The 112,601-nt window shown below is 72.9% G+C and carries 95 protein-coding genes, 2 tRNA genes, 1 other RNA gene, 3 pseudogenes and 1 riboswitch (2 of these 102 cut by a window edge); of the genes and pseudogenes, 29 read left to right on the plus strand and 72 right to left on the minus strand.

What is annotated here, in order from left to right; genetic code table 11:
* The 5 genes from ACZ7BZ_RS23810 to ACZ7BZ_RS23830 all read right to left on the minus strand — a co-directional run.
* A protein-coding gene (locus tag ACZ7BZ_RS23810) for a nucleotide sugar dehydrogenase (RefSeq protein WP_470360132.1) crosses the window boundary here: on the minus strand, positions 1-866 show its 5' portion. It extends 442 nt beyond the left edge of the window; the window shows 866 of its 1,308 coding nt (coding positions 1-866); its start codon is at positions 864-866; its stop codon lies off the left edge, out of view.
* A 5-nt stretch (positions 867-871) separates the two neighbouring features.
* Positions 872-2,098: a glycosyltransferase family 2 protein gene (locus ACZ7BZ_RS23815; RefSeq protein WP_470360059.1), complete on the minus strand. Its 1,227-nt coding sequence runs from the start codon at positions 2,096-2,098 to the stop codon at positions 872-874.
* A 247-nt stretch (positions 2,099-2,345) separates the two neighbouring features.
* The gene (locus tag ACZ7BZ_RS23820; protein ID WP_470360060.1) at positions 2,346-3,305 is read right to left on the minus strand and encodes an ABC transporter ATP-binding protein; all 960 of its coding nucleotides are present in this window, start codon (positions 3,303-3,305) and stop codon (positions 2,346-2,348) included.
* A gap of 26 nt (positions 3,306-3,331) precedes the next feature.
* Positions 3,332-4,231: an ABC transporter permease gene (locus ACZ7BZ_RS23825; RefSeq protein WP_470360061.1), complete on the minus strand. Its 900-nt coding sequence runs from the start codon at positions 4,229-4,231 to the stop codon at positions 3,332-3,334.
* Positions 4,224-5,171 carry an ABC transporter permease gene (locus tag ACZ7BZ_RS23830; RefSeq protein WP_470360062.1) on the minus strand — a complete coding sequence of 316 codons (948 nt, stop codon included), beginning with the start codon at positions 5,169-5,171 and terminating at the stop codon, positions 4,224-4,226. The genes ACZ7BZ_RS23825 and ACZ7BZ_RS23830 overlap by 8 nt, the downstream gene beginning before the upstream one ends.
* Before the next feature lie 306 nt (positions 5,172-5,477).
* Here ACZ7BZ_RS23830 and ACZ7BZ_RS23835 point away from each other — a divergent pair, with 306 nt between their 5' ends.
* Positions 5,478-7,787: a transglycosylase domain-containing protein gene (locus ACZ7BZ_RS23835; RefSeq protein WP_470360063.1), complete on the plus strand. Its 2,310-nt coding sequence runs from the start codon at positions 5,478-5,480 to the stop codon at positions 7,785-7,787.
* Positions 7,788-7,828: 41 nt separating this feature from the next.
* On the opposite strand, the gene ACZ7BZ_RS23840 is transcribed toward ACZ7BZ_RS23835, so the two are convergent.
* Entirely contained in the window at positions 7,829-9,001 is a 1,173-nt protein-coding gene (locus tag ACZ7BZ_RS23840) for a winged helix DNA-binding domain-containing protein (protein WP_470360064.1), read from the minus strand.
* Positions 9,002-9,056: 55 nt separating this feature from the next.
* Positions 9,057-9,947: a LysR family transcriptional regulator gene (locus ACZ7BZ_RS23845; RefSeq protein ID WP_470360065.1), complete on the minus strand. Its 891-nt coding sequence runs from the start codon at positions 9,945-9,947 to the stop codon at positions 9,057-9,059.
* A 131-nt stretch (positions 9,948-10,078) separates the two neighbouring features.
* Here ACZ7BZ_RS23845 and ACZ7BZ_RS23850 point away from each other — a divergent pair, with 131 nt between their 5' ends.
* On the plus strand, positions 10,079-10,798 hold the full coding sequence (locus ACZ7BZ_RS23850) for an SDR family oxidoreductase (protein ID WP_470360066.1): 720 nt from the start codon (positions 10,079-10,081) through the stop codon (positions 10,796-10,798).
* 27 nt (positions 10,799-10,825) lie between these two features.
* On the opposite strand, the gene ACZ7BZ_RS23855 is transcribed toward ACZ7BZ_RS23850, so the two are convergent.
* Both ACZ7BZ_RS23855 and ACZ7BZ_RS23860 read right to left on the minus strand, forming a co-directional pair.
* Complete coding sequence (locus ACZ7BZ_RS23855; RefSeq protein WP_470360133.1) at positions 10,826-11,128, minus strand: GroES family chaperonin; 303 nt, start codon at positions 11,126-11,128, stop codon at positions 10,826-10,828.
* Between the two features lie 186 nt (positions 11,129-11,314).
* Positions 11,315-11,656: a DUF3618 domain-containing protein gene (locus ACZ7BZ_RS23860; protein WP_380458685.1), complete on the minus strand. Its 342-nt coding sequence runs from the start codon at positions 11,654-11,656 to the stop codon at positions 11,315-11,317.
* A gap of 155 nt (positions 11,657-11,811) precedes the next feature.
* Here ACZ7BZ_RS23860 and bcp point away from each other — a divergent pair, with 155 nt between their 5' ends.
* Positions 11,812-12,285 carry a thioredoxin-dependent thiol peroxidase gene (gene bcp / locus ACZ7BZ_RS23865; RefSeq protein WP_030284109.1) on the plus strand — a complete coding sequence of 158 codons (474 nt, stop codon included), beginning with the start codon at positions 11,812-11,814 and terminating at the stop codon, positions 12,283-12,285.
* Between the two features lie 85 nt (positions 12,286-12,370).
* Here bcp and ACZ7BZ_RS23870 read toward each other — a convergent pair whose 3' ends face one another.
* Positions 12,371-14,893 carry a chitinase C-terminal domain-containing protein gene (locus ACZ7BZ_RS23870; RefSeq protein WP_470360067.1) on the minus strand — a complete coding sequence of 841 codons (2,523 nt, stop codon included), beginning with the start codon at positions 14,891-14,893 and terminating at the stop codon, positions 12,371-12,373.
* A gap of 124 nt (positions 14,894-15,017) precedes the next feature.
* Between ACZ7BZ_RS23870 and ACZ7BZ_RS23875 the strand changes: the two genes are divergently transcribed.
* Both ACZ7BZ_RS23875 and ACZ7BZ_RS23880 read left to right on the plus strand, forming a co-directional pair.
* Positions 15,018-15,146, plus strand: coding sequence for a hypothetical protein (locus ACZ7BZ_RS23875; protein WP_470360068.1), 129 nt, complete (start codon positions 15,018-15,020; stop codon positions 15,144-15,146).
* 584 nt (positions 15,147-15,730) lie between these two features.
* Positions 15,731-15,812 (plus strand) — tRNA-Leu (locus ACZ7BZ_RS23880).
* Between the two features lie 63 nt (positions 15,813-15,875).
* Here the strand turns inward: ACZ7BZ_RS23880 and rdgB are convergent.
* The 4 genes and pseudogenes from rdgB to ACZ7BZ_RS23900 all read right to left on the minus strand — a co-directional run.
* Entirely contained in the window at positions 15,876-16,481 is a 606-nt protein-coding gene (gene rdgB, locus ACZ7BZ_RS23885; protein ID WP_470360069.1) for an RdgB/HAM1 family non-canonical purine NTP pyrophosphatase, read from the minus strand.
* Between the two features lie 31 nt (positions 16,482-16,512).
* Complete coding sequence (locus ACZ7BZ_RS23890; RefSeq protein WP_470360070.1) at positions 16,513-16,902, minus strand: hypothetical protein; 390 nt, start codon at positions 16,900-16,902, stop codon at positions 16,513-16,515.
* A 138-nt stretch (positions 16,903-17,040) separates the two neighbouring features.
* Positions 17,041-17,766 (minus strand): ribonuclease PH, encoded by a 726-nt coding sequence (gene rph, locus ACZ7BZ_RS23895; protein ID WP_380458696.1) that lies wholly within the window; start codon positions 17,764-17,766, stop codon positions 17,041-17,043.
* A gap of 107 nt (positions 17,767-17,873) precedes the next feature.
* Positions 17,874-18,137: pseudogene (locus ACZ7BZ_RS23900) on the minus strand (PTS sugar transporter subunit IIB); the annotation flags it as partial.
* 376 nt (positions 18,138-18,513) lie between these two features.
* On the opposite strand from ACZ7BZ_RS23900, the gene ACZ7BZ_RS23905 reads away from it, so the two are divergent.
* The 3 genes and pseudogenes from ACZ7BZ_RS23905 to ACZ7BZ_RS23915 all read left to right on the plus strand — a co-directional run.
* Entirely contained in the window at positions 18,514-19,803 is a 1,290-nt protein-coding gene (locus ACZ7BZ_RS23905) for a PTS transporter subunit EIIC (protein ID WP_470360071.1), read from the plus strand.
* A 572-nt stretch (positions 19,804-20,375) separates the two neighbouring features.
* On the plus strand, positions 20,376-21,647 hold the full coding sequence (locus ACZ7BZ_RS23910; protein WP_470360072.1) for a PTS transporter subunit EIIC: 1,272 nt from the start codon (positions 20,376-20,378) through the stop codon (positions 21,645-21,647).
* A 251-nt stretch (positions 21,648-21,898) separates the two neighbouring features.
* A pseudogene (locus ACZ7BZ_RS23915) lies at positions 21,899-22,132 on the plus strand (hypothetical protein); the annotation flags it as partial.
* On the opposite strand, the gene ACZ7BZ_RS23920 reads toward ACZ7BZ_RS23915, so the two are convergent.
* Positions 22,120-22,866, minus strand: coding sequence for an MBL fold metallo-hydrolase (locus ACZ7BZ_RS23920; RefSeq protein WP_470360073.1), 747 nt, complete (start codon positions 22,864-22,866; stop codon positions 22,120-22,122). The pseudogene ACZ7BZ_RS23915 and the gene ACZ7BZ_RS23920 overlap by 13 nt on opposite strands.
* Before the next feature lie 209 nt (positions 22,867-23,075).
* Positions 23,076-23,264, minus strand: coding sequence for a MerR family transcriptional regulator (locus ACZ7BZ_RS23925; protein WP_380463708.1), 189 nt, complete (start codon positions 23,262-23,264; stop codon positions 23,076-23,078).
* Between the two features lie 189 nt (positions 23,265-23,453).
* Here ACZ7BZ_RS23925 and ACZ7BZ_RS23930 point away from each other — a divergent pair, with 189 nt between their 5' ends.
* Positions 23,454-23,918: a type II toxin-antitoxin system PemK/MazF family toxin gene (locus ACZ7BZ_RS23930; RefSeq protein WP_470360074.1), complete on the plus strand. Its 465-nt coding sequence runs from the start codon at positions 23,454-23,456 to the stop codon at positions 23,916-23,918.
* Here the strand turns inward: ACZ7BZ_RS23930 and ACZ7BZ_RS23935 are convergent.
* The 7 genes from ACZ7BZ_RS23935 to clpS all read right to left on the minus strand — a co-directional run bounded on the left by ACZ7BZ_RS23935 (position 23,915) and on the right by clpS (position 28,827).
* A complete protein-coding gene (locus tag ACZ7BZ_RS23935; protein WP_470360075.1) occupies positions 23,915-24,883 on the minus strand; it encodes a PLP-dependent cysteine synthase family protein in 969 nt (322 codons plus the stop codon). The genes ACZ7BZ_RS23930 and ACZ7BZ_RS23935 overlap by 4 nt on opposite strands.
* A gap of 91 nt (positions 24,884-24,974) precedes the next feature.
* Positions 24,975-25,253: a MoaD/ThiS family protein gene (locus ACZ7BZ_RS23940; RefSeq protein ID WP_360496886.1), complete on the minus strand. Its 279-nt coding sequence runs from the start codon at positions 25,251-25,253 to the stop codon at positions 24,975-24,977.
* A gap of 121 nt (positions 25,254-25,374) precedes the next feature.
* On the minus strand, positions 25,375-25,494 hold the full coding sequence (locus ACZ7BZ_RS23945) for a putative leader peptide (protein ID WP_317621128.1): 120 nt from the start codon (positions 25,492-25,494) through the stop codon (positions 25,375-25,377).
* A gap of 150 nt (positions 25,495-25,644) precedes the next feature.
* Entirely contained in the window at positions 25,645-26,076 is a 432-nt protein-coding gene (locus ACZ7BZ_RS23950) for a M67 family metallopeptidase (protein ID WP_470360076.1), read from the minus strand.
* A 101-nt stretch (positions 26,077-26,177) separates the two neighbouring features.
* Complete coding sequence (locus ACZ7BZ_RS23955; protein ID WP_470360077.1) at positions 26,178-27,620, minus strand: amino acid permease; 1,443 nt, start codon at positions 27,618-27,620, stop codon at positions 26,178-26,180.
* Between the two features lie 257 nt (positions 27,621-27,877).
* Positions 27,878-28,450: a DUF2017 domain-containing protein gene (locus tag ACZ7BZ_RS23960; protein ID WP_470360078.1), complete on the minus strand. Its 573-nt coding sequence runs from the start codon at positions 28,448-28,450 to the stop codon at positions 27,878-27,880.
* Positions 28,451-28,533: 83 nt separating this feature from the next.
* Positions 28,534-28,827, minus strand: a complete 294-nt coding sequence (clpS, locus tag ACZ7BZ_RS23965) for an ATP-dependent Clp protease adapter ClpS (RefSeq protein WP_030284071.1) — start codon at positions 28,825-28,827, stop codon at positions 28,534-28,536.
* Positions 28,828-28,967: 140 nt separating this feature from the next.
* Between clpS and ACZ7BZ_RS23970 the strand changes: the two genes are divergently transcribed.
* Together ACZ7BZ_RS23970 and ACZ7BZ_RS23975 are read left to right on the plus strand one after the other, a co-directional pair.
* Complete coding sequence (locus tag ACZ7BZ_RS23970; protein ID WP_470360079.1) at positions 28,968-30,284, plus strand: nicotinate phosphoribosyltransferase; 1,317 nt, start codon at positions 28,968-28,970, stop codon at positions 30,282-30,284.
* A 248-nt stretch (positions 30,285-30,532) separates the two neighbouring features.
* A complete protein-coding gene (locus tag ACZ7BZ_RS23975; RefSeq protein ID WP_470360080.1) occupies positions 30,533-31,126 on the plus strand; it encodes an isochorismatase family protein in 594 nt (197 codons plus the stop codon).
* A 79-nt stretch (positions 31,127-31,205) separates the two neighbouring features.
* Here the strand turns inward: ACZ7BZ_RS23975 and ACZ7BZ_RS23980 are convergent, their stop codons facing one another.
* Complete coding sequence (locus ACZ7BZ_RS23980) at positions 31,206-32,219, minus strand: hypothetical protein (protein WP_470360081.1); 1,014 nt, start codon at positions 32,217-32,219, stop codon at positions 31,206-31,208.
* A gap of 256 nt (positions 32,220-32,475) precedes the next feature.
* On the opposite strand from ACZ7BZ_RS23980, the gene ACZ7BZ_RS23985 reads away from it, so the two are divergent.
* On the plus strand, positions 32,476-33,177 hold the full coding sequence (locus ACZ7BZ_RS23985; protein ID WP_470360082.1) for a hypothetical protein: 702 nt from the start codon (positions 32,476-32,478) through the stop codon (positions 33,175-33,177).
* A gap of 473 nt (positions 33,178-33,650) precedes the next feature.
* Positions 33,651-34,094, plus strand: a complete 444-nt coding sequence (locus ACZ7BZ_RS23990) for an RNA polymerase sigma factor (protein ID WP_470360083.1) — start codon at positions 33,651-33,653, stop codon at positions 34,092-34,094.
* 76 nt (positions 34,095-34,170) lie between these two features.
* Here the strand turns inward: ACZ7BZ_RS23990 and ACZ7BZ_RS23995 are convergent, their stop codons facing one another.
* Both ACZ7BZ_RS23995 and ACZ7BZ_RS24000 read right to left on the minus strand, forming a co-directional pair.
* On the minus strand, positions 34,171-34,737 hold the full coding sequence (locus tag ACZ7BZ_RS23995) for a DinB family protein (protein WP_470360084.1): 567 nt from the start codon (positions 34,735-34,737) through the stop codon (positions 34,171-34,173).
* Positions 34,738-34,913: 176 nt separating this feature from the next.
* Positions 34,914-35,297 (minus strand): winged helix-turn-helix transcriptional regulator, encoded by a 384-nt coding sequence (locus tag ACZ7BZ_RS24000; RefSeq protein ID WP_470360085.1) that lies wholly within the window; start codon positions 35,295-35,297, stop codon positions 34,914-34,916.
* 127 nt (positions 35,298-35,424) lie between these two features.
* Between ACZ7BZ_RS24000 and ACZ7BZ_RS24005 the strand changes: the two genes are divergently transcribed.
* Positions 35,425-36,087 (plus strand): NAD(P)-dependent oxidoreductase, encoded by a 663-nt coding sequence (locus ACZ7BZ_RS24005; RefSeq protein WP_470360086.1) that lies wholly within the window; start codon positions 35,425-35,427, stop codon positions 36,085-36,087.
* Positions 36,088-36,204: 117 nt separating this feature from the next.
* On the opposite strand, the gene mycP is transcribed toward ACZ7BZ_RS24005, so the two are convergent.
* The 4 genes from mycP to ACZ7BZ_RS24025 all read right to left on the minus strand — a co-directional run bounded on the left by mycP (position 36,205) and on the right by ACZ7BZ_RS24025 (position 40,170).
* Positions 36,205-37,467 carry a type VII secretion-associated serine protease mycosin gene (mycP, locus tag ACZ7BZ_RS24010; RefSeq protein WP_470360087.1) on the minus strand — a complete coding sequence of 421 codons (1,263 nt, stop codon included), beginning with the start codon at positions 37,465-37,467 and terminating at the stop codon, positions 36,205-36,207.
* A gap of 53 nt (positions 37,468-37,520) precedes the next feature.
* Positions 37,521-38,906, minus strand: coding sequence for a PPE domain-containing protein (locus ACZ7BZ_RS24015; RefSeq protein WP_470360088.1), 1,386 nt, complete (start codon positions 38,904-38,906; stop codon positions 37,521-37,523).
* A gap of 28 nt (positions 38,907-38,934) precedes the next feature.
* Positions 38,935-39,375: a hypothetical protein gene (locus tag ACZ7BZ_RS24020; protein WP_380453727.1), complete on the minus strand. Its 441-nt coding sequence runs from the start codon at positions 39,373-39,375 to the stop codon at positions 38,935-38,937.
* Between the two features lie 96 nt (positions 39,376-39,471).
* Positions 39,472-40,170: an endonuclease V gene (locus tag ACZ7BZ_RS24025; protein ID WP_470360089.1), complete on the minus strand. Its 699-nt coding sequence runs from the start codon at positions 40,168-40,170 to the stop codon at positions 39,472-39,474.
* Between the two features lie 203 nt (positions 40,171-40,373).
* Between ACZ7BZ_RS24025 and ACZ7BZ_RS24030 the strand changes: the two genes are divergently transcribed.
* Positions 40,374-40,622, plus strand: coding sequence for a hypothetical protein (locus ACZ7BZ_RS24030; RefSeq protein WP_380453724.1), 249 nt, complete (start codon positions 40,374-40,376; stop codon positions 40,620-40,622).
* A 31-nt stretch (positions 40,623-40,653) separates the two neighbouring features.
* On the opposite strand, the gene ACZ7BZ_RS24035 is transcribed toward ACZ7BZ_RS24030, so the two are convergent.
* Positions 40,654-41,364: an RDD family protein gene (locus tag ACZ7BZ_RS24035; protein WP_470360090.1), complete on the minus strand. Its 711-nt coding sequence runs from the start codon at positions 41,362-41,364 to the stop codon at positions 40,654-40,656.
* A 91-nt stretch (positions 41,365-41,455) separates the two neighbouring features.
* Positions 41,456-42,880 (minus strand): RDD family protein, encoded by a 1,425-nt coding sequence (locus ACZ7BZ_RS24040; protein ID WP_470360091.1) that lies wholly within the window; start codon positions 42,878-42,880, stop codon positions 41,456-41,458.
* Between the two features lie 485 nt (positions 42,881-43,365).
* Between ACZ7BZ_RS24040 and ACZ7BZ_RS24045 the strand changes: the two genes are divergently transcribed.
* Complete coding sequence (locus ACZ7BZ_RS24045; RefSeq protein WP_470334691.1) at positions 43,366-43,782, plus strand: SsgA family sporulation/cell division regulator; 417 nt, start codon at positions 43,366-43,368, stop codon at positions 43,780-43,782.
* 209 nt (positions 43,783-43,991) lie between these two features.
* Here ACZ7BZ_RS24045 and ACZ7BZ_RS24050 read toward each other — a convergent pair whose 3' ends face one another.
* The 4 genes from ACZ7BZ_RS24050 to ACZ7BZ_RS24065 form a co-directional block, all read right to left on the minus strand.
* Positions 43,992-45,392, minus strand: a complete 1,401-nt coding sequence (locus tag ACZ7BZ_RS24050) for a glycosyltransferase 87 family protein (protein ID WP_470360092.1) — start codon at positions 45,390-45,392, stop codon at positions 43,992-43,994.
* 259 nt (positions 45,393-45,651) lie between these two features.
* Positions 45,652-47,241, minus strand: a complete 1,590-nt coding sequence (locus tag ACZ7BZ_RS24055; protein ID WP_470360093.1) for a glycoside hydrolase family 18 protein — start codon at positions 47,239-47,241, stop codon at positions 45,652-45,654.
* A 305-nt stretch (positions 47,242-47,546) separates the two neighbouring features.
* The gene (locus ACZ7BZ_RS24060) at positions 47,547-49,034 is read right to left on the minus strand and encodes a sensor histidine kinase (protein ID WP_470360094.1); all 1,488 of its coding nucleotides are present in this window, start codon (positions 49,032-49,034) and stop codon (positions 47,547-47,549) included.
* Positions 49,031-49,735: a response regulator transcription factor gene (locus tag ACZ7BZ_RS24065; protein ID WP_470360095.1), complete on the minus strand. Its 705-nt coding sequence runs from the start codon at positions 49,733-49,735 to the stop codon at positions 49,031-49,033. The genes ACZ7BZ_RS24060 and ACZ7BZ_RS24065 overlap by 4 nt, the downstream gene beginning before the upstream one ends.
* A 145-nt stretch (positions 49,736-49,880) precedes the next feature.
* Here ACZ7BZ_RS24065 and ACZ7BZ_RS24070 point away from each other — a divergent pair, with 145 nt between their 5' ends.
* Positions 49,881-50,411 carry a hypothetical protein gene (locus ACZ7BZ_RS24070; RefSeq protein ID WP_470360096.1) on the plus strand — a complete coding sequence of 177 codons (531 nt, stop codon included), beginning with the start codon at positions 49,881-49,883 and terminating at the stop codon, positions 50,409-50,411.
* Here ACZ7BZ_RS24070 and ACZ7BZ_RS24075 read toward each other — a convergent pair.
* The gene (locus tag ACZ7BZ_RS24075) at positions 50,366-50,671 is read right to left on the minus strand and encodes a VOC family protein (RefSeq protein ID WP_470360097.1); all 306 of its coding nucleotides are present in this window, start codon (positions 50,669-50,671) and stop codon (positions 50,366-50,368) included. The genes ACZ7BZ_RS24070 and ACZ7BZ_RS24075 overlap by 46 nt on opposite strands.
* Positions 50,672-50,871: 200 nt before the next feature.
* On the opposite strand from ACZ7BZ_RS24075, the gene ACZ7BZ_RS24080 reads away from it, so the two are divergent.
* Positions 50,872-51,333: an Lrp/AsnC family transcriptional regulator gene (locus ACZ7BZ_RS24080; RefSeq protein WP_030284025.1), complete on the plus strand. Its 462-nt coding sequence runs from the start codon at positions 50,872-50,874 to the stop codon at positions 51,331-51,333.
* Between the two features lie 224 nt (positions 51,334-51,557).
* Positions 51,558-51,941 (plus strand): helix-turn-helix domain-containing protein, encoded by a 384-nt coding sequence (locus tag ACZ7BZ_RS24085; protein ID WP_470360098.1) that lies wholly within the window; start codon positions 51,558-51,560, stop codon positions 51,939-51,941.
* Positions 51,942-52,006: 65 nt separating this feature from the next.
* On the opposite strand, the gene ACZ7BZ_RS24090 is transcribed toward ACZ7BZ_RS24085, so the two are convergent.
* The 3 genes from ACZ7BZ_RS24090 to ACZ7BZ_RS24100 form a co-directional block, all read right to left on the minus strand.
* Entirely contained in the window at positions 52,007-52,813 is an 807-nt protein-coding gene (locus tag ACZ7BZ_RS24090) for a S16 family serine protease (protein WP_380453707.1), read from the minus strand.
* Between the two features lie 67 nt (positions 52,814-52,880).
* Positions 52,881-53,531 (minus strand): IclR family transcriptional regulator, encoded by a 651-nt coding sequence (locus tag ACZ7BZ_RS24095; protein ID WP_270146684.1) that lies wholly within the window; start codon positions 53,529-53,531, stop codon positions 52,881-52,883.
* A gap of 371 nt (positions 53,532-53,902) precedes the next feature.
* Entirely contained in the window at positions 53,903-55,735 is a 1,833-nt protein-coding gene (locus ACZ7BZ_RS24100) for a DEAD/DEAH box helicase (protein ID WP_380453754.1), read from the minus strand.
* A 304-nt stretch (positions 55,736-56,039) separates the two neighbouring features.
* On the opposite strand from ACZ7BZ_RS24100, the gene ACZ7BZ_RS24105 reads away from it, so the two are divergent.
* Positions 56,040-56,468 carry an SsgA family sporulation/cell division regulator gene (locus ACZ7BZ_RS24105; protein ID WP_470360099.1) on the plus strand — a complete coding sequence of 143 codons (429 nt, stop codon included), beginning with the start codon at positions 56,040-56,042 and terminating at the stop codon, positions 56,466-56,468.
* Positions 56,469-56,617: 149 nt separating this feature from the next.
* Here the strand turns inward: ACZ7BZ_RS24105 and ACZ7BZ_RS24110 are convergent, their stop codons facing one another.
* Genes ACZ7BZ_RS24110 through ACZ7BZ_RS24120 form a run of 3 tightly spaced genes read right to left on the minus strand, consistent with a single transcriptional unit; the run spans position 56,618 to position 61,118 of the window.
* Positions 56,618-59,167 carry a bifunctional lysylphosphatidylglycerol flippase/synthetase MprF gene (locus ACZ7BZ_RS24110; protein WP_470360100.1) on the minus strand — a complete coding sequence of 850 codons (2,550 nt, stop codon included), beginning with the start codon at positions 59,165-59,167 and terminating at the stop codon, positions 56,618-56,620.
* Entirely contained in the window at positions 59,164-60,480 is a 1,317-nt protein-coding gene (locus tag ACZ7BZ_RS24115) for an alpha/beta hydrolase (RefSeq protein WP_470360101.1), read from the minus strand. The genes ACZ7BZ_RS24110 and ACZ7BZ_RS24115 overlap by 4 nt, the downstream gene beginning before the upstream one ends.
* Positions 60,477-61,118: a class F sortase gene (locus ACZ7BZ_RS24120; protein ID WP_470360102.1), complete on the minus strand. Its 642-nt coding sequence runs from the start codon at positions 61,116-61,118 to the stop codon at positions 60,477-60,479. The genes ACZ7BZ_RS24115 and ACZ7BZ_RS24120 overlap by 4 nt, the downstream gene beginning before the upstream one ends.
* Positions 61,119-61,566: 448 nt before the next feature.
* Here ACZ7BZ_RS24120 and ACZ7BZ_RS24125 point away from each other — a divergent pair, with 448 nt between their 5' ends.
* Complete coding sequence (locus tag ACZ7BZ_RS24125) at positions 61,567-62,868, plus strand: polysaccharide deacetylase family protein (protein WP_470360103.1); 1,302 nt, start codon at positions 61,567-61,569, stop codon at positions 62,866-62,868.
* Between the two features lie 3 nt (positions 62,869-62,871).
* Here the strand turns inward: ACZ7BZ_RS24125 and ACZ7BZ_RS24130 are convergent, their stop codons facing one another.
* Both ACZ7BZ_RS24130 and ACZ7BZ_RS24135 read right to left on the minus strand, forming a co-directional pair.
* On the minus strand, positions 62,872-64,317 hold the full coding sequence (locus ACZ7BZ_RS24130) for an MFS transporter (protein ID WP_470360104.1): 1,446 nt from the start codon (positions 64,315-64,317) through the stop codon (positions 62,872-62,874).
* A 95-nt stretch (positions 64,318-64,412) separates the two neighbouring features.
* Entirely contained in the window at positions 64,413-64,727 is a 315-nt protein-coding gene (locus tag ACZ7BZ_RS24135; RefSeq protein ID WP_470360105.1) for a DMT family transporter, read from the minus strand.
* Positions 64,728-64,771: 44 nt separating this feature from the next.
* Positions 64,772-64,837: riboswitch (guanidine-III (ykkC-III) riboswitch) on the minus strand.
* 83 nt (positions 64,838-64,920) lie between these two features.
* On the opposite strand from ACZ7BZ_RS24135, the gene ACZ7BZ_RS24140 reads away from it, so the two are divergent.
* Positions 64,921-64,992, plus strand: a tRNA-Cys gene (locus tag ACZ7BZ_RS24140).
* 82 nt (positions 64,993-65,074) lie between these two features.
* Here ACZ7BZ_RS24140 and ACZ7BZ_RS24145 read toward each other — a convergent pair.
* From ACZ7BZ_RS24145 to ACZ7BZ_RS24170, 6 genes and pseudogenes are all read right to left on the minus strand, one after another.
* Positions 65,075-67,405 carry a xanthine dehydrogenase family protein molybdopterin-binding subunit gene (locus ACZ7BZ_RS24145; protein ID WP_380453691.1) on the minus strand — a complete coding sequence of 777 codons (2,331 nt, stop codon included), beginning with the start codon at positions 67,403-67,405 and terminating at the stop codon, positions 65,075-65,077.
* A gap of 668 nt (positions 67,406-68,073) precedes the next feature.
* A pseudogene (locus ACZ7BZ_RS24150) lies at positions 68,074-68,529 on the minus strand ((2Fe-2S)-binding protein); the annotation flags it as partial.
* A gap of 68 nt (positions 68,530-68,597) precedes the next feature.
* Positions 68,598-69,464: an FAD binding domain-containing protein gene (locus ACZ7BZ_RS24155; RefSeq protein ID WP_470360134.1), complete on the minus strand. Its 867-nt coding sequence runs from the start codon at positions 69,462-69,464 to the stop codon at positions 68,598-68,600.
* 319 nt (positions 69,465-69,783) lie between these two features.
* Positions 69,784-71,508 (minus strand): beta-N-acetylhexosaminidase, encoded by a 1,725-nt coding sequence (locus tag ACZ7BZ_RS24160; protein ID WP_470360106.1) that lies wholly within the window; start codon positions 71,506-71,508, stop codon positions 69,784-69,786.
* 91 nt (positions 71,509-71,599) lie between these two features.
* Entirely contained in the window at positions 71,600-71,884 is a 285-nt protein-coding gene (locus ACZ7BZ_RS24165; RefSeq protein ID WP_380453685.1) for a DUF3039 domain-containing protein, read from the minus strand.
* A 75-nt stretch (positions 71,885-71,959) separates the two neighbouring features.
* On the minus strand, positions 71,960-72,553 hold the full coding sequence (locus ACZ7BZ_RS24170) for a YqgE/AlgH family protein (RefSeq protein ID WP_470360107.1): 594 nt from the start codon (positions 72,551-72,553) through the stop codon (positions 71,960-71,962).
* A 299-nt stretch (positions 72,554-72,852) separates the two neighbouring features.
* On the opposite strand from ACZ7BZ_RS24170, the gene murA reads away from it, so the two are divergent.
* The gene (murA, locus tag ACZ7BZ_RS24175; RefSeq protein ID WP_380453681.1) at positions 72,853-74,193 is read left to right on the plus strand and encodes a UDP-N-acetylglucosamine 1-carboxyvinyltransferase; all 1,341 of its coding nucleotides are present in this window, start codon (positions 72,853-72,855) and stop codon (positions 74,191-74,193) included.
* Between the two features lie 70 nt (positions 74,194-74,263).
* Here murA and ACZ7BZ_RS24180 read toward each other — a convergent pair whose 3' ends face one another.
* The 8 genes from ACZ7BZ_RS24180 to ftsE form a co-directional block, all read right to left on the minus strand.
* Positions 74,264-74,545, minus strand: a complete 282-nt coding sequence (locus tag ACZ7BZ_RS24180) for an HU family DNA-binding protein (RefSeq protein ID WP_030059737.1) — start codon at positions 74,543-74,545, stop codon at positions 74,264-74,266.
* 532 nt (positions 74,546-75,077) lie between these two features.
* Positions 75,078-76,547 carry an NAD-dependent malic enzyme gene (locus ACZ7BZ_RS24185; protein WP_380453679.1) on the minus strand — a complete coding sequence of 490 codons (1,470 nt, stop codon included), beginning with the start codon at positions 76,545-76,547 and terminating at the stop codon, positions 75,078-75,080.
* 348 nt (positions 76,548-76,895) lie between these two features.
* The gene (locus tag ACZ7BZ_RS24190) at positions 76,896-79,199 is read right to left on the minus strand and encodes a HelD family protein (protein WP_470360108.1); all 2,304 of its coding nucleotides are present in this window, start codon (positions 79,197-79,199) and stop codon (positions 76,896-76,898) included.
* Positions 79,200-79,350: 151 nt separating this feature from the next.
* Positions 79,351-79,732, minus strand: a transfer-messenger RNA (tmRNA) gene (gene ssrA / locus ACZ7BZ_RS24195).
* A gap of 86 nt (positions 79,733-79,818) precedes the next feature.
* Positions 79,819-80,295 carry an SsrA-binding protein SmpB gene (gene smpB / locus ACZ7BZ_RS24200; protein WP_188304143.1) on the minus strand — a complete coding sequence of 159 codons (477 nt, stop codon included), beginning with the start codon at positions 80,293-80,295 and terminating at the stop codon, positions 79,819-79,821.
* 63 nt (positions 80,296-80,358) lie between these two features.
* Positions 80,359-81,495 (minus strand): S41 family peptidase, encoded by a 1,137-nt coding sequence (locus tag ACZ7BZ_RS24205; RefSeq protein WP_470360109.1) that lies wholly within the window; start codon positions 81,493-81,495, stop codon positions 80,359-80,361.
* A 113-nt stretch (positions 81,496-81,608) separates the two neighbouring features.
* A complete protein-coding gene (gene ftsX, locus ACZ7BZ_RS24210; RefSeq protein ID WP_380453673.1) occupies positions 81,609-82,520 on the minus strand; it encodes a permease-like cell division protein FtsX in 912 nt (303 codons plus the stop codon).
* Positions 82,521-82,598: 78 nt separating this feature from the next.
* On the minus strand, positions 82,599-83,288 hold the full coding sequence (gene ftsE / locus ACZ7BZ_RS24215) for a cell division ATP-binding protein FtsE (RefSeq protein ID WP_188307673.1): 690 nt from the start codon (positions 83,286-83,288) through the stop codon (positions 82,599-82,601).
* Between the two features lie 368 nt (positions 83,289-83,656).
* Here ftsE and ACZ7BZ_RS24220 point away from each other — a divergent pair, with 368 nt between their 5' ends.
* Positions 83,657-83,851 (plus strand): hypothetical protein, encoded by a 195-nt coding sequence (locus ACZ7BZ_RS24220; RefSeq protein WP_470360110.1) that lies wholly within the window; start codon positions 83,657-83,659, stop codon positions 83,849-83,851.
* Between the two features lie 98 nt (positions 83,852-83,949).
* On the opposite strand, the gene prfB is transcribed toward ACZ7BZ_RS24220, so the two are convergent.
* The 3 genes from prfB to ACZ7BZ_RS24235 all read right to left on the minus strand — a co-directional run bounded on the left by prfB (position 83,950) and on the right by ACZ7BZ_RS24235 (position 88,481).
* Positions 83,950-85,062, minus strand: a complete 1,113-nt coding sequence (prfB, locus tag ACZ7BZ_RS24225) for a peptide chain release factor 2 (RefSeq protein WP_380453669.1) — start codon at positions 85,060-85,062, stop codon at positions 83,950-83,952.
* A gap of 58 nt (positions 85,063-85,120) precedes the next feature.
* Positions 85,121-86,374 carry a serine/threonine-protein kinase gene (locus tag ACZ7BZ_RS24230; protein ID WP_465745647.1) on the minus strand — a complete coding sequence of 418 codons (1,254 nt, stop codon included), beginning with the start codon at positions 86,372-86,374 and terminating at the stop codon, positions 85,121-85,123.
* A 247-nt stretch (positions 86,375-86,621) separates the two neighbouring features.
* Positions 86,622-88,481, minus strand: coding sequence for a serine/threonine-protein kinase (locus ACZ7BZ_RS24235; RefSeq protein ID WP_470360111.1), 1,860 nt, complete (start codon positions 88,479-88,481; stop codon positions 86,622-86,624).
* Between the two features lie 305 nt (positions 88,482-88,786).
* Between ACZ7BZ_RS24235 and ACZ7BZ_RS24240 the strand changes: the two genes are divergently transcribed.
* Entirely contained in the window at positions 88,787-91,732 is a 2,946-nt protein-coding gene (locus ACZ7BZ_RS24240) for an FtsK/SpoIIIE domain-containing protein (protein WP_470360112.1), read from the plus strand.
* Positions 91,733-91,915: 183 nt separating this feature from the next.
* On the opposite strand, the gene ACZ7BZ_RS24245 is transcribed toward ACZ7BZ_RS24240, so the two are convergent.
* The 6 genes from ACZ7BZ_RS24245 to ACZ7BZ_RS24270 form a co-directional block, all read right to left on the minus strand.
* Positions 91,916-92,746, minus strand: coding sequence for a hypothetical protein (locus tag ACZ7BZ_RS24245; protein ID WP_470360113.1), 831 nt, complete (start codon positions 92,744-92,746; stop codon positions 91,916-91,918).
* 129 nt (positions 92,747-92,875) lie between these two features.
* Positions 92,876-97,822 (minus strand): NAD-glutamate dehydrogenase, encoded by a 4,947-nt coding sequence (locus tag ACZ7BZ_RS24250; protein WP_470360114.1) that lies wholly within the window; start codon positions 97,820-97,822, stop codon positions 92,876-92,878.
* Positions 97,823-98,108: 286 nt separating this feature from the next.
* Positions 98,109-99,734, minus strand: coding sequence for an L-glutamate gamma-semialdehyde dehydrogenase (pruA, locus tag ACZ7BZ_RS24255; RefSeq protein ID WP_380453750.1), 1,626 nt, complete (start codon positions 99,732-99,734; stop codon positions 98,109-98,111).
* A gap of 230 nt (positions 99,735-99,964) precedes the next feature.
* Positions 99,965-100,621, minus strand: a complete 657-nt coding sequence (locus ACZ7BZ_RS24260; protein ID WP_470360115.1) for an HAD family hydrolase — start codon at positions 100,619-100,621, stop codon at positions 99,965-99,967.
* Between the two features lie 78 nt (positions 100,622-100,699).
* Positions 100,700-101,209: a DUF6912 family protein gene (locus ACZ7BZ_RS24265; protein WP_380453656.1), complete on the minus strand. Its 510-nt coding sequence runs from the start codon at positions 101,207-101,209 to the stop codon at positions 100,700-100,702.
* 122 nt (positions 101,210-101,331) lie between these two features.
* The gene (locus ACZ7BZ_RS24270) at positions 101,332-102,423 is read right to left on the minus strand and encodes a patatin-like phospholipase family protein (RefSeq protein ID WP_470360116.1); all 1,092 of its coding nucleotides are present in this window, start codon (positions 102,421-102,423) and stop codon (positions 101,332-101,334) included.
* A gap of 348 nt (positions 102,424-102,771) precedes the next feature.
* On the opposite strand from ACZ7BZ_RS24270, the gene ACZ7BZ_RS24275 reads away from it, so the two are divergent.
* The gene (locus ACZ7BZ_RS24275) at positions 102,772-103,347 is read left to right on the plus strand and encodes an Rv3235 family protein (protein ID WP_470360117.1); all 576 of its coding nucleotides are present in this window, start codon (positions 102,772-102,774) and stop codon (positions 103,345-103,347) included.
* A gap of 77 nt (positions 103,348-103,424) precedes the next feature.
* Here ACZ7BZ_RS24275 and secA read toward each other — a convergent pair whose 3' ends face one another.
* Positions 103,425-106,187, minus strand: coding sequence for a preprotein translocase subunit SecA (gene secA, locus ACZ7BZ_RS24280; RefSeq protein ID WP_470360118.1), 2,763 nt, complete (start codon positions 106,185-106,187; stop codon positions 103,425-103,427).
* A gap of 242 nt (positions 106,188-106,429) precedes the next feature.
* Here secA and ACZ7BZ_RS24285 point away from each other — a divergent pair, with 242 nt between their 5' ends.
* Together ACZ7BZ_RS24285 and ACZ7BZ_RS24290 are read left to right on the plus strand one after the other, a co-directional pair.
* Complete coding sequence (locus ACZ7BZ_RS24285; RefSeq protein ID WP_470360119.1) at positions 106,430-106,996, plus strand: GNAT family N-acetyltransferase; 567 nt, start codon at positions 106,430-106,432, stop codon at positions 106,994-106,996.
* Between the two features lie 100 nt (positions 106,997-107,096).
* Complete coding sequence (locus ACZ7BZ_RS24290) at positions 107,097-108,317, plus strand: winged helix-turn-helix domain-containing protein (RefSeq protein ID WP_470360120.1); 1,221 nt, start codon at positions 107,097-107,099, stop codon at positions 108,315-108,317.
* Positions 108,318-108,339: 22 nt separating this feature from the next.
* On the opposite strand, the gene ACZ7BZ_RS24295 is transcribed toward ACZ7BZ_RS24290, so the two are convergent.
* Together ACZ7BZ_RS24295 and hpf are read right to left on the minus strand one after the other, a co-directional pair.
* Positions 108,340-109,098: a response regulator gene (locus ACZ7BZ_RS24295; protein WP_031076603.1), complete on the minus strand. Its 759-nt coding sequence runs from the start codon at positions 109,096-109,098 to the stop codon at positions 108,340-108,342.
* A 239-nt stretch (positions 109,099-109,337) separates the two neighbouring features.
* The gene (gene hpf / locus ACZ7BZ_RS24300) at positions 109,338-110,033 is read right to left on the minus strand and encodes a ribosome hibernation-promoting factor, HPF/YfiA family (RefSeq protein ID WP_380453644.1); all 696 of its coding nucleotides are present in this window, start codon (positions 110,031-110,033) and stop codon (positions 109,338-109,340) included.
* A 378-nt stretch (positions 110,034-110,411) separates the two neighbouring features.
* On the opposite strand from hpf, the gene ACZ7BZ_RS24305 reads away from it, so the two are divergent.
* A complete protein-coding gene (locus ACZ7BZ_RS24305; protein WP_470360121.1) occupies positions 110,412-111,134 on the plus strand; it encodes a ComF family protein in 723 nt (240 codons plus the stop codon).
* A 15-nt stretch (positions 111,135-111,149) separates the two neighbouring features.
* Here the strand turns inward: ACZ7BZ_RS24305 and ACZ7BZ_RS24310 are convergent, their stop codons facing one another.
* Positions 111,150-112,601, minus strand: partial view of an LpqB family beta-propeller domain-containing protein gene (locus tag ACZ7BZ_RS24310; RefSeq protein ID WP_470360122.1) — the 3' portion only. The gene runs 429 nt beyond the window's last position; the window shows 1,452 of its 1,881 coding nt (coding positions 430-1,881); the start codon falls outside the window, past its right edge; the stop codon is at positions 111,150-111,152.

A 112,601-nucleotide genomic window follows, 5' to 3' on the forward strand; every position in this document is an offset into this window, starting at 1 on the left:
GTCGCCGCCGGGTCGTTCCACAGGTACAGCCGCGGGTACACCGGGATGCAGTGCCCGCCGACCGCGATGCCCGGCCGGTGCAGGTGGCTGTAGGGCTGCGAGTTGCAGGCGTCGGCGACCTCCGCGAAGTCCACCCCGACCCGGTCCGCGTACCGGGCGAACTGGTTGGCCAGCGCGATGTTGACGTCCCGGTACGTGGTCTCGGCGAGCTTGGCGAACTCGGCCGCCTCCGCCGAGGCCAGCTCCCACACCCCGTTGGGCCGGGGCAGGTCGGGGCGCGGGTCGAAGTCCAGCACCGCCCGGTAGAACTCGGCGCCGCGCCGCAGCGACGGGGCGTCCAGGCCGCCGACCAGCTTGGGGTAGCGCCGCAGGTCGGCGAAGACCCGTCCGGTGCGCACCCGCTCCGGGCTGAACACCAGCGCGAAGTCCGCCCCGGGCGCCAGCCCGGAGCCGGCCGCCAGCCGGGGCGCCCAGCGCTCCCGGGTGGTGCCGACCGGCAGGGTGGTCTCGTAGCTGACCAGCGCACCCCGGCGCAGCCCGGCCGCGACGGCGTCGGTGGCCGCGTCGAGCAGCGCGAAGTCCGGGGTGCCGTCGGCGGCGGTGACCAGCGGGACGACCAGGACGACGGCCTGCGAGGCGGCCACCGCGGCCGTGGTGTCGGTGGTGGCGCGCAGCAGGCCCCCGGCGACCACCCGCTTGAGCGCCTCGTCCAGGCCCTCCTCCCGGGGGAACGGCGGCACGCCCCGGTTGACGCTCTCCACCACCCGGGGCGCGATGTCCGCCCCGACCACCCGGTGGCCCTTGCGCGCGAACTGCACGGCCAGCGGCAGGCCGAGCTTGCCGAGCCCGACCACGCAGACGTCCAGCGCGGTCATCCCCGGCCTCCGTTCACCGAGTTGGCGAGCCGGCGCCACACCGGGTGCCGCCGCAGCCCGCGCCGCAGCTGCTCCGGGACGACCCCGCGCCACAGCTGCTGGGCCAGGTTGAGCGGTGGGACGGCGACGGTCGACGGCTCCTCGGGCAGCACGAACAGCTCGTCGGGCAGGCCGAGTCGGGCGTCCCGGAACGCCGGGTAGCCCGCGTACCGCCGCCGCCCGTCCGCCACCACCGGCGGCTCGCCGTGCGCGGCCTCGTAGCGGATCTGGTCCCGCAGCGCCTCCGGCCTCACGGCGGCGGCGAGTTCGAGCCGTAGCCGGGCGGCGACCGGCAGCCGGTGGTACACCTCGCGGGCGCCGAACCGCTCGATCATCCGGCCGACCTCGGCGCACACCCGCTGCTGCAGCCCGTCGTCCAGCAGCAGGAAGCCGTCCTGGAGCAGCCGGGGCACGTCCCAGGCGAAGCTGCGGACCCGGATGGCGTCCAACTCCTCTCCCGGATCTGCCAGTTCGACGGCCACCTGCTGCAGGGCGGCGATCCCGCGCAGCCGGTCCAGCACCGAGGCCCGCTCGGTGACATTGCCGCGGTCCTCGCGCAGCACCAGGAAGTAGCAGTCGTAGTCGGCGAGGACGGACACCCGGTCCGCCCGCAGGCAGGCCTCCAGGGTGAACGGCTGGTCCGAGAACACCTTCAGCTCCTCGTCGCGGCGCAGGCCGTGGCGCCGGACGAGGTCCAGCCGGAACAGCTTGGTGTCGGACAGCGCCCAGGCCAGCGCCGAGTCGGCGAACCCGACCGACTCGGCGTCGGCGTGGAAGATGCCCTGCGGCACCAGCCGTCCGTTCACCCCCACCTGCTTGGGCACCACCACGTCCGAACCCCAGGCGTCGGCGGCCGCGACCAACCGCTCCAGCGCCTCCGCGCCGAGCCAGTCGTCGGCGCCGAGGAACAGCACGTAGCGCCCGCGGGCGAGGTCCAGGCCGCGGTTGGTCGGGGCCGCCGGGCCGCCCGAGTTGCGCTGGTGGACCACCCGGAACAGCCCCGGGTGCCGGTCCGCGTACTCGTCCAGCAGCGCCTCGCCGCCGTCCGTGGAGCCGTCGTCGACGACCACCACCTCCAGCCGCCCCGGCGCCAGGGACTGCCCGACCAGGGAGTCCAGGCAGGCGGTGAGGTAGGGCATGGTGTTGTAGACCGCGACCACCACGGTCACGTCGGGTACGGTCACGGGCGGCGGGCCTCCGGGGCTGGCGGTTCACCGGCGCGTGCGCTGACCGGCGGCGATGCACCGTCCAACTCGGCCGCCCGCCGGGGAGTCACGTGCCCTCCCCGGACGGGTGACCGGAACCGAACACCAGCTTGACGGGCCGGACGGTCGCGACGCCCGACCGACCGCTCCCCCTGCACGCCCGTGCGCCCGTGCGCCCGTGCGCCCGTGCGCCGGTACGCCCGTACGCCCGGACGCCCGGACGCCGTCAGCCGATCGCGACCTCCGCGTACATCCGCGCGATCACGTCCTCGATGGCCGGCTCGCGCACCGAGAGGTCCACCAGCGGGTACCGCTCCGCGACGGCCGCCACGATCGGCGCCGCGCTCTGCTGCGCCGGGAACGCCAGCCACTGCCGCGGCCCCTCGACCTTCACCACCCGCGCCCCGGCCACCTCGATGGCCGGACGGGCCTCGGCCAGGTCGACCACCAGCGTCCGCTCGCTGCGCCCGGCGGCGTGCAGCCCGTCCAGTCCGCCGTCGTGGACGACCCGGCCGTGGTCGATGACCATCACCCGGTCGCAGAGCTGCTCGATGTCGGTGAGGTCGTGGGTGGTGAGCAGCACGGTGGTGCCGAGGTCCCGGTTGACCTCGCGCAGGAACTCCCGCACCCGGCCCTTGCTGACCACGTCCAGGCCGATGGTCGGCTCGTCCAGGTAGAGCACCTGGGGGTCGTGCAGCAGGGCCGCCGCGAGGTCGCCGCGCATCCGCTGGCCGAGCGAGAGCTGTCGGACGGGCGTGTCCAACAAGCCTTCCAGGTCGAGCAGTTCGACGCAGCGGCCGAGGTTCTCCCGGTACCGCCGGTCGGGGATCCGGTAGATCCGGCGGGCGAGTTCGAAGGAGTCGCGCAGCGGGAGGTCCCACCACAGGGTGGTGCGCTGGCCGAAGACCACGCCGATCCGACGGGCCAGCGCGACCCGTTGGCGGGCGGGGTCGACCCCGGCGACGCGCAGCCGTCCGGAGCTGGGGACGAGGATGCCGGTGAGCATCTTGATGGTGGTCGACTTGCCTGCGCCGTTGGGCCCGATGTAGCCGACGCACTCGCCGGCCTCGACGGTGAAGCTGAGCCCGTCCACCGCGCGCACCTCGCGTTTGATCCGGCTGAACCGGCCGGTGCGGGCCCGCACGGTGAAGGTGCGGTGGACGTCCTGGAGTTCGATCAGTGCCATGGGGATTCCTCGGGAAGCAGGGGAGTTCAGCTGCCGGTGCCGCGGTAGGCGCGCAGTCCGGCCCGCCAGGCGAGCCCGGCGGCGGCGACGCACAGCGCGGCGGCGACCGGCGAGGCGTACTGGAAGGCGGCGGGCAGTCCGAGCGGGTCGGGCCGGCCGAGGATGCGCAGGGAGGGCAGCCAGTTGACGAAGGCCAGCGGCACTCCGAAGACCACCCCGGCCACCAGCTCCTTGGCGAAGACCGTCGGCGGGTAGTGCAGCAGGGTCGCCCCGCCGTAGGTGAAGGAGTTCTGGATCTCCTTGGACTCGCCCCACCAGAACTGGACGGTGGCGCCACCGACGTAGATCGCGCCGAAGATGACGCTGCCGCACAGCAGCAGCACGGGCACCAGCAGCACCCGGTCCCAGGTCCAGTGCACGTCCAGGGCGGTCAGCGACCAGGCGAGCACCAGTACGGCCTGGAGCGGACGGCCGAGCCTGCGCAGGCTGAAGCGTTCGGCGCACAGCTGGGAGAGCGCGGGCGCGGGACGGACCAGCATGGTGTCCAGCGTGCCGTTCATGATCCGCACGCCCAGGCCGTCGGCCGAGCCGACCAACAGGTTGGCCATGCCGAGCGAGAACGTCGCGGTGGCGTACAGGAAGGCGATCTCCGGCAGGCGCCACCCGCCGAGCTGGTCGGTGTGCCGGAACATGATCACCAGCACCACGAAGTCGAGGGAGTGGGTGACCAGGCTGGCCAGCAGGTTCAGCAGGAAGGAGGCCCGGTAGGCCATCGTCGAGCGCATCCACATCCGGGCGCACATCCACCAGGAGCGGACCGCCCAGGAGACCCGGACCAGGAACGGCTCGGCGGCGACGGGCTCGACGGCGAACGGCTCAGCGCCGAGCGACTCGGCGGACGGGAGAACGGCGGAGGACTCAGCCACCCTGCACCACCACCCGCCGGGTCGCCAGCCACTGCGCACCCCGCCCGGCGGCGAGCAGCACGGCCGCCCAACCGAGTTGGAAGCCCAGCGCGGACAGCAGCCCGGTGCCGTCCGCCCGCTCCAGGAAGACGTCGGTGGGCACCTTGATCAGTGCCGCCCAGGGCAGCACCCGGGCGAGGTCGCCGAGCCAGCCGGGGAAGAGCACGATCGGCAGCAGCATGCCGGAGAAGAACATCGAGACCACCAGTGTCACCGCGCGCACCCCCTCCGAGTCGTGCAGCCAGAAGCCGGTGATCGAGACCAGGAACCGCACCCCGAAGCTGACCAGCAGTGCGAGCAGCACCGAGAGCAGGAAGAACACCCAGGTCAGCGGGTGTTCGGGCATCCGGGTACGGAACACCAGCGCGCCGGCCAGCAGCGGTACGGTGCCGCGGACCAGCGCCTGGAAGCCGGCCCGGCCGAGGTCGGTGGCCAGCCACCAGCCCTGGAAGTCGACCGGACGGTAGAGGTCGACGGCGATGTCCCCGCTGCGGAAGCGGTCCTGGAGTTCGTCCTGGAAGCCGCCGCCCCAGACCGCGACGGTGACCAGCAGCGCCTGGCTGACCCAGATGTAGGTGACGGCCTGACTCTGGTCGTAGCCGCCGAGGTTGGGGCGGGCCTGCCAGAGGGCGAGGAAGGAGGAGGCCAGGATGATGCCGAAGACGGTGTTGGTGAAGGTGCCGGCCAGGGTGGCGGCCCGGTAGGTGGAGTAGCGGCGGAAGGCGCCGGCGGCGACGGCGGCGTACAGCCCGAGAGCCGTCCCGGAAGCAGCGCTCCCGGAAGCGTCGGAAGCGTCGGAAGTGCCGGTCCCGGAAACCTCGGAAGCGTCGCCCCCGGAGGCGGAGGAGGGGCTCGCCCCGGTATCAGGAGGCCTCGCCCCAGCCGGTGCAGAGTTCTGCATATTGTCTCCTTGTCGACAAATACGGGTAGGCGGATACCCGCAGGCACCCGCCCACGCCCCAGCGGCTCCGACCGGCCGCACCCGGGGGTGCCGGGCCGGACGGGCGGAGCTGTCGGAAAGTCAGTGCGCTATGCAATTTGCACCTTTCACCGTACCGCCGGCCCCCACCGCCCGCACCCGGTTTTCCGACGCACCCCAGGGCGCGCGACACGGCCCGCACGACCGCGCACCACACGGCCCGCACAACCGCGCACCTCAGACCCCCTGCCACCGCTGAACCCGCGTCAAATAGCAGATAATCCCGTCATGACGTTGAGCACCCGCCGCCAGGCCAAACGGGCCGCCCGCCGCGAAGCCCGCCGCGCCCTCCCCCTCTGGCGCCGGCTCCTGCCCACCTGGCGGATCACCCTCGGCACCCTCGCCGCACTGCTGCTGCTCGCCGTCGGCGCCTTCGCCGTGCTCTACGTCATCGTCCCGGTGCCCGACCCCAACGCCCGCGCCGTCGCCCAGAACAACATCTACCTCTACGCCGACGGCACCACTGAGATCGCCCGCACCGGAGCCGTCAACCGCACCGACGTCACCATCGACCAGATCCCGCTGCAGACCCAGCAGGCCGTCGTCTCCGCCGAGGACCGCACCTTCTACCAGAACCGCGGCATCGACCTGAAGGGCATGCTCCGGGCCGGCTGGAACACCCTCCTCGGCAAGGGCATGCAGGGCGGCTCCACCATCACCCAGCAGTACGTCAAGAACTACTACCTGACCCAGGACCAGACCTTCGAACGCAAGGGCCGGGAACTCTTCATCGCCCTCAAGGTCGACCAGCAGCGCGACAAGAAGGACATCCTCGCCGGATACCTCAACAGCAGCTACTTCGGCCGCGGCGCCTACGGCATCCAGAGCGCCGCCCACGCCTACTACGGCGTCGACGTCTCCCAACTCACCCTCGGCCAGGGCGCCTACCTCGCCTCCCTGCTCCAGGCCCCCAGCCTCTACGACGTCAAGACCGCCACCCCGGCCAACCGCGAGAAGGCCGTCGCCCGCTGGAACTACGCGCTCGACGGCATGGTCCAGCTCGGCTTCCTCACCACTGCCGACCGCACCGCCACCACCTTCCCCGACCCCATCGACCCCCAACCCGCCACCGGCCTCGCCGGCCAGGCCGGCTACCTCGTCGGCGTCGCCGACGACTACCTCATCTCCTCCGGCACCATCGACGCCGCCACCCTCAAGGCCGGCGGGTGGCGGATCACCACCACCTTCGACAAGCCCAAGCAGGACGCCTTCGTCAAGGCCGTCCAGGACGAGCTCACCGACGAACTCGACCCCAAGGCCCGCCCCACCACCGACACCGACGTCCGGGTCGCCGGCGCCTCCGTCGAACCCGCCACCGGCCGGGTCGTCGCGGTCTACGGCGGCCCCGACTACGCCAAGCAGCCCTACAACGACGCCCTGCGCCAGGACAACCAGATCGGCTCCACCTTCAAGCCGGTCGACCTCGCCGCCGGCCTGATCGCCCAGCACACCGTCGACGGCCGGCCGATCACCACCGAGACCCGCTACGACGGCACCAGCGAACGCCCCGTCACCGGCGGCCCCACCCCGTACGCGCCGCCCAACGAGGACGACGTCGACTACGGCAACATCACCCTGCGCCACGCCATGGTGAAGTCCGTCAACTCCGTCTACGCCCAGGAGGGCGTCGACGCCGGACTCGCCCGCGTCCGGGAGACCGCCATCAAGCTCGGCATCCCCGACAGCGTCCGCGGCATGGACCCGGCCAACACCTCGATGACCCTCGGCACCGCCACCCCCAGCGCCCTCGACCTGGCCGGCGCCTACGCCACCCTCGCCAACCACGGCCAGGCCCACGCCCCGTGGTCCGTCCAGAAGCTCGAACGGGTCGCCCCCGGCGGCGCCGTCGACGTCCCCAAGATGCCCGACCACAAGGCCACCGACGCCATCGGCCGCACCATCGCCGACTCCGTCACCGACGTCCTGCGCGACGTCGTCAGCCCGCGCGGCACCGGCGCCGCCGCCCTCGACCTCGGCCGCCCCGCCGCCGGCAAGACCGGCACCACCGACGCCAACCTCTCCGCCTGGTTCGCCGGCTACACCCCCGAACTCACCACCACCGTCGGCCTGTTCCGGGAGAACCCGAAGAGCCACGCCAAGGAACCGCTGTCCGGCACGGCCGGCCTCACCCGGATCAACGGCGGCGCCTTCCCCACCAAGATCTGGACCGCCTACATGACCGCTGCCCTGAACGGCACCCCCACCCAGCAGTTCGACCTGCAGGCCGGCCACGGCAACCCGGGCACCGACAACTGGCCCACCACCACCGGCTCCACCAGCCCGAGCGCGAGCACCACCCCCAGCACCGCCCCCACCGGCGCCCCCGCGACCACCACCCCCAGCCACGCCCCCAGCGCGCCCCCCGCCACCGAGCAGCCCGGCCCCGGCGCCCCCAGCCCGCAGAACCCCCAGCCCACCCCCAGCCAGGACCAGCCCACCCCGAGTGCCCGGCCCACCCAGACCCGGCCCACCCGGCCCAGCAACCCGCCCACCGCCACCACCGGGCCCAGCAACCCGGCGACGGCGCCCGCCCAGTGACCCAGCCCTGACCCCTCGCTGAAACCCACGCCCACCCGGACCTACCCGGACGCCAACTCCCGCTCCAGCGGCGTCCGGAACCGCGGCGTCACCCGCACCGCCCCCAGCCAGCCCGCCAGCCGCCCCGCCTCCGCCGCTACCGCCCGCTCGGCCTCCGCCCCGACGTCCCGGAACAGCCGCCACACCACCGCGCCGTCCGCCCGCTGTGCCCAGCCGCCGACCACCTCGCCGCACCACCACACCGTCGGTCCGGCATTGCCCGCCCGGTCGAACAGCGCAGGCACGTCCTCCGGCCGCAGGTACCAGTCCCGCCCGCGCCAGCCCATCACCGCCGGGTCCAGCGCGGGCAGCAGCGCCGCCCACGGCTCCGGGGCCGCCACCGGCCCCTCGTCCCCCGGCAGCACCACGGCCGCCGCGCCGTCCGCCAGCGCCACGGCCCGCGCGTCCACGTCCGCCAGCGCCTTCCGGACGTCCCCCAGCGTCCAGCCCGTCCACCACTTCACGTCCTCGACCGCGGCCGGACCGTACGCCGCCAGCCAGCGCCGCACCACCTCCGCCTTCGCCTCCCGCACCGGCACGTCCGGCCACTGCGGCACCAGCGCCCACGGATAGCTGCTGCTCAGCCACGACCCGCGCGGACGGCACCGGCGCACGTGCCCGTCCGAGGCCAGCAGCCGCAGCAGGCGGCTGCCCACACTCTGCTTGGCCTCGTACGCCTTGCCCGCCGACATCAGCATCGTCTCGCGCAACTGCGGTACGTCGTCGCCGAGTTCCTTGGTCGTCGCCTCGCCGCGAACGGCCAGCGCGGCCAGCACCGCGCGCTCCGTCTCCGCCAGCCGGGCCTCGTCCCAGCCCTCCGCGTGGTCGCGCAGGTGCTTCAGCAGCGTCGCCCGCTCCTTCGCCGCGACCGCCCGCGCGGCCGCCGAACTCACGTACGGGGCGAGGCTCTCCGTCACCGCGAAGATCGTCCGCCGCATCGACAACAGCTTCACCAGCGAGACGGACTCGTACAGCGCCCGGTCCACCTCCGCCGTCGAGGGCTCCGCCAGCCGCGCACAGGCCGACAGGTACACCGTCGCCGCGTCCGTCGCGTGCAGCCCGACCACCGCGTCGGCCACGCCCTCCACCCGCACCGCCCGCACCGAGGGCGCCAACAGCTGCCGACGCCCCAACCGGGCCCGCCGCTCCACATCACCGATCACCCGGACACTCATGCCCGGACCCTAGCGGCTGCCACTGACGAACCCTGCCATTCGCCGCCCCGGCCGCCTACGCCGTGGACCCCGCCTCCGCATCGGCCGCGGACTCGGCCAGCTCCGCGAACTCCGCGATCAGCGGCGACGTCCGCCCCGCCGCCCAGGCCAAGCACACCCGGTGGGGCGCGATGTCCGACACCGGCACGTGCACGACGTCCGAGCGGGTGTAGAAGGCCGCCATCGACAACGGCAGCACCACCATCCCCTCCCCCTCCGCCACGCACTCCAGCTTCTCCTCCACCGTGTCCAACCGCGGCCGGGACCGCTCCGGCCGCCGCCCGGACACCCCCGGCAGATCCCGCCACTCCGGCACGAAGTCCGGATCCTGCAGCAACAGCTCACCACTCAACTCGGCCATCGGAACCGATACTTCACCGGCCAGCCGGTGCCCGGCCGGCAACACCGCCACCCGCGGCTCGGTGAACAGCGGGCGCAGCACCAGACCCTGCCGGTCCACCGGCAGCCGGACGCAGGAGACGTCCGCCCGGCCGTCCAGCACCACCCGGGCCTGGTCACTCCAGCAGGTCCGCAGCACCTCCACCGCCAGCCCGGGATGCCGCCCGCGCATCCCCCGCACCGCCGCCGTCACCGTCACCGTCACGCCGGGCATGAACCCCACCACGAACCGCGCCGGCCCCTCGCCCGACCGCCCCACCCGACGACGCAATGCCTCCGCCGCCGCCAGCAACGGCGGCGCATCCTCCAACAACTGCCGCCCCGCGTCCGTCAGTTCGGTCGACCGCCGGTCACGCCGGAACAACTGCGCACCGAACTCCGCCTCCAGCGCCCGGATCTGCCGCGACAGCACCGGCTGCGCGATGTGCAACCCCATCGCCGCCCGCCCGAAGTGCAACTCCCGCGCCACCGCCACGAAGTACCGCAGCTTCCGCAGATCGACGTCCACCGCCACCCCCACTCCCCGCTCCCGGCTGATACCCCGAGGGTATGACAGCCGACCGAACAGGTCTTGGACCACATCACCCCGCCCGGAGCACGATCGACACACCCCCGAACCACCCCACGAAAGGCACCACCATGGCCCTCAAGGAACAGCACGTCGTCGTCCTCGGCGGCACCTCCGGCATCGGCCTCGCCACCGCCGCCCTCGCCGCCGAACGCGGCGCCCGCGTCACCGTCGTCTCCAGCCGACCGGACAGCGCCCGGCGCGCCCTCGCCACCCTGCCCACCGGCACCACCGCCGAGACCGCCGACCTCACCGACAGCCACCAGGTCAGCGCCCTCTTCGACCGCCTCGGCCCCCTCGACCACCTGGTCTACACCGCCGGCGACCCGCTCGCCCTGATGACCGTCGACACCATGGACCTCGACGCCGCCCGCGCCTTCTTCACCCTGCGCTACTTCGGCGCCCTCGACGCCGTCCGCGCCGCCACCCCGCAGCTGCGCCCCGGCGGCTCGATCACCCTCACCTCCGGCACCGCCGGCCTGCGCCCGGTACCGGGCTGGAGCGTCGCCGCGAGCGTCTGCGGCGCGGTCGAAGGCCTGGTCCGGGCGCTCGCCGTGGAACTCGCACCGATCCGGGTCAACGCCGTCCGGGCCGGGATGATCCGCACCCCGCTCTGGTCCGGCCTGCCCGAGGCCGACCGCGAGCAGCTGTACGCGCAGACCGCCGCAGCCCTCCCCCTCGGCCGGATCGGCGACCCCGAGGACACCGCCGAGGCCTTCGCGTACCTGATGGAACAGCGCTTCGCCACCGGCACCGTCGTCACCGTCGACGGCGGCGGCCTCCTCGCGTAGGGCGCCCGGTCGGAGGAGCAGCCCCGGTCAGAGGTAGAGGCCGGTCGAGCCCTCCGTGTCACCGAAGCGGGTCGCCGCCACCGCGTGCAGGTCGCGCTCGCGCAGCAGCACGTAGGTGGCCCCGCGCACCTCCACCTCCAGCTTGTCCTCCGGGTCGTAGAGGACGCGGTCACCGGGCTCCACCGAGCGCACGCTCTGACCCACCGCCACCGCCTCCGCCCAGGTGCAGCGCTTGGACAGCTCCGCGGTCGCCGGGATGACGATGCCGCCGGTCGAGCGGCGCTCGCCCTCGGCGCCCTCGATGCGCACCAGCACCCGGTCGTGCAGCATCCGGATCGGCAGCTTCTCGCCCAACCGGTCGTGGCGCACCGGGTCGTGGCCGTGGTCGGCATGGGTCGGGTTGTCGTTCGTACTCACGGTCCCGAAGGTACCGCCCCCGGGCGCGGCGTGTGACGTCGGCCCGGAATGCGGAAGGGCCGGGCCGCCCGACGGCGTCCCGGCCTTCCGGCACCACGGTCAGTCCTTGCGGCGCTTGCGGGACGAGGCGAGCAGCACCACCAGGCCGAGGCCGACCACCGCGGCCGGGACGATCCGCTCCTTGCGCGGCTGCCCCTTCTCGTCCACGAACTGCGCCTTGACCTGCTCCAGCAGGCCGTTCGCGGCCACGTACGCCCGGGCCGTCTTCTCCTCGACGGTGGCCATCGCCTTGGCCTTGACCTGCGCGGAGATGGTGCTCGGGTGGATCCGTACGGCCAGCTCGTCCAGGTTCGCCGCCAGCCGGTCGCGGGTGCGCTCGATGTCCGCCTCGATCTGCGCAGCCGTCCGCGCCGGCTTGTCCTGCGTGCTCGCCTCGCCCACTCGGGCCACCCCATTCACTTGCCGATGTAGTCCTGTCGTCCTGTGCGACCAACCCAGTTTGTCAGCTGCCGAGCAGGGACGCGCGGCCCCACCCACCAACGGAGGTAAGTTTGCCGTGGTACGACCGCCCGTCCCAGCCCCAGGAGAGTACGACCGTGACTGAGCGCCTCCAGCCCGGCGACACCGCGCCCGCCTTCAGCCTGTCCGACGCCGACGGCAACCAGGTCTCACTCGCCGACCACCTGGGCCGCAAGGTCATCGTCTACTTCTACCCGGCCGCCCTCACCCCCGGCTGCACCAAGCAGGCCTGCGACTTCACCGACAACCTGGAGGTCTTCGCGGGCGCCGGCTACGACGTCATCGGCATCTCGCCGGACCAGCCGGAGAAGCTCGGCAAGTTCCGCGAGAAGGAGGACCTCAAGGTCACCCTGCTCTCCGATCCGGACCACCAGGTGCTGGAGGCCTACGCCGCCTACGGCGAGAAGCAGAACTACGGCCGCACCTACCAGGGCGTGATCCGCTCCACGATCGTCGTGGACGAGCAGGGCAAGGTCGAGCGCGCCCTCTACAACGTCAAGGCCACCGGGCACGTCGCCAAGCTGCTGCGCGACCTCAAGGTCGAGGCCTAGAAGGCACGGAGCGGTGGCGACACACCCCCCGACCGGGTGTGCCGCCACCGCCGTTCCTCACCTCGGGTGACCGCCGCCGTCGGCGTCAGCAGGCCCCGAGGTCGCTCCAGACGCCCCAGGCGCCACTGGCGGAGGGGTCGTCGCCCTTGGTCCACCACTTGTTCTGGTAGTAGTGCCCCTTCCAGGACACCTTGGTCGGCGTCGCGTAGGTGGTGCCCGCGTCCCAGCCCGGGGCGGCCGCGCAGGCACCGGACGTCGGCGTCGCGGTCGGGGTGGGCGTTCCGGTCGGAGTCGCGGTGACCGTCGCGGTCGGCGTCGGCGTCGGGGTCGGGGTCGGCGTGGCCGTCTGAGTCGGTGTGGGTGTGGGCGTGCCGCCGTCCACCGCGCCCCGGGTCAGGTCACCCTTGATCCCGTACGGCGTCCCGCCCACGTTGACCGTCCAGTTCGACGGCGTGGACACCGGCAGGTAGTAGACGAAGTCGATGTCGACCGAGGCGCCCGGCGCCAGCGACTGCCAGCCCGGCAGCTTGACCGACACCCGGTTGTACGTGCCCTTCAGCCCGCCGACGTTGCCCGGCCCCGGGTTGTCCTGGCGGATCACCTGCAGCCCGAAACCGGACTGGTCCTTGGCGTTGCCCGGTGCCGAGGCGGAGTAGTCGAACTGGAACTCGGTGCCGCCCGGCAGGGTCAGCGTCGAGTTGTTGACGATGTGCAGCTTCGGGTTGATCGGGTAGTTGGAGTCGCCCAGCGCGAAGTTGGTGAACGACACGTCGATCGGCAGGGTCTGCTGCGGCAGCGGCACCGTCGAGCGGACCGCCCCGTACGGGCTCGCCGCCTTGAACTTGTCGTACATCAGCGAGGTGAGCGTCGAACCGGGGACGTACTCGCCCTTGCCGCCGTTGGCGCTGGCGTCCCACCGGTAGTCGCCCGCGAGCTCCCAGATCATCGCGCCGCCGGCGCCCTGGTCGACGATGTAGTCCGCCTTGGCGCCCACCGACTGCTCGTCCTCGGTGGACAGGAACACCTTCTTGGAGTCGTTCCACAGCCACGGCGCGACCAGGCTGGAGCTGTAGTTGCGGGTGTAGCTGCCCTGGAGGGCGGTGTCGGTCACGCCGTACTCGGAGAGGTAGTCGGGCAGGATGCCCTTCTCCAGGTTCTTGGCGTGCCACATCGGGTTCGACCCGGCCGGGGACTCCTTGCCCGCGTCGTCCTTGTCGTTCCAGATGTTGTCGATGCCGACCGCACCGTCACCGCAGGAGGTCAGTCCGGAGCCGGCCGGGCAACCGGTCGCCGGGGCGGTGCCCCAGAGGCCGTTGGTGCCGCCCTGCACGTTCTTGAAGCCGCGGGTGTAGTACGGCAGGCCGACGTTGATCCGGCCGGCCGGCATCGCGCCGCGGAAGTAGTGGTACGACCAGTCGGCGTTCAGGTAGCCGATGCCGCCGTACTGCGCAGTGCCGTACACGTTGGCCGCCGCCAACTCGCCGTCCTTGCCGTCGTCGTAGAGCGAGGCGTTCGGGCCGACGTACTTGTTCCAGGCGCCGTGCAGGTCGTACGACATGATGTTGACGTAGTCCAGGTACTGCGCCACCTGGAAGGTCTCCATGCCGCGCAGCAGGTACCCGGAGGACGGCGCCGCCACCGACAGCAGGTAGTGCCGGCCGTCGGCCGCGCCCGCCTTGTCGAGGCTCTCCCGCAGGGTCTTCATCAGCGCCGCGTAACCCTTGGCCAGCGAACCGCGCTTGGCGTTGGCGAGCTGCCAGTCCAGCGGGTTGCCGGCGTCCTTCATCGAGGTCGGGTACTCGTAGTCGATGTCGACGCCGTTGAAGCCGTACTTGCGGATGAAGTCGACGGACGAGGCGGCGAAGGTGTCGATGCCGGCCTGGTTGACGCTGCCGTCCGGGTTGACCGTCATCGAGTAGAAGCCGCCGGAGTCCACCCGCTTGCCGTCGTCCCCGAAGTAGCCACCGGTCTCGGTCCAACCACCCACCGAGATCAGGGTCTTGACGTTCGGGTACTGCTTCTTGAACTTCGTCAGCAGGTTGAAGTGGCCCTTGTACGGCAGCGTCGGGTCCAGCTGGGCGGCCGGCACCCCCGGGAAGTCGATCCCGGTGGCCTCGTTGGTCGGGCCGTCCGCACCGACGGACAGCTTGTTGTCGCCGCCGACGTGCCCGAAGGCGTAGTTGAGGTGGGTGACCTTGTCCCAGGGGATGTCGCTCACCAGGTAGGGCCGGTCGCCGTTCTTGCCGGTGCGCCAGCCGGTGAAGTACCCGATGATGCGGCGCTGGTGGTCCGCGCCCATCTTCTCGCGCCCGCCGGTGTCGTAGACCGAGCAGTACGGCACGTCCACCCCGGGTGTCCGGTACATCCCGTCCGGACGACAGGCCGAGTTGTCGACGGCCGCCGACGCCTCCGAGGGCGCCGCGCCCAGCGTCGCCATCACCAGCCCGGCCAACGCGGCCGCCGCCACCGAGGCGACACCCGCCCGGGCGGCGGAGCTCTTACGGATCAACACTCGGTCCTCCAGGAGAGAGTGTCGGCGCGTGCCCGTGGGGGAGCACGCACGTGGGGGATTCCAATTGGCGCCGAAGCTATGTGGTCTGAACCACATAGGTCAATAGGTCTGTACCAATTGGTCATCGTTCGGCAAACCCACGACCACCCGTGACCGAACCGCCGCCCGCTCGTCCCCACCGCGGGAGGAAGGGGCACGACAGCTGCCCAAAGAGGCCGCCATGCCGGTCAAGTACACCCGTGGACTGCCGGCCGAGGCCGCAGCCGCCGCGACCACGCTGGACGAGATGCCGGTCGCGCTCGCCGCGAACCGAACCCGTACGACCGCTCCTACCTGCGGCAGCGGATGAGGCGTACGACATCGACGCGTCGCGCCTCCCCGAGCCCGGGACCTTCCACACGGAGGAGCTCCTGCGGAAGGCCGTTGCAGCCTCCCACCGCGTGGCCCGAGTGACCCGCCACCTCAACCGGCGCCAGGCCGGCGGCACGCAGGCCCATGTCGGGCGACGCATCAGGGCTTTCGGAATCGACGCTTCCCACTTCGGCGGAGGCGCGCACAACCGCGGCACGCCCTCACCCCGACGACTGTCGCCGGCGGAACTCCTCGTTCGGCGCCCGGCGGAGGCCAGGCCCAGGCGGGCACCCGGCTTCCGCATCCGCCGAGCCCTGGCGGATCTCGGCGGCCGGAGAAGTGCGAGAGTCGCGGCACGGGCCCTGAACGGCAGGGGCGACCGATGACCCTGGAGGTCGACCAATTCAACGGTGACCGGTCGGACAACCGACCCCGACGACCTCAGGTTGCCCTGCCCGAACTGCCATGCCATCACTCCGACCTACCGCAGGCGGAAGAAGGGCGACCCCACCGCTCGGTGACAAGTGAAACGAAGGTGCCAGCCGTTCCGCACGCCCAGTAACATGATGGCCAGCAGGACAGGCGGCCGTGGCGCAGAGGCGACGCAGACGGTTTAGGTCCGTTGGCCCGTGAGGGCTTGAGGGTTCGAATCCCTTCGGCCGCACTGTTTTTACCTTCACATCGAAGGCCGCGACCGAACGTATCTCGGTCGCGGCCTTCGCTCTTCTCAGCCGATCAGCTCCTTGACCACCGGCACCAGCCCCCGGAACGCCCGGCCCCGGTGGCTGATGGCGTTCTTCTCCTCCGCCGTCAGTTCCGCGCAGGTCCGGGTCTCGCCGAGCGGCTGCAGGATCGGGTCGTAGCCGAAGCCGCCGTCGCCCGCCGGGGCGGTCCGCAGGGTGCCGAGGAGGCGGCCCTCGACGACGCGCTCGGTGCCGTCCGGCAGGGCGAGGGCGGCGGCGCAGAAGAAGTGGGCGCCGCGGTGCGGTTCGGCGATGTCGGAGAGCTGGGCGAGCAGCAGGTTGAGGTTGGCGAGGTCGTCGCCGTGCTTGCCGGCCCAGCGGGCGGAGAAGATGCCGGGGGCCCCGTTGAGGACGTCCACGCAGAGGCCGGAGTCGTCGGCGACGGCGGGCAGGCCGGTGGCGCGGGCCAGGGCGTGGGCCTTGAGGAGGGCGTTCTCGGCGAAGGTGACGCCGGTCTCGGGGACGTCCGGGATCTCGGGGTAGGCGTCGGCGCCGACGAGTTCGACGTCGAGGCCGGCGTCGGTGAGGATGGCGCGCAGCTCGGCGACCTTGTGCCGGTTGCGGGTGGCGAGGATCAGACGGGTGGACATATCGCCCACCCTATCCAGAGGCCGGAATCGATTAACCGGTGCAGACCGAGGTGAGGTTGCCGGCCGCGTCGCCGAGCGGTTTGAGGTCGGGGGCCTGCTTGCGGTCGACGGCCTGCTGGACCTTGTCGGCCTGCTTCTGTAGGTCGGTCACGGCTTTGGCGACGTCGGTGTTCTTGGCGTTCTTGCCGACCTGGTCGAGGTCGCCCTTGAGCTTCTGCAGTGCCTTGCCGGCGGCCACCGAGTCGTTGCTGGAGTCGTCGTAGGCCTTGGTGAGGTCGGCGAGGTCGCCGGTGATCTTCACGGCGGTGTTGCCGCAGTCGACGGCCTTCTGGGCGGCGGAGCAACTCACCATGCTGAGCGGGAGGATCGCGATCAGTGCGGCCGCGGCGAGGGCGGCGGGGCGGGCGATGCTCGAGGCCATCCGGTCCTCCTGGGGGCGCGGGTTCCGCTTGGGGGGACGCGCGCCGCCGGGGGCGCGGTTCCCGCAGCGGGGTGCTGCGGGAACCGTACGGGCTGGGGGCCGGGCGTGTACAGCGGGCCGCCCGGATCCGGGGAGGGGTCAGCCCTCCAGCACCTTGCGCTGGATCTCGTCGAGTTCGGCGCAGCCGAGGGTGCCGAGGTCGAGCAGCCGGTTGAGCAGGTCGCGGTCGAAGGGGGCGCCCTCGGCAGTGCCCTGGACCTCGACGAAGCGGCCGTCGGAGGTGCAGACGATGTTCATGTCGGTCTCGGCGCGGACGTCCTCCTCGTACTGGAGGTCGAGCATCGGGACGCCGTCGATGATGCCGACGCTGACGGCGCTGACGCCGCCGGTGATCGGCTGGCCCTTGGCGCGCAGCAGTTTGCGGTCGCGGGCCCAGGAGACGGCGTCGACGAGGGCCACGTAGGCGCCGGTGATGGCGGCGGTGCGGGTGCCGCCGTCGGCCTGGAGGACGTCGCAGTCGAGGACGATGGTGTTCTCGGCGAGGGCGCGGTGGTCGATGACGGCGCGCAGCGAGCGGCCGATGAGGCGGCTGATCTCGTGGGTGCGTCCGCCGATGCGGCCCTTGACGGACTCTCGGTCGCCGCGGGTGTTGGTGGCCCGCGGGAGCATGGAGTATTCGGCGGTGACCCAGCCTTCGCCGCTGCCCTTGCGCCAGCGGGGGACGCCTTCGGTGACGCTGGCGGTGCACAGCACCTTGGTGTCGCCGTAGGAGACGAGGACGGAGCCTTCGGCGTGCTTGCTCCAGCCCCGTTCGATGGTGATGGGGCGGAGCTGGTCGGGGGTGCGGCCGTCGATACGTGACATAGCCACTGAGCGTAGCCGCTCGGGTGGGTGGTTCCGGATGCGCCTCGGCCCGCCGTTCCCCGGAGCGGGTCGGCGGGCCGCGGGCGGTCGAGCCCGGGTGGCTCAGCTCACATCATGTCCTCGATGTCGGCGGCGATCGGGTCGGCGTCGGTGCCGATGACGACCTGGATCGCGGTGCCCATCTTGACGACGCCGTGGGCGCCGGCGGCCTTGAGGGCGGCCTCGTCGACCAGGGAGGCGTCCTTGACCTCGGTGCGCAGGCGGGTGATGCAGCCCTCGACCTCTTCGATGTTGTCGATGCCGCCCAGACCGGCGACGATCTTCTCAGCCTTGCTGGCCATCTGGTTCTCTCCCTCTGTCTCGGCCCTTCGGCGGCTCTGCCGAGTGCCGTCGTGCGCTGTACTGGGTGGGTCCTCGACCGTCGGGTGGCGAGGTCCGCGCCGGTGGCTGACGCGGGTTCAGCTCTGGTTGCACTGCCGGGCAGCGCGACCAGCATGACCCGAGCCGGTCCGGTCTGCCACGTTAGTCCACTTTTGGCCCATTCCGACGCGCAGGCTCCCGACCGCCACCCGAGGATGACGATCAGCGGGGGCTCGCGTCCCGGTGTCCGGCCTGCGTCCCGAAAAGTGGTCTACACCAATATATGTGTACTCGGATGAACGCAGGAAGGACCCCGGGTGTTCCTGAACCCCGCCCGAGGGTCCCGCAGGGGCTCGCCGGTCGGCAACTGCTCCCGGAGGGCGAAGGATGAGTTCGGCAGGCGCCACGGCCCCGCGGACCACGTGGTGGCACACCTTCTACGGCGGCCTCCAGAAGATGGGCCGCTCGCTGCAGCTCCCGGTCGCGGTGCTCCCCGCGGCGGGCATCCTCAACCGGCTCGGCCAGCCGGACGTGTTCGGCAAGGACGGTCTGGGCTGGAACAACGTCGCCAAGGTCTTCGCGGCGGCCGGCGGCGCACTGCTCGACTCCTCGCTCGGCCTGCCGATGCTGTTCTGCGTCGGAGTGGCGATCGGCATGGCCAAGAAGGCGGACGGCTCGACGGCGCTGGCGGCCGTGGTCGGCTTCCTCGTCTTCTACAGGGTGCTGCACGCCTTCCCAGGGAGCTGCAAGCCGCCGACGGTGCTGGTCAGCGACCAGTGCGTGGACTACTCCTCGGCGAAGGCCGCCGCTGCGACGTACCAGAACCCGGGGGTGCTGGGCGGCATCCTGATCGGCCTGATGTCGGCCTGGCTCTGGGTCCGCTTCCATCGCGTCAGGCTGGTCGACTGGCTGGGCTTCTTCAACGGCCGCCGCCTGGTGCCGATGATCACCGCCCTGGTCGGCATGGTGACCGCGGTGGTCGCGCTGTGGGTGTGGCCGCCGATCGGCCGCGGCCTGAACGACTTCTCGCAGACCCTGGCCGATCTGGGCGCGGGCGGCGCCGGCATCTTCGGCCTGTGCAACCGCGCACTGCTGCTGATCGGCATGCACCAGTTGCTGAACACCTTCGTCTGGTTCCAGTTCGGCGAGTTCACGAAGCCGGACGGCAGCATCGTGCACGGCGACATCCCGCGTTTCCTCGCGGGCGACCCGACGGCCGGCCAGTTCCAGTCCGGATTCTTCCCGATCATGATGTTCGCGCTGCCCGCCGCGGCACTCGCGATCGCCCACTCGGCCAAGCCGCACCGCCGCAAGGAGATCTACGGCCTGATGCTCTCGGTCGGCCTGACCTCTTTCGTCACCGGCGTCACCGAGCCGATCGAGTACTCCTTCGCCTACATCGCCCCGGCCCTGTACGGCGTGCACGCGCTGCTGACCGGCGCCTCGATGGCGGTCACCTGGGGGCTGGGGGTGCACGACGGCTTCAGCTTCTCGGCCGGCCTGATCGACTACGTGATCAACTGGGGACTCGCCACCAAACCGTGGCTGATCATCGTCATCGGGCTCTGCTTCGCCGCCGTGTACTACGCGCTCTTCCGGTTCATCATCGTCAAATTCGACCTGAAAACACCGGGCCGGGAGGACGAGGCCGAAGTGGAGGACGTCACCAAAGCCTGATTCACCCGCCGCTCGCAACGGCGCCCGGAACATCGCCCGGAACATCGCCCACAAAAGGCCCTCGGACCCACCGGTCCGCGGGCCTTCGGCATTTCCGGAAAGGACGTAATTCCCTACCCGGGAGTCACCGAAAAGGTAATTCGGTCGTGATCCGGCCGGACGGCGGGCGCTCGGAACGGGTGCCGACCGCGAGTGGGGACCGTCCCGCCGGGCACGTCCGCGACCCTCCGATCACTCTCGGCAGCCGCCGCACACCCCCGGGAGCGGCCGGATCGTCCGGGCCCGACCCGGTCGGCACCCCCGGCACCGGCCTCGACCCAAGCGCCCCAAGGGCTCCGCGCTTTTTGTTGCGCAAATAGCCAAAATCCCAATCGCGACTGAAATCATGATCGTCGTTCCGCATCCAGGTTTCGATTTCATAGCGCTTCCCGGCGGCAGCGCTATCCGGGGTTCCCCGACTTCTCCACCCGTGCTACAAAACTGGTCTACACCACGTGTGGTGTAGACCAGTTCGCGGTTGGCCCCCTGTGCCCTCCCCCGACCGACCGCCATGCCGTTAGGAACCCACCCCCATGAGTCAGTCTGCGCAGGCACCGGCGCCCGCCACGGCTCCGGCCTCGCCCAGCCCCGCCAAGCAGCTCGGCCAGAACCTCCTCCAGGGTCTGCAGAAGATCGGCCGCAGCCTCCAGCTGCCGGTCGCCGTCCTCCCGGCCGCGGGCATCCTGCTCCGGCTCGGCCAGCCCGACGTCTTCGGCAAGGACGGCCTCGGCTGGGGGAAGGTCGCCCAGGTCTTCGCCACCGCCGGTGACGCCGTGTTCAGCAACCTGGCGCTGCTGTTCTGCGTCGGTGTCGCGATCGGCTTCGCCAAGAAGGCCGACGGTTCCACCGCGCTGGCGGCGCTGGTCGGCTTCCTGGTCTTCAAGAACGTGCTGACCGTCTTCCCGGTCGACGGCACCATCACCGCGGCGCTGCCCGCCGGAAAGCCGCAGGACCCGGGTGTCTTCGGCGGCATCCTCGTCGGCCTGCTGAGCGCCGTGATCTGGCAGAAGTACCACCGCAAGAAGCTCGTCGACTGGCTCGGCTTCTTCAACGGCCGCCGCCTCGTACCGATCATCATGGCCTTCCTCGGCACCCTGCTCGGCGTCGTCATGGGCCTGGTCTGGGGCCCGATCGGCACCGGCCTGACCCACGCCAGCGACTGGCTGACCGGCCTCGGAGGCGCCGGTGCCGGCATCTACGGCGTCGCCAACCGCGGTCTCATCCCGGTCGGCATGCACCAGTTCCTGAACACCTTCTTCCAGCAGCAGGTGGGCAGCTTCACCGACGCCTCCGGCCACACCTGGACCGGCGACATCCCGCGCTTCTTCCACGGTGACCCGACCGCCGGCCAGTTCATGTCCGGCTTCTTCCCGATCATGATGTTCGGCCTCCCGGCCGCCGCCATCGCGATCGCCCACGCCGCGCGCCCCGAGCGCCGCAAGGCCGTCCTCGGCATGATGATCTCCGTCGCGCTGACCAGCTTCGTGACCGGCGTCACCGAGCCGATCGAGTTCTCGTTCATGTTCATCGCCCCGGTGCTGTACCTGATCCACGCACTGCTCACCGGCATCTCGATGGCCGTGACCTGGGGCCTGGGCGTGCACGACGGCTTCGGCTTCTCGGCCGGTCTGATCGACTACGCGCTCAACTGGAACCTGGCCACCAAGCCGTGGCTGATCATCCCGATCGGCCTGGTCTTCGCCGCGATCTACTACTTCACGTTCCGCTTCGCGATCATCAAGTTCAACCTCAAGACCCCCGGTCGCGAGGACGACGACGAGATCGAGGACGTGACCAAGGCCTGACGCCGGTCCCGCCCGCCCCGGAGGCCCCGTCCACCGCCGCTCCCCCAGCGGCCGGGCGGGGCCTTCGGCGTGTCCGGCCCACGACGACGGCGGTTGACGAACCGCCGGAACCCCTGGTCGACTGAAGTCGCGTACGCCTCGTGCCCGTTGGCGACCCGCAGCCACATCGACTTCGGTCGCGTGTGGTCCGCGGCGTTTCGCGGCTGAGCCGCCCCCTCCCCCGCCGCCGCCCGGCTGAGTCCCCGCCCGGCGCCGGGCAGATCGACCGCCTCGTGCAGAGCGACGCCGCCGACGGCTTCGTCCTCGTCCCGCACCTCACCCCGGGCGGGCTGGACGAGTTCGTCGACCGGGTCGTCCCCCTGCTCCAGGACCGCGGCGTATTCCGCACCGACTACGCCGGCCCCACCCTGCGCGACCACCTCGGCCTGCCGGCCCCCGGCCGACGCCGAACCGACGGGGTGTCAGGAGCGGCTCAGAGCTCGTAAACGGCGCCGGCGCGGGCCAGTTCGACCGGGCCGGGGTAGGCGGCGGCGGCGTCGCGGCGGTTGCGCTCGGCGTCGGTCCACGGCGGGATGTGGGTGAGGACGAGCCGGCGGGCGCCGGCGGCGGCCGCGTGCTCGCCGGCCTCCCGCCCGTTGAGGTGGACGGCCTGGTAGGTGTCGCGGCCGTCCAGGTACGCGGCCTCGCAGAGGAACAGGTCGGCGTCGCGGGCGAGTTCGACCAGTTCGGGGCTCTCACCGGTGTCGCCGGAGTAGACCAGCGAGCGGCCGTCGTGTTCCAGTCGGAAGGCGAAGGCGTCGACCGGATGGTTGACCTGCGCGACGGAGACCCGGAACGGTCCGAGCCGGAAGCTGCCCGGGGTGAGCGTACGGAACTCGAACACCTCCTTCATTCCGGGGCTCTCCGGCATGTCGTACGCGCGGGCGAGCCGCTCGGCGGTGCCGGCCGGACCGTACACCGGCAGCAGCCCGGGGCAGCCCTCGGCGCGGTAGTTGCGGGCGACCCAGTAGGCGCACAGGTCGACGCAGTGATCCGCGTGCAGGTGGCTGAGCAGGACGGCGTCGACCTCGTACAGGCTGGTGTACTTCTGCAGCGCGCCGAGCGCGCCGTTGCCGAGGTCCAGCACCACGCGGTAGCCGTCGGCCTCGACCAGGTAGCTTGAGCACGGCGAGTCGGCGGACGGGAAGCTCCCCGAGCACCCCACCACGGTCAGTTTCATCCGAGCCCCTCCGCCCCGACACGTCCTGGCTGCTGTTGGAAAACGGCATCGAAAACAGCATGGAAAACCGCAGGCCGGGCCGGTGGACCGGCCGGTGGTACTGCGTTGGTGTGTTGAGAGTAAGGGCGAACCGGCACTTTGCCCCCGTCCCCGTGCCGGGCTGTGGCTGGAATCACCCAGACCGCCGGGGCGGGGGCAGCGCCGCGGGATCAGCGGTGCCGGGGCCGGTTGCGGGCCCAGGTCCGGATGGTCCCGGGGTACCAGCGGGGATGTCCGCTGCCGTCGATCACGTCCGGTTCCGGCAGCAGCCCGTGCCGCCGGTAGTTGCGGACGGTCTCGGGCTGGACGTTGATGTGCCGGGCGATCTCGGCGTACGACCAGAGTTCGTTGCCGCTCACGAAAGCACCTCCGGGGGGACGGGGGCGGACGTTCGTGAGGCAGCCTTTCCGGGCGGCACCGGGGCGCAGTCGGCAGAACGGGCGTCGTGGCGGATCCGTGACGAACCGGGAGCAACGTACGGACAAATGCTCAACTGTCACAGCCGCCACGGTGGTGGCGTTCACCGCCGGGCCGGTACGGTTCGCCGCATGACTGGCATCTGGGTTGTCCTCCTGGTGGCGGCCGTCGCCGTGCTGGCCGCCGTCGCGGGCGCGCTGCTGCGGCGCACCCGCCCGGCACCGCGCCCGACGAGCCCGACCGGCCCCACCGGACCGCGGCCGCGCCCGAGCACCAAGGCCGGCCCGGAGCCGCAGGAGATCTGGTGGGCCGAGGTGCCGTTCGAGGACGGCCCGGGCTCCAAGGACCGCCCCTGCCTGGTGCTGCGGGTGCACGGCCGGACGGCCACCGTCGCGAAGATCACCAGCAAGCACCACGCGGAGCGCCCGGGCGTGCTGCCGCTGCCGCCCGGTTCGGTGGGCGACCGGCAGGGCCGGGCCAGCTGGCTGGAGACCGACGAGCTGCGCGAGGTGCCGCTGTCGGCCTTCCGCCGCCGGACCGGCACCGTGGACCGGCAGGTCTGGGCCCGGACCCAGGCCGCCCTGCAGCGGAACTAGGCCCAGAGCTGGCCCTGCAGGGCCTCGACCGCCGCCTCGGTGGACTCGGCGGTGTAGATGCCGGTGGAGAGGTACTTCCAGCCGCCGTCCGCGACCACGAAGACGATGTCCGCGCGTTCCCCGGTGGCCGCCGCCTTGCGGCCGACACCGATCGCGGCGTGCAGGATGGCGCCGGTGGACACGCCCGCGAAGATGCCCTCCTGCTGGAGGAGTTCACGGGTGCGGCGGACGGCGTCCGCGGAGCCGACCGAGAAGCGGGTGGTGAGCACCTCGGCGTCGTAGAGCTCGGGTACGAAGCCCTCGTCGAGGTTGCGCAGCCCGTACACCAGGTCGTCGTAGCGCGGCTCGGCGGCGACGATCCGCACGCCGGGGGCCTTCTCGCGCAGGTAGCGGCCGACGCCCATCAGGGTGCCGGTGGTGCCGAGGCCGGCCACGAAGTGGGTGACGGTCGGGAGGTCGGCGAGGATCTCGGGGCCGGTGGTGGCGTAGTGGGCGCCCGCGTTGTCGGGGTTGCCGTACTGGTAGAGCATGACCCAGTCCGGGTGCTCGGCGGCGATCTCCTTGGCCATCCGGACGGCGGTGTTGGAGCCGCCGGCCGCCGGGGAGGGGATGATCTCGGCGCCCCACATCCGGAGCAGTTCGCGCCGTTCCTCGCTGGTGTTCTCGGGCATCACGCAGACCATCCGGTAGCCCTTGAGCTTGGCGGCCATGGCGAGCGAGATGCCGGTGTTGCCGCTGGTGGGCTCCAGGATGGTGCAGCCGGGGGTGAGCCGGCCGTCGGCCTCGGCGCGCTCGATCATGTGCAGCGCCGGGCGGTCCTTGATGGAACCGGTCGGGTTGCGGTCCTCCAGCTTCGCCCAGAGGGTCACCAGGCCGCCGCCGTTGCCCGGCACGGCGGCGGACAGCCGGGGCAGGCGGACCAGCGGGGTGTTGCCGACGGCTTCGAGCGGACTGTCGTATCGCAAGGGAGGCCTCCGGCCACGGCGGTGAGGGTGAAGAGGGCGGCTCCCCCGCCGCCAGACAGCAGGGGCGGGAGAGCCGGGAGACCAGGGCGTCCTAGCGGGCGCCGCCGGCCACGGCGGGCAGGATGGTGACGCTGTCACCGTCGGCGAGGGCGGTGGAGATGCCCTCCAGGAACCGGACGTCCTCGTCGTTCAGGTAAACGTTGACGAAGCGGCGCAGCTCGCCGCCGTCGAGCAGCCGGGCGGCGATGCCGGGGTGCCGGGCGTCGAGGTCGGTGAAGAGTTCCCCGAGGTTGCTGCCGTTGCCCTCGACGGCCTTGGCGCCGTCGGTGTAGGTGCGGAGGATGGTCGGGATGCGGACCTCGATGGCCATGGGTGCGCTCCTGTGCGAGTCGTGGAGATGGGTGGGCCGCAGCGGGCGCGGCGGGGCGGAGGGTGTCCGGGGCTCGGCGCCGCCGGGGAGGTGGCGGGGCCCGGGTGGGGCGGGGCGGCTCTCAGCGGGAGCGCGCGGGCGTGCCGGGACAGATCGCGCCGGCGTGCCGGCACAGGTCGATGTGCAGGCGCGCCACGAGGCGGGTGCCCGGGGCCTGGTTGCTCACATCGACGGAACGCATGGGCTCATCGTATAGATTCCCGGGCCCGCTTCGACATGCCCGTCTCGGGATCCGGATGTTGTTGTTTCGGGTGTTGGGATTCCGCCGTTACGGCACCGGCCCGCCGACCGCTTGCGGCGGGCCGGCGGGCCGCGCCCGGGTGGGCGCCGGTCAGGCCGGGTAGACCTCGACGACCTGGACGTCTTCCTCTGTGATCGCTCCGTCCACGATGCGGAACGAACGGAACTGGTAGGGGTCGTCCTCGCCGTTGCCCTCGGCGGTGGAGACCAGGACGTAGTGGGCGAACGGCTCGGATGCGTAGCTCACGTCGGTGCGCGAGGGGTAGGCCTCGGTGGCGGTGTGCGAGTGGTAGACGATCACCGGCTCCTCGTCCAGGTCGTCCATCTCGCGGTAGAGCTTGAGCAGGTCGCCCGAGTCGAACTCGTAGAAGGTGGGCGAGCGGGCCGCGTTGAGCATCGGGATGAACCGCTCGGGCCGGCCGCTGCCGGCCGGTCCGGCGACCACGCCGCAGGCCTCGTCCGGGTGGTCGGCGCGGGCGTGGGCCACGATCCGGTCGCGGAGTTCTCGGGTGATGGTCAGCATGGTGGTCAGGATGCCACGCCCCGGGAGGCGTCCGCCGGGGCGTCCGAGGCCCGGTCACCGGGTGTCCGCCACCCGGTCGCGGGTGGCCGCGGGCCCGGGGTTCAGCCGCCGCTGCCCGCGTGCAGGTGGTCGTGGGCGAGGCCGTGGACGGACTGCGGGTTGCGGCGCTTGAGGACCTGGTAGCCGATCACCAGCGCCAGCGCCCAGACCGGGAAGACGTACAGCGAGATCCGGTTGTCCTTGTCGAGGGCGATCAGCACCACGACCATGGCCAGGAAGGCGAGGGCGGCCCAGCTGACCCAGGCGCCGCCGGGGGCCTTGAAGGTGGGCGGCGGCAGGTGGCCGGCCCGCCAGGCCCTGCGGTAGCGGATCTGGGAGATCAGGATCATCGCCCAGGTCCACAGCCCGCAGACCGTGGCGACCGAGGTGATGTACTCGAACGCCCGTGCCGGGACCAGGTAGTTGAGCACCACCCCGGCGCCCATCAGCAGGCAGGAGAAGGTGATCGCGAAGGCCGGGGTGCGGCGGGTGTTGAGCTTGGTGAGCCGCCCGGGGGCCTGGCCGCGCAGGGCGAGGTCGCGCAGCATGCGGCCGGTGGAGTACATCCCGGAGTTGCAGGAGGAGAGGGCGGCGGTGAGCACCACGAAGTTGATGATCCCGGCCGCGGCCGGGATGCCGATCTTGCCGAAGGCGGCGACGAACGGGCTGACGCCGGGCTGGAACTCCTGCCACGGGACCAGCGACAGGATGATGACCAGGGAGCCGATGTAGAACAGGGCGATGCGCCAGGGCAGGGTGTTGATGGCGCGCGGCAGGGTCTTCTCGGGGTTCTCGCTCTCGCCCGCGGTGACGCCGACGAGTTCGACGCCCAGGTAGGCGAACATGACGATCTGCAGGGTCATCACGGTGGCGCCGATGCCCTTGGGGAAGAAGCCGCCGTCCTGCCACAGGTGGGTGATCGACGCGGTGTCACCGGCCTTGCTGAAGCCCAGGGTGAGCACGCCGATGCCGATCAGGATCATGCCGATGATGGCGGTGACCTTGACCATGGAGAACCAGAACTCGATCTCGCCGAACAGCTTCACCGAGATCAGGTTGGCCGCGTAGAGGATGACCAGGAAGGTCAGCGCGCTGGCCCACTGCGGGATGCCGGGCGCCCAGAACTTGACGTACACGGCGGCGGCGGTGGTCTCCGCCATGCCGGTGACGACCCAGAACAGCCAGTACGTCCAGCCGGTGACGTAGCCGGCGAAGGGGCCGAGGAACTCCCGGGCGTACTCGGCGAAGCTGCCGGAGACCGGGCGGTAGGTGAGCAGTTCGCCGAGGGCGCGCATGATCGCGAAGATCACCAGGCCGGCCACCGCGTAGGAGAGGATCAGGCTCGGCCCGGACTTGGAGATCGCGGTGCCGGCGCCGAGGAAGAGGCCGGTGCCGATCGCGCCGCCGATCGCGATCATCTGGATCTGGCGGCTGCCCAGCCCCCGTTCGTAGCCCTCCTCGTCCGGTTTCGCGTCGACCACCTGGTCGTAGATCTGCTCGGCCATGGTCACCGTCCTTGGAGGGCCTCGTTTGTGGGGAGAAGTCGTACCACGCCCGATCCGGATGCCGGTGTTCATCTGAGCGATATTTGAGCATGTCCTGCTAGCTTTTGCCCGTTTTATGGGAAAATGCCCCGGCCGATCGTCCACATACTGGACTGAACGGCCGGGGCTTGCCCGAAAGCGGGCAGGATCGACGGACAGGACGTCGAGCGGAGCGCACGGGCAGAGCACGCCGAGCAGACGGTGGAAGCCGCCCCCGGTCAGTCGGTGATCGCCTCCAGCAGCGACTCCTGGAGCGCCCCCAGCCACAGGTAGGCCATCACCAGCGGCTTGCGCTCGTCGCCGTCCGGCAGCCCGTAGAGGCCCTGCTCGTCCTCCTCTGCAATCTCCAACCGCGCCCCGAGGGTCAGCCGCAGGTCGTTGAGAGCGCCCAGCCAGCGCAGGCAGTCGGGGGCGGCCAGCTTGAGCATCCCGCCACCCCCGAGGCCGTCCAGGCTCCGGACCACCTGCAGCGCGTCGTCCCGCTTTCGGGCCCGCAGGTCCAGCTCGGTGTAGCGGCGGAACTCGGCGGCCGCGGCCCGCGTCTCGTCGTCCTCCGGCGCGCCCGGGCCGCCGTAGGCGTCCGGGAAGAGCCGGGCCAGCGCCGGATCCGCGGGGGCCTCGGACGGGCCCTCGGCGAACAGCGCCGCCAGCGGGTCGTCGCCCGCCCCGCCCGGGCCGGGGCCGATCAGCTCCAGCATCTGCACTTCCAGCGAGCGCAGGATGGAGGCCTCCACCTCGTCCAGCGCGATCGCCGCGCCACCATCGCCGGTGCTCTCGAACAACCCAGCCATCTGTATCGGTCAGCCCGTCTTCGTCGTCTTCGGCCGCGCCGCCGGGCCGGCGGGCGGTCAGTCAGCTGTGCGCCGCTGGGCGGTCAGTCGTGCTGCAGCGTCGCCCACAGGCCGTAGCCGTGCATCGCCTGGACGTCCCGCTCCATCTCCTCGCGGGAGCCGCTGGAGACCACCGCCCGGCCCTTGGTGTGCACGTCCATCATCAGCTTCCGGGCCTTGTCCTTCGGGTAGCCGAAGTAGGCCTGGAAGACGTACTGGACATAGCTCATGAGGTTGACCGGGTCGTTGTGCACGATGGTCACCCACGGCGTGTCCGGTTCCGTCACCGGCTGTCCTTCGACCTCCGGGCGCTCGATCTCCACGGGCGCGACACTCACCGCGGGGCCTCCTCGCTGCACACTCGTCCGTTGCTCCTCAAGCCCCATGCTGCCATCCGGGGGACACCCGGGCGATTCCGACCCGGGTCGCGCCGCGAGAAATCGTCACTCTGACGCTAAGTGGTAGTAGCATCATCCGCATGGACGCCACTTCAGTGCGCGCGGCCGGTTCGACCGCGCTCCTCACCGACCGCTACGAGCTCACCATGCTGCAGGCCGCCCTGCGCAGCGGGGCCGCGCACCGCCGCTCCGTCTTCGAGGTGTTCACCCGGCGCCTGCCCAGCGGCCGCCGCTACGGCGTCATGGCCGGCACCGGCCGGGTGCTGGACGCCGTCGAGAACTTCCGCTTCGACACCGCCCAGCTGGACTGGCTGTCCGACCAGGGCGTGATCGACGAGGAGACCCTGCGGTTCCTCGCCGACTACCGCTTCCGCGGCGACATCCACGGCTACCCCGAGGGCGAGGTCTACTTCCCCGGCTCGCCGGTGCTCACCGTCGAGGGCAGCTTCGCCGAGACGGTGATCCTGGAGACGGTGATCCTCTCGATCCTCAACTTCGACTCCGCCGTCGCGGCCGCCGCCTCCCGGATGACCGCCGCGGCCGGCGGCCGGCCGGTGATCGAACTGGGCGCCCGCCGGGCCCACGAGCAGGCCGCCGTCGCCGCCGCCCGGGCCGCCTACGTGGCCGGCTTCGCCGCCACCTCCGACCTGGAGGCCGGCTACCTCCACGGCATCCCCACCACCGGCACCTCCGCGCACGCCTTCACCCTGGTCCACGACAGCGAGCGGGACGCCTTCCGGGCCCAGGTCGAGTCGATGGGCAAGGGCACCACCCTGCTGATCGACACCTTCGACCTGCGCGAGGCCGTCCGCACCGCCGTCGAGGTCGCCGGGCCCGAACTGGGCGCGGTCCGGATCGACTCCGGCGACCTCATCCTGGCGGCCCACCGGGTCCGCCGTCAGCTGGACGAACTGGGCGCCGACCAGACCAGGATCATCGTCACCTCCGACCTCGACGAGTACGCGATCGCCGCCCTCGCCGCCGCCCCGGTGGACGGCTACGGCGTCGGCACCAGCCTGGTCACCGGCAGCGGCCACCCGACCTGCGCGATGGTCTACAAGCTGGTCGCCCGCGCCGAGACCCCGGAGGGCCCGCTGGTGCCGGTGGCCAAGCGCGCGGCCGGCGGCAAGACCAGCATCGGCGGCCGCAAGTGGGCCGCCCGCCGGCCCGACGCCGAGGGCGTGGCCGAGGCCGAGGTGGTCGGCACCGGTCCGGTCCCCGAGGAGCTGCGGCCGCACCTGGTGCAGGTACCGCTGGTGCTGGCCGGCGAGGCCGTCGGCCGCGAGCCGCTGGCCGCCGCCCGCGACCGGCACGTCCGGGCCCGGGCCGCGCTGCCGCTGTCGGCCACCCAGCTCTCCAAGGGGGACCCGGTCATCCCGACCGAGCTGATCGACTGATCCGCTCCGGTCCGCGCGGGCCGCGCCGGGCCGCGCCGGCCGGCGGCGGTCCGCGCGGCCCGCCTTCGGACTCCCGTCGCGCCCGCCGCGTAGGCGGGAGTCCGAAGACGGGCCCCAAGCCTTCCGCCCCCGCGCGCCACTCCCTAGAGTCAGCCGTAGAGTTCCCCTGGAGTTCCTCCCGAGCCATCCGGCGTTCGCGAGGACCCCGCCACCGGGGCGCACCGCCCCCACATCCGAGGATGCGAACCATGCACCGGGCACTGATCGTCGTCGACGTGCAGAACGACTTCTGCGAGGGCGGCAGCCTGGCCGTCGCCGGCGGCGCCGAGGTGGCCGCCGCCATCACCGACCTGATCGCCGAGTCCTCCCCCGGCTACCAGCACATCCTCGCCACCCGCGACCACCACATCGACCCGGGCGGGCACTTCTCCACCGAGCCGGACTACGTCACCAGTTGGCCGGTGCACTGCGTGGCCGGGACGGAGGGGGTGGGCTTCCACCCCAACTTCGCGCCCGCGGTGATCTCCGGGGCGGTCGAGGCGGTCTTCGACAAGGGCGCCTACTCGGCGGCCTACAGCGGCTTCGAGGGACTGGACGAGAACGACCGCGGGCCGATGGAGTGGCTGCGCGAGCGCAAGGTCGACGAGGTCGACGTGGTCGGCATCGCCACCGACCACTGCGTACGGGCCACCGCCCTGGACGCCGCCCGGGCCGGCTTCACCACCCGGGTGCTGCTGGACCTCACCGCCGGCGTCGCACCGGAGACCACCGCCGCCGCGCTGGAGGAGCTGCGGGCGGCCGGAGTCGAGCTGGTCGGCGCGCCGGTGGTCCGTCCCGCCTGAGCGTTCGTACGGAATGCGGAGCACGGACGAGCGTTCAGCCAAGGCGCTGACGAGCGTTCGCACGGAGCGCGGACCGGCCTCAGGCCACCATCAGCTCCACCACGTCCGTCCCGCCGACCCGGTAGGCCTCGCGCAGCTCCCCGCCGACCGCGTCCGGGTCGGCGGCCAGCCGGGCCCCGGAGACGTACACGACCCGGATGCCCAGGTACTCCATCCGGTGCTGGCCGCCCCGCACCCAGGCGGCCTCGCCCTCGCTGACGCAGCGAAGGTCCGAGTCCACCTCGACCGCGACGCCCTGCTCCGGCCAGTAGAGGTCCGGGACGCCGATGTAGGTGCCGCCGCGCATCCGCAGCTCCGGGGTGGCCAACGGGGCGGGCAGCAGCCACTCGTCCACCAGCCGGTCCACCTGCTCCAGCACGAAGTCCCGCTCGGCGGCGAGGAGTTCATCCAGGGCGGCGCGCACCCGGGGCTCCCCGGTCAGCCCGGACTCGACCAGCTCGGCGGCCAACTCCCGTACCGTGCACCGGGCGTCCGGTCGGGACACGGCCTCCCGCAGCAGCTCGCGGACCGGCACCGGGTCGCCCGCCGGAGCGCCGTCCACCGTCCACTCGGCCAGCGCGTCGGCGACCGCCCGGGCGACCGGCGCGCAGGCCAGTCCGTGCACCGAGCGGGCCTCCAACTCCCGTTCGGTGCGCCGGATCCGCACCTCACCGGCGTCCTTGAGCCGGCGTTGCCGGGGCACCAGGACGTCCACCCCGGTCACCGCGGGCAGCCGGGGCACGGCCGCGAAGCCGTACAGCGCCAGCGCGGCCGCGCCGGTGATCACCGCGCCGTCCCGACGGCCCTCCTCCCGACCGTTCTGCGCCGCGTACAGCAGCGCGGCCCACATCCGCTGCTCCGGGGTGGGCTCGCCGGACTGCAGCAGGTAGACCCGGGGCAGCAGCCGCTGCCAGGGGCCGCCCCGGCGGCAGTGCTCGGTGATGACCCGGGCCGGCACGCCCCGGGCACGCAGCTGGCTCGCGGTGACGACGTTCTGCTGACGCTTCGCCAACTCCTCGAGGGACGGCGGCGGCGAGGGAATCCGGTAGCTCATGCGCTCACCATCCCCAACCCCGGCGACCCGCGTGCGACAGCCTGACGCACCGTTACCCAACCGTCGCGAAACCGGGATCAGCCTGCACTAAAGTCCTCATACCCTCACTCATTTGGAGTAAATGACGTTCATATGGCTATCGGATCTGATCGAAAACGACTGCCGACCTGGCCGCCTGACCCAGAGTGATCAAGGGCATACGGCGAGGGACCCGCCGGGCGTCAATCGCACCTCTCGGATTGCCTAGGCTTACGTCATGTCACGTGACGAGACCGCCGGCCTCCGCGCGGCCCAGCTCCGCCTCGGCCGTCTGCCCGGATACGTCCGCCGCCCGGACCCGGCCCGCCGTAGCGGTGAGAAGGGCCATACGTACAAGAAGGGCTGGGAGGTCCGCTTCACCGCCCGGAGCGAGGCCGAGATAGCAGAGATCCGCGACCTCGTGGTAGCCGCCGGGTTCGCCCCGGCCAGACCCTTCTTCAAGGGCCACCAGCTCATCCAGCCGGTCTACGGCATGGCCGCCGTGCAGGCCTACCTGGCCGCTAGACAGGCGGCCGAGGAACACGCCGAGCGGGTCGAGCTCGGCCGCCGGCGGCGCGCGGCGGGGGCGCGCACCGGCGCGACGCACACCGGAGGGGCGCACCCGGGCGGCGGGCACGCCACCGGGGGGCACGCGACCGACCCGCACACCACCGGCCCGCACACCACCGGTGACCATGCCGGGGGCGCGCACCCGGGCGGCGGGCACAGCACGACCGCCCACGTCCCCGGAACGCCCAGCACCCACCGGTGCGAGCGCGAGGAGGCCGCCGCAGGGGCCGCCGCAGCGGCTGCGGCCGCGGCCGCCGTGGCCGCCCAACTCGCCCGGCGGCGGGCCGTCGAGGCCTTCCCCGCCCAGGTCGAACGCGGCCACACCGCCGACGACCGGATCTCCCCGACGGAGCCGCTCCCGAACTCCTGACCGGGCGGACCCGCGCCGCCCCGCCCCGCGCCCCGGTCGCCGCAGGCCGCCGGGGCGCGTTCGACGCACCCACCCCCGCCCGCCCCGGCGCAACCCCCGCCGTGAGTGCGGTCGCACAGGTGGTAGTGCGGACGCGACTTCGCGCCCTGGGCGTGGACGCCGGACCCGACAGGCCCTACGGTGGCACCTCAACTGCCGTGCGACCACAGCCGTCCCACACCCTCTGACCAGCCGCGACACGCTTCCAGCCGCACTCCCAGCCACGCCCCCAGCAGCACTGCGCAGCACTCCCCCGACCGGCCCCGACCGGCAGTACCGCCGCCACACCGCACCGACCGCCACCGGAACCGGACGAGCGGCGGCGGGTTCCGGGCATTCCATCAGATTGGTCACCCAGCGCACCGAGGGCCTACCGTAGAGTGAGCACAGACGATCGACCGTCAGAAACCCATCTCCCTTGCCGAGAAGACGAGATGACCAACCGTCATACGAGCGCCGCCGGCCCTCCCCCGAGGGCCGACGAACCGGAGGACGTACCGCTGGAGTTCGCGGCCTTCTGCGAACTCCACCGCCCCCGGTACCTCAGCTACGCCCGGGTGTGGCTGACCGAGCACGCCGACGCGGCCATCGCCGTCCAACACGCCTTCGCGGAAATCGCCGTCCAATGGCGGGAGTTGCTCACCAGTCCGAACCCCACCGCGCTCGCCTGGCAGATCCTGCGCGGCACCGTCGCCGACCACACCCGGCAGGCGGCCGCCGCCGAACCCGACCACCACCCCGCCGACGACGATCTGGCGATCCTCCACTACGTCGTCGGCCTCGCCGCCCCGGAGATCGCCGACGTCATCGGCACCGACACCGCCAGCGTCGCGGGCCGGCTCCGCCGCACCATGCTCCGCGAGGCCTCCGGCTGGTGAGCCGCGGCGCCAGGCTCCGGAGGCGGCCTCGGAGCCGGTCTCAGACCCGTTCTCATCCCCGGCCTCAGAACCGATCTCAGACCCGCCTGCCGGTCACGTCGAACAGGTGGTGCACCGGGTCGTGGATCAGGTAGCGGGCGAAGGACTCGACGGTGAACCGCGCCCCGTCGCTACGGGCCCCGGTCCGCCGCCACTGCTCCCCCGACACCTCCTCGAACGCCACTGCCAGCGCCTCCCCGGCCTCCGCCAGCTCCGCCGCCACCAGTTGCGGCCGCTGCTCGTGGTAGCGCTCGGCGACCGCCGTCTCGTCCTGGTCCCAGTTCGGGAACAACGGGCCGTCCTGATCGAGCATCAGCCCCAGCCGGACCAGGAACAGCCGGAAGACGTCCCGGACGTGGCAGGCGTACTCCAGATCCGACCAGACCTCCGGCCGCGGCCGGCGGCGCAGCCCGTCCTCGTCGCCCGCCAGCACCGTCAGCCAGGCCGCCGCATTGGCCCGGATCATCCCGGCGACGTCCGCGGGCACCACCCCAGGGGTGTCCAACCCGCAGTCGGGACAGGGGCGTTCCAGCACCCAGGTCCAGTCCTTGGTGTCGGGGACGATCGCGTCGGCGGGGCTCACGAGGTGCTCAGGAGTGCTCATGGGCCCAGCATGGCCGCCCCGCGGACCGGCCCACCAGCGGCAAGGGCGCCAGCGAGCGCCGAAATGCTGCCAGACCGGGCCGTACCCGCGGTCAGGCCGGTCAGCCTGATAGAGCCGGGCGGTCAGGGCGGTCAGGGCAGTCAGGGCAGTCAGGGCAGTCAGGGCAGTCAGGGCAGTCAGGGCGAGTCGCGCTCGTACTCCAGCCGGGCCGCCAGCAGACCGTCCAGGTTCTCGCGGCTCCACTCGCACACCGCGTCCATCGGCCCGAGCAGCGTCCGCCCCAACGGCGTCAGCGAGTACTCGACCCGTGGCGGATTCCCCGGGTACTCGGTGCGGACCACCGCGCCGTCCCGCTCCATCGAACGCAAGGACTCCGTCAGCACCTTCGCGGTGATGCCCGCCAACGGCACCCGCAGCTCCGAGAACCGGCGCGGCCCGCCCTCCAGACAACGGATGATCCGCCATGCCCACTTCCGGCTGCCCAGCACCGGCACCGACTGCACCCGACAGTCAGCCGAAAAGAAGTCCGCCGGCAGCGGCGCCGGCACGGTCTGCGTCATGCCACCGACCGTACCCGGGCGACCGGCCACGGCGAGGACGGTTCCGTTGAAGTAACCGGCACCCCCCGGTCTACCGTCACCGCACCGGCGGACGACAACGCCCGCCACCGGCCCACCGGAGACCCCCATGAGCAGTACCGCAGCCCAGCAGCACCGCGCGGACGTCATCGTCTACGGCGCAGGCGGACAGGTCGGCCGCGCCGTCATCGTCGAAGCCCGCCGACGCGGCCTCACCGTCACCGCCGCCGTCCGCGACCCCGAACGCCACGCCGACCTCGCCGCCGACGGCGTGGCCCTGGTGTGCTGCGACGTCACCGACCCGTCCGCCGTCGCCGCCACCGCCACCGGACACCCCGCCGCCGTCAGCTCCGTCTACACCCCCGACACCCCCTCCGGCGAGTTCTACCGCGCCGCCACCAGCGCCCTCGTCACCGGCCTCGGCCGGGCCGGCGTACCGCGCCTGCTCAGCGTCGGCGTCGCCACCACCCTGCAGACCGCCCCCGGCGTCGCCGTCCACGACGACCCCGAGTTCCCCGAGGCCTACCGCACCTTCTCGCTCGGCCACACCGCCGCCCTCGACCTGCTGCACGCCTCCCCCGCCACCCTCGACTGGGTCGTCGTCACCCCGCCGATGGACCTCGACCGCACCGCCCCCGGCACCGGTCACTACCGGGTCAGCGGCCCCCGCGTCCTCGGCCCCCGGATCGCCCAGGCCGACCTCGCCCTCGCCATCGTCGACGAACTCACCACCCCCACCCACCACCGGGAGCAGATCGCCGTCGCCGAATAGGCCCCGCGCCGAAAGTCCCGGCATCCTGGGCGCCCGCCAGACCCACCACTGGGACGACCGCTACCGGGACGTCCCCCACTTGGCCGCCGCCCTACGCGACGACCGGCTCGGCACCACTCACCGACCCGGCCCCCCGTAGGGCGGCTGCGGCGGATACGGCGGCGCCGCAGCCGATGCCCGCTTCCGCCGCCGCGACATCACCACCGCAGCCGCCGACGCCCCCACCACCACGGCCCCGGCCGCCACCGCCGCGACCACCAGCCCGGTCACGTCACCGCCCCCGCCACCGGAACCGGCCTCGGGGGCCGGAGGCGCGGAGGGCTGGTCCGTCGCATCGGTGTCGTCATCGCTCGGCGGCGTGCCGTGCGATTCCACCCGCTTCAGCAGCGGGTTCTCACGGGGTCCGTCGTCCACGGCCGGGTTCGCCTCCAGCGCCTTCGCGGGCGAGACGATCCCGTAGCCGTAGTGGTTGTTGGGCACCACCGTCCCGTTGGCGGGAGGGGTAGCCGTCTTGATCATCCGATTGATCACCTGCCCGGCAGACAGGTTCGGGTACTTGGAGCGGATGAGCGCGGCGGTCGCGGAGACGTACGCGGTGGCTTCGGACGTGCCGTCGCCAGCGCCATAACTCGTCGACGATTTGGCTGTGGCGAGATAGATGTCCACGCCAGGCGCGACGAGTGTGGTCTCCGGACCTGGGGTGGAACGGTCCCATACACCCCCTTTGGAGTCCACGGCTCCTACGGCCACAACCCCCGGGAAGGCGGCCGGGTATCGAATGCCGTCCAAGTCCTCGCCGAAGTTTCCGACGGCGGCAATCAGCACGACATCCTTCGAAACTGCGTAGTTGACGGCTTTTCGCAACTCTGAATCGAGGCGGAACTTCCCTCCAAGAGACAAGTTGACGATCTTCGCACCATGGTCGACCGCAAATCGGATCGCGTCCGCGAACCCGGTCTGCTGGGGGTTGGAGCCATCGTCTTCTGTCCCCACCTTCACCGGAAGGATCTTGGCCTTAGGGGCCAACCCCATGACTCCTGCTTCCGGGCCGTGCCCGTGCCCCGCAATCAGGCTCGCAATTCCGGTGCCGTGACCCTTGTTGTCTACGCGACCGTCAGAATTTCCACCCGAGTAGTCGGCTCCGGGCAGAATCTGCCCGGTCAGATCCTGGTGATCCTGGTTCACCCCGGAGTCGATCACTCCGACGACAACCCCGTCGCCCTCACTGACCGACCAGACGTCCGACTCAGCGCTGAAGGTCTTCAGCGCCCACTGATGGTCTCTGATCTGATCAGCTGACGCTCCTGGTGCGGCAGCGGCCCAGACCAATGCTCCTGCGGCGAGAACCGCAGTACCGCGCGTCAGCAGACGGCTCGTCAAACCCGGTCACCCCAACTCAACATTCAGATCACCAGTCCGTCTACGGACCGGCCTCATTCCACCACGTTCGGGTTGGCCGGCTTGTCTGACGCCCAGGTCTCATCGTCCTCGACGAGGAAGTCCGGGCGCTTGCCGCCGTTTCCTCGTTCCTTCTTGCGGCGCTGCGCTTCACTCATCGGGATGCCGGGAGACATGACGCCAGTCCCGTGGGCCCCCGGTTCGGCGCCGACCCGATTACGAGCCCCCAGCCCGGACCCGCCTTCGGTGAAGGACTGTTTGCCGGCTCCAGTGCCCGGTGGCGTCGTCTCCCGGACAGCGCCACCGGGCCGGGCCATGGAGCCGCCCGCCTGCTGGGCTCCGGACACTTCACGGCCACCGGCGCCGATGCCCGGATACGCGCCGACGGGAAGCTCCTTGCCACCGAAGCCGGTCTTGCTCCGACCGAAGTCAGGCCCGATCGGGGTGCTCTGCGCGGTCGGCCCCGTAGAAGTGGCGAGCGGCTGACCCCCGCCGGCCGCTACCGGCCCGTTCGAAGGGCCCGTAAGCGCGGTGGCACTCAGGCCAGACGTCTGGGTCCCGGAGGTGACGGGAGCAGACGCACTTCCGCCGGGACGAGACGCCGGAGTTCCTGAGATACCCGTATTGGGAGCACCGCTCGTCATCGTCGACGACTTCTGCGGGGCTTGTGCCGTCCCGCCCTTGATCCCGGAATCCGTCGGGGCAGCTGCGTTCCTCGGCGAAGAGCCGGGAACCGCCGATGGCGCGGAGGACTTCGACCGCTGCGACGCAGGACCGGACGCCGACCTCACCGACGTTTCCCCAGCACCGAACGAGGTGCCCGAAATCACCGCAGCTGCCATGGCCGCCGCCCCACTCGGGTCGTTCTGCGTTCCGACGTCACGGGTGTCGTCCCCGTACACTCCCGGCTTCGCCGGCGGCTTGGAGCCCAGCGACGTCGGAGCCTTCAGGGTCGGCGTCGCGATGCGGTAGTGCATCGCGAGGGTCTGCATGACCGCCGCTGCCTCGGCCTTCTTCCGGTCGGTGATCTGGATGTGGTCGTCCTCGCTGCTGAAGAAGTCGCCGACCTTGTCCTTGAACTGGTCCCAGTTGCCGGGTTCTTCGGGCATGTCGCGCTTGGCCTTGGCCATCGCCTCGGACATGTTGTGCAGCGTGTTGGCCGCGTCGTTGGCGTAGGCGGCGGCCTCGTTGATGTTGCCGGCGAGGGTGAGCATCGCGGCGTGGAAGGAGTCGCTGGAGGTGCCGTCCCAGGAGGTGGCGGCCTCGGTGCTGGCGTTGGTGAGGGTCTTGCGGATCTCCTTGAGGGTGGTCGCGGCCTTGCGCCAGGGGTCGCCGGCGGCCATCACCGCGCCGGGGTCGAGGGCCTGTGCCATCTTGCGGAGATCGGCGTGGCTGTACTTGGTGAAGTCGGTGTAGACCACGGGTGGTTCACCTCCGGTCGGTGGTGGGTCAGATGGTGGCGTTGCCGCGCTTGGCCGGGACCTGGTTCGCCTGGTAGGCGACTTCGCTGGTGGCGGAGGGCTGGGCGACGGACCAGCCGTCGCCGGACAGCGTGAGCTTCCGGCTCACGTGCTGGTCGTGCTCCTCGTAGTTGGTCGCGGTGAGGTCGGCCTTCTTCTGGGCCTCGTCGATCGCCTGCTGAAGCTGGTTGAGCACGTCGCGCAGGGCGTCCCGCATGGTGCTGTAGCGGCCGTGGATCTCGGTGGCCTCGGCGAAGGTGCCGAAGGCGCTCTTGCCGAGGCCGCTGCGTCCGTGGGTGGCGCTGCCGTTCGCGTCCTTCTCGAATTCCTTGAGCAGGATCCGTACTTGGCCGGCGAAGGTGCGCAGTTGCTCGATCTCGACCCGGTAGCCCTGGTTGGCTCCCCCGGTCGATCCGGTCCCTGATCCCATGGCGGCGCCCCCCGCGCGTCCGTTCCTGGCGGTCGGGGCCGGGCCCCGGTTGTCTCATGTCTAACACACCGGGCCCGGATCCCGCCGGGGGCGGGGTCAGTTCGCAGGCGTCCCGGTGTCGAGGGCCGCGGTGAGGGCGCGGCGGCAGAGGGAGTCGGCGTGCCGGGTGGTTTCGGGCAGCCGGTAGCGGTCGGCGAGGTCGAGGGTGGTGCGGACGGCGGTGTCGAGGCCGATGCGGTGGCCGACGGAGACGTAGACGGGTTTGACGCCGGGCCGGGTGCGGACAGCGCGGCCGACCTCCTCGCCGGTGGCGGGGTCGGTGAGCGGGGTCCAGGAGCCGCGTTCCGGGGCGGGGTCGTGGTGGTCGAAGGTGAAGGGGGTCTTGGCGACGCCGAGGGTACGCAGTCCGGTGAGGACGCCGAGGTGGCTGGCGAGGCCGAGGCGGCGCGGGTGGGCGAGGCCGTAGCCGTCGCAGACGACGGTGTCGGGGGTGCGGGTGAGGGCGGCCAACGCGTCGAGGACGGCGGGGAGTTCGCGGAAGGCGAGTAGTCCGGGGACGTAGGGGAAGGCGATCCGGCCGACGGCGGTGGCCTCTTCGACGACGGCCAGGGTGTCCCGGTCGAGCAGGACGGCCGCTGCGGCGACGAGGTCGTGGTCGTCGTCGTAGGCGACGTCGACGCCGGCGATCAGCCGGTACGGGGTGTCGTCGTCCTGAGCGCGGACGAGCGGCCGCAGCCGTTCCTGTACGGCGAGCGCCTGGGCCTCGGTGGTGGGCCAGTCGGCGGGGATGGGCACGGTCGGTTTCCCCCGGTCTGCTTGGTGCGGGTCGGACTCCACCGTACCGAGGTGCGTGGACGACCCCGGGGTGAGTCCGTGCGCCCCCTGTGCCCCCGGGCTCGCGGACTAGCCTGGTCGTACCGAACTCCCTTGCCGGGTAAGACTTCTGGCATTCGGCACTATTCCCGCCCGTTTCCCCCGACGTGCGAAGGGCCCCCGCCATGCCGCGTCCGTCCGCTGCCCAGTTCTGCCTCGGCTCGTTCACCGTCGTCGCCACCACGGTGGCACTGCTGGCCGTTTCCGGCGCCTCGGGCGTCCTGGAGGTCGCGGTGCTGGTCGGGTTCGCGCTGGCGCTCGGCACCGTGGTGACGGTGCTCTCGGTGTCGGTCTCGGCCCGTTCGGCCGCGCCGGCCGGCCGGTCCGGAGCCTCCCCGGCGACCGCCGGGCGCGAGTACGCCCGGCAGCGCTGATCCGCCGCCGGGCGCCGTCCCGCCGCCGGGTTCAGATCTCGGTGGTGACGACCACGGTCTTCGCCGCCTTGTCGTGGATGCACTGCCGGTAGGGCTTGTCGAAGACGCCGAACAGGCCGTCGACGACCCACCACAGGGCGGCGCAGCACACGACGGCCGGGAGGATGTAGACGGCGGCCCTGGTCCAGGCCGCGGCCGGACTGGGCGAGTTGCCGTCGATCAGCATGGCGACGCGGATCTTCATCGCCTTCTTGCCGAGGGTCTGGCCGTCCCGGCTGAGCATCAGGGCCTCGTAGACGAGGTAGATGGCGCAGCCGAGCCAGAAGGCCTCGGTGGTGCCCTGGCGGGTGCTGAGGTCGACGAAGGGGCCGACGATGATGACGCCGACGGCCTGCACGAGGACGTAGTCGATGAGGCGGGCGAGGATCCGCTTGGGCCAGGTGCCGATCGGCGGCATGCCGGGGACGGGCCCGCCGCCGGGGGTGTCGTACGCGCCGGGGCCGGGGCCGTAGCCGGGCGGGGGCTGGTCGTACGGCTGGCGGCCACCGTAGGGGTTCTGACCGGGGGTCGGCCCGCCGTAGCTTCCCCGGTAGGCGCCGGGGCCTTCGGTGGGGGTGCCGGACGGGGTGGGGCCCGGCGGTTCGCCTTCCGGTGTGCCGCCGCCCGGGGGCGGCGGCTGCTTGTCGAAGGAGGGCTGACCGCCCCCCTCCGACTGGGGGCCTGAGGGGTCGTGGGTGCTCATCCCTCGAGTAGAACATCACACATTCGCAAGGTTTGGGACATTTTGTCCCGTTTTGATCCTGCCCGACGGCCCGCCTCACTCGCGGACCACCTCAGCCGCGGACCACCCGGGTGCGAGCCGCCCGGTCCTGCCAGCCGCGCCGCGCCGGACGGTCGAACAGCGGCCAGACCAGGCCGAGCAGCAGCACCACGCCGACCTGCCGGACCACCCACCGCAGCAGCGAACGGCCGAGGCTCAGCCCGCTCCGGGCACCGGCGGCACCGGCGTCCACCACCCGGATCCGGGCCAGCCGTTTGCCGAAGGTCTGGCCGGTCCGGGCGATCGGCAGCACCTCGTAGACCAGACTGACGAACACCAGGATGCCGATCAGGGCGGCGAGCTTGCCCAGCACCACGTCGTCCACCAGCCAGACCTGGACCTGACGGCGGGTGAGGGAGCTGGCCATCCTGGCCTGGTCGAGCTTCTGCTGGAGGTGCTCGGAGACCGAGCTGCCGAGCGGGATCCCGGCCGCGACGGCGACCACCAGCAGCACTCCGGTATCCACCGCCCGGGCAGCCAGTCGCCGCCCCAGCCCGGCGGGCACCGGGGCCGTCGCCCGGCGGCGGGCGGGGGCCTCCCGGGCCGGCCGCACCACGGGCAGCGCGGCAGCGGCGGACGCGGCGACGGGGGGCGCGGCCGTCGGCACCGGTGTCGGTGTCGGTGTCGGTGTCGGTGTCGGCCGGGGCGCCGTACGGGCCGTGGCGGGCGCGACCTCGGCCTCCGGTGCGGCCACGACCTCCACGGGCGCGGTCACCGCCCGGACCGCCACCGCCACGGCGGGCGCGACGGCCACGGCAACCTCGGCGGCGGCCCCCGCGGCGGCCTCCCGGGCGACCTCCACAGCAACCGCAGCGCGCTCCCCCTCCGCACGCCCCTCCTCGTCTTCGAGCGCCCCCGGAAGCGCCCCCCAGGAGACCCAGCGCTGCGCCCCGCCCGTCTCCATCAACCCCCGCTGCGCCTGCGGATCGGCCTGCCAGCCGGACGCCTCGACGGCCCCCGGCGCCCCGGGTGCCTCCTCCACCGAGGGCTCGACGGTTCGGAAGACCGGCCCGCCGATCGCCTCCGCCACCCTCGGCCCGATCACGAAGGACGCCCCGCCCGTGGTCTGGTCGAGGTACACCGGCCCGGTGTCCCCGCCCCCCGACACCTCCCCCGCCTCCCGCAGCTCCCCTGCCGCCACCGGCACCGGCACCGACAGAGGCGCCAGCACCGGCGACTCCGAACGCGCGGGCGGCACCGGCACCACCGGCGGTGGCACCGTCCGCGCCGCCGCCGCCACGTCGGGGGCGGGCCGCCGGGTGGCGAACCGGGGCGGCTGCAGCACCTCGCCCTCGGCGGGCGCGGGCCGGCTGGTACCGGGGACCCAGGCCGAGCCGCCCCAGTACCGGACGAAGCCGGGGATCGAGGGGTCGGGGTAGTAGCCGGGCTCGGCTGCGACGGCCGGGTCGCCGTCGACGGCGAAGGGGCGGTCCGTCATGGGGGTCTTCTCCTGTCAGGTCCCGACGAGGACCGGTGGGGGCGGGCCGGGCCTCGGCGGGTCGAAACGGGTTCGCAACGGGTCGGCCGGATCGGGATGGGTCGGGACGGGTCGAGACGGGTCGGAACGGTTCGGACGTCGGGCTCACGGCGGGCCACTACGGCGCGCCCGCGCACGCCCCGGAGCGCTCGGGGCGCGTGGGGGCAGCACCGAAGGCGGACAGTCGTCGGACAGTCACAAAGGGTAGTGCCTCGCCGGAGTGCCGACGGGAAGTTGGCGATTCCCCGGACAGCGGACGGCCGCCCGGGGTAAGGAACCGGGCGCGAGACGGGTGGTCGCGCGCCGCAGTCCCGACCGTTCACCACCCCGCCCGAAACTTCCGGGAGAAATCCCGGAAACGTGTGTAAGAACCCGCCTGGACCGCCCTCTCAAAGGTCAACGGGCCCGGAACCGGGCACGAACCGAAGGCAGAGAGGAAGACGATCATGGACCGCCCCGTCAGCGTCGTGGAGCACGAGCTGGAGCTGAACCTGGTGCTCTCCCCCGAGCACAGCGTCCCCGTCCCGGCCCGGCTGACCTACGGCAGCCACGACCCGTACGCGGTGTACATCACTTTCCACCTGGACACCGGCTCCCCGGTGACCTGGGTGTTCGCCCGCGAGCTGCTGGTCGAGGGCACCTTCCGCCCGTGCGGCCAGGGCGACGTGCGGATCTGGCCGACCCGCTCGGGCCGGCGCAGCGTGCTGTGCATGGCACTGAGCTCGCCGGCCGGGGACGCGCTGCTGGAGGCGCCGCTGCCGGTGGTCGCCGCCTGGCTGGAGCGGGCGCACCGGCTGGTCCCGCCGGGCAGCGAGCTGGCCGCCCTGGACCTGGACGGCTCGCTCGCCGAGCTGCTCGCGTAGGCGTGCGGGTCGTGCGCCGCAGCGTGCACGGGGCCGTCCAGCAGCACCGGACCGCCCAGCGGCACGAGGACGGACGGACCGACCAGCGGCACGAGGACGGACGGGACCACGGGCCACCGGAGGCCGGGCCCGCGCGGGAGCGCGAGCAGGCCTCGGGACCGGGTGACCCAGCGGAGCAGGAGAGCAGGAGCGACGGCGCCCCCGCCGGCTCAGCGGGCCGCGGGGGCCTGCTGACGACCGCGGGCGGCATCGGGGCCGCCGCCGCCGCGCTGTCCGGGCAGCCGGACCAGCGGGGCGCCGGCGGAGCGCCGCCGGGCCCTTATCCGAATGGCGGCGGCGAGCAGGAAACAGATTCCGACCCACGGATAGATCGAGGTCGGCAGCTGGCGCAGGGCCGACATGTGGAGCACCGCCGCGCCGACCGGCTTCGCCGCCCACATCGCGAAGGACAGGAAGGCCAGCAGGGTGGCCCAGAACGCGGCCCGCCAACGCAGCCGGCGGACGCCCGCCGGGCGGGCGTGCTCGACGGAGGCCTCGGCGGCGAGCAGCACCAGCACCGGTACGCACCAGACCCAGTGGTGGGTCCAGCTGATCGGCGAGATCAGCACGGCGGTCACGGCCGTGACGCAGAAGCCCCAGGCCTCGGCCCGGGGCAGCCAGCGGGCGCTGCGGGCGGCCCAGGCCGCGATGGCGAGGCCGGCCAGCGCGGCCAGCCCGGCGCCGAGGGTGGCCAGGGTGCCGGGATCGGAGCTGTGCAGCAGTCGGGCGAAGGCGCCGCGGAGCGACTGGTTGTCGACGATCTCGGTCTTGCCGACCCGGGAGGAGTCGTAGAGGTACTTGGTCCAGAAGCCCCAGGTGGCGTCGGGCAGGAAGAGCGTGCCGATCAGGAAGGTGCCGAGGAAGGTGAGGCCGGCCGTGAAGGCTGCCCGGACCCTGCCGGTGATCAGCAGGTAGACGGCGAACAGGCCGGGGGTGAGCTTCATGCCGGCGGCGAGGCCGATCGCGATGCCCTTGCTGCGGTGGCCGTCCGAGCGGGTGAGGTCCCAGAGGACCAGGCAGGCGAGCGCGAGGTTGATCTGGCCGTACCGGAGCGTGGTGAAGACGGGTTCGAGCCAGACGCCGAGGCCGGTGATCAGGACGACGCCGATCGGCCGTAGTTCGCGGCGCGGCCAGCCGACCAGCTTGAAGGACAGGTGGGCCAGCAGGGCGAGCAGTCCGAGGTTGCAGAGAGTGATCACCACCCGAAGGACGGGGATCGGGAACCAGGTGGTCGGGACGAACAGCATCGCCGCGAACGGCGGGTACGTCGCGGGCAGGTTCCACTCGGTGACGCGCAGCGCGTACAGGTCGGTGCCGTTGGCGACGGCGGCACCCTCGGCCCGGTAGACGACCATGTCGACCATCGAGGTGTGCACGAAGTGGCGGACCACCGCGTACACGAGCAGTGACAGCAGCGCCACGGACGAGGCGACCAGCATCGGTCGGCGGGGGGCCTCACGCAGTGCGCGCACCGGGGCCCCGACCGCGATCCGCAGCCGGTCCGACAGGGGGGCGGGCGAAGGGGCGGGTACGGTCCCCGCCGGGCTGCGCTCGTCTTGCACCGCTGTCACTGTCCACTCCGTCCACCGCTCGGCCAACCAGCGACGATACCGGATGCGGCCCGCCCCGGCCTGGGCACGGTCGATTACGCACGGTGACAAAGGGGCCCCGGCCGACCGTGCTCGGCTGCGGGCTGAGCACGGGCGGTCGGGGCGGTCGGGGGCCTGCGGGCGGGTCCGGGCCCTCGGGCGGGCGCGGGGCCCCGGCCTGGCGAGCCGGTACGGTCTCGGCCTGTGGCGCGAGATCCTCGGCGGGCGGACCCGGTACGGCTCAGCCGGTGTAGCTCCCGAGGGTCCGGGTGAACTCCAGCGGCTGCTGGACGATGCTGCTGCAGCTGGCGTCCGCGGAACCCTTGGCCCCGCCCTCGCAGGCCTTGTCCCGGGTCCCGGACCACATGGCCAGCCAGGCGAGGTGCCGCCCCGCCGCGAAGTCGGCGAGCTGCTTGGCGTCGGCGACCGTGAAGACCTCGGTGGCGACGTCGTTGACGCCGATCATCGGGGTGACCGCGACCTTGCGCCAGGCTGCCGCGTCGTCCAGCCCCAGGACGCTCTTGACCTGAGCCTGGGTGGCGGTGGCCGCGGCGATCGCGTACGTGCCCATCCGCCCCTGCGGGTCGGGGGCGACGCCGTCGCCGAAGTCCATGGCCATGATGTTGACGGCGCCGATCGCGACGCCGTTCGCCTTGGCGCCGGCGACCAGGCCGACGCCGTCCTGGGTCAGGCCGGAGGGCAGCGCGGGCAGGGTGAAGGAGACGTCGAGGGCCTTGCCCTTGGCGGCGGCGGCGTGCTGCAGCTGGGCGATCGCCTGGGCCCGCCGGGTATTGGCAGCGGTGTCGGCGGTCGCGGCGCCCTCGACGTCGAAGTCGAGCCTGGTCACCCCGTACGCGTCGACGACCTTCTGGTACGCGGCGGCCAGGCCGGCGGTCGAGCCACAGGTGAGGGCCAGCTCGCTGCCGTTGGCGCCGCCGAAGGAGACCCGGACGTCGCCGCCGATCGCTCGCAGCGCGCCGATCTGGGCGGCCACCGCGTCGGCGGAGAGGTCGCTGACCCCGCCCCACTTGGGCACGCAGCCGCCGCCGGAGACCACGAAGGCGAGGGTGAAGTTCTTCACGCCGGTGGCCTTGGCGGTGGCGACCAGGTCGTAGGGCGGGTAGAGCGAGGTGTCCACGTACGGCGCGAAGCCGCCCCCGGCGCCGACCGGCGGTACGGGCCCACCGGTCGCCGTGGGGGTGGCGGGCTGGCCGGGGCCGGTCGTCACAGGGGTCGGCGCCGGGGTGGTCGGCTTCGCGGTGGTGGTCGGGCTGGGCGCCGCAGTGGCGGTGGCCGTGGCCGTCGCGGTGGCGGACGGCGAGGCGGTGCCCGTCGGCACCACCGTCGGCCGCCCGGAGGGGGTGGGCGCGGGGCCTTCGCCGGCCTTGCAGGAGGTGTCGTTGATCAGGCAGTTGCCCGGCTCGGCCTGCGCCGCGCCCGCGCCGTGGGCGACGAAGCCGACGACCACGCTCCGGCCCGGCTCCAGCCGCTTGTTCCAGGACTCCGGCTTGACGGTGACGTGCTGCCCGTCGGCGGTGAAGGTGGCGTTCCAGAGCGAGTCGATCTTCGCGCCGGCCGGGAGGTCGAAGCTGAGCGTCCAGTCGTCGATCGGGTCGGCGGCCGGGTTGGTGACCAGGTACTGGCCGGTGTAGCCGGCGTCCCAACTGCTGGTCCGGCTGTAGACGGCGCCGAGCGAGGCGGCACTGGCCGAGGAGGCGAGCACCACGACCCCGCCCGCGACCAGCGCGACGGCGACCGCCGAGGCCCCGATGATCGTCCCCTTGCGGCTGCGCCGGCGGTGGCCGGAACGGCGGGTGGGCTGGATGGTCATGGCGCGTTACCTCCGCGGCTGCCTGCGGTCGGCACCGGTGCGGTGCCGTCGGTCGGCCGCCGTCGGACGGGCTTCGTACGACTTCGCACGAGTGGGTACGAGTGGGTACGGGTGCGTGCGGACGTCCCGGGCGGCCGGCCCGGCTCGGTCGGGTGACCGGCGCGACCGACGCTAGCGGCGCCCGGGGGGCCGGACGGGCGGGCTGAGCGAGGGGTGAACCTCCCTTAGGCCACCGTTAAGGAAAGAGCCCTCGACGCGCCGTCACCTCCGGGCCTCCGGCGGGCGGGACCACCCCCGGCCCGCCGTCACTTCGGGAACAGCGCGCCCCGTGTCCGCCGCCGGCCCGTGCGCGCGGGCAGGGCCTCGTCCGGGCGGGTGCGCAGCCGCAGCCGGGTCTCCGCTCCGCCGAGCACGGCGGAGCGGCCGAGGGCGAGGTCCCCGCCAGTGGACTCGGCGAGTTTGCGGACGATGTCCAGCCCGAGGCCGGTGGAGCCCTCCCCACCGTGGCCCTCGCCGCGTCTGAGCGCGGCGCTCGGGTCGCTGTAGCCCGGTCCGGCGTCGCCGACCAGCACGATCACCGAGCTGCCGGTGGCCAGGACGTCCACCGAGAAGGCGGTGCCGATGGCGGTGTGCCGGAAGACGTTGCCGAGCAGCGCGTCGACGGCGGCGGCGAGGTCGCCGCGCTGGACGGGCACCGGTGCAGCGCCCTCGGCGCCGGCCAGTTGCCAGCGGCGGCCCTCGTCCTCGGCGAGCGCGGACCAGAAGCCGACCCGTTCGCGGATCACCTCGGCGGCGTCGCAGCCGACCGTGACGGCGGGCGCGTCCTCGGGGGCGCGGCGGGCGGAGCGGATGATCTGGTCGACCTCGCGCTCGAGTTGGGCCACCGCGTGCCGGGTGGCGTCAGCTGCGTCGCCGTCGCCGAGGGAGGCCGCGTTGAGGCGCAGCACGGTCAGCGGGGTGCGCAGCCGGTGCGACAGGTCGGCGGCCAACTCACGTTCTGCAGCGAGGAGTTGGACGACACGGTCGGCCATGGTGTTGAACGCCTGGCCGGCTTCGCGCAGTTCCTCGGGGCTGCCGTCGACCTGCTTGCCCTCCACCGGGACGCGCACCGCGAGGTTCCCGGCGCCGAGCGAGCGGGCGGCCGTGGCGAGCCGGCGGGCGGAGGCGACGATCCGGCCGCCCATCCGGTCGGCGACCAGCACCGAGATGGCGACCAGGCCGAGCGCGACCGCGGAGAGCACCAGCCAGGCGGTGGAGACGCCCCGGGTGAGGTCGCTCTCGGCGACGAACACCTCGACCACCGCGCTCCGCCCGGTGTCCACCGCGACCGGCTGGAGCAGCGCGTAGCCGCCGGGCACCGCGACGGTGAAGGCCCGACCCTGGCCGCCGGCCGTGGCCACGTCGGCCGCGGTGGCGCGGGCCTCCCCGAGGGTCGGACCGTCGGGGGCCGCTCCGCCGGCGGCCGGTGCTCCCCCGGCAGCCGGTGCTCCGCCGGCGGCCGGTGCTGCACCGGCCGACGCCCCCGCGGCCGCCGGCAGGTGGACCGCCATCCGCCCCTGCGTCCCCGCGTCGGTGCTGGCCAGCGCCCGGTTGACGGCGTCCTGGTCGGTGGTGATCGCCAGCGCCGGCCCGAGCGCCGCGGCCTGCCGTTCAGCGGCGGTGAACGCACGGTCCCGGGCGGTCTGTTGGACCATCAGACCGAGCGGGATGAGGAAGGCCAGCGCGACCATCGTGGTCCCGGCCACCGCGGCCTTGATCATGGCCCAGCGCAGAGAGTGCGCGAACCGCTTCATGTCCGGTGCTCCGCGGGCCCCGCGGCGGCCTCCAGCCGGACCCCGACTCCCCGGACGGTGTGCAGGTAGCGGGGGTTGGAGGCGGTCTCGCCGAGTTTGCGGCGCAGCCAGGAGAGGTGGACGTCGATGGTCTGGTCGCCGCCGTAGGTCTGCTGCCAGACCTCGGCGAGGATCTCCTTGCGCGGCACCACCACGCCGGGCCGGGCCGCCAGGAAGGCCAGCAGGTCGAACTCACGCCGGGTCAGGTCTAGCAGCCGCCCGTCCAGGACGGCCTCGCGCCGCTGGAGGTCGATGGCCAGGCCGCCGACCCGCAGCACCTGGGCCACGGGGGCGGCGCCACTGCCGAACCGGCGCAGCACTGCGGCCATCCGAGCGCTCAGGTGTTCTCCGGAGAAAGGTTTCACCAGATAGTCGTCGGCCCCGTCGTTCAGCAGCCGGACGATCTCGGCCTCGTCGTCCCGCGCGGTGGAGATGATCACCGGGACGTCGGTCACGCCCCGGATCATCTTCAGCGCCTCGCTGCCGTCCAGATCGGGCAGGCCCAGGTCCAGGATCACCAGGTCGCAACCGACCTGGGCGACCTCCCGCAGCGCCTCCAGGGCCGTGCCCACACTGCGGACCGCGTGACCGGTGTCGGTCAGGTGACGGATGAGCGCGGACCGTACGAAGGGGTCGTCCTCGACCACGAGCACTGTTGCCATGGCCCTGCACGGTACGCCATCGGCGGGCAGTGGTCTGTACCTCGGGGGCCGGTCCGGACGGCGCCCGGACATCGGGCAACTGCCCTGCCGAACACCAGGGGTGCCGGTCCCCGCCGACCGGGAAGTACGGCAGGATGTGCGGACGATGCGGAACGGACTGGTACAGCTCTGCGCCTGGGCGGCGGCCACTGGGGCGGCGGTGGCGCTGTCCTGGCTCGGCGTGCACGCGGTGCTCACCGGAGCCGCGTTCGAGCAGCCCACCGCGCTGCCACTGCCGTCCCCGAAGGCCGGGAGCACCCCGTACGGCACGAGCGCCACCCCCGGCCGGACGCCGACGACCGACACCCCGAACCTGCCGCCCGCCCCGTCCCCGGCCACGAACACCACCACCACCGCGGCGCACGCCCCGGCCACCACACCGCCCAAGCGGCCCGCGCCCACCGCCGCCACCACGTCCACGGTGCGGAGCTACCCGATCCCCGGCGGCCGGGTCGCCCTCGACATCCGGGCCGACAGCGCCTCACTGGTCTCCGCCACTCCGGACCCGGGCTGGCAGATGCAGGTGTGGAACGGCGACCGCTGGATGCGGGTGGACTTCACCAAGGACGACCAGGCCAACTCGGTGTTCGTCTACTGGAACGGCCACCCGCCGATCGTGGAGACGGCGATCCGCTGAGCCGGGCCCGTCACCAACGGACGGCTCGTAGCGGCCTCCAGCCTTGCGAAACGGCCTCCAGCCCGCGAAGGGCCGAACCCCGGCAGGTACGGCCCCGCGTGCCCCGCCCGGTCGACCAGGGCGTGCCGGGTGCCGCCCGGCACCGCGACGGTGGCCGGCGCCACCGGGCCGAAGTGGTCCCGCACCTCGTACGGCTCGGCCGGTGACACCGCGCCCCGGTCGACGGCGTCGTCGTACGCGTTCCGTTTCCTCCTGGTCAAGGTGCGCCCCGGGGCGGGAGAATCGGCTGCACCGCTGTACAGAATGCCCACCGGAGGACGGCCCCGCGATGCCCCCCGCCCACGCCCCGAGCTCCCCCGGCTCCCCCGATTCGCCCGCGCCCCAGGGCGCCCCCCACGGCACTCCCCACGGCACTCCCCAGGGCGCTCCCCCGGCCCCGGCCGGCGGGGGGAACGACACCATCGACGCCCTGGACGGCCGGCTGATCCGGCTACTGGCGGAGGAGCCCCGGATCGGCGTGCTGGAGTGCTCGCGCCGGCTGCAGGTCGCCCGGGGCACCGTGCAGGCCCGGCTGGACCGGCTGCAGGCCAAGGGGGTGATCAGCGGCTTCGGCCCGGAGGTGGACCCGGCCGCGATCGGCTACCCGGTGACCGCCTTCGCCACCCTGGAGATCTCCCAGGGCCAGGGCGCGGACGTCCGGGCGCACCTGGCGCGGGTGCCGGAGGTGCTGGAGCTGCACACGATCACCGGGATCGGGGACATGCTGGTGCGGATCGTGGCCCGCTCCAACGCGGACCTCCAGCGGGTGATCGACCGGGTGGTGGGCTTCGACGGGATCGTCCGCTCCTCCACCGCGATCGTGCTGGAGAACCCGGTGCCCTACCGGATCCTGCCGCTGGTGGACCAGGCGGCCGCCGAGTAGGACGGCCCGTCCGGCACGATGTGCCGATCCGGCATGGGCATGAGGCCCCGTCAGCCCCAAGATCCACACATGAACGTTCCACCCCTACCCGCGCCGCGCGTCGGTCCGCCGATACCCGTGCCAGCCCCGTCCTCCCCCAGGACGGCCCCCAGGACGGCCCCCAGGACGGCCCCCAGGACAGCCCCCAGGACGGCCCTCGGGACGGCGCTCGGACCGGCCCCCGCATGACGACGCCGGTCGCGGCCGACGGCTCCGCCCCCACCCTCATCGCCTCCGCCCAGCGCGCCCTGCGCCTGCTGGAGTCGGCCGCCCGCCACCCCGAGGGCGCCATCGCCGAGCAGCTCGCCCGGGACACCGGTCTCGCCCTGGGCACCGCCCACCACCTGCTGCGCACCCGGGTGCACGGCCACTACCCGGAGTGGTGCTCCGGGCACTACCGCTACTCGCTCGGGACGGCGGGCGCGGCGGTGCCGATCGTCGCGGGCGACGGCATCGGCGCGGTCTCGATCTCACTGCCGATGGCCCGGGCCCACCGGCTGGCCGGGGTCGCCGCCCAGCTGCGGACCAGGCTGGGCGACGACTCCGCCTCGGTGGCCTTCGGCCTCTGAGCCCCGGGGCGGGCGGCCCAGGGCGGCCGACCCCGGGCGCGAGCGCGGCCCGAGCCGGATGGGGGTCAGCAGCTGGGAACGCTGCCGCCGCTCCGCAGCGCGTCCAGCGCGGCGACCGACTCGGCGAGCGTGCCCACCGGCACCAGCCGCAGCGTCTTGGGGGTGTTCACCTTGGCGTCCGTGCACTCGTCCTTGGGGAGCAGGAAGACCGTCGCGCCGTCCCGGGCCGCCGCCTGGGTCTTCAGCGGGACGCCGCCGACCGGGCCGACGGTGCCCTTGTCGTCGATGGTGCCGGTGCCGGCGATCTTGAGCCCACCGGTGAGGTCGCCGCCCTTGCCGTCGCCGGCGAGCTTGTCGACGATGCCCAGCGCCAGCATCTGTCCGGCGCTCGGTCCGCCCACGTCGCCCAGGTCGACCTTGACCTTCACCTGGTCCGGCGAGAGGTGGAGGTAGCCGAGCGCGGCCGCGGTGGCGCTGTCCTGCGACTCGGCCATCTGCTGGGCCGTCACCTGCTCGGCCTTGGTCGGGTTGCTCTGCGGGTACACCGTCTCGGTCGGGCGGACGGCCTCGTCCGGGTCGAACCAGGCCCGCAGCGCCCGCCAGAAGGTGGTCTTCTGCCCCGGGTTGGTGGCCGAGATGGTGACCATCCGCAGCTCTCCGTCAGTGCTGCGCAGCGGCGCCCCGGTGATGGTGAGCACCGGCCGGTCCTGGTAGCTGCCGAGGGTGTCCGCGGTCAGGCCCGGCCAGGTGATCGTGTACGGCAGCGGAACGAAGGCCGCCACGCCGAACAGCGCGGCGACCAGCACCCCGCAGAGCGCGAGCGAGCGGGTCCGCGGGGACGGGAGGGCCTTGGGCAGCTTGGTGTCGGACACAAGGGGAATCCAAACACACCGGGCGCCGTGATTCGCCCGCTCGTCCCCGGGCGCTCCGGTCCGGGCCCTACCTCAGCGCGTCGGCCACCTCGGTGGCAGCCTCCACCACCCGCGGGCCGACCCGCTCGGGCACCAGCCCGTTGAGCATCACCACGCCGACGCTGCCCTCGATGCCGCTCAGTCCGAGCAGCGCGGCCGCGGCCCCACTGGCCCCGGACTGCTCCTCCGCACGGGTGATGACGAACCCCTGCTCGGGCCGCCGCTGGCTGGGGAAGGCGCGGGCCTCCAGGATCGCCCGCCCGGCCGCGCTCTCGCCGAGCGGGTGGCGCAGGCCGGTGCGGTAGGCGACGTGGAAGTCGGTCCAGCTGGGCTCGACCACGGCGACGGCCAGCGCCTCGTTGCCGTCCACCAGGGTCAGGTGGGCGGTGGCGCCGAGGTCCTCGGCGAGGCTGCGCAGGGCGGGCAGCGCGGCCTCGCGCAGCAGCGGGTGCACCCGGTGGGCCAGCCGCAGCACGCCCAGGCCGACCCGGGCCCGGCCGCCGATGTCGCGGCGGACCAGGCCGTGCTGTTCCAGGGTGGCGAGCAGCCGGTAGACCACGGTGCGGTTGACGGCCAGCCGGGCGGCCAGCTCGGTGACGGTGAGCCCGCGCTCGGAGTCGGCGAGGAGCTTGAGGACGCGGACGCCGCGGTCCAACGTCTGGGAGGTCTCTGCAGTCACGACGGGCAGTCCTTTCCGCGGCGCTCGCGGGGCGGGCGGCGCCGGGCCAAAAGGTCGGTGTCGCGCGCAGGTGGGGGTGGCCGCGCTCGGGCCGCGCGGCGTCGTCCTTGACGACCGCACGGTCCTGCGGAGCCCGTCCCTCGGGGGTTGCCCGGCGGAAGAGCGTGGGGGAAAGGTAGTGAAGGAAATGTCGCGGCGGAAGTGGTTGTCCAAAATTCGGTCGTGATCGTCATCGGCGCCGCCGGGAAATCCGGACGAAACCCACCAATCCACCGGCCGGATTCGGGCGTCGGTTCGAGCCCGGTCCGAAGTCCGGACGCCCCGGGCGGGCGGGGTCCGGGCCGGTCGGCCCGGATCCGCCTGCCGGACCGTTACTTCGCCCACTCACGGATCTTGGCGATCCGCGCCTTCAGCTGGTTGGCGGTGGCCTGGGCGGTCAGCGGCCCGCCGCACTGGCGGCGCAGCTCGTTGTGGACGGTGCCGTGCGGCTGGTTGGTGCGGTGGTGCCAGGCGGCGACCAGCGCGTTCAGCTCCTTGCGCAGTTCCCGGAGCTCCTGGTGGGTGACCACCGGCCGCTGCTCGGCCGGCAGCTCCAGCAGGTCGGCCTCCTCGGCGGGCTTGGTCTTGCTGCGCTGGATCTGCCGGTGCTGGCGCTTCTGCAGCAGCATCTGCACCTGGTCCGGCTCCAGCAGGCCCGGGATGCCGAGGTAGTCCTCCTCCTCCTCGCTCCCCGGGTGGGCCTGCATGCCGAACTCCATGGCGTTGTACAGCACCCGGTCGAAGACCGCCTCGGAGCCCAGCGCCTCGTAGGAGAACTCCTCACCGCCCGCGCCGTCCGGCCCGTCGTTGGCCCGCTCGGCCTCGGCGAGCAGCCGGTCCTCCTCGTCGAAGAGGCCGTCGCCCTCCTTCTTCGGCCGGTCCAGCACGTGGTCGCGCTGGAGCTCCATCTCGTTGGCGAAGCCCAGCAGCATCGGGATGGTCGGCAGGAACACCGAGGCGGTCTCGCCGCGCTTGCGGGCACGCACGAAGCGGCCGACGGCCTGGGCGAAGAACAGCGGGGTGGAGATCGAGGTGGCGTACACCCCGACGCACAGCCGGGGCACGTCGACACCCTCGGACACCATGCGGACCGCGACCATCCAGCGCGAGGTGCCCTCCGCGAAGTCGGAGATCCGCTGGGAGGCCTCGGCCTCGTCGGAGAGCACCAGGGTGACCTTCTCGCCGCTGATCTCGCGCAGCATCTTGGCGTAGGCACGGGCCACGTTCTGGTCGGTGGCGATCACCAGTCCACCGGCGTCCGGGATGGCCTTGCGGACCTCGGTCAGCCGTCGGTCGGCGGCCTGGAGGACGGACGGGATCCACTCGCCCTGCGGGGACAGCGCGGTGCGCCAGGCCTGGGCGATCAGGTCCTTGGTCATCGGCTCGCCGAGCCGGGCCTCCAGCTCGTCGCCGGACTTGGTGCGCCAGCGCATGTTGCCGCTGTAGCTGAGGAAGATCACCGGGCGGACGACGTGGTCGGCGAGCGCGTGCCCGTAGCCGTAGGTGTAGTCGGCGATGGACTTGCGGATGCCGTCGCTGCCGGCGTCGTAGGCGACGAACGGGATCGGGTTGGTGTCCGAGCGGAACGGCGTCCCGGTCAGCGCGAGCCGGCGGGCGGCCGGCTCGAAGGCCTCGAAACAGGCCTCGCCCCAGGACTTGGAGTCACCGGCGTGGTGGATCTCGTCCATGATCACGAGGGTCTTGCGGGCCTCGGTCCGGTTCCGGTGCAGCATCGGGTTGACCCCGACGCCCGCGTAGGTGACCACGATGCCGTGGTAGTCCCGGGACAGCGGGCCGGAGGAGTACGCCGGGTCCAGCCGGATGCCTATCCGCGCGGCGGCCTCGGCCCACTGCTTCTTCAGGTGCTCGGTCGGTGCGACGACCGTCACCTGCTGCACCAGGTGGTTGTGCAGCAGGTACGAGGCCAGGGTGAGGGCGAAGGTCGTCTTGCCTGCGCCCGGGGTGGCGACCGCGAGGAAGTCGCGCGGCTGGGTCTCGATGTACTTGTCCAGCGCACCCTGCTGCCAGGCCCGCAGCTTGCCCGCCGTGCCCCAGGGGGCACGACCGGGAAAGGCCGGGGAGAGGTGGTGCGAGGCGGCGGGCGCGGCATGGCCGACGGCCCGGACGGGCTCCTGCGGCTCCGGTGTGTCGGAGAACAGCGGCATCGAGGAGGCGGCGGCAGTACTCACGGTCTCCGAGGGGGATCATCGCAGGTCAGAGGCTGTTCTTCGGCCCCGTCCCGCGGTCGGGCGGCGATCGGACAACCCGCCCAGCCTACCGGCCCGGGGCCGTTCGAGCCTCCAGGACGGGCTTCGCGCCGGGCCCGGACGGCCGGAATTCGATGTGATGCAGGTCACGTCGATTCACTCGCGTAACCGGGTAATCCCCACCGGTCACGGGACTCTCACCAGGGTGAGGCCGCCCCAACCCCACCTGCCGTCGGGCGGCCGCCGAACGAAGGGCCCACCCTTGCACTCCGTCGTCGAAGAGACCGTCCAGGCCCGCCTGATCCTCTCCTCGCACCGCTCCGCCCGGCTGCGCGTGGTGCTGTCCTACCTGCCGGAGGACCCGTTCGCGGTCCGGATGGCGTTCCCCGCCGAGTTCTCGCTGGACGACGCCGCGGACGGCGAGGACGCCGAGTCCATCGTCTGGGTGTTCGCCCGCCGGCTGCTCTCCTCCGGCCTGGAGCTGCCGGCCGGCGTCGGCGACGTGCACGTCCGGCCCGCGCCCGGCCGGCGCACCATGGTCGAACTGCGGGCCCCGGAAGGCACCGCACTGCTCCAGTTCGACAGCGCCGACCTGCGGCGCTTCCTGTGGCGCAGCCGGCTGGTCGTCCCGGAGGGCGAGGAGCACCTGCACCTGGACGCCGACGGCGCGCTCGCCCAACTGCTCGACTGACGGCGCTGACCACCCTGGCCACCCGGACCCCGCGAACCACACCGACCACACTGACCGCACCGACCACACTGACCGCACCGACCACACCGACCGCACCGACCGCGCGGACGGCGTCCGGGAGCGCCCCCACGCCTCCGGGGCCCGCGGGATCAGCCGGACAGCTTGCGCATCAGCCGGACGCCCTGCGCCGCCGTGAGGTGCGGCAGGTACGCCTTGCCGATCGCCCTGGTGATGCCGGGCAGCGCGGCCGGGTCGGGGTAGGCCATGTACATCGGCCGGTACTCCGGCTGGAACTTCGCCTTGAACGCCAGCAGCGAGCGGAACCCGTACACCGGCTCCATCACCTTGCCCATCCAGTCCAGCATCCGCTGCAGCCCGGTGGGCTCCTCGTCCTGCCGGGCGCGGGCCAGGGGCGCCCCCGACAGCGAGAGGAAGCGGGCGCCCTCGCCCTTGAAGCCGAGCGCGGCCGAGGCGATCAGGAACTCGTTCACGCCGCGGAAGCCGTCCGAGCGCCGACGCATGAAGTCCAGCGTCCAACCGACCGGCTCGCCGTCCTCGTACACCGGCATCCAGCTGGTCAGCCCGTGCACCACCCGGTCCTGGTCCACCGCGACCAGCACCCGCACCGCCGGGTCGTCCAGCTCCTCCAGCCCGCCGAGGGTGAAGCCCATCTCGGGCAGGCCCTTCTCGGAGACCCACTCCTCGGAGATCGCCCGGATCTGCTCGCGCAGCGCGAGCGGCGCCTCGTGGTACGCCCACCACTCGGCGGTGATGCCCTGCTTTCCGGCCTTGTTCAGGGCGGTGCGGATGTCCTGCCACTTGCGGCCGGTGAAGGCCAGCTCGGGCAGCGGCACCACGGTGTCCTCGGCGACCTGCACCGAGCGCCAGCCCAGCTGGGCGGTCGCCGCCCGGGTGTCGGCGCAGACGCTGTAGAAGCACGGCGTCCAGCCCCGGGCGTCGCAGTACCGGGCGAAGCCGGCCACCGCCCGGGCCCGGTCCTCCGGGGCGCCGAACGGGTCGCCGGTGGTCAGCGCGACGGTGCCGACCACCCGGTAGGCGACGGCCGCGCGGCCCCCCTCGTCGAACCAGTAGTGGTTGCCGTCCCAGGTGGTGATGAAGGACAGCGTCCCGCCGCCGTGCTCGGCCAGCAGCGCCCGGGCCCGGGCGACCGCGGCCGGGTCGGTGCGCAGCACCGGCCGCCGGAACGCCGTCAGCAGCGCGACCAGCGCGACCGCCCAGAACGCCAGCCCGCAGTACGTCTCCAGGAACAGCGCCACCGGGCCGACCGCTATCGGGTAGTCCGGCAGCAGGTCGTTGTACGCGGGCGGCAGGAACTGGGCCGGCAGCCCGTTCACCAGCCCGCGCAGGCCCGCGCCCGGCTCGAACTGCCCGGCCACCACTCGCCCGAGGCCCACGTACGCCGCCGAGGCGACCAACGCGGCCCCGCCGACCACCGCGGCCAGCCGGCGCACCGCCCGGCCGGACAGCCGCAGCCGGAACCGCTGCCGGGTGGCCAGCAGCAGGACGGCGGTCAGCAGCGGCAGCAGCATCGCCTCGACGAAGTACTGCACGACGTCCCCGCTGACCGGCCCGGCCTCGAAGTACAGCCAGGCCAGCAGCACGGCCCAGAGCAGCTCGGTGGCGACGCTGATCCGCCAGGCGAACCGCAGGCCCCGGCGCAGCCCCTCGGCGAGCACCAGCAGCAGCGCCGGGAACAGCGCGGCCATCAGCCGGCCGGGGGTGTCGAATATCCGCTCGACGGCGTGCGCCCGGGCGCAGTCGTGCGCCGAGACGGCGCAGAAGTCGGCCACCTCCTCCGGGCTGAGGCGGTGCGAGAAGTACAGCTCGGAGAAGGTGTTGAACGGCCCGCTGGCGTTGTCGTACAGCGAGGCGATCAGCGGCCCGCAGGCGGCGGCGACCAGGCAGAGCGCGACCAGCACCCGGGTCTCGGTGTGCGAGGAGCGGTGGCTGCGCAGGTACGGCCGCCCGCGGCTGAGCAGCGCGCCCAGGCCGAGGCCGACCAGCGCGGCGGCGCACCTCTGGACGCTCTGCAGGTGGCCGACGTACAGCGTCATGACCAGCGGGACGAGCAGCACCAGCAGGTGCAGCCGGCGGCGCCAGAGCACGGTGAGCCGGTAGCCGAGCACACCGGCCAGGGCGAACAGCCCGACGGCGGGCCCGACCGCGGTCTGGTCGGCCACCGAGGCGGTCCACTGCTCCCCGGCCGAGGAGCCGCATGCCACCAGCGCGGTGCCCAGCAGGGTGCCGGCCAGCTGCCCGCCGGCCAGCACCGCGAGGGTGCGCAACCGGCCGAGCCGGCGCTCGGCGCCCGGGCCGACCAGGAGCAGCAACAGGCTGGTGAAGACGTACGAGCCGATGCCCGAGCACCAGAACAGCGAGGAGACCGGCGTCCACCAGCGGCCCTCGCCGAGGGTGCCCAGGCCGACGCCGACGCGGGAGAGCAGCCGGGCGGGCGGCCCGCCGGACAGGCTCCCGGTGGCCGCGCCGAGCGCCCAGAGCCCGGCCAGCATCGCCAGGGTCAGCGGCGCCGACCGCAGCCGGTCGCCGAGCGCCCGGGCGGCCCGGCGGATCCGCTGGCGGCCGGGTTCCGGCGTCCGGGTGACCGGAGCGAGGTCGCTGCCCGGCCCGGTCTCGGCGGCCGGCGGCGGTGCGGTCGGGGCCGCGAGCAGTCGGCTCACCGGATCAGGCCCATCTGCTGGGAGAGCCAGGGCAGGTTCTGCTCCAGGGCCTGCCGGAACACCACCCAGCTGTGCCAGCCGGGGATGGTCTGGAAGCCGACCTTCATCCCGGCGTCCTGGGCGGCGGCGTGGATCTTCTCCTGGCCCGGCCGGAACCACGGGTCGTCGGCGCCGACCACGATCATGCCGGCGGTGTCGGGGAACTTCTTGCGGGCCATCACGTGCACCGGGTCGACGGCGGCGAAGGCCGCCTCGTCACCCCCGAAGGCCTTGGCGACGGTCTCCTGGTGGCTGCCCAAGGTCGGCTCCTCCTGTCCGGAGATGTCCAGGAAGGTCCCGTACACCTCGGGCGCGTTGACGGCCAGTTGCAGCGCGCACGTCCCGCCGAGCGAGAGCCCGCCGATGGCGAGGGCACCGCGGCCGGTGGCGGTCTGCAGGTTGTGGTGGATCCAGTCCGGGATGTCGACGGCCAGGTAGGTCTGCGACTTGGCGATCTGGGAGTCCATGCAGAGCGGGTTGGCGAAGTTGCCGCCGGTCTGGTCGGCGACCAGCACGATCGGCGCGAGGCCCTGGTGCCGGGCGGCGAAGGCGTCCAGGGTCTCCCGGACCGCGCCGGAGTTCACCCAGTCCTCGGGCGCGCCGGGCTGGCCGGGCAGCAGCACCACGACGGGCAGCAGCGGCCGGGGGTTGGCCCGGTAGGCGGGCGGCAGGTAGACGTACCCGGGGCGCGGCGAGAAGCCGGACTTGGTACCGGGGACGGTCACGGTGGACAGGGTGCCCTTGTCCGGCAGGCCGGGCGGCGCGTGCCAGAGCTCGGCGAGCGGGCGGTCGGGCGCGCCCTGCACGGTGGCGGCCGCCCGTCCGGTGGTCAGTTCGTCGGTCTGCGGCGCCAGCATGGCCCGGGCCGTCGGGTACTGGTCGAAGCCCCGGTTGACCTGCGAGGCGGCCATCAGCACCACCAGGACCAGGCCGCCGACCGCGAACAGCCGGCGGCGGACGGTCAGCAGCGGGGCGCGGAAGCAGAGCAGGGCGATGGCGAACAGCGCGACCCCGATCCAGCGCAGCACGAACTCCGGGGTGCCCTCCGGGAAGGGGTGCCACCAGTCGTCGACGGCGATCTTCACCAGGACGGTCAGCACCCCGCCGAGCAGCAGGGCGCCGAGCATGCGCGGGGCGCGCCAGCGCTCGTGCCGGGAGAACGCCAGCAGGGCCAGCGCACCCCAGCCCGCGGCGAGCACGGCGTACGGGATCGGGCCGTGGGTGAGCGGCCAGTCGATCGGGTTCCAGCGGGTGGCGAGGGTGAGCGTGGTCATGCGGCTTTGCCCGGCGGTGTGGTGTCGGCCAGGAATCCGTAGGCGACGACGTTTCCCTCGTAGCCCTGTTCCTCGCTGTACGCGCCACCGCAGGTGATGACCCGCAGCTGTGCGTCGGCGGCCTGGCGGTAGACCCGGTCGTCCGGGAAGTCCTTTCGGTCGTGCACTTCGATGGCGTACAGCTGGTAGACGGCGGTGGCGCCGTCGGCGCGGGCGATCTCGATCCGGTCGCCGCGGTGGAGCGCCCCCAGGTGGTAGAAGACGGCCGGCCCGGCCTGGTTGTCGACGTGCCCCACCAGGATGGCGGTGCCGCGCTGGCCGGGGGTGGCCCCGCCGCGGTACCAGCCCGCGAGGTTGCGGTCGGTCGCGGGCGGGGCCTGGAGGTGGCCGTCCGGGTCCAGGCCCAGCTCGGTGACCGGGGCGTCCAGGCGGACGGCCGGGATGCGGATCCGGGTCGGGGCGGACGGGCCGAGCGGGGGGACGACGGAGACCGGGGCGAAGCCGGACAGCGCCTGGCCGGTCGGCGCGGGCGGCAGCACGGGCGAGCCGCCGTCGTGCAGCAGCCAGGCGCCGAGCACCAGCGCGGCGCCGGCCGCGAGGGTGCCCGGCCAGGGGCTCCTGCTCTGCTGGTCGCCCACGGGTGCTCCCTCCTGCCGGCCCGGATCCCATTCCTGAGAGTTTCCTGGGAACTCATTCAATCGGATCGGACCCTACGGCACGTCCCCACGACGGTCGTATCCGCACCCGCCGATCGGCAGGGATCGCGGCCTCGGCCCTGCGCCGGGTGCCCGTGTCACCACGGAACGTGATTCCACTGTCGCGCGGGCGGCCGCGGCCCTACCACTCGTCGAACAGCATCGACGTTCCGGCCCGCCGGTTCGGTTGCGTCAATCGGGCGATCGATCCCGACCGTCCGCTGCGCCTCTCCGACCGTTCCGGACCGCATGCCATGCTGACCCGGTCACGGGCTCCATCCCCCTCCGGTCGGCCCGGACATCCCCCTCCGGTCGGACCGGACTTCCGCACGCCGCGCGCACCCGGCACCCGAGCCGGCCGCCTGCCGATCGCCTCACGAACGGAGTGACCATGGACGCGCTCTCCCGCCGAACCCTGCTGGCCGCCGGAGCGGCCACCGCCGCGACCCTGGCGACCGGCTGCGGCACCGACCGGGCCGACGGCGGGGAACACGCGTCCGGCGGTCAGAGCGCCACCCCGGCCGGCCCGCCGGACGGGCAGAGCACCACCCCGGCCCCGGTCCCGCAGAAGCCGCAGGCCGTACTGATCGGCGACGGCTCCACCTCGGACACCGGTGCCCAGCCCCACCAGCCCGTCACCGAGCGGCTCCAACCCGGCCAGCGGCCCCCGCAGTTCGTGGTCTTCTCCTGGGACGGCGCCGGCGAACTCGACAACGGCCTGTTCGCCCGCTTCCGCCGGCTGGCCCAGGAGCACAACGCCTCGATGACCTTCTTCCTCAGCGGCCTGTACCTGCTGCCGGAGTCCAAGAAGGACCTGTACCGCCCCCCGCAGCACAAGGTCGGCGCCTCCGAGATCGGCTACCTGAGCGACCAGCACATCCACGACACCCTGGAGAACGTGCACGCCGCCTGGCTGGAGGGCCACGAGATCGGCACCCACTTCAACGGCCACTTCTGCGGCTCCACCGGGGTCAGCGCGTGGTCCCCGGAGGAGTGGGACAGCGAGATCCAGCAGGCGATGGACTTCGTGACGAAGTGGCGCACCAACACCGGCTTCACCGACCTGCCCGCCCTGCCCTTCGACTACCGCAAGGAGCTGATCGGCAGCCGCACCCCCTGCCTGGAGGGCCAGCGCAACCTGCTGCCCACCGCCGTCAAGCGCGGCTGGCGCTACGACAGCAGCGGCAACGGCACCCAGGTGTGGCCGCAGAAGATCCAGGGCGGCGCACTGTGGGACCTCCCGCTGCAGGCCATCCCGTTCCCCGGGCACACCTTCCAGGTGCTGTCGATGGACTACAACATCATGTTCAACCAGTGCGGCTCCAACACCAAGGCCGATCCGGCGCTCTACCCGGGCTTCCAGGCCCAGGCCCGGGACTCCTACCTGATGGGCTTCGACCGCGCCTACAACGGCAACCGGGCGCCGTACATCATCGGCAACCACTTCGAGGAGTGGAACGGCGGCATCTACATGAACGCCGTCGAGGACGTGCTCAAGTCGATCGCGGGCAAGCCGGAGGTCCGGCTGGTCTCGTTCCGCCAACTGGTGGACTGGCTGGACGCCCAGGACCCTGCGGTGCTGCGCAAGCTGCAGGGCCTCGGCCCGGGCCAGTCCCCGGCCGGCGGCTGGGAGAGCTTCCTCGGCACCCCGGCGGCGCCGCCGGTCCCCCCCGCCACGGCCGCGGCCGGCTGAGCTTCAGCCCTTCGGACGGATCCGGCCGGAGAGCAGCGCCCCCAGCGCCGCCACCGCGGCCATCACCAGCAGGATCACCGCGAAGGCGCCGGGGGAGCCGTCGGCCCCGGCGCCCTCGTGGGCGGCGGCCAACGAGCCGCCGCCCAGCGCCGCGAACAGCACCCCCGCCAGGCCGGTCAGCAGCACGTTGCCCAGCGCGTCGCTCATCTGCAGCGCGGCCGAGTTGGCCCCGGCGTCCTCCGGCGCGGAGAGCTTCATCATCAGCACGCTGACGCTCGCGACCGTCAGCCCCATTCCGATGCCGCCGACGCCCCAGGCCACCGACGCCGTCCAGGCCGGCACCGCCGGAACCAGCACCAGCGCGGCGCCCGCGATCGCCACCGCGGTCAGCACGAAGCCGCCCCGGATCATCGCCCCGCGGTAGCGCTCGGCCCCGGGTCGGCCCTGCAGCCAGGAGCCCAGCGCCCAGGTGAGCCCGCCGCTGGTCAAGGTGAGCCCGGAGAGGGTCGGCGAAAGGTCCCGCTGGGTGGTCATCATCAGCGGGACGAAGGCCTCCGCGCCGAGGAACGCCCCGGCCGCCAGCCCGCGCAGCAGGATCACCGTCGGCAGTCCGCGCCCGGCCCGCAGGGTCCGCTTCGGCAGCAGCCCCAGCACGGCCGGCACCAGCAGCGCCGCCCCGGCGATCCCGGGGAGCAGCCCGACCAGGTCGCGCCGCTGGCCGGCGTACTGCAGCAGACCGGCGCCGACCGCCGCCATGGCCGCCAGCAGGGTGCGGCGGCGGTCGAACTCGGCACCCCTGAGCACCGGGTGCTCCCGCTCGGAGCGGGCCAGCGCCGGGCCCATCACCGCCAGCGGCAGCAGGATCAGCACCGGCACCGCGAGGAAGACCCAGCGCCAGCCGAGGTGCTGGGTGACCGCCCCGGACACCAGCGGTCCGACGATGGAGGGCAGCACCCAGGCCGAGGAGAAGGCGGCGAACACGGCCGGCCGCAGCCGCTCCGGGTAGGCCCGGCCGACCACCACGTACAGCGCGACGATCACCAGCCCGCCGCCCAGCCCCTGGGTCGCCCGCCCGGCCACGAACACCCACATGCCGGGCGCCGTCCCGGCCACCACCAGGCCGGCGCCGAAGACCGTGATGCCGGTGAACAGCGGCTGCAGCGGGCCGCGCCGGTCGCACCACTGACCGGAGACGACCAGGGCGAACAGCGTGGTGGTGAAGTAACCGGAGAAGGCGAAGGCGTACAGCCCGAGGCCGTTCAGCTGCCGGGCCGCGGTCGGCATCGCGGTGTTGACGGCGGTCGCCTCGAAGGCGATCACCAGGACCACCGACACGATCCCGAGTGTCAGGGCGCGGTAGCGGCCGCTCATGACTCCCCCGCCGGGGTCGGCTCCGGAGCCGGAGGGTATCGAGGGGGAGTCGACCGAGGTGGGGGAGGCAGTGGTCATACGTAACATCGTAAGAGCCGTCCGCCTCGGTGACTCCTGACCGCAGTCCCTGACCGGATCCGTCGCAGGCCCTAGGACCAGCCACCCCCGGGGCGTCAGTGCAGCGCCTTGAGCCCCACCACGCCGGAGACGATCAGCAGCAGGCAGCCGATCCGGGCCATGGTCACCGCGTCCCCCAGGACGGCCATGCCGTAGAGCGCGGTGCCGACCGCTCCGATGCCGACCCAGACCGCGTAACCGGTGCCGATCGGGATGGTGCGCATCGCGTACGCCAGCCCGCCCATGCTGAACAGCAGCGCGACGCCGAAGACGAGGCTGGGAACGGGGCGGGAGAAACCCTTGGACGATTCCAGGGCCACTGCCCAGACGGTCTCCAGGAGACCCGAGACGATCAGAACGAGCCAAGCCATGACGGCCGTACCTCCGCAGTCCACAGCGGCCGGATTACCGCTGAACTGCGTCGTCTTGTCGTCACCGGGTACGACGCTCTCGTCCGGGGTGGCGGGAAAACAGCCACCGCCTCCGACGGTAGCACACATTGCCACGCAGAATTTACAGAAGCTCGTTGACCCCATTCCGGCGATCGGCCATCCTGAATTCGCCGGCCGTGTGCCCGAGTGGCCCAGGGAACCGTCTGCAAAGCGGTGTACGCGGGTTCAATTCCCGCCACGGCCTCGAAAGGGGAATTGCCGGTCGACTCCAAGAAGTCGACCGGCAATTCGGCATTCCGGCATTCCGCTTTCCCGGCCGGCCCCGCTCAGGCGGTGACGGCGTCCTCCGGCCGGATCGGCAGCCGGCCGACCGGCAGGCCGGTGGCGGCCCGGACGGCGGCGGCGACGGCCGAGGGGGCGACCACCGCGGGCACCGCGCTGACGGCCTTGGCGCCGAAGGTGGCGACCACGTCCCGCTCCTCCAGCAGCGCGGCGATCCGCACCTCCGGGGTGTCCAGCGAGGTGGGCAGCCGGTAGCCGGTGAGCGAGGGGTTGCCCAGCACCCCGCCCTCCGTGCGCAGGTCCTCCAGCAGCGCCAGGCCCACGCCCTGGGCCACGCCCGCCTCGATCCGGTCCTCGATCTGGCGCGGGTTCAGCGCCCGGCCGACGTCCTGGGCGACGGTCATCTCGACCACCCGGACGGCCCCCAGCTCGATGTCCACGTCCACCACCGCGCGCATCGCGCAGAAGGAGATGGAGACGAAGGCGTCGCCCTGCCCGGACTCGTCCAGCGGCTCGGTCGGGTGCGGGCGGCACTGGGCGGTGGCCCAGAGCTCCTTGCCCTCCAGCGCCTCGGCGACCGGCATCCCGAGCACCCCGTCGTAGGAGGTGATCTTGCCGTCGGCGATCTGCAGCAGCTCCACCGACATCCCGAAGTTGGCCGCGATCGGCTGCAGCAGCTGGTGGCGGACCATCAGCGCGGCCCGCTCGACCGCCCCGCCGGAGACCCAGGTGTGCCGGCCCCGCGCGGACGGCCCGGCGATGGACTGGTCGCTGTCGGCCGGCGCGATGTAGACCTCGCTGACGCCCAGCACGCTCTGCACGATCTGCCGGGCCAGCGTGGCGAAGCCCTGCCCGGCGTCGACGGCCGCACAGATCACCGTGGCGTGGTCGCCGCTGACCCGCACGGTGGCGGTGGAGACCTCGTCCTCGCCCTCGGCGCCCAGCATGTGCACCATGCCGACGGCGTAGCCGATGCCGCGGCGCACCGCGGCCGGGTCCCCGGCGCCGCCGGGCCCGCCGGGCAGCAGCCACTCGGCGTCCGGGTCGTCCACCGGCAGGGCCGGCAGCGGCTCGGCCGCCACCGCGTCCAACAGCGCCTTCACCGGCGCGGGGCAGGTGACGGCCTGTCCGGTGGGCAGCGGGTCGCCGGTGGACATCGCGTTGCGGCGGCGGATCTCCACCGGGTCCACGCCCACCCGGGCGGCCAGCTGGTCCAGCTGGGACTCGTACGCGAAGCAGGCCTGCAGCGCGCCCTCGCCGCGCATCCGCCCGGCCGGCGGGTTGTTGGTGCGCACCGCCCAGGCGTCCACGAACACGTTGGGGCAGACGTACGGGCCGACCGAGAAGGCCGTCGCGGCGGCCAGCGCCTCGGCGGAGACGTCCGCGTAGGCGCCGCCGTCCAGCAGGATCTGCGCCTCCACCTTCACCAGGGTGCCCTCGGCGTCGGCGTGGTGGCGGTAGCGCAGCAGCGCGGGGTGGCGCGAGGTGTGGGTGTGGAAGGACTCCTCGCGGGTGAGGGTCATCTTCACCGGACGGCCGGTGCGCAGCGCCAGCAGCGCCAGGGTGACCTGGAAGGAGATGTCCTCGCGGTCGGTGGTGGCGCCGGGCACGCCCGTGACGACCAGTCGGACCCGGTCGGGCTCCAGGCCCAGGCAGGCGGCGGTGCGGTCGCGGTCGCCGTGCGGGTCGGTGGAGGACAGGTGCAGCTCCACGCCGCCGTCCGGGCGCGGCACGGCCAGCCCGGCCTCGGCCCCGAGCGGGGCCGGGTCCTGCCGGCCGACCTGGTAGAGGCCCTCTACGACGATCTCGCCGACCGCGTCCGGGTCCCCGGTGCGCAGCGGCAGGTGGCGGAACAGGTTGCCGTCCGGGTGCAGCGCCGGCGCGGTGAAGGCCTGCTCGGGGTCGGTGACCGCCTCCAGCGGCTCGTAGTCGACCGCGATCAGGCCGACCGCCAGCCGGGCGGTGTCCGGGTGGTCGGCGGCGACCGCGGCGATCGGCTCACCGTGGTGGCGCACCACGCCGGCGGCCAGCACCGGCCGGTCGGCGACGATCGGGCCGGCCGGGGCGCCGTCGGGCAGGCCGTCCGGACCGGGCGGCAGGTCGGCGGCGGTGACCACGGCGTGCACCCCGGGCAGGGCGAGCGCGGCCGAGGTGTCGATGCCGCGGATCCGGGCGTGCGGGTGCGGCGAGCGCAGCACCGCGCCCCACAACAGCCCCTCGGCCCACAGGTCGGCCGCGTACGGGTAGATCCCGAGCGCCTTGGGCAGCGCGTCGCTGCGCAGCGGGGAGGTGCCCAGGCCGAAGGGCTCCGGTGCGGCGCCGCCCTCGCCGCCGTCCTGCTGGAGTGCTGCGCCGATGTCGGTAGGCGACGTCATGATGCGTGGTCGTCCTCGGGGAGCCGGATGCCGTGGGCGGGGGTGGCGCCGTAGGGGACGCCGGTGGTCGGTGCCCCGGCCTCGGCCTGGGCGCCGTGCGGGTCCGCGTACGGGGTGCCGTGAGGAGGCGCGCCGTCGTGGACGGCGCCGGGCAGCGGGGTGCCGTGCGCGGGGGTGGGCTCGTAGACCGGGGCGTCGTAGCCGGTGTCGTAGCCGTGGTGCTGCTGGTGGCCGTCCGGGTAGCCCGCCGGCACGTAGGTGCCGTGCGCGGGGGTGGCCTGGTACGGCTGCTCGGGGTAGCCCTGCGGCGGGTAGTACACCTGGTCGCCGGTGGCCTGGGCGGGGATGCCGGGCTGCATCGCGGTCAGGGCGGAGGTGTCGTACACGCCGGTGTCGTAGCCGCCGTCGCCGTACGGCTGCTCGGCGGGGGCCGGAGCCGGGGCGGGGGCCCGGACGGCTTCGGCGGCGGCCTCGACGGGCGGCTGGGGGACGTGCTCGATCCAGGCCTCGTCGGAGTAGACCGGCGGCTCGACGGCCGGCTCCGGCTGGACGGCGGGCTGCTGCCCGGCCGGGGAGGCCTCAGCGGTCCGGGAAGCCTCGGTGGCCTCCTCGGCGGCGGCCGCGGCGGCCTCCTCCGCCTCCTCGGCCTCCAGCGCGCGGGCGTCCGCGACGGTCTGGACGGCGGCCAGCACGCCGCGGTAGCCGGTGCAGCGGCAGAGGTTGCCGCACAGCGCCTGCCGGGCCTCGACCTCGGTGGGCCGGTGGTTGCGCTGGAGCAGGTCGTGCACGGCCATCGCCATGCCGGGGGTGCAGTAGCCGCACTGCACGGCGCCGGAGGCGGCCAGCGCCTGCTGGACGTCGCTCGCGCCACCGGCCGCGGACAGGCCCTCGACGGTGTTGATCTCGCTGTCGGCGGCCAGCGCGGCGGGCACCAGGCAGCCGGCCACCAGCTGGCCGTCGACCTGCACCGAGCAGGCGCCGCACTCGCCCTGCTCGCAGCCGTCCTTGGCGCCGGCCAGGCCGAGCCGCTCGCGCAGCACGTAGAGCAGGCTCTCGCCGATCCAGGCGTCGGTGACGGGCCGTTCGAAACCGTTGACCCGCAGCGTGTAGGAGGCGCACGGGCGCAGCTCCCGGCTGACCTGCGGGGTGGGGCCGAGCGGGTCGGCGTCGAGGGTCTCGATGGGGTCTGTGGTCACTTCAGCGCCCTTCCCAGTGCCCGTCGGGCCAGCACCGATACGGTACGCCGCAGCCGAACGGCGGCCGCGGTCGGCCCCTCGGTCACGGCCTCCCAGGCGCCCTCGGCGCCATAGTTGTCGGGGACGCAGGCGGCGGCCACGTACTCGCCGAAGGCGGCGCCCGCGGCCGGGTCGATCTCCCGGCTGCCGTCCCAGTCGATGCAGCCGGCCACCCAGGCCTCGGCCTCCAGCGGGCGCAGCGGGACGGGGGCGACGGCCCCGACGGCGCAGCGCACGGCGCGCCGGGCCGGGTCGAGGACGAGCGCGACGGAGGCTGTGGCGCGGGCCGGGCCGCTGCGGCCGGTGGCCTTGAGGAAGACCTGCGGCGCGTGCAGCAGCGGGACGCGCACCCAGGTGAGCAGTTCGCCGGGACGCACCGGGTCGAGGCCGGTGAGCAGGTGACTGACCGGCACCTCGCGGCTGCCGCCGGCCCGGACGAGGGTGACGCTGGCCTCCAGGGCGGCGAGCACCGGGAGGGTGTCGCCGGCCGGGGCGGCGGTGACGATGTTGCCGCCGAGGGTGCCGACGTTGCGGACCTGCGGCGGGCCGGCGGTGCGGGCGGCGTCGGCGAGGGCGGGGATGAGCGCGGCGAAGTCGGGGCGGTCCATCCGGGCGTGGGTGAGTCCGGCGCCGAGCACGGCGGTTCCCCCGTCCTCGTAGCGCCAGCCGCGCAGTTCGGTGATCCGACCGAGGCCGATCAGGGCGGCGGGGCGCAGCCGTCCGGCGTTGACGGCTTCCATGAGGTCGGTGGCTCCGGCCACCGGTACCGCGGCCGGGGCGGCGGCCAGCGCGTCGACGGCCTCGTCGAGCGAGGCCGGCAGCATGATCGTCCGGTTCACCTGGGTCCCACCGTGCTCCACTTGCTCATCGATCGTCTGCCGCCCGCGGCCGTGGCCGCACTGTCCGCGTCAGCAGCCCGGCCTGGCCGTAGGGTACGGGCGATCGGGCCGGGTTGGGCAACTCTGGCACACAATGCTCGATGATCATTTCGGGACCGGTGAACGGGACTGCCCGTTTGGGACGGATACCGGGCGGTATCTGCCCCGACCCGAACAGGCCCGGGGCAGATGTTCATCTCTTCTTGACGTCAGATGACCGTCCATAAGTTCCCGACGGACACATCAGCACACCGGCGGCACCGCCTCAGCGCACCGGCGGCGGCCCCTCGATCGGCCGCCCCGCCACCCCGGGCCGGCGCTGCCAGGGGTGCGGCCCGTCGACCGGGCGGTACTCGACGCCCAACGCGTCCAGCACCTCCAGGTGGGCGCGCAGCCGCCGCTCGAAGCCCGGGTAGTCCCGCTCGGCCGGCTGGGCGGGCAGTTCGGACCAGGCGACCTCGGCGAAGGCGACCAGCCGGGGGAAGGCCCGGTAGTCGACGTCCCGGGCGCTGTCCATGAACTCGCTCCACAGGTTGGCCTGGGTGCCGATGACGTGCCGGGCGGCGGCCTCGTCCAGCTGCTCCGGGACGGGCTCGAAGCGGTAGACGTCCTCCAGCGTTCGCACGAAGCCGACCGGGATCGGCTCGTCGGGCCCGTCCGCCTGCCGGTGGTCCAAGTAGACGTGCTGCTCGGGGCACATCACCACGTCGTGCCCGGCCTCGGCGGCCGCGATCCCGCCGCCGAAGCCCCGCCATGACGAAACCGCCGCGCGTGACCGCCCCCACGCCTCCCGGCACTCAGTACCCGACGCCGACGCTTCCCCCTCCTCCGTCGGTCGCTCGTCGCTCGTCGCTCTCGGCGTCGGCGCGCCCTTCGGCGTGGTGGCGATGGCGAGACCGCCCTCCAGGATCTCGTCCCAGCCGATCAGCCGGCGGCCGCGCTCGGCCAGCCAGCGGTCGAAGTGCCGGATGAGGTGGCTCTGCAGCTCGTCCTCGTTGGCCAGACCGAGCTCGCGGATCCGGGCCTGGGCGGCGGCGCTGTCCTTCCACTGCTCCTTGGGGCACTCGTCGCCGCCGAGGTGGACGAACTCGGACGGGAACAGCTCCAGGACCTCCTCCAGCACCCCCTCGAAGAACCGCAGGGTCTCCTCGGAGGCGTTGAGCACGTTGTGGCTCACCCCCCAGTCCGTCCAGACACCGAGCTCGGCGGTGTCCACCACGTCGGTGTTGCCCAGCTCGGGGTAGGCGGCGACGGCGGCCTGGGTGTGGCCGGGCAGGTCGATCTCCGGGACGACGGTGATCCCGCGCGCGGCCGCGTAGGCGACGATCTCGCGCAGGTCGTCCTGGGTGTAGTAGCCGCCGTGCGGCCGGTCGTCCCGGCGCTGCCCGGCCCGGTAGCCGACCATCGAGCGCTCCCGCCAGGCGCCGAGCGCGGTCAGCCGCGGGTAGCGCTTGATCTCGATCCGCCAGCCCTGGTCGTCGGTCAGGTGCAGGTGCAGCACGTTGAGCTTGTGCGCGGCCAGCAGGTCGACGAAGCGCAGCACGTCGGACTTGGGCAGGAAGTGCCGGGCGACGTCCAGCAGCACGCCGCGCCAGCCGAACCGGGGCGCGTCGGCGATGTCCGCCCCGGGCAGCACCCAGGCCTCCCGGCGCAGCGGGGAACGGCGGTACGCGTCGGGCCCGAGCAGCTGCCGCACGGTCTGGGCCGCCCACAGCGCGCCGGCCGGGCCGCCCGCGGCGAGCAGGGCGTGGCCGGGGCGCACCGTGATCCGGTACGCCTCGGCGGCCAGGGTGTCGTCCAGGACCAGCTCGATGCCCGCCCCCGGGCGGCCCGGGGCGAGCGGCAGCCCGGTGGCGGCGGACAGCGTGCCGCGCAGCCAGCGCTCGGCGTCGGCCAGCCCGGGCGGCGCGGTCAGCGTGGTGGTGGCGTCGAGCGGGAAGTCCTCGTCCGGGCGCCGGACGGCACTCGAAGGTGCGGGAATGAGGTCCATTCCGACATCCTGCCCAGGCCCGGAACGATTGGCATAGACCACCTCGGAAACGCGGTGCTATGCAAAACGGCGTTCCGAGGACGCCACCGGGCTACTTGTCGCCGTTGTCCCCGTCGCCGCCCTGCGGCTTGCCGATGCCGTCGTAGATCTCCTTGCACATCGGGCAGACCGGGTACTTCTTCGGATCGCGACCGGGCACCCACACCTTGCCGCACAGCGCCACGACCGGGGACCCGGAGAGCGCGCTCTCCATGATCTTGTCCTTCTGGACGTAGTGCGCGAAGCGCTCGTGGTCGCCGTCCCCGTGGGACACCTGGGGGACGGGCTCGACCAGGGTGCCGGTGCCGAGGCCGCGCTCGGGCTCAAGAGTGCTCATAGGTGCCAAGTCTATGGGCGCCCCCGGAAACCGGGCCAGTGTCGCGCGGCGACCCCGGGGTCCGCGGGCGGCGGCTCAGTTCATCGTCGGGTCGTCCGGGTAGGTCGCCAGCAGGGCCAGTGGGCCGCGCTGGCGGCGCAGCACCGAGCGCCACAGCCGCTCCGGCTCGGGGCTGGAGACGTCCCCGGGCTCGCAGTCCACCAGGTACCAGGCGCCGCTCTCCAGCTCGCTCTCCAGCTGGCCCGGCGACCAGCCGGCGTACCCGGCGAAGATCCGCAGGCTGCCCAGTTCCCCGGCCAGCACCTCGGGCGGCGCCTCCAGGTCCACCAGGCCGATCGCGCCGTGCACCCGCCGCCAGCCGAGCGGCTCGCCGATACCCGGCTCCCCCGGCGCGACCGCCAGACCGAGCGCCGAGTCCAGCGCCACCGGCCCGCCCTGGAACACCACCGCGGGCTGCCCGACGAGTCTGCCCCAGCCGTCCAGCACACTGCCCACCTCGACCGGTGTGGGCCGGTTGAGCACCACGCCGAGCGCCCCCTCGACGTCGTGGTCGAGGAGCAGCACCACCGCCCGGGCGAAGTTCGGGTCGCTGAGCATGGGCGTCGCGACGAGCAGACGGCCGGTGTGGGACCGGCCTCCGTGCGATTGGGCCGCCGTCATGCCACACATGATCCCGCAGAACGGCACCGGTCGGACACCGCAACACCCGAAACCCCGCCACGCCGGAGGAACACCCGTACGGCCGTACCGGCGGGCGGGAGCGCGGCGGGAGAGAGCACCATCACGGGAGAGGCTCACGGGAACCACCGGCACGCCCACTACCATCTACGGATGGTGGACGCCCCTCTACGGTGCCGACTCGGATTCTCCGGGGGCCCGAACGCGCCCGTACGCCCGTACCACCGGTCCACCTGCGGCTCCGTACCGGAGCCGTTCCCATTCCTCTGGCACCCCGGATTGCGAGAACGATGACCGACGACGTCCTGCTGGTCCACGGCGGAAACCCGCTCGAAGGCGAGATCCGTGTCCGCGGAGCGAAGAACCTGGTCCCCAAGGCCATGGTCGCCGCGCTCCTCGGCCAGGGCCCCAGCAGACTGCGCAACGTCCCGGACATCCGCGACGTCAAGGTGGTCCGCGGCCTGCTGCAGCTGCACGGCGTGACCGTGCGCACCGGCGACGAGGACGGCGAGCTGATCCTCGACCCCTCGCACGTCGAGAGCGCCAACGTCGCCGACATCGACGCCCACGCCGGCTCCTCGCGGATCCCGATCCTGTTCTGCGGCCCGCTGCTGCACCGCCTCGGCCACGCCTTCATCCCGGGCCTGGGCGGCTGCGACATCGGCGGCCGCCCGGTCGACTTCCACTTCGAGGTGCTGCGCCAGTTCGGCGCCACCATCGAGAAGCACCCGCAGGGCACCTACCTGGTCGCCCCGCAGCGGCTGCGCGGCACCAAGATCGAGCTGCCCTACCCCTCGGTCGGCGCGACCGAGCAGGTGCTGCTCACCGCCGTCCTCGCCGAGGGCGTCACCGAGCTGCGCAACGCGGCCATCGAGCCGGAGATCGTCGACCTGATCTGCGTGCTGCAGAAGATGGGCGCGATCATCACCCTGGGCACCGACCGCACCATCCTGATCACCGGTGTGGACGAGCTGAACGGCTACACCCACCGCGCCCTGCCGGACCGCCTGGAGGCCGCCTCCTGGGCCTGCGCGGCACTCGCCACCAAGGGCGACATCTACGTCCGCGGCGCCCGCCAGCTGGAGATGATGACCTTCCTCAACACCTTCCGGAAGGTCGGTGGCGCCTTCGAGGTGGAGGACGAGGGCATCCGCTTCTGGCACCCGGGCGGCGAACTCAAGGCGATCGCCCTGGAGACGGACGTCCACCCGGGCTTCCAGACCGACTGGCAGCAGCCGCTGGTGGTCGCGCTGACCCAGGCCACCGGCCTGTCCATCGTCCACGAGACGGTGTACGAGTCGCGGCTGGGCTTCACCGGCGCGCTCAACCAGATGGGCGCGCACATCCAGCTCTACCGCGAGTGCCTGGGCGGGACCCCGTGCCGCTTCGGGGCGCGCAACTTCCTGCACTCCGCGGTCGTCTCCGGCCCGTCCAAGCTGATGGGCGCCGAGCTGGTCATCCCGGACCTGCGCGGCGGCTTCTCGTACCTGATCGCGGCGCTGGCGGCCGAGGGCACCTCGACCGTGCACGGCATCGACCTGATCAACCGCGGCTACGAGAACTTCATGGAGAAGCTGCGGGACCTCGGCGCCCACGTCGAGCTGCCCAGCGAGCAGCTGGTCGACGCGTAACGACCGCGCACACGGCGAGAGGCCGGGCTCCCCGCGGGGAGCCCGGCCTCTCGGGCGTTCAAGGGGTGACTCAGGCGCCCTTGGCGGCTTCCTTCAGCTTGGAGCCGGCGCTCACCTTGGCGCTGTAGCCGGCCGCGATCTGGATCGGCTCGCCGGTCTGCGGGTTGCGGGCGGTGCGGGCAGCGCGGTGGGTGCGCTCGAAGGTCAGGAAACCGGGGATGGTGACCTTCTCGTCGCCCTTGGCGACGACCTCGCCGACGATCTCGGCGAAGGCGGCCAGAACGGCGTCGGCGTCCTTGCGGGTCACCTCGGCGCGCTCGGACAGCGCGGCCACCAGCTCACTGCGGTTCATGTGTACTCCTGTGGTCTGTTCGCTTGCGGTGTGCGGGGGCCCATCGGTGCTCCCACCGGGGGGCACCCGGATGGGCCGCAGGTCCGCACACTGTGCTCATGCAAGGCAATGCGTGGTCGCAGGCCGGGTCCGTACCCGATGCCGCGCGCCGGAGCCGTCGAAGAGGCCCGCCGCCTGCCTGGGAACGAATCCTGCCCCGACCGGCCCCGAGAAAGCCAATCGGGCCCCAGTCGAGCCACCCGAACATCGCCCGCCCGTTGGAGGTGTGACGCTCCGTCGGCTCCGGCGGACCGGGCGCGGACGGCGGTCGGGACGACACGCCGGAAGACCAGGGGGACGTTCCGTACTTGTCGGACACGCCTGCCCCGTGCAGGGCTACCGTACGCCCTAGGCACGACAAGCCCAAACACGCCCCTCGCCCTTGTGTCGCAAGGGTTCGGGGCGGGCGCGGGCGGGTATGGCCGCTAATCGGACATTTGACCGATCGGTGACCCGTCGTCGGAACGGACCGGCGCGGGCCCGTCGGCGGCCCTCAGAGCCTGATGGTCGGGAAGGCCGCGGTGTCGAGCGTGCCGACGATGCCGGGGGTCGGACGGGCCGGAGCGGCCTCCTGAGCATCGGCCAGGGCCGCCTCGCGCACCGCGGAGGCGACGGTCTTGGCGACGTCCTTGTGGAAGACGCTCGGGATGATGTAGTTGGCGTTCAGCTCGTCGTCGCCGACGGTGGTGGCCAGCGCGCGGGCGGCGGCGATCATCATCTCGGTGTTGACCGTGCGGCTCTGGGCGTCCAGCAGGCCGCGGAAGACACCCGGGAAGACCAGCACGTTGTTGATCTGGTTCGGGAAGTCGCTGCGGCCGGTGGCGACCACCGCGGCGGTCTGCCGGGCCACCGCCGGGTCGACCTCCGGGTCCGGGTTGGCCAGCGCGAAGACGATCGCCTGGTCCGCCATGGTGGCCAGGTCGTCGCCGTCCAGGACGTTCGGGGCCGAGACGCCGATGAAGACGTCCGCGCCCGCCACGGCCTCCTTGAGGCTGCCGGTGCGGCCCGATCGGTTGGTGTGCTCGGCGATCCAGCGCAGGCTGTCGTTGAGGTCCTCACGGCCCAGGTGAACCACGCCGTGCACGTCGGCGACGGTGGCGTGCTCGACACCGGCGGCCAGCAGCAGCTTGAGGATCGCGGTGCCGGCGGCGCCGGCGCCCGACATCACCACGCGGATGTCGCCGATCTCCTTGCCGACCACCTTCAGCGCGTTGGTGAGGGCGGCCAGCACCACGATCGCGGTGCCGTGCTGGTCGTCGTGGAAGACCGGGATGTCCAGGGCCTCGCGCAGCCGGGCCTCGATCTCGAAGCAGCGCGGCGCGGAGATGTCCTCCAGGTTGATGCCGGCGAAGCCCGGGGCGATCGCCTTGACGATGGCCACGATCTCGTCGGTGTCCTGGGTGTCCAGGCAGATCGGCCAGGCGTCGATCCCGGCGAAGCGCTTGAACAGGGCCGCCTTGCCCTCCATGACGGGCAGCGCGGCGGCCGGGCCGATGTTGCCCAGGCCCAGCACCGCGGAGCCGTCGGTGACCACCGCGACGCTGTTGCGCTTGATGGTCAGGCGGCGGGCGTCCTCGGGGTTCTCGGCGATCGCCATGCAGACCCGGGCCACGCCCGGGGTGTAGATCATGCTCAGGTCGTCACGGTTGCGGATCGGCAGCTTCGAGGACATCTCGATCTTGCCGCCGAGGTGCATCAGGAAGGTGCGATCCGAGACCTTGCCGATCGACACGCCGTCGATCGCCCGCAGCTTCTCGACGATCTCCTCGCCGTGCGCGACCGAGGAGGCCGCCACGGTCACGTCGATCCGCAGCGCCTCCAGGCCGGAGGCGGTGACGTCGAGACCGGTCACCGATCCGCCGGAGGACTCCACGGCCGTGGTGATCGCGCTGACCGCGTTGCCGCGGGCCGGGACCTCCAGTCGCACCGTGATCGAGTTGGAGACACTGGGCACCGTCGCCATCGACGCTTCCTTCTTCCGTCTGTCCCGCAGGCTCAACATTTTGTTGAAGGCATCGCCTGCGCATGCTAGACCTCGATCGTCGCACCTTCCAAGCGGTTGCCAGAAATAACGTTCATTGAGTGTGCGGATCCGACAACCGGACCGGGTCCCCCACAGTCTCCGGCCGCACACTCCTTGCCTCTCCCGGCCGATGCGTTACATTGGACGGGACACCGGCTCGATCCAAGCCCCCGGGCCCAACCTTCGTCCCTTAGAGGGACCACTTGCCGCGAGGCGAGCATGGCGGGTCGGTGTTCTAAACGTCCGAAGGCCCCTCACCACCGGTGAGGGGCCTTCGTCGTGGGCGGGTCAGCCGTGCAGCAGCGCGGGCACGCCGGCCGCATCCGGCAGGTCGTCAGGACCGGACAGCACGGTCAGCCGCTGCGTCGCCCGGGTCAGCGCCACGTACAGCACCCGCAGGCCGGCCTCCGACTCGCCGGCGATGCCGGTCGGGTCGGCGACCACCGTCGCGTCGTACTCCAGGCCCTTGGCCTCCAGGCTGCCCAGCACCACCACGCGCCCGTCCAGGCCCTCGGCCCAGCCGGCCGCCTCGGCCCGGCGGTCCATCGGCACCACGATCGCCACGGTGCCGTCCACCTCGCCCAGCAGCCGCTCCAGCTCCACCCGGGCGGCCCGGCCGAAGGCCTCCGGCGCGGGGTCGGTGACGGCCGCGAAGCGCGGCTCCACGCCGACGTGACGCACCGCGCTCGGCGAGGGCGTGCCCGGGGCGGCCAGGGCCAGCACCTTGGCGGCGACCTCGGCGATCTCGGCCGGGTTGCGGTAGTTGACGGTCAGCGTGAAGCGGCGGCGCGGCTTGCCGGCCAGCACCTCGTCCAGCGCGGCCTGGGCCTCCTGCGGGAACGGCCAGGAGGACTGCGCCGGGTCGCCGACGATGGTCCAGGTGGCCATCCGGGAGCGCCGGCCGATCATCCGCCACTGCATCGGGGTGAGGTCCTGGGCCTCGTCCACGATGACGTGGGCGTACTCCTTGCGCTCCACCGGCTGGCGCTCCCGCTGGCGGGAGTTGCGGTCGGCGAAGGTGGTGACCTCCTCCAGACCGCTCAGCAGGTCCACCGCGTCCACCTCGCGGACCTTCGGGCGGGCCGGCTCGCCGAGCAGCACCTGCAGCTCGTCCACCAGCGCCACGTCGTGCGCCGACAGCGCGCCCTCGCCCTGCGGGGACAGGTGCCGCCAGGAGGCGGCCAGCACCCTGGCCTCGTCCGGGGTGACGGCGCGGCGGGCGATCCGGTTGGTGTGCCGGGTCTGCTTGAGCGTGCCGAGCACCCGGCGCGGGCTCAGCGGCGGCCACCAGGCGTCCAGGAAGTCCAGGAACGACGACTCGTCCGAGACGTAGTCGTCGAAGGACTCCTTCTCCTCCTGGCGCTGTTCCCGGGCGTAGTGGTCGGCCGGCTTGGGCAGGTGCCGGGTGGCCTCCTGCCACAGGGCGTCCAGCAGCAGTCGGCGGGCGCGCGGGCGCAGCAGGTTCAGCGGGGTGCCGCCGGAGCCCACCACGTTGCCGCGGACGGCCCTCAGCCGGCCCGCGTCGAGCTTCAGCACCTCGCCTCGGGCGACCACCTTGAGCTCCTGCGGGGCGCCCAGCTCCAGGGCCGCCCGGGCGGCCCTGCGCAGCAGCTGGACCATCCGGGCCGAGCCCTTGATCCGGGCCGCCTCCGGGCTGTCGTAGGCGCCCGCCTCGATGCCGTCCACCAGCGAGCCGACGGCGCGGATCGCGACCTGGCCCTCCTCGCCGAGCGAGGGCAGGACGCCCTCGGTGTAGGAGACCAGCAGCGCGGTGGGCGAGACCACCAGGATGCCCCCGGCGTAGCGGCGGCGGTCCTGGTAGAGCAGGTACGCGGCACGGTGCAGGGCGACGGCGGTCTTGCCGGTGCCGGGGCCGCCGGTGACGAGGGTGGCCCCGGCCGCGGCGGCCCGGATCACCTCGTCCTGCTCCTTCTGGATCGAGGAGACGATGTCCCGCATGGAGTGGCTGCGGGCGCGGCCGAGCGAGGCCATCAGCGCGCCGTCGCCGACCACGGCCAGTTCCTCGCCGCCCAGGGTCGGGGTGAGGTCGGGGCGCAGCAGGTCGTCCTCGACGCCGATCACCTTGCGGCCCTTGGAGCGGATCACCCGGCGGCGGATGACCCGGCCGGGCTCCACCGGGGTGGCGCGGTAGAACGGCGCGGCCGCGGGGGCCCGCCAGTCGATCACCAGCGGGCCGTACTCGGCGTCCAGCACGCCCAGCCGGCCGATGTGGAGGGTCTCGGCGACGGCCGGGTCGGCCGGGTCGAGCGGGGTGTTCGACGGGATGCCGTGTTCCTCCGGGGCGTCGGCCTGCTGGAGGTCGATCCGGCCGAAGAGGAAGTCCTCGAACTCGTTGTTGAGCCGCTGGAGGTGCGCGCCGGCCCGGTAGACCTGGGCGTCGCGCTCGGCGAGGGCGCCGGGGGTGCCGACCTGGACCCGCTTGGCGGCGTCCTCGAGGATGTACTCGGCCTCGGCGAGCTTCTCCTCCAGCCGGTGGTAGACGGTGTCGAGGTGCTGCTGCTCACCGGCGATCTCGCGCTCGCGGACGGTCTCGTGATCGGTGGCGGGGGTGGTGTCCGTGTTGCTCTGCATGGCCTCGGTGGTTGCGACGGAATCCGGCTCCGGAAAACGAGCGGACGGATGATCCTACGCCGCGACCCCCCGCACGCGCTGCTCCGGAACGTACAAAATCGAAGGCCGCCCTCCGCATCAGCGGTGGACGGCCTTCGGTGTGAACATGGGGTGGTGGAGATGCCGGGAATCGAACCCGGGTCCAGTGGAGTTAATTCAGGGCTTCTCCGAGCGCAGTCCGCTGTGCTTTTCTCGGCCCTGGCGGTCACACGGACAAGCCGCCAACAGGCCCAGCTGCTGTTTGATTTCCCATCCACCCTCGCAGCCCGGGCGGACGGTTGAGTTCCCTAGATTATGCCAGGGTCCGGGTCGGGAACTCCCCGGTCTGACACCCAAGCGCTATCGGTGCTTATTAGGCAGCGAGAGCGAACTGCTGGGAATCGCGCTTAGAGTTGGCGATTATTTTTTTGCGACACGTGGTTAACGAGATCATTGCCGCGTTCCTCGGCTCGCTTCCCCTGTTTCAACATCCCCTGTCGAAACCGATCATCCCCATGTTTTTTTGAGAAACAGCTCGGACGATGACCGTCCGTGTTGCTTGCGCCATAGTACGCGAGGCGACGGGTGAGGGTCCAGCGGATTAACGCTGGCGCCGCCGGGCCGCCGCCACCGCGCGGGCCGTCTCGCGGGTGTCCTGCTTCTCCCGCAGCGTCTGGCGCTTGTCGTACAGCTTCTTGCCGACGGCCAGTGCGAGTTCGAGCTTGACCCGGCCGTCCTTGAAGTACAGGGACAGCGGGACCAGGGTGTGGCCCGCGTCGCGGACCGTGGTCTCGATCTTGCGGATCTCCAGCCGGTGCAGCAGCAGCTTGCGCTTGCGCCGGGCCGCGTGGTTGGTCCACGTCCCCTGGGTGTACTCGGGGATGAAGACGTTGTCGATCCACGCCTCGTGGTTCTGGATGTAGGCGTAGCCGTCGACCAGGTTGGCCCGCCCCTCCCGCAGTGACTTGACCTCGGTGCCGGTGAGTACGAGGCCGCACTCGTAGGTGTCGAGGATCGTGTACTCGTGCCGCGCCTTCTTGTTCTGCGCGATCAGCTTGTGTCCGGTTTCCTTTGCCATAGCGCGGCCATTCTCGCACTTCGAGGCCCGGTCGGGCAGCTGCTTTAGGCGCGGGCGGGCGGGTCAGGACTGGGTGCCGAGGCCGGCGAGGACCCTCAGGGCGAGCGCGTCGGCGTCCTCGCCGGCGCCGGCCGGGACGTCCGGGGTCAGGCCGGTGCCGTCCAGGGAGCGCCCGGCGGGGGTGTAGTAGCGGCCGACGGTCAGCTCCAGCACCGCGCCGTCGGCGAGCCTGCTGGGCTGCTGGACGGTGCCCTTGCCGAAGGTCCGCGAACCCACCACGACGGCCCGGCTGCGGTCCTGGAGGGCCCCGGCGAGCAGTTCGGCGGCGCTCATCGTGCCGCCGTCCACCAGCACCACCAGCGGGGTGCGCCGGTCGCCGCCCGGCGGCGCGGTCAACTCCCGCTTCTCGCCGCGCTCCTGGTACGAGCCGACGGCGCCGCCGTCCAGGAAGCTCCCGGCGGTGCCGACCGCCTCGTCCAGCAACCCGCCGGAGTTGCCGCGCAGATCGAGCACCACGCCGCTGTGCGGGGTGCGCAGCGCGGCGCGCACCTGGTCGGCCACGCCGCTGGTGAAGGCCCGGACGGTGATCCGCAGCACGCCCCGCTCCAGGTGCTCGGCGGTGACCTGCCGGCTGTCCAGCAGCACCCGCCGCAGCCGCAGTTCGCGCACCTCGCCGTCGCCGCGCCGCACGGCCAGGGTGACCTCGGAGCCGGCCCGGCGCTCGTCGCCCTGGCCGCGCAGCCGTGCCACCACCTCGGTGACCGGCAGCCGGTCGGCCTGGTCCCGGTCGATCCGCAGCAGCCGGTCGCCGGGGGCGATCCCGGCCTCGGCGGCGGGCCCGGCCGGGGTGACCTGGGAGACCTCGGTGACGCCGTCCTCGCCCCGGCCGACCGACAGCCCGACGCCGGGGTAGCGGCCGTCCAGGCCCTGACTGAACTCGGCGTACTCCTGGGCGCTGTAGTACGCGCCCCAGCGGTCGCCGCCGGCCGCGAGCAGGTGCTCGGCCTGCTGCTCGGACAGCGCGGCGCCGGCCGGGTCCGCCGGCGGCCCGGCGGCGACCGGGCCGTGGTCGGCGGAGGTGCGGCGCGGCGGGCCGCCCGGGTCGCCCCAGGCGCCGGTCGCGGCGCCGACCAGCAGCACGGCGCCGAACACCAGGCCGAGGGCGGCCACCTGACGCGCCCCGCACGGAGTTTGCAGCATGGCACCGGAGTGTAGACACCGCGCCGCGCGCGACGGGCCGGAACGGCGGAGCGCGGAACGGCGACGGCCCCGTACGGCGCAGTGCCGTACGGGGCCGAAGGAACCTGCGGGGATCAGACCTTGAGGTACTTGCGCAGCGTGAAGAACGCCGCGACACCGGCCATGCCCATACCGACCACGACCAGCAGCGGGATCACCGCCAGCACCGAGCCGAGGCCGATGAAGTGGATGAACTGCACCCGGTCGGCCAGCCAGTTCTGGACGAAGAAGTGTCCGCCGATCAGGAGACCGGAGGCCAGCGCCGCACCGAGCAGCGCGGAGAACGCGGCCTCGGCGATGAACGGCATCTGGACGTAGAAGTTCGAGGCACCGACCAGGCGCATGATGCCGGTTTCGCGCCGCCTGCTGTACGCCGACACCCGGACAGTGTTGACGATCAGCAGCAACGCGACGAAGAGCATCAACACCATGATCACGAACGCCGCCGTCTGCAGGCCGTTGAGCAGGCCGAACAGGTTCTCTAGGATCTTCCGCTGGTCCTCGACCGACTTGACGCCGGGCTTGCCCGCGAAGGCGCTCTGGATGACGTCGTACTTGGTCGGGTCGTTGAGCTTCACCCGCCAGGACTGCGGCATGGCGTCAGGGCCCAGGACGGAGATGAGCGGGTTGTCCGGGTTCATGTCCTTCCAGTGCTTGTACGCCTCCGCGGAGCTCTCGTACGTGGAGGTCTGGACCACCGAACTCATCTTGTCCAGCTGGTCCTTGATGTCCTGGACCTGCTGGTCGGTGGCCGCACCCTTGTCGCACTGCGGCGAGTTGCGGGCATCCGCCTTGGTGCAGAAGTAGATGCTCACCTCGACCTTGTCGTACCAGTACCCCTTCATGGAGTTCACCTGGTCGCGGACCAGGAGCGAGGAACCGGCGAGGGCGAGGGAGAGCGCGACGCTGACCACGACCGCGATGGTCATGGTCAGGTTGCGTCGGAGACCCACACCGATCTCCGACAGGACGAACTGGGCACGCATGCGGGAAACAACTCCAGGGTCGGTACTGCGCGGTCGGGCGGTCCGGGCCGACGGCCCTACGGGGTCAGCGCTGGTCGGTCAGTGCTGGTATCCGTAGACGCCGCGAGCCTGGTCGCGGACGAGCAGCCCCTTGTCGAGTTCGATGACTCGCTTGCGCATCTGGTCGACGATGGCCTGGTCGTGGGTGGCCATCAGCACCGTCGTGCCGGTGCGGTTGATCCGGTCGAGCAGCTTCATGATGCCGACCGAGTTCTGCGGGTCGAGGTTACCGGTGGGCTCGTCCGCGATGAGCAGCATCGGACGGTTCACGAACGCCCGGGCGATCGCGACGCGCTGCTGCTCACCACCGGACAGCTCGCCCGGCATGCGGTCCTCCTTGCCGCCGAGGCCGACCAGTTCCAGCACCTCGGGCACCACCTTGCCGATGGCGCTCTTCGGCTTGCCGATCACCTCCAGCGCGAAGGCGACGTTCTGCGCGACCGTCTTGTTCGGCAGCAGGCGGAAGTCCTGGAAGACGGTGCCCAGCTGGCGCCGCATGTGCGGAACCTTCCAATTGGACAGCTTGCCGAGGTCCTTGCCCAGCACGTGCACCGCGCCCGTGGAGGGACGTTCCTCCCGCAGGCACAGGCGCAGGAAGGTGGACTTGCCCGAGCCGGACGAGCCGACCAGGAAGACGAACTCACCCTTCTCGATCTCCAGCGAGACGTTGTCCAGGGCGGGACGGTTCTGCTTGGGATAGGTCTTGGAGACGTTGTCGAATCTGATCACGGCTGCATCACGGAGGCCATCCTAGGCGGCGCCAGTCCTCGGTCGATCCGCCCCGGCGGCCTGGCCCGGGAGCGGGCGACGGGAGCGCGGAGGGCCGCTCCCGGTCTGGGACCATACGCGAACCGGCGACCGGCTCGCAGGGACAGCCCAGGACGGACCTCCGAATCTGGGGGAGAATGTCCGGCTGTGCCCCGATAATTGCGAGCCATCTCACAGCCCGGGAGCCGGAAGCGCCAGAACCTGGCAGAGTGGAGGTGGCGACCGTGTCCGGTCGCTCCCCCGTACAGGGCAGACTCCCCCGTACAGGTAGGAAGAGGGAACCAAAGCCCCGTCCGGTGCGTTGGCTGTAGCAGCGAGGAGGAGATCGCATGACGTGCGACCATCTGGTGTGCGCCAACTGCAACGGCCGCGTCAGCGACGGGCGTTGCCCGGTGTGCCGCGCCAACCGGGCCCGGCTGCAGGAGCAGCAGGGGCCGTTCGCCACGCTCTCCCCCGTGATGCTGCTGGCCCTGCTGGCCGGGCTGCTCGCGGTGGCGCTGATCGCGCGGCAGGCGCTGGGCTGAGACCCCGAGGTGCGACGAAGGCCCCCGACCGCTGCGGTCGGGGGCCTTCTCGGTGTCTGTCCGGGTGCCTACTCGGCGCGTGCCACTCGGCGACGTGCTTACTCGGCGCTGGTCTCGCGCTGCTTGCGCCAGCGGATGCCGGCCTCGATGAAGCCGTCGATGTCGCCGTCCAGGACGGCCTGCGGGTTGCCCGCCTCGTACGCGGTGCGGACGTCCTTGACCATCTGGTACGGGTGCAGGACGTAGGAGCGCATCTGGTTGCCCCAGGAGCTTCCGCTGTCCTTGAGCGCGTCCATCGCGGCCTTCTCCTCCTGGCGGCGCCGCTCGAGCAGCTTGGCCTGGAGGACGTTCATCGCGGACGCCTTGTTCTGGATCTGCGAGCGCTCGTTCTGGCAGGACACCACGATGCCGGTCGGGAGGTGCGTGATGCGCACCGCCGAGTCGGTGGTGTTGACGCCCTGGCCGCCGGGGCCGGAGGCGCGGTAGACGTCCACCCGCAGCTCGCCCTCGTCGATGTCGACGTGGTCGGACTGCTCGACGACCGGGAGCACCTCGACACCGGCGAACGAGGTCTGCCGGCGGCCCTGGTTGTCGAACGGCGAGATGCGGACCAGGCGGTGGGTTCCCTGCTCGACCGAGAGGGTGCCGTAGGCGTACGGCGCCTTCACGGTGAAGGTCGCCGACTTGATGCCGGCCTCTTCGGCGTACGAGGTGTCGTACACCTCGGTGGGGTACCCGTGCCGCTCGGCCCAGCGCAGGTACATGCGCATCAGCTGCTCGGCGAAGTCGGCGGCGTCCACGCCACCGGCCTCGGCACGGATGTTGATCAGGGCCTCGCGGGCGTCGTACTCGCCGGAGAGGAGGGTGCGGACCTCCAGCTCCTCGACGGCCTTCTGCAGCGAGACGAGCTCGACCTCGGCCTCGGCACGGGTGTCCGCGTCGTTCTCGGCCTCGGCCAGCTCGAACAGCACGCCCAGGTCGTCGATGCGGCCCCGCAGGCCCTCGACGCGGCGCAGTTCGCCCTGGAGGAAGGAGAGCCGGCTGGTCACCTTCTGCGCGTTCGCGACGTCGTCCCACAGGGTGGGGGCGGCTGCCTCCTCCTCCAGGACCGCGATGTCGGCCCGGATCTTGTCCAGGTCGAGGACGGCCTCGATCGACCCCATGGTCGTATCGAGGTTCTTGAGCTCTTCGGAAGGATCGACGGCTGCCACGCCCCCCAGGGTAATGGTTCCGGGGGTGGTCATGACGACACCCCCGGTTCCCCCGGGGTCACGGCGCCCGCGGGGCGGTCCCGTGCACGGCCGGACGGGACGGGTGGCCGCCGCCCGGCTCGGTGGCCGCGAAGGCCGTCCAGGCCGCGGCGGCGCCCGCCAGCAGCAGGACGGTGGCCAGCAGGACGGCCAGCAGCCGGCGGCGGCGCAGCAGGGCCGCGCGGTCCCGGCGGTGGCCCGGGGCGGTGCGCTGGGCGCGGGACTCGGCGGCGTACGCGGCCAGTTCGTCGGCCGAGGGGCGGCGCAGGCTGGTGTGGGTGTCCCGGGTGGAGTCCGGGGCGACGCCGGGCACCAGGGGGACGGCCGGGCCGCGGCGGCGCTTGTGGACGCCCGGGCCGGCGTCGACCTCCGCGTAGACGGCTTCGCCCGGGGTCAGCTGCTCCTCCGCCGGGGGGCGGCCCTGGGTGGGCACTGCCAGCACCGGCAGGCCGGCCAGCGAGGGCAGCTGCTCGCGCAGCCGGGCGGCCAGCTCGGCGGCGCGCAGCCGGGAGGCGGGGGCCTTGGCCAGGCACTCGGAGATGATCCGCCACAGCCCGTCCGGCAGGCCGGGGATCGGCGGCACCTGCTCGGTGACGTGCCGGCGCAGCACCGCGCCGGTGTGGCCGCCGCCGAACGGGGTGGAGCCGGCCAGCAGCTCGTACAGCACGGTGGCGAGGGCGTAGATGTCGACGGCGGCGCGCGGCTCCAGGCCCTCGATGATCTCGGGGGCAAGGTAGTCGGGGGTGCCGATGATCCGGGTGGCCCGGGTGCGGCGCGGGGCGTCGACCAGGCGGGCCACCCCGAAGTCGGTGAGCTTGGCGCGCGGGGCGCCGCCGGGGCCGGGGGCGGCGGCGAGGTCGAGCAGCACGTTCTCCGGCTTGACGTCGCGGTGGACGATCCCGGCGGCGTGCGCGGCCGCGAGGCCGTCGGCGACGTCGGCGATGACCGAGGCGGCGATCTGCGGCGGGAGGGCGCCGTCCCGCTCCAGCCGGGAGCGCAGGTCGGTGCCCTGGACCAGTTCCATCACCAGGGCGAGGTCGCTGCCGTCCACGACCATGTCGCGCACGCCGACCACCCGGGGGTGGTCGAGGCTGGTCAGCGCGGTGCGCTCCTGGACGAAGCGGCCGACCAGCACCTGGTCGGCGGCGAGGTCCTCGCGCAGCAGCTTGACCGCCACCGGGCCGTCGGGCCCCTCACCGAGCCAGACCGTCCCGGCCGAACCCCGGCCGATGACCTGGTGGACGGTGTACCGGCTGCCGATCTTGCGTGCCAATGCTGCTCCGTGGGCGGCGCGGGAGCGCTCCGGGGGTCCGGGCGCGCTCGGTGGGGCGGGACAACAGCGACCAACCTACGCGCCCGGACGCCCCGCGCGGGCCGCCTGGGGGCCGTGGAGCGGGACTCGGGGCGATAAATCTCGCGGATTGTCGACAAAGCGTCAATCCTGGCTTCCAGGACCGGTCCGGACCCCCGGTCAGCCGCCGGGGCGGCCCGCCCGCGCCTCCCCGCCGCCCGGCGCCGCGCTACGAGCCGGAACTGCCGAAGACGCTGCTCACCCAGGACCGCGCGCTGTCGTACCAGCTCACGACGTTGTCCCAGTAGTGCGGCAGCGGTGTGAAGTTCCACAGCGCCAGCGCGGCCACCGCCAGCACCAGCAGCACCATCAGACAGCCCTTGAGGCAGCCCAGCCCCGGGATGTACATCCGGTTGCGGCTGCGCGGACGGCGCTCGCGCGGCGGCGCGCTCTCCCGGCGGGACGGCTCGCGCGGCTCCTCCCGGGGCGGCCGGGGCTCCCGGTACTGCGGCGCGGGCGGCTCGGCCCGGCGCGGCACCGGGCTGGGCGGGGGCGGCGGCGGGTAGCCGCCCTGCGACTGGCCGTACCCGCCCGGGGCCTGCCGGTAGCCGCCGGGCGGCTGCGGGCGGTCGCCGCCCCGGCCGCCCTGGGGCGCCTGGTTCCGCTGATCGGCCTGATTGGCCTGGTAGGGCGGAGGGGCGACCGGCGGGCGCTGCGCGTAGCCGGGCGGCGGCCCCGGCCGACGCGGGTCCGGCTGGTAGCCGGCCGGCGGCTGCGACCGGTGGCCCTGGCCGCCCGGCCCGCCCGGGCCTGCCTGGTAGGGCGCCGGGGCGACCTGCGGGTCCTCGAAGTCCTCCGGCCCGAAGTAGCCGACCTGGGTCTGCTGGTTGCGGTCGCGCGCCGCCCGCAGCTGGGTCTGCCACGGGTGCGGCGTCTCCTCCTGCGGCCCCGGCGGCCCGGCGGGCGGGGGCGGCGGCACGGCGGTGGGCGGCATCACCTGGGTGCGGTCCTGGCCGCCGTACGGGGGCGCGGGCGGCGGCTGGGTGCCCATCACCCGGGTCGACGCGGCCGGGTCGTACTGGGGGCCGCCCGGGGCCGGCAGCACCTGGGTGCGGTCCTCGGTGCCGTACGGGCCGCCTGGCGCGGCCGGCACGCTGCCGGGGACGGCGGTCGGCTGCGGGTCCGGCAGCAGCAGGGTGCCGACCGCGAGCGCCTCGTCCACCGCCGCCGGGGAGGCGTGCACCCCGACCCCGGCCGCGACCACCCGCAGCGCGCGGGCCAGCGCGGTGGCGCTCGGCCGGTGGGCCGGGTCCTTGCGCAGACAGCGCTCGATCACCGTCCAGAGCGGCTCGGGCATGGTGCTGGGTCGCTGCGGCTCCTGCGCCAGGTGGGCCTGGAGCACGGCCAGGGCGCTGTCGCCCTGGAACGGCTGGCGGCCGGTGACCAGCTCGTACAGCATGATCCCGGCACCGTAGACGTCCACCGCAGAGGTCTGCGGGCGGCCCTCGGCGGACTCCGGCGCGACGTACGCGGGGGTGCCGACGAACTCGTGGGTGCGGGTGACGCCCGGGGAGTCGGCCAGCCGGGCGATGCCGAAGTCGGTCAGCATCGGGTGCATCTGCTCGGTGCCCTGCACCACGGTGGAGGCGAGCAGCACGTTGGCCGGCTTGAGGTCGCGGTGGACGATCCCGTCCGCGTGGCTGGCCGCCAGCGCGTCCGCGACCTGGGCCATCAGCAGGGATCCGGCGATCGGGCTGAACGGGCCGTTGGCGCGCAGGTAGCGGGCCAGGTCGGGGCCCTCCACCAGGTCCATCACCAGGGCCAGCAGCTCGCCCTCGACGACCAGGTCGCGGACCCGGACGATGTTCGGGTGGTTCAGCCGCAGCAGCAGCGAGCGCTCACGCAGGAAGCGCATCACGACGTCCGGGTCGGCCGCCAGTTCCTCGCGCAGCACCTTGATCGCCACCTGCTGGCCGGGCTCGCTGCCCGGCACCTGGACGTCCTCGCGGACCAGGCCGCGCCAGACCGTCCCGGTGGCCCCCCGCCCCAGGGTCTCCTCAAGCAGATACTTGCTGCCGACTGGCCGCACCTGTCGCACTCCTCGCCGTGCCGCCCGCGCGGGGCGCTCCCCCGCAGGTGTGCGGTGAGCCTGCCGGGCCCGTGTTCGGGCCACTCTAACGGTGTCCGTACTGGTTTTTGAGGTGCCCGGCAGGCCATCCGAGCGGGGTTGGGGGACATCCCCTAGGGGACTGCCCGGAGGCGCCCGCCGGGGCCTGCCGCCGGTCCGCCACCGGTCCACCGGGGCGGCGGTTGACCTGACCCACCGTCGCCTCCACCATGGCGATGATCGCAAGATCGTCAAATCCGGTACCGGGCGCGGACTGTCCACGCCGGATGGCAGGATGGACACTCGCCACTCGTGTGGCCCAACGGGTCGCCGAGACCGCCCCGCGCGTCCGCGACGACACCGGGCAGCGGTACCAGGCATCACACCAGCAGAAGGGACCCGCGGGCGAGATGCAGATCCGGCTGACCGTCCTCCGACCGCGCAGCGGCCCGACCGCCGCCGGCTCCGCCATCCCCTACGTGGACGTGCTGGTCACCGCACCCGTCGGCACCGCGCTCGGTGCCATCGCGGGCGCGCTCGCGGGCGCCGTCGGCGTGCGCGGACCGCGGGCCGCCACCCACGTGCACCTGTACGCCGGGGCGCACCGGGTGGACGAGCACACCCTGCTCGGCCATCCACCACTGCTCGACGGCGCCGTGCTCAGCCTCAACGAGCCCGACCCGACCGCCGACGACCCCGACGACGCCCCCGCCGCCGCCGAGCTCCGGGTGGTCGGCGGCCCGGACGCCGGCGGCGTGCACCGGCTGCACGGCCGGGAGATCCGGGTCGGCCGCTCCGGCGAGGCCGACGTCCCGCTCGACGACCCGGACGTCTCCCGGCTGCACCTCGCCCTGCACCTCGACGACGACGGACGGATCGCCGTCCGCGACCTCGGCTCCACCAACGGCACCACCCTGGACGGCCGGATCGTCCCGCCGCTGCCCCCCGAGGCCGCCGTCCCGCTGGAGAACGGCGCGCTGCTGCGGATCGGCGAGTCCACCCTCCAGGTCGTCGAACCGGCCGACCAAGCCTCCGTCCGGGCCGCCCTGCCCGACGGCAACGGCCACCTCCAGCTCGCCGCCCCCGGTCCGGCCCGGCCCGCGCCGCCGGTGATCGAACCCCCCGCCGCCCCCGAGCCCGCCCCGGGCCGCGGCCGCGGACTGTTCTCCCTCCTGCCCGGCCGCGCCGCCGAACCCCCCGGCCAGGAGAGCGCCGAACGCCACCACGCCGCCGTACGGCTGCGCCAGGCCGCCGCCCAGCGCGAACGCTGGCCCGACCTCGCCACCGTGCTGCTCAACGCCGTCGCCCCCGGCCCGCGGCTGTGGGAGCGCGGCCCCGGCCACCCCGACGCGCTCACCCTGCGCCTGGGCACCGCCGACCGCCCCGGCGGCCCCGGCACCACGCCCGGCACCCTGCTGCCCGCCGTGCCCGTCACCCTCGACCTCCAGACCGCTGGCAGCCTCGGCCTCAGCGGGCCGCGCGAACGCCTGGACGCGCTCACCCGCGCCGTCGTCGCCCAGCTCGCCGCGCTCCACCCGCCGACCGGGCTGAGCCTGGTCGTGGTCGACGCCGACCCGGTCCGCAGCGCCGAGGAGCGGGTCGACACCTGGGCCTGGGCGCTGTGGCTGCCCCACCTGCGCCCCCTCGACGGCCAGGACTGCCGGCTGCTCCTCGGCCTCGACGACGACCAGGCCACCGCCCGGCTCACCGAACTCACCGCCCGGCTCAGCGGCCCCAGCGGCCTCGGCGGCCACCCCGCCACCGTGGTCGTGGTGGACGGCCGCCCGGCCACCGAGACCGCCCGGCAGGCCCTCGACCTGCTGCTCCGCCAGGGCCCGGCGGTCGGCATCTTCCCGATCTGCCTCGCCGAACAGCCCGAACTGCTCCCCCGCGGCCTCGGCGCCACCGGCCTGATCACCGGCGAGGTCGGCACCCAGCTCTCGCTGGACCGCCCGGTCGCCCGCGGCCGGGAGACCCTGCACGAGGTCTCGCTGGACGCCGTCTCCGACGCCTGGGCCGAGCGGCTGGCCCGCGTCCTCGCCCCGCTGCGCGAAGCCGCCCCGGCGTCCCGCGGCCCGCTGCCGGACGCGCTGCGACTGCTCGACCTGCTCCAGCTCGACACCGTCACCCCGGCCAAGCTGTCCGCCCGCTGGGACGCCCACGCGGGCGGCATCGGCGCCGCCACCGGGCTGCTCGGCACCACCCGGGACGAGCTGTGCACCCTCGACCTGGCCGACCCCGAGCTCACCCTGCCCTCCCCCGACCCGGGCGGCCCGCACCTGCTGATCGGCGGCGCCGGCGGCTCCGGCAAGACCGAGCTGCTGCGCACCCTGGTCGCCTCGCTCGCCGTCTCGGAGCGGCCCGAGCGCCTCGCCGTCACCATCATCGAGGGCCGGGCCACCGGCGAGGGCCAGGACGGCCTGGACGGCTGCACCGAACTGCCGCACGTCACCGGCCGGGTCAACGCCGCCGCCGACCCGCGCGCCGCACTCCTCGCGGCCGAGGCACTGGAGGACGAACTCGCCCTGCGGGAGCGGTTGTTCGACGGGCTGGACTTCGCCTCCTGGCACGCCACCAGGATCTTGGACGGGCACAGCCTGGACGGGCAGGGCGCGAGCGCCGTGCCGGTGCCCGCCACCGTGGGCGCCTCCTCCACGCCGGTACCCCGGATCATCCCGCCGCGCAGTGCCGACGGCCCCCGGCCGGCCACCACCCCCTCCGGGCCCGTCCCGGCCCGGCTGATCGTCGTCGTCGACGACTACGACGCCCTGCTCTCCCCCACCTCCCCGGCCGGCCGCCCGCTGGCCCGCGCGCTCGCCGCCGTCGCCCGGCGCGGCGGCCCGCTCGGCGTCCACCTCGCGGTCGCCACCGGCCGTCCGGAGGAGAGCGCCGGCACCGAGGTCGACGAGTCCGCCCTGCTGCGGATCGCCCTGCGCACCGACGACCCGGCCGACTCCGACCTGCTGATCCACCTCGGCGACGCGGCCGCCCTCCCCGAGGACACCCCCGGCCGCGGCTACCTGCGTCGCCCGGACGGCGGCGTCACCGCCTTCCAGACCGCCCGGATCAGCGGCCGCATCCCCCGGACCGCCACCCTGCGCCCCACCGTGGTCGCGATAGACCCCCTCCAGCTCGGCGCCCCACCCGCCCGCCGCCCGGTCCGCGAACTCGGCAACGGCCCCACCGACCTCGCCCTCCTCGCCAGCGCCCTCCAACGCGCCGCCGCCCGCTGAGCGCTCTGCGGGGGTACGTCAGCAACAGGCCCCCGGCATCTGCCGCCGCTGCGCGGGCCTCGGCGGCACCGGCCCGCCCGCGATCGGCACCGGCGCCACCGCCACCCCCGGCGGCATCGCCCGTGCCCGCGCAGCGCTGCGCGGGCACGGGATGCCTGCCCTGGCGACCGGCCGCCGAGGCGGTCAGGCGCACTTGATGTCGCGGTCGGCCACGGCCATCCCGACGACCGTGCCGCCGTCCACGGTGAACTCCCACTTCCAGCCCTGCCGGCCCTCGACCGGCAGCTCGTACTTGCCGCTCTTGGCCAGCTGGAGGCCCTTGGCTCCGTACGCCTGCTGCAGCGCGTCCACCGTGGAGCCGGCTCCGATGCCCTCGGCGGTCTTCGCCTCGGCCGGGGCGACCAGCTCGCGCAGGCCGGTGGCGGCGAAGGAGACCCGGCCGGTGGCCTGGAAGGCCTTGTCCTTGGCCTCGCGGGCCACCCACATGTCCGCGATGGACTGGGTGGCGTCGGCCATCAGCTTGGCGGTGGCGGCCGAGTCCTTGGCCGCGGCGGCCGAGCCGGCAGCGGCAGCGGCGGCGTCCTTGGCGGAGGCGCCGGGCGGCAGCGTGCCGCCCGGGGCAGGAGTCTTGCCCGCGGCCGCGTCGGCCTTGGCGTTGAGGTCCTTGTAGCGGGCCTCGGTGGCCGCCTCGGCGTCCATCCGGGTCTTGTCCGGTGCCGGGCCGCCCTTGTAGACGAAGTCGGTGCAGCCGTCGAGCAGCGAGACCGGCGCCGCCTCCAGTGCGCCGGTGGCCAGCCCGGCGTCCTTCGCCATCCCCGGCTTCAGGCCGCGGTAGCCGGCTGCCGCGAAGGCCTCCGGTCCCTTGGTCGTCGGCGCCGCCGAGGGCGCGGCGGTGGAGTCGCCCTTCGCCGTGTCCTTCTTGTCGTCGTTGCCGCAGGCCCCCGCTCCGGCGACCAGCAGCACCACCGAGACGGCCGCGCCCACTGCACGGATCGGTCCCCGGTACTTCCCCATGTCGTTCCCCCCAGAAAGATCGTTCGGGAGCACCGTACCGACGGTGTGCCCACGATCCGAACCGGTTTCCGGCCGGGTACGCGGAAGGGCCCGCGTCCGAGGACGCGGGCCCTTCCGAACAGCCGTCCGTCAGCGCATCGAACCGGTGCGCAGCAGGGTGCGGATGACGCGCATCGCGACCGAGAGGCTGGACAGCTCGTAGTTGTCCGAACCCCTTATGTCGTCGAGGGTGGCCTTGGCGCGGTTCAGCAGGGTGGCGTTGAGGTCCGCCCAGGCGTTGTAGCGCTCCTCGGGGGTGGCGCCGTCGGGGCCGCAGGCCAGGATGTCGGCGGTCAGCGCCGCGTGCGCCGCGAAGAGGTCCTCGCGGATCGCGGCCCGGGCCATCGACGACCAGCGGTCCGTGCGGGGCAGGTCGATGATGCGGTCGAGCAGGTGCGAGATCTGCAGCCGGTCGCCCAGGTCGTAGTACAGCTCGGCGACCTCGGCGACGTCCTTGCCGGAGCGGTCCGCGACCTCGGTGATGTCCAGGGTCGGGAAGACCGAGGACAGTCCGGCGATCCGGGTGGCCAGCTCGTCGGGCACGCCGGCCGCGGCGAGCTCGCCCTGGATCGACTCGAACCAGGTGAGGTCCTCGCCGCGCAGCGGCTTGGGCAGCGAGCCCCAGACCTGGCGGATCCGGTCGTGGAAGAACTCGATGGTGCCGGCGATGTCGAGCGGCTGGCGGCGGTTGTTGAGCATCCACCGGGTGGCGCGCTCGACCAGGCGCCGCGAGTGCAGCCGCATCTTGGTCTGGATCCGGGCCGGGACCTTGTTGTCCAGGCCCTCGATCTCGGCCCAGATCTCCTCCAGGCCGAAGACGGCCCGCGCGGCGGTGTGCGTCCGGGCGATCTCCTCGTAGGTCGCGCCGGTCTCCTCCTTCAGGCGGAAGGCGAAGGTGCAGCCACCACGGTTGATCGTGTCGTTGACGATCAGCGTGGTGATGATCTCGCGGCGCAGCGCGTGGTTGTCGATCGCGTCGGCGAACTTCGCCCGCAGCGCGCTCGGGAAGTACTCGTGCAGCGCGGTGCGGAAGTACGGGTCGTCCGGCAGGTCGGTGGCCAGCAGCTCGTCGGCCAGAATGATCTTGGTGTAGGCGAGCAGGACGGACATCTCCGGCTGCGAGAGCCCGCGGCCGTTCTGCTGGCGCTCACGGATCTGGCGCTCGGCGGGCAGGAACTCCAGCCCGCGGTCGAGCTGGCCGGCGCCCTCGAAGCGGTTGATCATCCGCGCGTGGACGTTGACCATGCTGTGCGCCTGGGCGACGGCGTTGGCCAGCACCACGTTCTGCGCGTAGTTGTTGCGCAGCACCAGGTGGCCGACCTCATCGGTCATCTCGGCGAGCAGCACGTTGCGCTGCTTGACCGTCATGTCGCCCTCGGCGACGACCTGGTTGAGCAGGATCTTGATGTTGACCTCGTGGTCCGAGGTGTCCACACCGGCCGAGTTGTCGATGGCGTCGGTGTTGATCCAGCCGCCGCGGCCCTCGGGGCCGCCGGTGGCCGCGTACTCGATGCGGCCGAGCTGGGTGCAGCCGAGGTTGCCGCCCTCGCCGATGACCCGGGCCCGGACCTGCTCGCCGTTGACCCGGATGGCGTCGTTGGCCTTGTCCCCGACCTCGGCGTTGGTCTCGGTGGAGGCCTTGACGTAGGTGCCGATGCCGCCGTTCCAGAACAGGTCGACCGGCGCCTGCAGGATCGCCTTCATCAGCTCGGCCGGGGTCAGGCGGGTCTCCTGGATGCCCAGGGCGGCCCGGACCTGCGCGCTGACCTGGATCGACTTGGCGCTGCGGGGGAAGACCCCGCCGCCGGTCGAGATCAGCGACTTGTCGTAGTCGTCCCAGGAGCTGCGCGGCAGCTCGAACAGCCGGCGGCGCTCGGCGTACGAGACGGCCGCGTCCGGGTTCGGGTCCAGGAAGATGTGGCGGTGGTCGAAGGCCGCGACCAGCCGGATGTGCTCGCTGAGCAGCATGCCGTTGCCGAAGACGTCGCCGGACATGTCGCCGATGCCGATGACGGCGAAGTCCTCGGACTGGGTGTCGACGCCGAGCTCGCGGAAGTTGCGCTTGACCGACTCCCAGGCTCCGCGGGCGGTGATGCCCATGCCCTTGTGGTCGTAGCCGGCCGAGCCGCCGGAGGCGAAGGCGTCGCCCAGCCAGAAGCCGTACGACTCCGCGACGCCGTTGGCGATGTCGGAGAAGGTCGCGGTGCCCTTGTCGGCGGCGACGACCAGGTAGGTGTCGTCCTCGTCGTGGCGCACCACGTCGGCCGGGTGGACGACCTCGCCGGCCACCAGGTTGTCGGTGATGTCGAGCAGCGCCGAGATGAACGTCTTGTACGAGGAGATGCCCTCGGCCAGCCAGGCGTCGCGGTCCACCGACGGGTCCGGCAGCTGCTTGGCGACGAAGCCGCCCTTGGCGCCGACCGGGACGATGACGGTGTTCTTGACCATCTGGGCCTTGACCAGGCCGAGGATCTCGGTGCGGAAGTCCTCGCGCCGGTCGGACCAGCGCAGACCGCCGCGGGCGACCTTGCCGAAGCGCAGGTGCACGCCCTCGACCTGCGGCGAGTAGACCCAGATCTCGAACGCCGGGCGCGGGGCCGGGAGGTCCGGGATGGCCTTCGGGTCGAACTTCATCGACACGTACGAGTGCCACTCGCCGGCGCCGTCGTGCTGGAAGAAGTTGGTCCGCAGGGTGGCCTTGATGAGGTGCAGGAAGGAGCGCAGGATGCGGTCCTCGTCCAGCGAGACGACCTCGTCGAGCGCGCCGGCCAGCTCCTCCAGGATGCCCTCGGTCAGCTCGGCGGCGCCCAGCTGGTGGCTGGGGCTCAGCCGGGCCTCGAACAGGTTGACCAGCAGCCGGGTGGTGTGGGTGTTGTTGCGGAGCGCGTCCTCCATGTAGTCCTGGGAGAACGTGGAGCCCGCCTGGCGCAGGTACTTGGCGTACGCGCGCAGCACCATCGCCTGGCGCCAGTTCAGCCCGGCGGTGAGGACCAGCTCGTTGAAGCCGTCGTTCTCGGCCCTGCCGGTCCAGGTCGCGGCGAAGGTGTCCTGGAAGCGCTCGCGGGCCTCCTCGGTGAGCTCGGTGGCCTCGCGCAGCTTCAGGCCGAAGTCGTACACCCACGCGGTGGTGCCGTCGGAGCGGCGCAGCGCGTACGGGTGCTCGTCCAGCACCTCGACGCCCAGGCGCTGGAGGACGGGCAGGACCTCGCTGAGCGAGATCGGGCCGCCGACCCGGTAGATCTTGAAGCGGCGCTCGTCGTCGCCCGCGCCGACCGGCTGGTAGAGGTTCAGGCGGAAGTCGCCCTCGCCGTGCAGCGACTCGATCTGCTTGATGTCCGAGACGGCGGTGCGCGGCGGGAAGTCGGCGCGGTAGCCGTCGGGGAAGGCGTTGGCGTACTTGTGGCCGAGTTCGGCGGCCTTCTCCTCGCCCAGCTCGGTGTGCAGCTGGTCGTGGAAGCCGTCCATCCAGAACCGGGCGGCCTCGGCCAGCCGGTTCTCGATCCGCTCGATGTCGGAGTCGGTGAGCCGGGGCAGCTCGGTGCCCGGGGCGACCCGGACCACGTAGTGCAGACGGGTCAGCACCGACTCGGTGGCGTACACCGTGTAGTCGATGGTGGCGCCGTTCAGCTCTTCCTTGAGGATGTCGGTGAGCAGCAGCCGGATGCGCGTGGTGTAGCGGTCGCGCGGCAGGTAGATGAAGGCGGAGAAGTAGCGCCCGTACTCGTCCTGGCGCAGGAAGAGGCGCAGCTTACGGCGCTCCTGCAGGTAGAGCACGCTGGTCGCGATGGAGAGCAGTTCGGAGGCCGCGGTCTGGAAGATCTCGTCCCGCGGGAAGGTCTCCATGATCTGCAGCAGGTCGCGGCCGTCGTGGCTCTCGCTGGAGAAGCCGGAGCCGTCCAGCACCTCCTGGACCTTGCGGCGCACGACCGGGATGCGGGTGACCGACTCGGTGTACGCGGCGGAGGAGAACAGGCCGAGGAAGCGGCGCTCACCGGTCGGCTCGCCGGCGGCGTTGAACTTCTTGACGCCGACGTAGTCCAGGTAGGAGGGGCGGTGCACGGTGGAGCGGCTGTTGGCCTTGGTGAGGACGAGCAGCTTCTTCTCGTGGGCCTTGGCGCGGACCGGGGCGGAGAGCCGGCCGAAGGCCTCGGAGACCGAGTGGTGACGGTCGTCGTGGCTGTGCGGGTCGGAGCGCAGGATGCCCAGGCCGGTCCCGGCGACGGCCTTGAGGACCTCCTCGCCCTCGTGCTCGACCAGGTCGTACTCGCGGTAGCCGAGGAAGGTGAAGTGGTCGTCGGCGAGCCAGCGCATCAGCTCCCAGGCCTCGCCGACCTCCTGCTCGGCCAGGCCGGCCGGGGGCTCCTCGGCCAGCTCGTCGGCCAGGCGCAGCGCGCTGTCGCGCATCTTGCCCCAGTCCTCGACGACCTCGCGGACGTCGCCGAGCACCCGGCGCAGGTTGGTCTCGATGCCGCGCAGGTCGTCGCGGTCGGTCTCGCGGTCGATCTCGATGTGCATCCACGACTCGACGGTCGCGTCGGCGGGCCACTCGGCGCCGGCGGCCTGGCTGCGGGAGCAGGCGTCGACGTCCAGGATCTCCAGCAGCTTGCCGGTGATGTCACGGCGGACGACCAGCTGGGGGTGGATCACGATGTGGATCGCGCGGTCCTGGCGGGACAGCTCGTTGGTGACGGAGTCGACCAGGAAGGGCATGTCGTCGGTGACGACCTCGACCACGGTGTGGCCGCAGGACCAGCCGTTCTCCTCGACCGAGGGGGTGTGGACCCGCACCTCGGCGGTGCCCTGGGGGCGCTTGAGCCCCAGGCGGTAGTGGGAGGCGGCCGCGCCGTACACGTCGACCGGGTCGCGGTCGACCAGGTCCTCGGGCGCGGTGTGCAGGTAGTAGTGGTGCAGGTACGCGGTCAGAGCGCCGTTGCTCAGACCCTCCCCGGGCGCCGCTCCCCCCACCTGGCTGTTCTCAGCGGCTACGGCTGCCTTCTTGAGCAGTTCGGCCTTGGCTGCGTCCAGCTTGGTCTGCATGACTTCTTGGCTCCTGTCGCGCGCCGTTGCGTGACTCGGTGGTGTGTGGGTGTACACCGACGGGTCGCTCGCAATCCTGCCGCACCGTCCGACTGAAAGGGGCTCATGGCACGCATGAAACGCCCTCCCAGCGGGTAGGACGACACGTTCGTCCTGCAAGCCACCCGACGACGCCAGCCAGCCTAACCGGATCAATCGAAGGTGGACAGGGACAGGGAGGCGCAAACCCGCAGGATGTCGGGTCCGTCCTGGACACCATGTCCAAACCGGAGCGCCGTGTTCGCTTTCAGCCCATATGTGGGTAACCGTGCTGGGTCGGCGGGACGAAGGTCTCCTTGATCGCCCGGGCCGAGGTCCAGCGCAGCAGGTTCTGGGCGGCGCCCGCCTTGTCGTTGGTCCCGGAGGCCCGGGAGCCGCCGAAGGGCTGCTGGCCGACGACGGCACCGGTGGGCTTGTCGTTGATGTAGAAGTTCCCGGCGGTGAAGCGCAACGCCTCCACCGCCTGGGCGATGGCGTAGCGGTCCTGGGCGATCACCGCGCCGGTCAGTCCGTACGGGGCGCCCGAGTCGACCCGCCTCAGCACGTCGTCCCAGCGGGAGTCCTCGTAGACGTGGACGGCGAGGATCGGGCCGAAGTACTCGGTCCGGAAGATCTCGCCCCGGTGGTCGGAGGAGACCAGCACCGTCGGCCGGACGAACCATCCGATCGCGTCGTCGTACTGGCCGCCGGCCACCAGTTCGACGGTCGGGTCCGCCTTCGCCCGCTCGATCGCGTTGCGGTTCTTCTCGAAGGCGCGCCGGTCGATCAGCGCGCCCATGAAGTTCGACAGGTCGGTGACGTCGCCCACCGTCAGGGCGTCCACCTCGGCCAGGAAGTCGTCCTTGATCTTCAGCCAGAGGCTGCGCGGCAGGTAGGCGCGCGAGAGCGCCGAGCACTTCTGGCCCTGGTACTCGAAGGCGCCGCGGATCATCGCGGTCCTCAGGATGTCCGGGTCGGCCGAGCGGTGGGCCAGCAGGAAGTCCTTGCCGCCGGTCTCCCCGACGATCCTCGGGTACGTTCGGTAGCCGCCGATGTTCGCGCCGATCGTCTGCCAGAGCGACTGGAAGGTGGCGGTCGAGCCGGTGAAGTGCAGCCCGGCGAAGGCCGGGTCGGCGAGCGCCACCGGGGAGACCTGCAGGCCGTCGCCGGTGACCAGGTTGATCACCCCGGGCGGCAGGCCGGCCGCCTCCAGCAGCCGCATCAGGTGGTACGCGGCCAGGGTCTGGGTCGGCGCGGGCTTCCAGACCACCGTGTTGCCCATCAGCGCGGGGGCGGTGGGCAGGTTGCCGGCGATCGCGGTGAAGTTGAACGGGGTGATCGCGTAGACGAAACCTTCCAGCGGGCGGTGGTCGACCCGGTTCCACACCCCCGGGGAGGAGATCGGCTGATCCGCCAGGACCTGCCGGGCGAACCCGACGTTGAACCGCCAGAAGTCGATCAGCTCGCAGGCGGAGTCGATCTCGGCCTGGTGGGCGGACTTGGACTGTCCGAGCATCGTCGCCGCGTTGAGCGTCTCCCGCCACGGCCCGGCCAGCAGGTCGGCGGCGCGCAGGAAGACCGCCGCCCGGTCGTCGAAGGAGAGCGAGCGCCACTGCGGCCCGGCCGCCAGCGCCGCGTCCACCGCCAGCCGGGCGTCCTCCCGGGTGGCGTTGCCGAGCACGCCCAGCTTGGCCGCGTGGTGGTGCGGCTGGACGACGTCGATCCGCTCGCCGCCGCCGAAGCGCTGCTCGCCGCCGATGGTCATCGGCAGCGGGATCTGCTCGGCCGCCAGCTCGTCCAGCCGCCGGACCAGCCGCCCCCGCTCCGGACTGCCGGGCGCGTACCCGCGCACCGGCTCGTTGACCGGGCTCGGCACCTCGGTGACTGCGTCGATGGGCATGGCGGCTCCGTCCTGGCGGCGGCTGGGGGTCGGGCTGGCGAATCGGGCTGCGGGTCGGGCTGGATTCAGGCCGAGGGGGGCGGGCTTGACCTCGGGCTGGGGTTCGACACCAGCCTGACCAGGCCCGGACGGATCCGCCCGTCCAGACACGCCAACGGCGGACGTGGCGCCCGCCACGTCCGCCGTCGCACCGCTCCGGTTCAGTCGCCGGTTCGGTCGCCGGCTCAGCCCGCCAGCCGGCCCGCCAGCTCGACCGCCTCGGCCAGGCTGTCCACCACCGGGACGCCGACCGGCTCCAGCTTCTCCCGGGTGTGCGAGCCGCCGGAGTACAGCACCGCGTGCGCCCCCGCGTGCAGCGCCGCCAGGGCGTCGTCCGCGGCATCGCCGATCAGCACTGTACGAGCCGGGTCGACCCACTCGCCGAGCTCGGCCAGGTGCCGGGTCAGCTGCTCCGCCTTCTGGCCGCCGGAGGGGCCGCTGCGGCCGTCCACCCGCAGGAAGCTGCCGGTCAGGCCGAAGGCGCCGACCAGCGGGACGAGCTTGTCGTGCTCGTACATCGACAGCAGCGACTGGCTGTGCCCGGCCGCGCGCCAGTCCGCCAGCAGCTCGGGCACGCCCTCGGTCAGGCCGCAGGCCGGGCTGAGCTCGCGGTAGCGGTCCTGGAAGGCGTCGTCCAGCCGCAGCCACTCCTCCTGGGAGGGCATCCGGCCGAGCAGCCGCTCGTAGAAGCGGGGGATCGGGATCTCGTACTGCTCCCGGTACTCCTGCATGGTCATCGGGCCGACGCCGATGGTCGCGAACGCGGCGTTGCTCGCGCCGAGGACCGCGTCCATGTCGTGGAAGAGGGTCCCGTTCCAGTCCCAAACGATGTGAGTGCGCACGGGGGCAAACGGTAACCCGAACGGCCGACATGCCGGTAGGACGATCCGCACTCCGGCCGCGCCGGGCCCGGCGCTGCCTCAGGCCAGCAGCGCGGGGATCTCCTGGGTCGCGTACCAGAGCAGGTCGTGGTCCTCCGCGCCGTCCACCGTGAACTGGGCGTCCTGGTCGCCCGCGTCGGCCGCGGCCACCGCCGCAACCGCCGCCGCGACGTCCTCGACCACCTCGTCGTCGGCCACGTCGGCGTGCACCGAGGCGGCCTTCGCCAGCTTCACCGGGCCGGCCAGCACCACCCGGCCGAGCGAGGCCTGGTCCTGGTACTCGTCGCCGGGGAAGGGCCGCACCGCCGTGTCGGCCACGTCCAGCGCCACCACGACCCGCCGGCGCGGGGAGTCCGGGTCGGCCGCCAGCAGCCGCAGCGAGGACTGCGCGGCCCGGTTCAGCGCCGCGTACTCCAGCTCCTCCAGGTCGTCGCTGACGTACCACTCGCGCAGCGCGGGCGTCACGGCGTACGCGGCGGACTGCTCCAGGGCGCCGCCCTCGTGCGCCGCCGCCAGGCCGGTCAGGGTGGTGGGCACGTACACGCGCATCGGTGGCACTCTCCGGTTCGTCCAGCGGGGGTTCGTCCGGCAGGGGTTCGCCCTGCGGGGGTTTCGTCCAGCGGCACAGCATCCAGCGCCCCCAAGAATAAGCTCCGCCGGACCGTCCGTGATCACCTCGGGCCGGGCCCGCTCCCGGCGCCCAGCGCCTCCCGGCTGCTCCGCAGGGCGCTCTCCAGCACCTCGCCGCGGCGGGCCGGGTCCATCAGGTTCGGACCGATCACCGCCAGGTCGGCCAGGTTCGGCGCGAGCAGCCGCACCCGGACGCCCTCGGCCCGCAGCAGCGCGGCCTCGCGCAGCAGCTGCCGGGTCACCGCGCGGCGGTAGCGGCTGACCAGCTGGGCCAGCACGCCGCGCGGGCGGTCCCGGTCCCGCCACTCGCGCAGCGCGGCCAGGGTGCCGCGGTCCGCGCGCTGGGCCCGCGGGCCCAGCCGCAGGGCCATCGGGGCGAGCACGTACACCTCGTCCAGGCCGCGGCCGAGCAGCAGGTCCGCGTTGGTGGCCGACCAGCAGCCGCCGTCCACGTACGCCGAGCCGTCCAGGCGTACCGGGGCGAACCAGCCGGGGATCGCGCAGGAGGCCATCACGGCGTCGGCCACCGGGACGGCCGGGGCGTCCGGGTCGCCGAAGACCGCCCGGTGGCCGCTGCGGTAGTCCACTGCGGCCACCCGCAGCGGCGCGGCGGCGGGGCTGGGCGCCACCGCGCGGGGGTCCGCCGGCCCTTGGGTCGGCCAACCGCCCGGGCCGTGCAGCCCGCGCACCAGCTCGCCGACCGGGGCCAGCGAGCCGCGGCCGTGCGGCGCCATCGCCGAGACCATGGTCAGCAGCGGGTACTCGCGCGGGTGCCGGACGGCGTCCCGCAACAGGTCCGGCGAGCCGATCCCGGCCCGCGGGCGGGAGGGCAGCGCGCCGCCCACCGCCGTGTCGTAGTCGAAGGCCACCCCGGTCAGCGGGCCCTCGGTGATCGGCAGCCCGCGCTGGTGGTCGCCCAGCTGCTCGGGGCGCACGCCCCCGGCCAGCAGCGCGGCCAGGATCGCGCCCGCCGAGGTGCCCAACAGCACGTCCGCCTCGCCCGGCGGGTGCCCGGTGGCCTCCTCGACGGCGCACAGCGCGCCGACCGTCCAGGCCGCGCCGAGCATCCCGCCGCCGCCCAGCACCAGCCCGCGCCGGAGTGCGCCCCCGGCGCTCGGGCTCGGCGAGGGCACCGCCCGTGTGGTCGTCCCGGCTGTCGTCATCCCGGCCACCCGTCGTCGTGGGGATCGGGTCAGGCTCCGATGGTGCGCGTGAACGGCTGTGCGGTGCAACGGGAGCCCCGGCCCCGAACCACCCGGTCCGCCGTACCGGGGCGTCCCCTTTCGGGCCGTACGGCCCGTCCCCGCACGTCAACCCGGCGCCGCGGGAACGCTCGCCGGGCCGTCGCCGCACTGGCCGACTCACCCGGATAGGTGAACTTCGCGCGGGCCCGAAGGCATCCGAAACCGCGTTGCCGCCCGGTGATCGTCACCGCCAGCCTGGGCCCGTCCGTACCCGTACCACCCTTGCCGGGAGCCACCGTGACCGTCCGTCCCACCGCCCAGCACAGCGCTCACCACAGCACTCACCGCGGCACTCACCCCAGCGCCGCCCAGCACGGCGCCCCCCGCGGCACCGACCGCACCGCCCGCCTCGCCGCCCGCCCGCACCGCCGGGTCCATGCCTCCGGCGGCTGCGAACCGGCCGGGCGCCGGCCGCACCACCCGCGCGCCGCCTGCGCCCGGGCCGCCGGGGCCGCCGGCACTCCCGGCACCGCCGTGCCCGACCGGCAGGACGCCCGGGCGCTCGCCGCCCGGTTCGCCCACCAGCTGGTCGAGGTGCTCACCGGCGCCCGGCCCTCCGGCCAGCTGATGCGGCACACCAGCCTGGACGGCTACGGGCAGCTCGCCTCCCTGGTCCGGGCCGGTGCGCTGCGCCGCGGCGGCCCCGCCGACCGGCCCCGGCTCGGCCCGGTGCACGACCGGTCACCCTCGCCCGACGCCGTCGAGGCCTGTGTACGGGTCGACCTCGGCCGCCGGCACCACATGGTGGCCTTCCGACTGGAGCAGCGCGGCCAGGCCGGCCAGTGGCAGTGCACCGCCGTGGAGGCCCGATGACGACCGTGGCGCAGGGGACGGCGCAGGGCGCCGCCCCGGTACGGGAACGGCGCCCTGCGTGGCGTCCTACGGCGGGCTCAGCCCTTGCGGCGGCGGCCCTTGGCGGACTTGGCGGCCTTGCGGCGCTCGGCGCGGGTCATCCCGTCACCGTCGTCCTCCGGCGCGAGGTCCTCGAAGTCGCCCTCGATCACGCCGCCGCCGACCTCGTCCGAGGGGGCCGTGTAGTGCAGCCGCTGCGGCTTCGGTGCCTCCAGGCCCTTGGCCTTGATCTCCGGGCGGGCGGCGTCCTTCTCCAGCTTGTCGAGCATCACTTCGGCGTCCGCCACCGGAACCTCCTCGACCTGCTGCTCGACCTGGACCTCCAGGTTGAACAGGTAGGCGACGGACTCCTCCTTGATGCCCTCCATCATCGCGGTGAACATGTCGAAGCCCTCGCGCTGGTACTCGACCAGCGGGTCGCGCTGCGCCATGGCCCGCAGGCCGATGCCCTCCTGGAGGTAGTCCATCTCGTAGAGGTGCTCGCGCCAGCGGCGGTCCAGCACCGAGAGCACCACGCGGCGCTCCAGCTCGCGCAGGATCTCCTCGCCGAGCTGGTCCTCGCGGGCGCCGTACTGCGCCTGGACGTCCTCCTGGACGACCTTGATCAGGAACTCGGGGGTCAGGCCGGCCGGACCGCCGACCTCCTCCTCCAGCTCCGCCAGGTCCAGGGTGATCGGGTAGAGCTGCTTGAAAGCCGTCCAGAGCTTGTCGAGGTCCCAGTCGTCCTCGAAGCCCTCGCCGGTGGCCGCCTTGACGTAGGCCTCGACGGTGTCGTCCATGAAGTGGCCGACCTGCTCCTGCAGGTCCTCGCCCTCCAGAACGCGACGGCGCTCGCCGTAGATGACCTCGCGCTGGCGGTTGAGCACCTCGTCGTACTTCAGGACGTTCTTGCGGATCTCGAAGTTCTGCTGCTCGACCTGGGTCTGCGCGGAGGCGATCGCGCGGGTGACCATCTTGGACTCGATCGGCACGTCCTCGGGCACGTTGGCCATCGAGAGCACGCGCTCGACCATGCCGGCCTTGAACAGGCGCATCAGGTCGTCGCCCAGCGACAGGTAGAAGCGGGACTCGCCCGGGTCGCCCTGACGGCCCGAACGGCCGCGCAGCTGGTTGTCGATCCGGCGGGACTCGTGCCGCTCGGTGCCGAGGACGTAGAGGCCACCGGCCTCCTTGACCTCGTCCTGCTCGGCCTTGACCGAGGCCTTGGCCTTCTCCAGCGCGGCCGGGAACGCGGCCTCGTACTCCTCCGGGTTGTCGACGGCGGAGAGCCCGCGCTGGGCCAGCTCGGCCGACGCCAGGTGGTCCGGGTTGCCGCCGAGCATGATGTCGGTGCCACGGCCGGCCATGTTGGTGGCGACGGTGACGGCGCCCTTGCGGCCGGCCTGGGCGACGATCTGCGCCTCGCGCTCGTGGTGCTTGGCGTTCAGCACCTCGTGCGGGATGCCGCGCTTGCGCAGCTCCTGCGACAGGTACTCGGACTTCTCGACCGACACGGTGCCGACCAGCACCGGCTGGCCCTTCTCGTGCTTCTCGGCGATGTCCTCGACCACGGCGGCGAACTTGGCCGGCTCCGACTTGTAGATCAGGTCGGGCTGGTCGATGCGCAGCGGCGTCTTGTTGGTCGGGATCGGCACCACGCCGAGCTTGTAGATCTGGTGGAACTCGGCGGCCTCGGTGGTGCCGGTACCGGTCATGCCGGACAGCTTGTCGTACAGCCGGAAGAAGTTCTGCAGGGTGATGGTGGCCAGGGTCTGGTTCTCGTTCTGGACCTCCACCCCCTCCTTGGCCTCGATCGCCTGGTGCATGCCCTCGTTGTAGCGGCGCCCGGCCAGGATGCGGCCGGTGTGCTCGTCGACGATCATGACTTCGCCGTTCATGACGACGTAGTCCTTGTCCTTCTTGTACAGCTCCTTGGCCTTGATGGCGTTGTTCAGGAAGCCGACGAGCGGGGTGTTCACCGACTCGTAGAGGTTGTCGATGCCGAGGTAGTCCTCGACCCGGGTGACACCCTCCTCCAGGACGCCGACGGTGCGCTTCTTCTCGTCGACCTCGTAGTCGCGGTCGATCTTCAGGCGCAGCACCAGCTTGGCGAAGTCGGCGTACCACTTGGTCGCCTGGTCCGCCGGGCCGGAGATGATCAGCGGGGTGCGGGCCTCGTCGATGAGGATCGAGTCGACCTCGTCGACGATCGCGAAGTTGTGCCCGCGCTGGACGAGTTCGTCCTTCGACCAGGCCATGTTGTCGCGCAGGTAGTCGAAGCCGAACTCGTTGTTCGTGCCGTACGTGATGTCCATCGCGTACTGGCGCTTGCGCTCGGCGGGCGTCATGTTGGCCAGGATCACGCCGACTTCGAGGCCGAGGAAGCGGTGCACCCGGCCCATCCACTCCGAGTCGCGCTCGGCGAGGTAGTCGTTGACGGTGATCAGGTGAACGCCCTTGCCGGTCAGCGCGTTCAGGTACGCGGGCAGGGTGCCGACGAGGGTCTTGCCCTCACCGGTGCGCATCTCGGCGACGTACCCGTGGTGCAGCGCCGCGCCGCCCATCAGCTGGACGTCGTAGTGCCGCTGGCCGAGCACGCGCTTGGCGGCCTCACGGACGGTGGCGAACGCCTCGGGGAGGATGTCGTCCAGGGTCTCGCCGTCCGCGAGTCGCTGCTTGTACTCGTCGGTCAGCGCGCGCAGCTCGGCGTCGGTGAGGTTGACGAAGTCCTCTTCGATGGAGTTGACCTGGGCAGCAATCCGCTGCAGCTTGCGAAGGATCTTGCCTTCGCCGGCGCGCAGGATCTTGTCGAAGACGGACACTTGAGCGGGCTCCTTGCCTGTATTGGCACTGGACTACTGCACGGGGGGTCCACCCCACCGCACGGGCCATCGTATGCGAGGAGTCCAACGCGCCGGGAGGTGCGTCAGCACGGTATTCCCGTGTCACCCGCGCGTGCACATGGACCGATAGCACCGTCCACCGGGGCAAAACGGTCGGCGGACCGGGGAGTTGGCCGCATATTCGGATGCCCGCGTTCCCGCTGGGGGCGAATAATCCACCCATGGAAGAACAGCCCGGCGAACCCGCCGTCCTCCCCACCCTCACCACAGACCGGCTGGTCCTGCGAGCCCCGCAGGAGTCGGACGTCGACGCGATCCTCGCCGCCTGCCAGGACGCCGAGATCCAGCGCTGGACGGTCGTCCCGGTCCCGTACCGCCGCGAGGACGCCGAGTTCTTCGTCCGCACCCTGGCCCCCGGCGGGCTGGCCGGCGGCACCGAGTTCATCTGGTGCGTGGTCGAGCGCGGGACGGATCGGCTGGTCGGCACCCAGGCGGTCACCCGCAAGCCGGGCGACCCGGCCGCCGCCTCGGTCGGCTGGTGGACGGCGAAGGAGCAGCGCGGCCGCGGCCTCACCGTCGAGGCGGCCCGGGCGGTCGCCCGCTGGGCGCTCACCGACCTCGGCCTGCGCCGCCTCCAGTGGCTCGCCTACGTCGGCAACGAGGGCTCGCGCGCGGTCGCCGAGCGGATCGGCTACCGCCACGAGGGCACGCTGCGCTCGTACGCCGAGCAGCGCGGGGTCTTCCGTGACGCCTGGGTCGCCTCGCTGCTCCCGTCCGACCTGGACTGAGCCCGCACCGGGCCCCGGAGCCGTGCCGCGCCCCGGAGCCGTACCGGGCCGGAGCCCGGCACCGGCACGGCTGTCGGTCCCCCCGGCTACGCTCGCCGGCATGACCGCCGCCTCCGCCGACCCCGCCCCCGTCACCGTCCTGAGCGCCGACGACGCCCGCCGGATCGCCCTGCGCGCCCAGGGCCTGCTGGGCACGCCCGACCGCCGGGCCGGAGTCCGTGGGGTGCTGCGGCACCTGGGCTCGGTCCAGCTGGACACAATCTCGGTGCTGGCCCGCTCGCACGAGCTGGTGCCCTACGCCCGGCTCGGCGCGGTCGGCCGCCCGGCGGTCGAGGCGGCCTACTGGGGTGCGGGCACCAGCTTCGAGTACTGGTCGCACGCGGCCTGCGTCCTGCCGGTCGAGGAGTGGCCGCTGTTCGCCTTCCGGCGCCGCCGCTACCGCGACCGCGGGAACCTCTGGAGCCACCAGGTCTCGCCGGAGGCGTACCGGGCGGTGCTCGACAGACTGCGCGCCGAGGGGCCGCTGACGTCCACCGAGCTGGGCGGCGCCAAGCGGACCTCCGAGTGGTGGGACTGGTCCGACGCCAAGATCGCGGTGGAGCGGGCGCTGGCCTTCGGGGACGTGGTCTGCACCGAGCGCCGGAGCTGGAAGCGGGTCTACGCGCTGGCCGAACAGGCCGTCCCCGACGCCCTGTTCGGCCAGGACCGGTCCGACGAGGAGTGCGTGCGCACCCTGGTCGCCCAGGCCGGGGCCGCGCTCGGCGTGGCCACCCGGGCCGACCTGCTGGACTACCACCGGCTGCGCGCCGAGGAGTTGGACGCGGTACTGGCGGACACCGGACTGGTCCCGGTCGAGGTGGCGGGCTGGGGCCCGGGCGGCACCGGGGCGCCGGCCTGGGCCGACCCGGCGGCGCTGGCCACCGCCCCGCGCGGGCGCCACCGCACCACGCTGCTCTCGCCGTTCGACTCGCTGATCTGGGACCGCGCCCGCACCGAGCGGATCTTCGGGATGACCCACCGGCTGGAGGCCTACACCCCCAAGCACAAGCGGGTGCACGGCTACTTCGCGATGCCGCTGCTGGCCGGCGGCCGGCTGGTCGGCCGGGTCGACCCGGCCCGGGAGGGGCGCACCCTGGTCGCCCGCCAGGTCTCGCTGACCGACGAGCGCGGACGCGACCGCGGGCCGGGCGCCCGGCCGGTCGAGGCGCTGGCCACCGCACTCCGCGAGGCGGCCACCTGGGTCGGCTGCGACGGAGTGCGGATCGAGGCGCTGCACGACGAACGGCTGCGCCCGGCCCTGGAGAAGCTGCTCGCCGCCTAGGCCCTGTCCGCGGCGAGCGCGGTCACCCTATCTCGAGGATCTTCTCCCGCATCGCGTACACCACGGCCTCCATCCTGGAGTGCAGCTGCAACTTCTCCAGGATGTTGCGGACGTGGTTCTTCACGGTGTTCTCGCTGATGAACAGCTCCTTGGCGATCTCCCGGTTGTTCATTCCGGTGGCCACCAGCTTCAGCACCTCCAGCTCCCGGTCGGTGAGCCGGGGAGCTGGCACCAGGTCCCGGTCGTCGGAGCGCCGCTGGATCATCGACTTGAACTCGGTGAGCAGCTTGGAGGCCATCGACGGGCTGATCTGCGACTGCCCGTCGGCGACCGCCCGGATCGCGGTGGCGACCTCGTCGGTGGAGATCTCCTTGAGGAGGTAGCCGGTGGCCCCCGCCTTGATCGCCTCGTAGAGGTCGGCCTCCTCGTCGCTTATCGTCAGCATGATGATCTTGGTGCTGGGCGCCACGTCCTTGATCGCCGTGCAGGCCTCGATCCCGCTGCGGCGCGGCATCCGGACGTCCATCAGGATGATGTCGGGCAGCAGGTCGGCGGCCTTCAGCACCGCCTCGGCACCGTCCCCGGCCTCCCCGACGACCTTGATGTCCGGCTCCTCCGCCAGGACGATCTCCAGCCCCCGGCGGAACAGGGCGTGGTCGTCCACCACCAGGACGCGGATCGGCTCACCCCGGCGCGGCGCGTACGCGGGTTCCTCCTCCGGCCCCGGTGGCAGCCCGGCGACCGGCCCCGCAGCGGGCCCCAGCCCGAAGTGATCCCCCATCCGCTCCTCCCCCTTCGCGGGTCGACGTGCGCCCAATCATTCCACGCCCCGCCACCGCCGCGGTCACCCTCCGCCGCCGATTCCCCCGCATCGGGTGACCCCCGGACATAACGGGCCCGAGCACCGTTCGAACCCGTCCCACCGGGCGGTGTCCGGTACGGGCGGAACGCCCCGGAACGCCGGTGACCCCGGCGGCCACTGCCGCCGGGGTCATCCCTCGATCGTCACTGCCGGGACGGTCAGTCCTCGTCGTCGAACCGGCCGATCGCACCGCCCGCGCCACTGGCCACGCCGGCCGCCATGTCCGGCTGCACGTGGATGACGCCGTAGTGGTAGCCGTGCCGGCGGTAGACGACGCTCGGCAGGCCGCTGTCCTTCTCCACGAACAGGTAGAAGTCGTGGCCGACCAGCTCCATCTCGTAGAGCGCCTGGTCCAACGCCATGGGGGCGGCCGAGTGCGTCTTCTCCCGGACCACCAGCGGGCCTTCGCCCTCCACTTCCAGGGATCCCATCATGGTCTTGCGGACGGCTCCGTTGGTCTCGCCCTCCGGCGCCGTCGTTGCGGGCAGCGCGGCCAGGGCCGCGGTCGCCTCGGCGACGCTGATGGGGGTGCGGCCGTTCGCGCCGCCCTTGTGCACCCGGCGCCGGTCCGCGGACTTGCGCAGCTGCGCGTCGAGCTTCGCCGAGGCGAGGTCGAGCGCCGCGTACGGGTCACCGGCCGCGGCTTCGGCCCGGATCACCGGGCCACGGGTACGAAGAGTGATCTCCACGCGGTCCGACCGGTCGGCCTGCCGCGGGTTGTGCTCCTTGGACACCTCGACGTCGAGGCTGATCACCTTGCCGTCGAACTTCTGGACCTTCTCCAGCTTCTCGGCCACGTGCTCGCGGAACCTCTTGGGCACCTCGGTCTTGCGGCCCTTGACGACGATGTCCACGCAGAACTCCGATCCCTCGTGCTGACGCCGATCCGGGTGCTACCGGACCGGACTGAGCTCCAGCTGGACCAGCCCATCCACTGCCGGCCCCCCGCCCCCGCCACCGGCGGGAACGACTGGCCCTCATCTCACTTCCTCCCCATCAGGGACGGTTGAAACCCCCTGGAGCCTTATCGAACACCTCGCGCGGGGTTTTCGCCTCCCCGGGCGGAACGGTGGGTATGACCCGATACTTCGGGCGGTGCTGGGGGCGGGCGGTCAAACTGTTGCACCCTGTTTACCCTCCTGAGGGTGAAGTAAGGGTAAATACCTGGACATCGCCCCCCATACGGCGGATCCTTTGCTGACTCTCCGTGCCTGCCGCCGCCAGGAGCAGCCGTGCCGCCGCCCCCCTCCCCCGACCGTCCGCCGTCCCCACGGACACCGTTCGACCACGCACTGGCCGGGCTGCTGGACGTCCTGCTCCCCGCCGACTGCGCGGGCTGCGGGGCCCGGCGCAGCCAGCTCTGCCCGGCCTGTCGGCACGCCCTGGCCACCGCCCGCCCCGGCCCCACCCTGCTGCCCTGGGCGCACGCGGCTGCGCCGTACACCGACCCGGTGCGCCAACTGCTGCTCGCCCACAAGGAGCGGGGCGCGCTGCGGCTGGCCGGGCCGCTCGGCGAGGTGCTCGGCCGGGCGGTGCGCTCCGCCCTGGGGCCCCGGGCCGGGGCCGCGCCGCTGCTGCTGGTGCCGATGCCCTCGGCCCGTTCGGCGGTGCGCGCCCGGGGCCACGACCCGACGCTGCGGCTGGCCGGTGCCGCCGCCCGGTCCCTGCGCCGGGCCGGTCTGGACGCCCGGGCCGCGCCGCTGCTGCGGCACGCCCGTCCGGTCGCCGACCAGACCGGGCTGAACGCCGCCGAGCGGCGGCGCAACCTGCACGGCGCGCTCACTGTCCTGCCGCGGGCCCGTCGGGGCCTGGCCGGCCGTCAACCGGTGCTGGTGGACGACCTGGTGACCACCGGGGCGAGCCTGGCCGAGGCGGCCCGGGCGCTGGCCGACGCCGGACTGCCGGCCCGGGCCGGCGCCACGGTCGCGGCCACCGAGCTGCGACCGGTGGACTAGCGCGCCGGTCCGGCCTCAGCCCGCGTAGAAGTACGAGCGGGCCTTGTCCACCAACTGGGCCTCCCGCCACTGGTTGTTGACCAGCCGGTAGACGGTGCCCGCCGCCACCGCGAGCACCGGCGAGGGCTGGGCCAGGATGTACCCGCGGGACTCCGCGGTCGAGATGGACTGCGGGGAGGACGGCAGGCCGTTGCCGGTCTGCAGCTGACTGTCCGTGCCCTGCGAGCCGTCGGTGCTGATGTAGTACAGCTGCTGGGGGCGGTCGGCCTCCTTGCCGAGCACCAGCAGCTGGTCGGTCTCCGCCCAGGACACCGACGCGACGTCGACCAGCGACGGCGCCGCCGGGCGCACCCCGGTGATCCGCACGGTCGGCGCGGACGGCGTGCCGCCGTGCTCCACCAGTCCGAACATCAGTGAACTTCCGTTCACCCCGGGCGACTTGACCACCAGAGCGATCCGCGCGCCGTCCGAGGAGAGCTTCAGCGCCTGCACGCCCTGCACCGGCTGCCCGGTCTGCGCGGTCACCGACACGGTGTACGTCTTGCCGCCGCGCACCATCACCACCCGCGGGGCCTGCGGATTGCGGTCCACCACCCAGAGGTCGCCGCGGCCGTCCCAGCTGGGCGAGGTGAGGCCGTCGTCCTTGGCGCCCGCCTTCGCCGGTGAGCTGAGCACCGGTTCGGGCAGCGTCGCTGTACCGGGCTGCAGCGGCACCGAGTAGAGCTGGTGGCCGTCGTCCGAGATCGCGGCGGCCTGGGAGCCGTCCCGGCTGACCGCGACGGTGCCCAGCTGGGGCGCACCGTTCGGGTGCGGCTTGCCGAGCACCCCGGGCACCGGGTCGCCGCTGCGCCCCTCGTCGGCCGCCATCAGCACGCCGTTGTCGGCGCGCTGGTAGTACTGCTGCACGGGCAGCCGCCCGGCCAGCGCGCCGGGGCCGACGGCCGGGTCGTCGGTGCGGCTGGCGGTGCAGGAGCCCCGCTGTCCCTTGAGTTCCAGCCGCTCGACCTGCCCCTTGCCCTGGTCGGCGAAGGTGTAGAAGAGCTGGGTCGCCATCCGACGGCAGGCCACCGCGTCGCCGAGGTCCGCGCCGCCGAGCTGCACGTGGGCGATCCGGCTGTCGTCGATGGTCACCTTGTCGACCGTGGTGCCGCTCGGGAAGGCCGTCCGGGCCACCGGCGAGAGCCAGTTCGAGGGCCCGGCGACCAGTGCCTTGGCGGCCGAGGCCAGCGGATCGATCCGGCGCCGCAGGTAGATCGGGTCGGCTATCAGTACTTCCTGGCCGCCGCCCGCTGGGGGCGCGGACGGGTCGGGGGCGGTGTAGAAGAAGCGCTCGACCTGCCGGAAGCTGTTCCGGAAGTTGGTCTCGTTCATGATCACGCCGGGCGGCAGCTTGGCGATCCGCCACTCACCGTCCTCGCGCGTGAAGGTGAAGTCGAAGGCGTTGTTGTTCTGCCCGGTGACCAGCAG

The organism is Kitasatospora sp. NPDC036934 (assembly GCF_055608425.1).

Excerpts from the sequence above, each read along its gene's own strand:
- ACZ7BZ_RS23820 (WP_470360060.1), bottom strand. The coding sequence starts at position 3,305 with ATGGCACTGATCGAACTCCAGGACGTCCACCGCACCTTCACCGTGCGG.
- ACZ7BZ_RS23830 (WP_470360062.1), bottom strand. The coding sequence starts at position 5,171 with ATGCAGAACTCTGCACCGGCTGGGGCGAGGCCTCCTGATACCGGGGCG.
- ACZ7BZ_RS23835 (WP_470360063.1), top strand. The coding sequence starts at position 5,478 with ATGACGTTGAGCACCCGCCGCCAGGCCAAACGGGCCGCCCGCCGCGAA.
- ACZ7BZ_RS23840 (WP_470360064.1), bottom strand. The coding sequence starts at position 9,001 with ATGAGTGTCCGGGTGATCGGTGATGTGGAGCGGCGGGCCCGGTTGGGG.
- ACZ7BZ_RS23850 (WP_470360066.1), top strand. The coding sequence starts at position 10,079 with ATGGCCCTCAAGGAACAGCACGTCGTCGTCCTCGGCGGCACCTCCGGC.
- ACZ7BZ_RS23855 (WP_470360133.1), bottom strand. The coding sequence starts at position 11,128 with ATGCTGCACGACCGGGTGCTGGTGCGCATCGAGGGCGCCGAGGGCGAG.
- ACZ7BZ_RS23870 (WP_470360067.1), bottom strand. The coding sequence starts at position 14,893 with ATGTGGTTCAGACCACATAGCTTCGGCGCCAATTGGAATCCCCCACGT.
- ACZ7BZ_RS23875 (WP_470360068.1), top strand. The coding sequence starts at position 15,018 with ATGCCGGTCAAGTACACCCGTGGACTGCCGGCCGAGGCCGCAGCCGCC.
- rdgB (WP_470360069.1), bottom strand. The coding sequence starts at position 16,481 with ATGTCCACCCGTCTGATCCTCGCCACCCGCAACCGGCACAAGGTCGCC.
- ACZ7BZ_RS23890 (WP_470360070.1), bottom strand. The coding sequence starts at position 16,902 with ATGGCCTCGAGCATCGCCCGCCCCGCCGCCCTCGCCGCGGCCGCACTG.
- rph (WP_380458696.1), bottom strand. The coding sequence starts at position 17,766 with ATGTCACGTATCGACGGCCGCACCCCCGACCAGCTCCGCCCCATCACC.
- ACZ7BZ_RS23905 (WP_470360071.1), top strand. The coding sequence starts at position 18,514 with ATGAGTTCGGCAGGCGCCACGGCCCCGCGGACCACGTGGTGGCACACC.
- ACZ7BZ_RS23910 (WP_470360072.1), top strand. The coding sequence starts at position 20,376 with ATGAGTCAGTCTGCGCAGGCACCGGCGCCCGCCACGGCTCCGGCCTCG.
- ACZ7BZ_RS23920 (WP_470360073.1), bottom strand. The coding sequence starts at position 22,866 with ATGAAACTGACCGTGGTGGGGTGCTCGGGGAGCTTCCCGTCCGCCGAC.
- ACZ7BZ_RS23930 (WP_470360074.1), top strand. The coding sequence starts at position 23,454 with ATGACTGGCATCTGGGTTGTCCTCCTGGTGGCGGCCGTCGCCGTGCTG.
- ACZ7BZ_RS23940 (WP_360496886.1), bottom strand. The coding sequence starts at position 25,253 with ATGGCCATCGAGGTCCGCATCCCGACCATCCTCCGCACCTACACCGAC.
- ACZ7BZ_RS23945 (WP_317621128.1), bottom strand. The coding sequence starts at position 25,494 with ATGCGTTCCGTCGATGTGAGCAACCAGGCCCCGGGCACCCGCCTCGTG.
- ACZ7BZ_RS23950 (WP_470360076.1), bottom strand. The coding sequence starts at position 26,076 with ATGCTGACCATCACCCGAGAACTCCGCGACCGGATCGTGGCCCACGCC.
- ACZ7BZ_RS23955 (WP_470360077.1), bottom strand. The coding sequence starts at position 27,620 with ATGGCCGAGCAGATCTACGACCAGGTGGTCGACGCGAAACCGGACGAG.
- ACZ7BZ_RS23960 (WP_470360078.1), bottom strand. The coding sequence starts at position 28,450 with ATGGCTGGGTTGTTCGAGAGCACCGGCGATGGTGGCGCGGCGATCGCG.
- ACZ7BZ_RS23970 (WP_470360079.1), top strand. The coding sequence starts at position 28,968 with ATGGACGCCACTTCAGTGCGCGCGGCCGGTTCGACCGCGCTCCTCACC.
- ACZ7BZ_RS23975 (WP_470360080.1), top strand. The coding sequence starts at position 30,533 with ATGCACCGGGCACTGATCGTCGTCGACGTGCAGAACGACTTCTGCGAG.
- ACZ7BZ_RS23980 (WP_470360081.1), bottom strand. The coding sequence starts at position 32,219 with ATGAGCTACCGGATTCCCTCGCCGCCGCCGTCCCTCGAGGAGTTGGCG.
- ACZ7BZ_RS23985 (WP_470360082.1), top strand. The coding sequence starts at position 32,476 with ATGTCACGTGACGAGACCGCCGGCCTCCGCGCGGCCCAGCTCCGCCTC.
- ACZ7BZ_RS23990 (WP_470360083.1), top strand. The coding sequence starts at position 33,651 with ATGACCAACCGTCATACGAGCGCCGCCGGCCCTCCCCCGAGGGCCGAC.
- ACZ7BZ_RS23995 (WP_470360084.1), bottom strand. The coding sequence starts at position 34,737 with ATGAGCACTCCTGAGCACCTCGTGAGCCCCGCCGACGCGATCGTCCCC.
- ACZ7BZ_RS24000 (WP_470360085.1), bottom strand. The coding sequence starts at position 35,297 with ATGACGCAGACCGTGCCGGCGCCGCTGCCGGCGGACTTCTTTTCGGCT.
- ACZ7BZ_RS24005 (WP_470360086.1), top strand. The coding sequence starts at position 35,425 with ATGAGCAGTACCGCAGCCCAGCAGCACCGCGCGGACGTCATCGTCTAC.
- ACZ7BZ_RS24020 (WP_380453727.1), bottom strand. The coding sequence starts at position 39,375 with ATGGGATCAGGGACCGGATCGACCGGGGGAGCCAACCAGGGCTACCGG.
- ACZ7BZ_RS24030 (WP_380453724.1), top strand. The coding sequence starts at position 40,374 with ATGCCGCGTCCGTCCGCTGCCCAGTTCTGCCTCGGCTCGTTCACCGTC.
- ACZ7BZ_RS24035 (WP_470360090.1), bottom strand. The coding sequence starts at position 41,364 with ATGAGCACCCACGACCCCTCAGGCCCCCAGTCGGAGGGGGGCGGTCAG.
- ACZ7BZ_RS24040 (WP_470360091.1), bottom strand. The coding sequence starts at position 42,880 with ATGACGGACCGCCCCTTCGCCGTCGACGGCGACCCGGCCGTCGCAGCC.
- ACZ7BZ_RS24045 (WP_470334691.1), top strand. The coding sequence starts at position 43,366 with ATGGACCGCCCCGTCAGCGTCGTGGAGCACGAGCTGGAGCTGAACCTG.
- ACZ7BZ_RS24055 (WP_470360093.1), bottom strand. The coding sequence starts at position 47,241 with ATGACCATCCAGCCCACCCGCCGTTCCGGCCACCGCCGGCGCAGCCGC.
- ACZ7BZ_RS24060 (WP_470360094.1), bottom strand. The coding sequence starts at position 49,034 with ATGAAGCGGTTCGCGCACTCTCTGCGCTGGGCCATGATCAAGGCCGCG.
- ACZ7BZ_RS24065 (WP_470360095.1), bottom strand. The coding sequence starts at position 49,735 with ATGGCAACAGTGCTCGTGGTCGAGGACGACCCCTTCGTACGGTCCGCG.
- ACZ7BZ_RS24070 (WP_470360096.1), top strand. The coding sequence starts at position 49,881 with ATGCGGAACGGACTGGTACAGCTCTGCGCCTGGGCGGCGGCCACTGGG.
- ACZ7BZ_RS24085 (WP_470360098.1), top strand. The coding sequence starts at position 51,558 with ATGACGACGCCGGTCGCGGCCGACGGCTCCGCCCCCACCCTCATCGCC.
- ACZ7BZ_RS24100 (WP_380453754.1), bottom strand. The coding sequence starts at position 55,735 with ATGCCGCTGTTCTCCGACACACCGGAGCCGCAGGAGCCCGTCCGGGCC.
- ACZ7BZ_RS24115 (WP_470360101.1), bottom strand. The coding sequence starts at position 60,480 with ATGACCACGCTCACCCTCGCCACCCGCTGGAACCCGATCGACTGGCCG.
- ACZ7BZ_RS24125 (WP_470360103.1), top strand. The coding sequence starts at position 61,567 with ATGGACGCGCTCTCCCGCCGAACCCTGCTGGCCGCCGGAGCGGCCACC.
- ACZ7BZ_RS24130 (WP_470360104.1), bottom strand. The coding sequence starts at position 64,317 with ATGACCACTGCCTCCCCCACCTCGGTCGACTCCCCCTCGATACCCTCC.
- ACZ7BZ_RS24135 (WP_470360105.1), bottom strand. The coding sequence starts at position 64,727 with ATGGCTTGGCTCGTTCTGATCGTCTCGGGTCTCCTGGAGACCGTCTGG.
- ACZ7BZ_RS24145 (WP_380453691.1), bottom strand. The coding sequence starts at position 67,405 with ATGACGTCGCCTACCGACATCGGCGCAGCACTCCAGCAGGACGGCGGC.
- ACZ7BZ_RS24155 (WP_470360134.1), bottom strand. The coding sequence starts at position 69,464 with ATGCTGCCGGCCTCGCTCGACGAGGCCGTCGACGCGCTGGCCGCCGCC.
- ACZ7BZ_RS24160 (WP_470360106.1), bottom strand. The coding sequence starts at position 71,508 with ATGGACCTCATTCCCGCACCTTCGAGTGCCGTCCGGCGCCCGGACGAG.
- ACZ7BZ_RS24165 (WP_380453685.1), bottom strand. The coding sequence starts at position 71,884 with ATGAGCACTCTTGAGCCCGAGCGCGGCCTCGGCACCGGCACCCTGGTC.
- ACZ7BZ_RS24170 (WP_470360107.1), bottom strand. The coding sequence starts at position 72,553 with ATGTGTGGCATGACGGCGGCCCAATCGCACGGAGGCCGGTCCCACACC.
- murA (WP_380453681.1), top strand. The coding sequence starts at position 72,853 with ATGACCGACGACGTCCTGCTGGTCCACGGCGGAAACCCGCTCGAAGGC.
- ACZ7BZ_RS24180 (WP_030059737.1), bottom strand. The coding sequence starts at position 74,545 with ATGAACCGCAGTGAGCTGGTGGCCGCGCTGTCCGAGCGCGCCGAGGTG.
- ACZ7BZ_RS24185 (WP_380453679.1), bottom strand. The coding sequence starts at position 76,547 with ATGGCGACGGTGCCCAGTGTCTCCAACTCGATCACGGTGCGACTGGAG.
- ACZ7BZ_RS24190 (WP_470360108.1), bottom strand. The coding sequence starts at position 79,199 with ATGCAGAGCAACACGGACACCACCCCCGCCACCGATCACGAGACCGTC.
- smpB (WP_188304143.1), bottom strand. The coding sequence starts at position 80,295 with ATGGCAAAGGAAACCGGACACAAGCTGATCGCGCAGAACAAGAAGGCG.
- ACZ7BZ_RS24205 (WP_470360109.1), bottom strand. The coding sequence starts at position 81,495 with ATGCTGCAAACTCCGTGCGGGGCGCGTCAGGTGGCCGCCCTCGGCCTG.
- ftsX (WP_380453673.1), bottom strand. The coding sequence starts at position 82,520 with ATGCGTGCCCAGTTCGTCCTGTCGGAGATCGGTGTGGGTCTCCGACGC.
- ACZ7BZ_RS24220 (WP_470360110.1), top strand. The coding sequence starts at position 83,657 with ATGACGTGCGACCATCTGGTGTGCGCCAACTGCAACGGCCGCGTCAGC.
- ACZ7BZ_RS24240 (WP_470360112.1), top strand. The coding sequence starts at position 88,787 with ATGGCAGGATGGACACTCGCCACTCGTGTGGCCCAACGGGTCGCCGAG.
- ACZ7BZ_RS24245 (WP_470360113.1), bottom strand. The coding sequence starts at position 92,746 with ATGGGGAAGTACCGGGGACCGATCCGTGCAGTGGGCGCGGCCGTCTCG.
- ACZ7BZ_RS24250 (WP_470360114.1), bottom strand. The coding sequence starts at position 97,822 with ATGCAGACCAAGCTGGACGCAGCCAAGGCCGAACTGCTCAAGAAGGCA.
- ACZ7BZ_RS24265 (WP_380453656.1), bottom strand. The coding sequence starts at position 101,209 with ATGCGCGTGTACGTGCCCACCACCCTGACCGGCCTGGCGGCGGCGCAC.
- ACZ7BZ_RS24285 (WP_470360119.1), top strand. The coding sequence starts at position 106,430 with ATGGAAGAACAGCCCGGCGAACCCGCCGTCCTCCCCACCCTCACCACA.
- ACZ7BZ_RS24290 (WP_470360120.1), top strand. The coding sequence starts at position 107,097 with ATGACCGCCGCCTCCGCCGACCCCGCCCCCGTCACCGTCCTGAGCGCC.
- ACZ7BZ_RS24295 (WP_031076603.1), bottom strand. The coding sequence starts at position 109,098 with ATGGGGGATCACTTCGGGCTGGGGCCCGCTGCGGGGCCGGTCGCCGGG.